This window comes from Micromonospora sp. CNZ285, assembly GCF_004637285.1.
On sequence record NZ_SPQD01000001.1, the window covers coordinates 785,001 to 900,343 of the forward strand.

The window sequence follows — 115,343 nt, forward strand, 5'->3', positions numbered from 1 at the left end:
GGGGAACGCGGGGAAGTGAAACATCTCAGTACCCGTAGGAAGAGAAAACAAATAGTGATTCCGTGAGTAGTGGCGAGCGAAAGCGGATTGAGGCTAAACCGGCGGCGTGTGATACCTGTCAGGGGTTGCGTCGTCGGGGTTGTGGGACCCTGCTGAACAAGCTGACACTTGTTCGAGGAGTTACAAAGCTAGTGGCTAGTCGAACAGTCTGGAATGGCTGACCGTAGACGGTGATAGTCCGGTAGGTGAAAGTTGCTGGTCTTCTGTGGGTGTTCCCGAGTAGCGGCGGACTCCTGAAATCTGCCGTGAATCTGCCAGGACCACCTGGTAAGCCTAAATACTTCCTGGTGACCGATAGCGGACGAGTACCGTGAGGGAATGGTGAAAAGTACCCCGGGAGGGGAGTGAAATAGTACCTGAAACCGTTCGCCTACAATCCGTCGGAGCCTTGCGGGGTGACGGCGTGCCTTTTGAAGAATGAGCCTGCGAGTTAGTGGCATGTGGCGAGGTTAACCCGTGTGGGGGAGCCGTAGCGAAAGCGAGTCTGAATAGGGCGTTTTCAGTCGCATGCTCTAGACCCGAAGCGGAGTGATCTAGCCATGGGCAGGCTGAAGCGCGGGTAAGACCGCGTGGAGGGCCGAACCCACCAACGTTGAAAAGTTGGGGGATGACCTGTGGTTAGGGGTGAAAGGCCAATCAAACTCCGTGATAGCTGGTTCTCCCCGAAATGCATTTAGGTGCAGCGTCGCGTGTTTCTTGCCGGAGGTAGAGCACTGGATGGTCTAGGGGGCCCACAAGCTTACCGAAATCAGCCAAACTCCGAATGCCGGTAAGTGAGAGCGCGGCAGTGAGACTGCGGGGGATAAGCTTCGTAGTCGAGAGGGAAACAGCCCAGATCACCAGCTAAGGCCCCTAAGCGTGTGCTAAGTGGAAAAGGATGTGGGGTCGCATAGACAACCAGGAGGTTGGCTTAGAAGCAGCCACCCTTTAAAGAGTGCGTAATAGCTCACTGGTCAAGTGGTTCCGCGCCGACAATGTAGCGGGGCTCAAGCACACCGCCGAAGCTGTGGCATTCACATTTTAACTTCGTGCCTCCTTGATGGGGTATGCAGGTGTGTGGATGGGTAGGGGAGCGTCGTGCCGGGGGTGAAGCAGCGGGGTGACCCAGTTGTGGACGCGGCACGAGTGAGAATGCAGGCATGAGTAGCGAAAGAAGGGTGAGAAACCCTTCCGCCGGATGACCAAGGGTTCCAGGGCCAGGCTAATCCGCCCTGGGTGAGTCGGGACCTAAGGCGAGGCCGAGAGGCGTAGTCGATGGACAACGGGTTGATATTCCCGTACCCGCGAAAGAGCGACCCTGACGAACCTCGTTGTGCTAACCACCCAAACCATCCAAGGTCTTCGGACTGCGGGTGGGGAGCGTGGGAACCTGGCGGGTAGTAGTCAAGCGATGGGGTGACGCAGGAAGGTAGCTGAGCCCGGCCGGTGGTTGTGCCGGGGTAAGCGTGTAGGCCGGCGTGTAGGCAAATCCGCACGCCATATGGGCTGAGACGTGATGCCGAGCCGATTCAGGTGAAGTCAGTGATCCTATGCTGCCGAGAAAAGCCTCTAGCGAGTTCTTAGCGGCCCGTACCCCAAACCGACACAGGTGGTCAGGTAGAGAATACCGAGGCGATCGGGCGAACTGTGGTTAAGGAACTCGGCAAATTGCCCCCGTAACTTAGGGAGAAGGGGGGCCGGAGACGTGAAGCCCCGCGCGGGTGGAGCGTTGTATGGCCGCAGAGAGCAGGGGGAAGCGACTGTTTACTAAAAACACAGGTCCATGCGAAGAAGTAATTCGATGTATATGGACTGACGCCTGCCCGGTGCTGGAACGTTAAGGGGACCTGTTAGCTCTCACGAGCGAAGCGGAGAACTTAAGCGCCAGTAAACGGCGGTGGTAACTATAACCATCCTAAGGTAGCGAAATTCCTTGTCGGGTAAGTTCCGACCTGCACGAATGGCGTAACGACTTCCCCACTGTCTCAACCACAGGCCCGGCGAAATTGCATTACGAGTAAAGATGCTCGTTACGCGCGGCAGGACGGAAAGACCCCGGGACCTTTACTATAGCTTGACATTGGTATCTGAATTAGCTTGTGTAGGATAGGTGGGAGCCGGTGAAGTCCATACGCCAGTATGGGTGGAGGCAATCTTGAAATACCACTCTGGTTGATTTGGGTATCTAACTTCGGACCGTTATCCGGTTCAGGGACAGTGTCTGGTGGGTAGTTTAACTGGGGCGGTTGCCTCCTAAAGGGTAACGGAGGCGCCCAAAGGTTCCCTCAGCCTGGTTGGCAATCAGGTGTTGAGTGCAAGTGCACAAGGGAGCTTGACTGTGAGACTGACAGGTCGAGCAGGGACGAAAGTCGGGACTAGTGATCCGGCACTGGCATGTGGAAGCGGTGTCGCTCAACGGATAAAAGGTACCCCGGGGATAACAGGCTGATCTTCCCCAAGAGTCCATATCGACGGGATGGTTTGGCACCTCGATGTCGGCTCGTCGCATCCTGGGGCTGTAGCAGGTCCCAAGGGTTGGGCTGTTCGCCCATTAAAGCGGTACGCGAGCTGGGTTTAGAACGTCGTGAGACAGTTCGGTCCCTATCCGCCGTGCGCGTAGGATACTTGAGAAGGGCTGTCCCTAGTACGAGAGGACCGGGACGGACGAACCTCTGGTGTGCCAGTTGTCCCGCCAGGGGCACGGCTGGTTAGCTACGTTCGGAAGGGATAACCGCTGAAAGCATCTAAGCGGGAAGCTCGCTTCAAGATGAGGTATCCCACCCACATTGTGGGGTAAGGCCCCCAGCTAGACGACTGGGTTGATAGGCCGGAAATGTAAGCCCGGTAACGGGTTCAGTTGACCGGTACTAATAGGCCGAGGACTTGACTACCAAGCTGCTACGCGTCCACTGTGCAACTCTGAACAAACCACCACCCATCAGGGTTGGTTGACATGTTCATAGAGTTACGGCGGTCATGGCGGAGGGGAAACGCCCGGTCACATTCCGAACCCGGAAGCTAAGCCCTCCAGCGCCGATGGTACTGCACTCGGGAGGGTGTGGGAGAGTAGGACACCGCCGGACAATCTTCCAGTCGAGGGCCGCCCCAGCAGGGGCGGCCCTCGACTGCGTTAGCGTTCTCGGCGGAAACGCCATCAGGAAGGATGTACCTGTGAGCTTAGGACCCCAGGGCGGGGACCGCCCCCGTCGTTACGAGGATCGCGCCGACCGCGGCCAGGGGCGTGGTGACGCCGGCCGCGACGGCCGTCGCGATGACCGTCCCTCGTACCGGGGCGGCCGCGACGACCGCCCGGGCGGCTTCCGTGGTGGCGACCGTGACAGTGGCACCCGTGGCGGTGACCGTCGTGAGGGCGGTTTCCGCGGTGGCGACCGCCGCGAGGGTGGCTTCCGCAGCGGCGACCGTGAGGGCGGTTTCCGCGGTGGTGAGCGTCGCGAGGGTGGCTTCCGTGGCGGCGACCGTCGTGAAGGCGGCTCCGGCGGCGGCGACCGTCGCGAGGGCGGTTTCCGTGGCGGCGACCGTGAGGGTGGCTTCCGGAGTGGAAGCCGTCCGGGCGGCGACCGTCGCGAAGGCGGCTTCCGGGGCGGCGACCGTGACGGCGGTTTCCGCGGCGGTGAGCGCCGCGAGGGTGGCTTCCGTGGCGGCGACCGTCGCGAAGGCGGCACCCGCGACGGCAACTCCCGCGGCGGTGACCGTCGTGAGGGCGGCTTCGGCGGTGGCGACCGGCGCGAGGGCGGCTTCCGTGGTGGGGATCGTCGTGAGGGCGGTGCCCGCGAGGGTGGCTTCCGTGGCGGTGACCGTCGTGAGGGTGGCTTCCGTGGTGGCGATCGCCGTGAGGGTGGTTTCCGTGGTGGGGATCGTCGTGAGGGCGGTGCCCGTGAGGGTGGCTTCCGTGGTGGGGACCGTCGTGAGGGCGGCTTCCGCGGTGGAGACCGCCGCGAGGGCGGCTTCGCCGGTGGTGACCGTCGTGAAAGCGGCACCCGTGAGGGCGGTTTCCGCGGTGGCGATCGCCGTGAGGGTGGTTTCCGCGGTGGGGATCGTCGTGAGGGCGGTGCCCGTGAGGGTGGCTTCCGTGGTGGGGACCGTCGCGAGGGCGGCTTCTCCGGTGGTGACCGTCGTGAGGGTGGTTTCCGTGGTGGCGATCGTCGTGAGGGTGGCTTCCGTGGTGGCGATCGTCGTGAGGGCGGTTTCCGTGGTGGCGACCGCGACGGTGGCTTCCGGGGCGGTGATCGTCGAGAGGGTGGTTTCCGTGGTGGCGACCGCGAGGGCGGCTTCCGCGGTGGTGACCGTCGTGAAGGCGGTGCCCGTGACGGTGGCTTCCGGGGCGGCGACCGTCGTGAGGGCGGTTTCCGCGGTGGCGACCGCGAAGGCGGTTTCCGCGGTGGGGATCGTCGCGAGGGCGGCTTCTCCGGTGGTGACCGTCGTGAGGGTGGCTTCCGCGGTGGGGATCGTCGCGAAGGCGGCACCGGCGAGGGCGGCTTCCGGGGCGGCGACCGTCGCGAGGGCGGCTACCAGGGCGGCGACCGCCGGGAGAGCTACGCCAGCGGCGAGCGCCGCGACGGCGGGTACCGCGGTGGCGACCGTGACCGTGGCTTCCGGCGCGACGACCGACGTGACGACCGGCGGCCGGGTGGCTTCCGGGGCGAGCGGGACGGTGAGCGCCGCGGCTACGGCGACCGGCCGGGCGGCGACGACCGCCGTGGCACCTACGGTCCGCAGCGGGAGCGCCAGGACGAGCGCGGCGAGGGTCGTACCGGTGAGGCGCCGGAGCTGCCCGACGACGTGGTCGCGAGCGACCTCGACTCGGCCGTCCGGGCGGAGCTGCTCTCCCTCGCCAAGCCGGTCGCGGAGACGGTCGCCCGGCACCTGGTCGCGACCGGTCTGCTGATCGACGAGGACCCGGCGCTGGCGCTGGCGCACGCCATGGCGGCCCGCCGGCTCGCGTCGCGGATCGCCGCCGTGCGGGAGGCCGTCGGGCTGGCCGCGTACCACGCGGGTGAGTGGCAGACCGCCATCGCCGAGCTGCGGACGTACCACCGGATGACCGGCCTGCAGAGCCACCTGGCCGTGCTGGCCGACTGCGAGCGGGCGCTGGGCCGGCCGGAGCGGGCCATCGACCTGTTCCGCGGCGCGGACCGGGACAAGCTCGACCAGGCCGTCGCGATCGAGCTGCTGATCGTGGCCGCCGGGGCGCGCGGTGACCTCGGGCAGAAGGACGCCGCGGTGGCGATGCTCCAGGTCCGCGAGCTGACCGGCGACTCGACCGAGCCGTGGGCGGCGCGGCTGCGCTACGCGTACGCGGACGCCCTGCTGGCGGTCGACCGGCGCGAGGAAGCGCGGGAGTGGTTCTCCCGGGCCGCCGACGTCGACTCCGAGGGGGAGACGGACGCCGCCGAGCGGCTGCTGGAGCTGGACGGCGTGGTCATCGAGGGCGACGACGAGCCGGAGGACGACGCGGACACGTCCGAGGCGTCGGCCGAGGGCGACGATGACGACGATGACGACGACGATGACGACGACGATGACGACGACGATGACGACGATGACGACGACGACGACGATGACGATGACGACGACCGGGATGACGACGAGCTGACCGACACCGAGGCCGGGTCGCTCGCCGCCGACACCCCGACCGCTGCCGACACGACCGAGGAGCCGGCCGCCGGCACCCCGGCCGACGAGGTCACGCAGGCGCGGAAGGCCGACGGCGACCGGCAGGCGCCGGGTGACGCCGCGGCCGGCGAGGGCGAGGCGGCGGACCGCCGATGACCGGGTACGCCGGTGACACCGCCTCCGGCGCGGATCGGGGAGAACCCGACCGCGCCGGGGCGGGGCGGCTCGTCGACGCGTACTCGCTCGTCGTCTTCGACCTGGACGGCGTCATCTACCTGATCGACAGGCCCATCCCCGGCGCGGTCGAGGCGGTCAGCCGGCTGCACGCCGAGGGGCGCGCGGTCGCGTACGCGACGAACAACGCCTCCCGCCGCTCCAGCGAGGTGGCCGACCTGCTCACCGGCATGGGCGTCGCGGCCCGGCCGGCGGAGGTGCTCACCTCCGCGGCGGCCACCGCCGAACTGCTCCGCGACCGGCTGCCCGAGGGCGCGCCGGTGCTCGTGGTCGGCGCGGACGCGCTGCGCGCCGAGCTGCGCGCGGTGGGCCTGCGGCCGGTCGCCACTGCCGACGAGGAGCCCGCCGCGGTGGCCCAGGGCTACGGCCCGCAGGTCGGCTGGTCCGACCTGGCCGAGGCGTCCCTGGCGGTACGGGCGGGCGCGCCCTGGTACGCCACCAACACCGACCGCACGCTGCCCAGCCCGCGCGGCCCGCTGCCGGGCAACGGCTCGCTCGTCGCGGTGCTGCGGACCGCGCTCGACCGCGACCCCGACGTGGTGGTGGGCAAGCCGGAGCCGGCGCTGTTCACCACCGCCGCGCGGCGGGCCGGGGCCGGACGCACGCTCGTCGTGGGTGACCGGCTGGACACCGACATCGAGGGCGCCCGCCGGGCCGGGCTGGACAGCCTGCTGGTGCTCACCGGCGTCAGCGACGCCGCCGAGCTGCTGGCCGCACCCGAGGAGCGCCGCCCCGCGTACGTCTCGTTCGACCTGGCGGGCCTGTTCGACCCGGCCGCCGTGGTGGCGGTGCCGGGCCGGGCCGCAGACGGCGGCTGGTCGGTGACGGAGGCCGGCGCGGACCTCGTGCTCGACGGCGCGGGACCGCCGCTGGCGGCCCTCGCGGCGCTCTGCGCGGTGGCCTGGTCGACCGGGTCCGGGCCGCGCGTGCGGGCGCAGTCCCCGGCGGCGCAGGAGGCCCTCGCCGCGTTCGGGCTCGAGGGCTGAGGCGCCGGGCCGCTCAGAGCAGCTTGCGGAGCTTCATCAGGTCGAACGGGTTCGCCTTGATCGACACCCGGCGGGAGGCCACCGCCGCCATGACGTCGAGCCGGCCGTGCACCAGCGCGACCAGGTCGTCGCTGCCGGTGCTCAGCGCGATCTTCGCCTTCGGGTCGTCGCCGTCGGCCAGGTCGACCAGCCGGCCGCCCTCCAGCCGCCCGTGGAACGCGGTGCCGAGGTCGGTGATCCGGCAGGCGAGGGTGCGGTCGAGGTCGATGCGTCCCTGCGCCTCGGCGTTGCGGTCCAGCCGCGCGGCCAGGTCGTGCAACGCCTGCCGGCACTCGTCCACGCTGGCCACATCGTCTCCTCACCACGAACCACGCCGTTTCCCGGCACCGTACCGCAATGGGGCGTCCGGGGTGCCCGGTAGCGTGGCACCTGCACACCTCGCCCCGCGGAAGGACTCAGGCATGCAGGACGCGTGGCGCGCCTACCTCGAGCTGGCCATGGGCCTGACGGAGGCGCCCCGGAAGAAGGCACAGGACGCGGTCATGCGCGTCGTCGGCCAGGGCGGCGCGACCGCCGCCCAGATCCAGACGCTCGCCGAGGAACTGGTCGCGACCGGCCTGGCGAACCGGGAGTCGCTGACCAAGCTGGTCCGTTTCGAGGTGGACCGGGCACTGGGCGCGGTCGGCCTGGCCACCGCCGACGAGGTCGCCGAGCTGACCCGCCGGGTGCACGACCTGGAGCGGCAGCTGCGCGAGGCGCGCGGCCACCTCGGCCCGGGCGACACCCCGCCCGCCGGCGCGTCCGAGCCCGCCGCCGCAGCACCGGCCGGGACAGCCGCCGCGCCCTCCGGCGCGACCGCACCGCAGACCGAGCCGCCCGAGACGGCGCCGTCCGGGGCCCGGCAGCCGAACACCGCGTCGCCCGCCGCCGAGACCCCGGCGACGACACCGGCCAAGGCCCCCGCGACGACGCCGACGAAGGCGGTGGCGAAGAAGGCGGTGGCCAAGAAGGCGATCGCGAAGAAGCCGCCCGCCACCGTGGCCCGCACCCCTGCCGACGACTCGCCCCCCGCGCCCGCCCGGCCGGCGAAGAAGGCCACCGGGCGCCGGGCGGCCGGCTCGTGACCGCGCCCCGGCCCGGTCCGCCGCCGGGTCCGCGGCCCGGACCGCCCCCGGGGGTACGCCCCGCGCCGGTCGAGGAGGTCGGCGAGGCACGACATCCGGCGGTGGACGCCGCAGTGCTCGGCATGGCCAACGCCGAGGCGCTCGCCCCGGCCGACCAGATCGCCCAGTACGAGGCGGCGTACGAGACGCTGCGCGAGACCCTCGCCACCATCGACCAGGCCTGAGCAGAGGCGGAGACACACCTGATGGCTCGTCGTACCCGGCTGGACGCCGAACTGGTCCGGCGCGGGCTGGCCCGCTCCCGGGAACAGGCCGCCGCGCTCGTGGAGGCCGGTCGCGTCCAGCTGCGCGGAGTGCGGGCGCGCAAGCCTGCGGCGATGGTCGACCCGGCCGATCCGCTGCTGGTCACCGGCGAGGATCCGGCCGACGAGTACGTCTCCCGGGGCGGCCACAAGCTGGCCGGCGCGCTCACCGCGTTCGCCCCCGGCGGGCTGACCGTCAACGGCCGGCGCTGCCTGGACGCGGGCGCGTCGACAGGCGGTTTCACCGACGTGCTGCTGCGCGCCGGTGCCGCCGAGGTGGTCGCCGTGGACGTCGGCTACGGGCAGCTCGCCTGGTCGCTGCGGACCGACGAGCGGGTGCGGGTGTTCGAGCGCACGAACGTGCGTACCCTCACGCCGGAGGCGATCGGCGGCCCGGTCGACCTGACGGTGGCCGACCTGTCGTTCATCTCGCTGCGGCTGGTGTTGCCGGCGCTGGCCGCGTGCACCGGGCCCGGCGGTGACCTGGCGCTGATGGTCAAGCCGCAGTTCGAGGTCGGCAAGGAGCGCGTCGGTGCCGGCGGTGTGGTCCGCGACCCGGCGCTGCGCGCCGAGGCGGTGCTGGACGTGGCCGCGGCCGCCGCCGGACTGGGCTTGGGCCTGGCCGACGTAGCGGCCAGCCCGCTGCCCGGGCCGAGCGGCAACGTCGAGTTCTTCGTATGGTTGCGCGGGGACGCGCCCGCCGCGGACCCGGAGCGGGTCCGCGCGGTGGTGGCCGCCGGCCCGCAGGGCGCCGCCGCGACGGCGGCCACGACCGAGGAGGTGTCCGGGTGAGCCGTACCGCGCTGCTGGTCACGCACACCGGCCGTCGACGTAGCACCGAGCACGCCCGGGCGGTGGCCGCCGACCTGATCGCCGCCGGGTTCGAGGTGCGGGTGGTGGCCGAGGAGGCCGACGACCTGGACCTGCCGGGCGTGGTGCCGGTGACCGGCCCGGAGGCCGCCGAGGGCGCCGAGATCGTGTTCGCACTCGGCGGGGACGGCACGTTCCTGCGCGCCGCCGAGCTGGCCCGCCCGGCCAAGGTGCCGCTGCTCGGCATCAACCTGGGCAAGGTCGGCTTCCTCGCCGAGGCGGAGATCGACGACCTGGACACCGCCGTGCGTGACGTGGTCGACCGCAACTACACGGTGGACGAACGGCTCACCCTCGACGTCACCGCCGAATGGGAGGGCGGCCCGACGATCGAGTCGTGGGCGCTCAACGAGATCAGCGTGGAGAAGGGCGAACGCGCCCAGATGCTGGAGCTGCTCGTCGACGTGGACGGCCGGCCGCTGTCCCGGTACGGCTGCGACGGCGTGATCTGCGCGACCCCGACCGGCTCGACGGCGTACGCGTTCTCCGGCGGCGGGCCGGTGGTCTGGCCCGAGGTGGAGGCGCTGCTGCTGGTGCCGATCAGCGCGCACGCGTTGTTCAGCCGCCCGCTGGTGACCGCGCCGACGTCGACGTTCGTCATCACCGTCGACCCGTTCACCACACTGGCCGTGCTGTGCTGCGACGGGCGGCGCGTCTACGACCTGCCGCCCGGCGCCCGGGTGACGGTGCGCCGGGGCACGCTGCCGGTGCGCATCGTGCGGCTGCGGGCCCGCCCGTTCACCGACCGGCTGGTGGCCAAGTTCGACCTTCCCGTCCAGGGCTGGCGGGGCAACCGTCGCTGACCAGCGGCTCAGCGGAAATCTCCGTTCGGCCCACCGGTCCCGGCCCTCGCGCGCGTTACGGTGGGCGTACGGGCCGCGAAGAGGTGAGTCCGGGCGCGGCGGTGAGGCCCGCCGCTTCCCGGATGCGGCCCGGCGTCGCGGGGCTCGGCCAGGGGGTGGTCGGGGCCGCGACGGTCGGGACGCCGGAGCGTCGTAGCCGGCCGCGGCGGGCGGACCGGCACGCCGTGTCCGGTCGGGTGTCGACCCCGGCCGGGCCGACAGGTCGCAGGGCCGCCGCCGGAGGAAGCGGCGGCACGCGAGCTGGGCGACGCGGTCTCCGGCGTCCCGGCCTCCACTCCGTCGTGCTCGTGTCCACCTGGCGACATGTCGCCGGTGCGGCGGCCCGTACCCGGTGACCCGGCGGCGGACGCCGTCGCAGACTCCGATCGCCGGGCCTCACGAGGCCGGCCTCGGAGTAGAGGAGCGTCACATGCACCGGTTCCCCCGCTGGCTCGCCGCCGGCGCGGCCGGGGCGTTGGTGGTCGGGCTCGCCGTACCGGCGTCCGCCGTACCGCCCGCCCGGCCCGCCGGCCCGCCCCCGGGCACATCCGCCCCGGGCGCGCCGCCCGCCCGCGTCACGCTGATCACCGGCGACCAGGTCGAGCTGGTCCAGGCCGCGCCGGGCCGGATCGCCGCCACCGTCCGCCCCGGGCCGGGCCGCGACCGGATCGTCTTCCAGACCACGCAGGCCGACGGCGGGCTGCGGGTGCTGCCCGCCGACGTCGTGCCGTACGTGTCGGCGGGCGTGCTCGACCCGGACCTGTTCGACGTGCAGGAACTGGCCGAGCAGGGCTACGGCGACGCGGGCCTCGCGGCGCTGCCGCTGATCGTGCGCTACCGGGAACCGGCCGCCGGGCGGGTGCGCCCGCTCGCCGTCGCCGCCGAGTCCCGTCCGCTGTCCAGCATCAACGGCGCCGCGCTGCGCGTCGACAAGGACGACCTGGGCGCGCTGTGGACGTCCCTGCGGGAGACGCCGCAGGCCCGCACCGCGGGCGCCGGACCGGTCCGGCTGGGCGCGGGCGTGGAGCGCGTGTGGCTCGACGGGCGGGCCCGGGTGGCGCTGGAGCACAGCGTCCCGCAGATCGGCGCGCCCGCCGCGTGGGCGGCCGGACGCGACGGCGCCGGGGTGCGGGTCGCGGTGCTCGACACCGGCGTGGACGCCGACCATCCCGACCTGGCCGGCCGGATCGCCGAGGCGCGTGACTTCACCGGCGGCGGCAGCGCCCGGGACGGCCACGGCCACGGCACCCACGTGGCGGCCACCGTCGCCGGCAGCGGCGCGGGCTCCGCGGGGCTGCGCAAGGGCGTCGCGCCCGGCGCGCGGCTGCTGGTCGGCAAGGTGCTCGACGACTCCGGTTCCGGCTACGACTCCGGCATCATCGCCGGCATGGAGTGGGCCGCGCGCTCCGGCGCGAAGGTGGTCAGCATGAGCCTCGGCGGCGCGCCCACCGACGGCACCGACCCGATGAGCCAGGCCGTGAACGACCTCACCGCCTCCACCGGCGCGCTGTTCGTGATCGCCGCCGGCAACGACGGTGAGCCGCGCAGCGTCGGCTCGCCCGGCGCGGCGACCGCCGCGCTGACCGTCGGCGCGGTCGACCGCGACGACGTGCTCGCCGACTTCTCCAGCCGCGGCCCGCGCCTGGGCGACAACGGCCTGAAGCCGGAGATCACCGCACCGGGCGTCGGCATCGTCGCCGCCCGCGCCGCCGGCACCACCATGGGTACGCCTGTGGACGACGCCTACACCCGCGCCTCGGGCACCTCGATGGCCACGCCGCACGTCGCGGGCGCGGCCGCCGTCCTGGCCCAGGAGCATCCCGGATGGACCGCCGCGCAGCTCAAGGACGCGCTGGTCAGCACGACCCGGCCGAGCGTCGGCGCGACGGTGTTCGAGCAGGGCGCCGGGCGGGTCGACGTGGCCCGCGCGCTGCGCCAGCGGGTGTACGGCAGCGCCACCGCCGACTTCGGCCGGCTGACCACCGGCGGGCCGGCCGCGACCCGGACGGTGCGCTACGTCAACGGCACCGCCGGGGCGCAGACGCTGCGGCTGGCGCTGGAGCTGCGCAATCTGGACAGCGGCGCGGCCGAGACCGACGGCCTGACGCTCGACACCGCCACCGTGACGGTGCCGGCCGGCGGCGGTGTGGACGTGCCGCTGCGCGCGGACCCGGCCCGGCTGGACCGGGGCCCGCACGGCGGGTGGCTGGTGGCCACCGGCGCGGACGGCGTGACGGTCCGTACCGCGGTCGGGCTCACGCTCAGCGGCCGGCAGCACACAGTGACGCTGCGCGCGCTCGACCCGGCCGGGCGGCCCGGATCGTCGCCGGTGGTGACGCTGTTCGGCGAGCACCCGGAGTCGGACGCGATGGGCTGGCTCGGCGTCGGCGACGAGTGGCGGATCCAGGTGGAGGAGGGGCCGTACCTGCTGCACGCGCTGATCGAGCACGGCGCGCCGCTGGACGAGCAGCTCACCCTGGTCACCGACCCGGAGCTGACCGTGGACCAGGACCTCACGGTGGTGCTCGACCCACGGCGCGGCACACCGGTACGGATCGAGACGCCGAAACCGTCCGAGCAGCGGGCCGTCCTCAGCTTCTACCAGCACCGGGTGTTCGGCAACGGCCGGCAGGTCGACCACGGGGTGATGACGTTCAGCGCCGTGCAGCAGCTCAACGTCACCCCGACCCGGCAGGTACGCCGCGGCGAGTTCGAGTTCTCCTCGCGCTGGCAGCTCGTCGCGCCGATGGTCGACATCGACGTCAGCGGCGTGTCCGGCGCGCTGGACGTCAACCTGATGGGCCAGTCGCCGGCCCCGGCCGGGCGGCAGCGGCTGCGCCTGGTCGCCGCCGGCACCGGCGCACCCGGTGAGCTGACCGGGGTGCGGGGCGCGGCGGCGCTGCTCACCGCGTCCGCCGACCGGTCCGAGGAGGAGCAGGTGGCCGCCGCGGCGGCGGCCGGTGCGAAGGCGGTGCTGATCGTCCGGCCGGCGGACCAGAGCGCGTGGACGGTGTGGCGGCCGACCGGGGAGCGGCTGCCGGCGCCGGCGCTCGCGGTGGCGTACGACGACGGGCAGCGGCTGCTCGCGGCGGCGCGTACCGGCCGGGCCCGCATCGACCTGACGTTCACCGTGGACAGCCCGTACCTCTACGACGTGTTCCAGGTGTCGAAGGGCCGGGTGCCGGAGCGGATCTCCCACCGGGTCACCGCCGCCAACACGGCCGAGGTGACCGCGCGCTACGGCGACACCGGCGGCCTGGACTGGGCCACCGAGCAGCGGTTCGGGTGGCGGCCCTGGCAGGAGTTCTCCTGGAACGACGACCAGCGGATGGTGCGTACCGGGACGACCCGGCGGGAGTACGTCAGCTCCGGTGACTCGTGGTGGCAGCACCGGGTGCTGCACCGGCTGATGTTCTCCAGCATGGGGACGCTGACCGGCGGCCTGTCCGACCGGCCCCGGCGCTACGCGGCCACCGACCGGACCACCGAGTCGTGGCACACGCCGCTGGTGCGTCCCGCCGTGCCGGCCGGTGCGGCCGCGCCGAGCCGGACCGCTGACACGCTCGACCTGCGGGTGGCCGAGTTCGTCGACGCCGACGGTCACGCCGGCGTGGACAACCGGTCGGAGGAGCAGGACACGGTGACCCGCCGGGTCAGCCGCGACGGCCGGCAGATCGCCGACCTGTCCGCCGGCTGGGCGCCGGTGCCCACCACCGCCGGTCCGGCCCGCTACCGCCTCGACGTGACCACGGCCCGGTCGTCGGCGGAATGGCGGTGGGCGACCCGTACCGAGACGGCGTGGGAGTTCACCTCGGCCCGCCCGTCCGGTGACGCGGCCCGGCCGCTGCCGCTGCTCCAGGTCGACTACCGGGTGCCGGCCGACCTGCGCGGCGAGGTGCCCGGCAGGCGGAAGCACACCGTCGGGCTGACGCTGCGCCACCCGGCCGGGCTGCCCGCGCCGGCCGGCACGACGGTACGCGCCGAGGTGTCGTTCGACGGCGGACGCACCTGGCGCACGGCGCCGGTACGCGGCTCCGGCACCCGGTTCACCGCCGAGGTGCCGGCCGGGCGCGGCACGGTGTCGCTGCGCGTCTCGGCGCGGGACCGGTCCGGCAGCACCGTGACGCAGACCGTGATCGACGCGTACGGGCTGCGGTGAGACGCCGGGGCGGGGCGGTCCTGGGGCCGTCCCGCCCCGGCCCCGGTCAGATCCAGCCGCGCCGGGCGGCCTGGAACGCCAGCCCGGGCCGGGTGTCCACACCGGCGGCGGCCATCAGGTCGGCCAGCCGCCGCTGCACGGTACGCCGGCTCACCCCGAGCTGTGACGCGATCGACTTGTCCGGCACCCCGGCGACGAACAGCGACAGCAGCCGCGCCTCGTCGCCGTCGGGCTGGTAGCCGGTGGCGGCCCGGTCGGCGGGCGTGCCGAGCGGCGTCGCCATCAGCCAGTGGCTCTCGAACAGCGCCAGCAACGCGTCCAGCAGTTGGCTGCGGCCGATCACCGCGGCCGTCGGCTCGCCGCCGTCGCGGTCGGGCACCAGCGGGCACACCGCGGTACGACCGTCCACCACGGCCAGTCGCACCGGCAGCCGGTCCAGCACCCGGGCCTGCTCCCCGGCGCGTACGCCCCGCTCCACGTCGGCGAGCGCGCCCGGCTCCAGCAGCATCGCCCGTTCGTAGATGGCCCGGTACCGCACGCCCCGGGCCAGCGCGTCGAACTCCTCGACGTTCTCCGGGCCGGGCATCGCCAGCGGATTCGCCCGGCAGAACCAGAGCACCTCCTCGCGCGCCCCGTTCTGCAGCTCGCGCAGCCGTTCCCGCAGCGCCCGCGCGCCGGTGACCACCTCGACCAGGTGCGCGGCGTCGTGGCGGCGCATCCCGGCCCGGTAGTCCTCGGCGAGCCGGCTGACAGCGGCGCGGGCCTCCTCCAGCGCCGACTGGCGGCGCAGCAGCGCCTCACCGAGCGGCACGTCCGGCGCGAGCGGCCGCAGCGGCGCGTCCGGCTCCGGGCCGGTCGGCAGCACGAGACCCTTGTCCCGCAAGGCGTCCAGCCGGGCGACGACCTCCGCGCGGGGCCGCCCCAGCCGCTGCGCGAGCTCACCGGCCCGGGCCGTGTTCGCCCGTACCAGGCTGCGGTAGAGCTCCTCCTCGTCCGAGGTCAGGCCGATCTCCTCCAGCACGGGGCTGAACTGTACGGGTGCCCGCGGCTCGCCCTGCCGGCTGGTCAACTGTCACACGGCGGGGCTACTGTCGGGTGCTGTGCTGGAAGAGCTGCGCATCACCGGACTGGGCGTCATCGAGGACACCACGCTGCCGCTGGCCGCGGGGATGAACGTCATCACCGGCGAGACCGGCGCCGGCAAGACCATGGTGGTGACCGGCCTCGGCCTGCTCTTCGGCGGCCGTGCCGACGCCGGCCGGGTGCGCGCCCAGCCGGGCCGCGCGGCGGTGGAGGGCCGGCTTCGCCTGAGCGGACGGGTGGCCGAGGCGGTGCACGCCCGCATCCTCGACGCCGGTGGCGAGCCCGACGAGGACGGCTCGCTGCTGCTCAGCCGCACCGTGACCATCGAGGGCCGTTCCCGGGCCCACCTGGGCGGGCGCGCCATGCCGGTGTCCACGCTCGGCGAGGTCGGCGAGCAGGTGCTGGCAGTGCACGGTCAGTCCGACCAGCTGCGGCTGCTGCGCCCGGCCGAGCAGCGCGCCTCGCTCGACCGGTTCGCCGGGCCCGAGCACGAGAAGCTGCTCGACGCGCTGCGCGAGACGTACGCCCGGTGGCGCACCGTCGTCGACGACCTGGCCGACCGGCGGCGCAACGCCCGCGAGCGCAACCAGGAGGCCGACCTGCTGCGCCTGGGCCTGGACGAGATCACCCGGGTCGACCCGCAGCCGGGGGAGGACGACGAGCTGAAGGCCGAGGCGCAGCGGCTGGAGCACGCCGAGGGGTTGCGTACCGCCGCGCAGGTGGCGCAGCAGTGCGTGGCCGGCGGCGTCGAGGCGACCGACGAGACGCCGGACGCGACGGTGTTGCTCGGCACCGCGCGGCGCACGCTGGAGGCGCAGGCCGGCACCGACCCGGCGCTGGGTGAGCTGGCGGCCCGGCTGGAGGAGGCGGCCACGCTCGTCACCGACGTGGCCGCGGAGCTGTCGGCCTACCTGGCCGCGCTGGACGCCGACCCGGCCCGCCTGCAGACCGTGTACGAGCGGCGGGCCGCGCTGCGCGCGCTCACCCGCAAGTACGCCGACGACGTCGACGGTGTGGTGGCGTGGGCCGAGCGGGCCCGCACGCGGCTGTCCGATCTGGACACCTCCGACGAGCTGCTGGACGAGCTGGACCGCGAGGCGACCCGGCTCGCCGGTGAGGTGGCCGACCTGGCCGGCCGGGTGTCGGCGTCCCGGCGGGAGGCGGCGGTCCGCTTCGCCGAGGAGGTGACAGTCGAGCTGGCCGGGCTGGCGATGCCGCACGCCCGGATCGAGGTGGCGGTGCTGCCGCGCCCGGCGGGCCGGTCCGAGCCGAGCCTGCCGGTCAACGGCGTCGAGACCGGCGTCGGCGCGGACGGCGCCGACGAGGTGGAGTTGCGGCTGCTGGCGCACCCGGGCGCGCCGGCGCTGCCGTTGCAGAAGGGCGCGTCCGGCGGTGAGCTGTCCCGGGTGATGCTCGCCATCGAGGTGGTCTTCGCCGGTTCCGGCGGCCCGCCCACGCTGGTGTTCGACGAGGTCGACGCCGGTGTCGGCGGTCAGGCCGCGGTGGAGATCGGCCGTCGGCTGGCCCGGCTGGCCCGTAGCCACCAGGTGCTCGTGGTCACGCACCTGCCGCAGGTCGCCGCGTTCGCCGACCGGCACCTGGTGGTGGCCAAGGACACCGGGGGCGCGGTCACCACGAGCGGGGTGCGCGTGGTGGAGGACACCGAGCGCGCCCGGGAACTGGCCCGGATGCTCGCCGGTTTGCCGGACTCGGATCTGGGTATCGCCCATGCCGAGGAGCTCCTGGCCGTGGCGGCCAAGGAAAGGCGTCCGTGATACCCCGATTGTGAGCGCAAGCACACCGGCGCGGGTTCCGGTGTGCTTCCCTGGGTAGGCGGCCCTGCTCAGGCATGTCGCGACAGCAAAACCTGCCTCACATGCCAGGATGGTCACGATGCGTCTACCCACACTGCGCCGGAGCCGGAACCCGGAGCCGGGCTCCATCGTCGGCACCGCGCGCCTCGACCGGCGGACGAAACGCCTGGTCGGGCGGCTGCGACCCGGTGACATCGCGGTCATCGACCACGTCGACCTGGACCGGGTGGCGGCCGACTCGCTCGTCGCGGTGGGTGTGGCGGCGGTGCTCAACGCCAAGCCGTCGGTCTCCGGCCGCTATCCCAACCTCGGCCCGGAGGTGCTGATCTCGGCCGGCATCCCGCTGCTGGACGACCTCGGCGAGAGCGTCTTCGAGCAGGTCCGCGAGGGCGACCGGGTCCGCATCGAGGGCAACACCGTCTTCGTCGGCGACGAGCCGGTCGCGCACGGCTCGCTGCAGGACGCCGAAACGGTGGCCAAGTCGATGGCCGACGCCCGGGAGGGCCTGTCGGTGCAGTTGGAGGCGTTCGCCGCCAACACGATGGACTACCTGCGCCAGGAACGCGACCTGCTGCTCGACGGCGTCGGCGTACCGGAGATCCAGACCCAGATCCAGGGCCGGCACTGCCTGATCGTGGTCCGCGGCTACGACTACAAGGCCGACCTGGACGTGCTGCGCCCGTACATCCGGGAGTTCAAGCCGGTGCTGATCGGCGTGGACGGCGGCGCCGACGCGCTGGTCGAGGCGGGCTACACCCCGGACATGATCATCGGGGACATGGACTCGGTCACCGACGACGTGCTGCGCTGCGGCGCCGAGGTGATCGTGCACGCCTACCCGGACGGGCGGGCGCCGGGTCTGGCCCGGGTCAACGGGCTCGGCGTACCGGCGATCACCTTCCCGGCGGCGGCCACCAGCGAGGACCTGGCCATGCTGCTGGCCGACGAGAAGGGCGCCTCGCTGCTGGTGGCGGTCGGCACGCACGCCACCCTGGTGGAATTCCTCGACAAGGGGCGCGGCGGCATGGCGTCGACGTTCCTGACCCGGCTGAAGGTCGGCGGCAAGCTGGTCGACGCCAAGGGCGTCAGCCGGCTCTACCGGCAGAGCATCTCCGGGTCGTCGCTGCTGCTGCTGGTCCTGTCGGCGGTGGCCGCGATGGCCTCCGCGGTGGCGGTCTCCACCGTCGGGAAGGCGTATCTGGGCGTGGTCTCCGAATGGTGGGACAATTTCGTGTTCCAGCTCGGCCAGCTCTTCTAGCTCCCCGACGATCAAGAGGCTGCAAGCGTGATCAACTTTCGCTACCACGTGGTGTCCCTGACCGCGGTGTTCCTGGCGCTGGCGATCGGCCTGGTGGTCGGCACGGCCGCCCTCAACGGCCCGGTCGCCGACTCGCTCCGGGAGAACGTCAACGGCCTGCGCAAGGACAACTCGCTGATGCGCCAGTCGGTCAACAGCATGCAGAAGCAGCTGGAGACCGAGGAGGACTTCGCCGCCGAGATGGCCCAGCTCGTCCTGCCCGGCAAGCTGACCGGCCGCCGCGTGCTGGTGCTCACCCTGCCCAGCGGCCGCGACCAGGCCGAGGGCGTGGTGAAGATGCTCCAGACCGCCGGCGCCGACGTCACCGGCCGCATCGACGTGCAGGACAAGTTCGTCAACCCGGACAGCAACAACAACCTGCTGGAACTGGCGGTCACCGCGGCCCGGCCGAACAGCGCGCCCACCGGCAACCTGCCCGGCAACGGGCACGGTGTGGAGACCTCCAGCGCGCTGCTCGCCAACGTGCTGGTGGACCGCCCGGCCGGGAGCCCGCCGGTCAGCGACGCCGACCGGCGCGCCGTGCTGGAGCAGTACGCCACCGCCGGCTACCTCACCCCGGCGGACCGGATCTCCACCGCCGCCGAGGCGGTGGTGATGGTCACCGGCCAGCCGTACGTGGACAAGGACTCGGCGAAGAAGGACGAGTCGGTGGTGAAGATCGCCGAGCAGTTCGACAGGGCCGGCGCGCTGGTGGTCGCCGGCATGGGCTCGACCGGCGGCAACCTCGTCTCCGTGGTCCGCGGCGACCCGGTGCTGTCGCAGACCATCTCCACCGTCGACAACGCCAACACCGTGCAGGGCCAGCTGGTCACCAGCCTCGCGCTGGCGCAGCAGCTGACCGAGAAGAAGACCGGCCAGTACGGCGTGGGCGACAACGCCGCCGCCCGGGTGCCTACACTGCCCCGGTGACCGCGCCGGGCCGCCCGGTCCGTGCCGCGTCGCGTTCGAAGTCCGGATCGAGGAGGTCCCGTGAGACTGGGTCGGCTGCTGGCCGTGGGCGCGGGCGCGCTGGCCGCCCGCTACGTGCTGCGTCAGACGCGCACGTCGCCCGGCGGCCCGGCGCTGGAGCGCACCAACTACCGGGGCCGCACCGTGACCCTGGCCGCCGGTCCGGCCCTGGCCGTCGGCGCGGCCACCGGGGCCGCGCTGGGCGCCGGTAGCGCCCCGGCCGCCGCCGCCGCTCTGGCCGCCGGACTCGGCGCGGGCGCGGTCGGCCTCTACGACGACGTGGTCGGCGCGCGCCCCGAACAGAAGGCCGCCAAGGGCTTCGCCGGGCATCTCGCCGCGCTGCGTGAGGGTCAGGTCACCGCCGGGATGGTCAAGGTCGCCGGGGTCGGCGTGGCCGGGCTGGGCGCCGCCGCGCTGCTCGCCGCCGACCGGCGGGTCGCCGCGCACCCGCGCCGCCAGCGGGCCGGGGCGTTCGGCCGGGGGCTCGACGTGCTGCTCGGCGCCGGCGTGGTGGCCGGCACCGCCAACCTGGTCAACCTGCTCGACCTGCGGCCCGGCCGGGCGCTGAAGTCCGGCATGCTGCTCGGCGCGCCGCTGACCACCGGCCCGTACGGCGGCGTGGCGGCGGGCGCGGTGGGAGCCTCGGCCGCGCTGGTCGGCGACGACCTCGGCGAGCGGGTGATGGTCGGCGACAGCGGCGCCAACGCGCTCGGCGCGCTGCTCGGGGTGAGCCTCGCCGCGCGTACCGGGCCGCTGGGCCGGGCCGGTGTGCTGGCCGTGCTCGCCGCGCTCACCGCGGCCAGCGAGAAGGTCAGCTTCACCCAGGTCATCGCGTCCACGCCAGGGCTGCGGCACCTCGACGAGCTGGGCCGGCTCCCGGACTGACGTGACGAAACCGGCTCCTCTCGCCGCCGCCGGCCGGGTCGCCGGGGCGGCTGCCCTCATCGCCGTCCTCACCGTCCTCAGCCGGCTCGCCGGCTTCGGCCGTACCGCCGTGTTCACCTGGATGCTGGGCCCCACCGACCTCGGCGGCGCCTACCTGGTGGCGAACTACGTCCCGAACTTCATCTTCGAGATCGTCGCCGGTGGGGCGCTAGCCAGTCTCGTCGTACCGCTGCTGGCCGGCGCCGTCGAGGCGGGTGACCGGCGCGCGGTGGCCGCCACCACGGGCGCGTTGCTGACCTGGACGCTGAGCCTGCTGGTCCCGCTGGCGGTGCTGCTGGCGGTGTTCGCCGACCCGCTGCCGGGGCTGATCGGGAACGGTCTCAGCGAGGCGCAGCAGGCCTCCGGCGCGCGGATGCTGCGGGTGTTCGCGCCGCAGTTGCCGCTGTACGGCGTGGGCATCGTGCTGACCGGCGTGCTCCAGGCGCACCGCCGCTTCGCCTGGCCGGTGATCGCGCCGCTGCTGTCCAGCGTCACTGTCATCGCCGTCTACCTCGGGTTCACCGCCGCCGAGGGGCGGCTGGCCACGATCGGGGAGACCGGACGCGGCGGCGAGCTGCTGCTGTCCGCCGGCACCACGCTCGGCGTGGTGATGCTCTCGCTGTCGCTGCTGATCCCGCTGCGCCGGCTGCGGCTGCGGATCCGGCCCGGCTACCGCTTCCCGGCCGACGCCCGCGCCCGGGTCGGCGGGCTGGCGCTCGCCGGGGTGGTCACCGTGACCGCGCAGCAGATCGCCCTGGTGGTCGCGCTCAACCAGGTCACCTACGGCCGGACCGCCGACGTCGGCGTCTACAACCTCGCGCAGACCGTCTACTTCCTGCCGTGGGCGGTGCTGGCCGTACCGCTGGCGGTGGCCGCGTACCCGACGCTCGTCGCGGCCCGGGCCACCGGCGACGAGCGCGCCTACCGGCAGACCCTGGCCCCGGCGGTACGCGGGGTCGTGCTGCTCAGCCTGCTCGGCGCCGCCGCACTCGTCGGCACCGCGATCCCGGTCGGGCACTTCTTCTTCTCCGATCCGCTGGACGCGCGCACCGCGGCGGCCGGGATCGCCGGGTTCGCGCCCGGCCTGGTCGGCTACGGCCTGTTCGCGGTCCTCACCCGCGCGCTGTACGCCCGGGGTGAGACCCGCGCGGCCACCGTCGCCACGGCGCTGGGCTGGCTCAGCGTGCCCGCGCTCGCCGTGGTGGCCGCCCAGGTGGCGCCGCTGGCCGACCGGGTGCTCGCGGTGACGCTGGCGACCTCGGCCGGCATGCTGCTGCTCGGCGCGCTGCTGATCGCCGCGGTCCGGCGGGCCGCCGGCGGCGAGGCGCTGGCCGGGGTCGGCCGGGCCGGCGCCGCCGGGCTGCTCGCCGCCGTCGTCGCCGGAGCCGGCGGCACGGCCGTCGCGGCGGGACTCGCCGGGCTCGGTGACGGCACCCCGACGACACCGTGGGCCCTCGCGCAGGGCATGCTGTCCGGGGTCGTGGTCGGTGTCCTGTTCCTCGCCGTCGCCTGGCTGACCGACGCCCGCGACCTGCGGCCGCTGCTCGCGACCGTGACCCGCCGGCTGCGCCGGCGACGCCCGGCCGGCGGGGACGACGGCCCGCCGGCGCAGCAGCACCCCGGCGAGCGGGGTGACGGAAGGGAGACCGTTTCCTCATGACGGACGCCTCGCCGGCACCGCGCTGGCCCGGGTCGGTGGCCCTGGTGCTCGCCTCCAGCACCGGCGGCGTCGGGCAGCACGTCCGCTCGATCACCCGAGGGCTCACCGAGGCCGGCGCGTCCGTGCTGGTCTGCGGCCCGGCCGCCACCGAGGAACAGTTCGACTTCACCGGCGCCGGAGCCCGGTTCACGCCGGTGGAGATCTCGGCCAGCCCCACGCCGGGCGACGCGCGCGCGGTCACCGCGCTGCGCCGGGCGCTCACTGATACACAGGTCGACGTGGTGCACGCGCACGGGCTGCGCGCCGGCCTGGTCGCCGCGCTCGCCCGTCCCGCTGCGCCGCTGGTCGTCACCTGGCACAACGCGGTCCTCGCCGGTGGCCTGCGCGGCGCGGTGTCCCGGCTGGTCGAGCGGGTCGTCGCCCGGTCCGTGCGGGTCGCGCTGGGCGCCTCCGCCGACCTGGTCGACCGCGCCGCCGCGCTCGGCGCCGCCGACGCCCGCCTCGCCCCGGTCGCCGCGCCGGCGCTGCCCGCGCCGCGCCGCCGCCGCACGGCGGTACGCGCCGAGTTCGGCGTCGCCGCCGACCGCCCGCTGATCCTGTCGGTGGGCCGGCTGCACCCGCAGAAGCGGTACGACGTGCTGATCGATGCCGCCGCCCGCTGGCGGACCCGTACCCCCGCCCCGCTCGTGGTGATCGCGGGCAGCGGTCCGGCGTACCTGCCGCTGGCCGCCCGGATCTCGGCCGCCCGCGCGCCGGTGACGCTGCTCGGGCACCGCACCGACGTGGCGGACCTGCTCGGCGCCGCCGACCTGGCGGTGGTGACGAGCGACTGGGAGGCCCGCCAGTTGTTCGCGCAGGAGGCGCTGCGGGCCGGCGTACCGCTCGTCGCGACCGCCGTCGGCGGTCTGCCGGATCTGGTGGGCGACGCGGCAGTGCTGGTGCCGCCGGGCGACGTGGACGCCGTCGACGCGGCGGTGCGCGACATGCTCGACGACCCCGCGCGCCGGGCCGACCTGGGCCGGCGCGGCCTGGCCCGGGCCGCGACCTGGCCCACCGAGGCGGACACCGTGGCCGCGCTCGCCGGCCTCTACGCCGAGCTGACCCCGCAGCTCTCCACCGGGAACCGCTGATGCTGCGCAGACTGACCCCGGTGCTGCTGACGCTCGTCGTGGTGGTGCTGGGCATCACCGCGCTGTCCGCCCGCCCGGACGACGGCGCGACCCGGCCGAACGCCGACTACGTGGTGCTCGTCGGCGCGGCGGGCCTGCGGTGGGACGACGTCGACCCGGAGAACACGCCGACGCTGTGGCGGATGGCCGAGCAGGGCGCGATCGGGTCGCTCTCGGTCCGCTCCGCGCATCGCCCCACCTGCCCGGTCGACGGCTGGCTCACGCTCGGCGCGGGGAACTTCGCCGCCTGGCCCGGCGCCCGCCCGAGCGGCGGCTGCCCGGCCACCGCCGTCACTGTCGAACGGCCCGACGGCATCGGCGCGAACCTGCCCGACCAGCCCAGTGCCGTCGTGCACAACCAGGAGCAGCTCTCCTGGGGCGCCACGCCAGGCGCGCTGGCCGAGTCGGTGCGTTGCTCGGTGGCGGTCGGGCCGGGCGCCGCGGTGGCCGCCGCCCGCCCGTTCGGCCGGGTCGACAGGTACGCGCCCACGCTCCCCGAGGATCCGGCGGAACTGCTCGGCTCCTGTGTGCTGAGCATCGTCGACGTCGGCACCGTCGACGACGACGACCCGGAGGTACGGGCCGCCCAGGCGCGGCAGGCCGACGCCCGGCTGGCCCGGGTGCTCGCCGCCCGGCCACCGCGTTCGCTGGTGCTGGTCGCCGGCGTGTCCGACACCGACTCCCCGGCGCGGCTGCACGTCGCTGTCGCCGACGGCCCCGGCTGGGAGGGCGGCTGGCTGACCTCGCCCAGCACCGCCCGGTCCGGCTACCTGCAACTGATCGACCTGGCCCCGACAGTGCTCGCCGTGCTCGACAAGCCGATGCCGGAACGGGCGTTCCTCGGCCGCCCCGCGGTGACAGTCGACGACCGGCCGGATGATCTGCGGGCCGCGATCGAGGCGCCGGCCGACGCGGACCGGGAGGCCGCCGCCCAGCGCCGAGTCGCCGGCTGGTTCTTCACGCTGCTGGCCGCCGCGCAGCTCGCCCTCGCCGTGGCGGTGCTGCCGCTGCTGCGCCGGGCCCGCCGGCTCGCCGGCCCGCACGGACCGGAACCGGTGTCCCCGCGGATCGTCGCCGTGGTGGAACTGATGCTGATCGCCGCCGCGCTCGCCGTGCCCGCGGCGCTGCTCGCCGACGCCGTGCCCTGGTGGCGCGGCGACCACGCCGGCGTCTGGTACGCCTCGGTGACCGCGCTACTCATCGTCGGCGGCACCGCGGCGGTCCGGTTCACTCCCGGACACGAGCGCACCCTCGGCCCGCTCGGGGCGGTGGCCGGGCTGGCCACGCTCGTCGTCGGCGTGGACGTGCTCACCGGCTCCCGGTTGCAGCTCAACGGCGTGGTCGGCTACTCGGCGCTGGAGGGCGGCCGGTACGCCGGGCTCGGCACCGTCGGGCTGGGCGTATTCATCGCCGGGGCGCTGTTGTGCGGCGGCTGGCTCGCCCAGCGTTTCCGCAAGGGCTGGCGCCCGATGGTGATGGTGACGGTCGGCGGGCTCGCAGTGGTGATAGTGGGCAGCCCCTACCTGGGCGCCGACTCGATCGGCGCGATCGCGCTCACCGCCGGCGTCAGCGTCGCGGCCGCGATCTGCAGCGGCGGCTGGCTGACCGTGAGCCGGCTGGCCTGGGCCACCATGGCCGCGCTGGCGGTCACCGTCGGCTTCGCCCTGGTCGACCTGGGCCGTCCGGCGGACGAGCGGGGCAGCCTGGGCCGGTTCCTGGCCGCTGTGGGCGACGGCACCGGCGGGCTCACCGTGCACCGGTCCAGCAGCTCCAACATCCAGACGCTGGTGAACAGCCCGCTCACCGTGCTGGCCCTGGCCGGGGCGGCGCTGGTCTGGCTCGCGCTGCTCCAGCCGTGGGGCGGGCTGATGCGGCTGTTCGGCATCTACCCGGCGATCCGGGCGGCGATGGCCGGCACCGCTGTGGCCGTCGGGCTGGGCGGCCTCCTCGGCGGGTCGGCGCTGGACGTGGCCGGCGCGGCGGCGGCCCTCGTGGTGCCCATGGCGGCCCTGGCGGCGCTGCGGGTGCTCGACCACTCCACCGATCGTACGGTGCCCGACAGCGGCCGTGGCGGGGGTGAGACGGGCGCGGTCCCACCGGGCGGCCCGGACGACTCCTCCAGGGGCGGCGCGGCCGGCGACGGCGCGGCCGGTGACGGTGCGGCCGGTGACGGTGCCGGCCACCCGGGGAAGGCCGGGGAGCCGGCCGGACCGGACGGGCAGGACCCCGCTGGCACGAAGGCGCCGGACGGGCCGCGCCCCGCTGGCACGGAGGCACCGGACGGGCTCCGCGCCGCTGGCACGACCCGCGGGGCGCAGGTGCCCGCACAGCCGACCCCGGCGTCCTCGGAGATCCCCGCCGGCTGACCCGGGCCGCCCGCGCGGCCCGTCAGGTCTGCCGCCCGCCGGTTCGGGGAGGTGGCGGGGTCGAGGCCCGGTGGAAGGCACCACATCGGCGAGCTGGTGTCGATCAAGGTCCCGGATCCGGGCCGAACCCGGGCCGGAGGAGCGCCACGGGAGCGCCGGGGGAGGGCCGGCACCGGCCTCACGTGCGCCGACAGCGGGTGCGACGCCGGCTCACGGTCCGGATGGTGTTACCGTGGAATCCCGTGGATCGCGTGATCACTCTGCTGATCGGCACGGCGGTTCGCACGACCGCTACGGACGACACGGGAGCAGGCCTTGGCCCCTACAGCACGGACGACCAGGCACATTTTCGTCACCGGGGGCGTCGCCTCCTCGCTGGGTAAGGGCCTCACCGCCTCCAGCCTCGGGAGTCTGCTGACCGCGCGCGGACTGCGCGTGGTGATGCAGAAGCTCGACCCGTACCTGAACGTCGACCCCGGGACGATGAACCCGTTCCAGCACGGCGAGGTCTTCGTCACCGAGGACGGCGCCGAGACGGACCTCGACGTCGGGCACTACGAGCGGTTCCTCGACCGGGACCTCTCCGGCAAGGCGAACGTCACCACCGGCCAGATCTACTCGGCGGTGATCGCCAAGGAGCGGCGCGGGGAGTACCTCGGCGACACGGTGCAGGTCATCCCGCACATCACCAACGAGATCAAGGCCCGCATCCGCGGCATGGCCGACCCGGACGCCGACGGCCAGGTGCCCGACGTGGTGATCACCGAGGTCGGCGGCACGGTCGGCGACATCGAGTCGCTGCCGTTCCTGGAGTCGATCCGGCAGATCCGCCACGACCTGGGCCGGGACAACTGCTTCTACCTGCACGTCTCGCTGGTGCCGTACCTGGCGCCGTCGGGCGAGCTGAAGACCAAGCCGACCCAGCACTCGGTGGCGCAGCTGCGCAGCATCGGCATCCAGCCCGACGCGCTGGTGCTGCGCTGCGACCGGGAGATCCCGGAGAAGGTCAAGGAGAAGCTGTCGCTGTACTGCGACGTCGACCGGGAGGCGGTCACCGCCGCGCCGGACGCGCCGAGCATCTACGACATCCCGAAGGTGCTGCACCGCGAGGGCCTCGACGCGTACGTGGTGCGCCGGCTCGGCCTGTCGTTCCGCGACGTGGACTGGACCCGCTGGGACGACCTGCTGGAGCGGGTGCACCAGCCCCGGCACACGATCACCGTCGCGCTGGTCGGCAAGTACGTCGACCTGCCCGACGCGTACCTGTCGGTCAGTGAGGCGATCCGGGCGGCCGGGTTCGGCCACCGCGCCCGGGTGCAGCTCAAGTGGGTGCCCAGCGACGACTGCGTGACCCCGGCGGGCGCCGCCGCCGCGCTGTCCGGCGTCGACGGCATCGTGATCCCCGGCGGCTTCGGCGTCCGCGGCATCGAGGGCAAGGTCGGCACCGCCCGGTACGCGCGGGAGAACGGCATCCCGCTGCTGGGCCTCTGCCTCGGCCTGCAGTGCATGACCATCGAGGTGGCCCGCCACCTGGCCAACCTCGACGGGGCGAACTCCCTCGAATTCGACGAGGAGGCCGTGCACCCGGTCATCGCCACCATGGCCGACCAGGAGGACATCGTCGCCGGGCGCGGCGACCTGGGCGGCACCATGCGGCTCGGGGCGTACCCGGCGAAGCTGGCCGAGGGCTCGATCGTCGCTGAGGCGTACGGCAGCACCGAGGTCAGTGAGCGGCACCGGCACCGGTACGAGGTGAACAACGCCTACCGCGACCAGCTCACCAAGGCCGGCTTGACCATCTCCGGCACGTCGCCGGACGGGCGGCTGGTCGAGTTCGTCGAGCTGGACCGCAACCTGCACCCCTTCTTCGTGGCCACCCAGGCGCACCCGGAGCTCAAGAGCCGCCCCACCCGGCCGCACCCGCTGTTCGCCGCGTTCGTCGGCGCCGCCGTGGCGTACTCGCAGGCCGACCAGCTGCCGGTGGACCTGGACGGCGCGTCGAAGAAGGCCGGCCGCGGCGGTGGCGCGAAGGCCTCGGCCAAGTGAGCGGCCGGTCCGCGCGGGCGTGCGGGGTGGCGGCGTGAGCGGCGTCGAGCACCGGTACGAGGTGACCGGCCGCCGCCAGATCTGGTCCGGCCGGATCTTCTCCGTGGTCAGTGACGACGTCACCATGCCCGGTGGCGGCAGCGCGACCCGTGACTACGTGCGGCACGTCGGCGCGGTAGCCGTGGTGGCGCTCGACGACGCCGGTCAGGTGGTGCTGATCCGCCAGTACCGGCACCCGGTCGGCCGGCACCTGTGGGAGCTGCCCGCCGGGCTGATGGACGTCGGCGGCGAGGACCTGGCCGCCGCCGCGCTGCGGGAACTGGCCGAGGAGGCGGACCTGACCGCCGGGCGCGTCGACGTGCTCGTCGACCTGCACAGCTCGCCCGGTTTCGCCGACGAGGTGGTGCGGGTGTTCCTGGCCCGCGACCTGGCCGACGTGCCGGCCGAGCAGCGGCACGACCGGCACGACGAGGAGGCCGACCTCCAGGTGGTCCGCGTGGACCTGGACGAGGCGGTGCGGATGGTGCTGGCCGGCGAGATCACCAACGCGTCCTGTGTGGCCGGTCTGCTCGCCGCCGCCCGCGCCCGCGACACCGGCTTCACCGAGCTGCGCCGCCCGGAGGCGCCGCTGCCGCGCTGATCCGGCACGGACGACGAAGGGGCCGCGCGGTGCGACGCACCGCGCGGCCCCTTCCGTGTGTGGGCGCTCAGTCGCGCAGCGGCCGGCCCTGCCCGTCGACGCCACCGTTGACCAGGATCAGGATGCCGTCGATGGTGCCCCAGAGCGCGCCGAAGCCACAGGTCACGACGCTCACCACGAGCTGGAGGACGCCGGTCTTGGTGTCGCCCATGTAGAACCGCCCGGCACCGAAGAAGCCGAGCACGATGCCGAGTACACCCGCGACGACCTTGCTCTTGTCCGAGACGCCCTGCGGGTACTGCTGATAAGGAGTGGTCATGAGCGGACACAATAGTGATCGGTTGACGTCTTGTCGGCCTCGCGGCTCAGCCGATGGGAAGATGTCATCGAACTTTGTCCTCTCGGCGGATGGCGTCTCCACCGGGCAGTCCGAGGCAATGCCTGACACACCGTCAGGACCAGCGGGCACCGGATGTCACAGTGTCGCCGTCCGTGGGCTTCCCACGGGCCTAGACTGCCGCCGGCGGGACAGGAGGACCGCGCCGGCAACGGAGCCGGCGCGGCCGCGCAGTCGGGGGTGAGCCGCCCCGGAGGAAGGTGTCTGCATCGTGAAGGTCGGAATCCCCCGCGAGGTCAAGAACCACGAGTACCGGGTGGCGATCACGCCCGCCGGCGTCAACGAGTTCACCCGCCACGGCCACGAGGTCTTCGTGGAGGCAGGCGCGGGAGTCGGTTCCAGCATCACCGACGACGAGTTCGCCGCCGCCGGCGCGAAGATCCTGGCCACCGCCGACGAGGTGTGGGACACCGCCGATCTGGTGCTGAAGGTCAAGGAGCCGATCGCCGAGGAGTACCACCGGATGCGCGAGGGGCAGGTGCTGTTCACCTACCTGCACCTGGCCGCGTCCCGCGAGTGCACCGACGCGCTCGTCGACCGGAAGGTCACCGGCATCGCGTACGAGACGGTCGAGCTGCCCGACCGCTCGCTGCCGCTGCTGGCCCCGATGTCCGAGGTGGCCGGCCGCCTCGCCCCGCAGGTGGGGGCCTTCTACATGATGCGTACCGGCGGCGGGCGGGGCGTGCTGCCCGGCGGCGTCTCCGGTGTGTACGCGGCCAAGACCGTGGTCATCGGCGCGGGCGTGTCCGGCCTCAACGCCGCCGCCATCGCGCTCGGCCTGCAGTCCGAGGTGCTGCTGCTGGACAAGAACGTGGCCCGGCTGCGCTCCGCCGACGCCATCTACCGGGGCCACCTGCAGACCGTCGCCTCCAACGCGTACGAGATCGAGCGGGCCGTGCTCGACGCGGACCTGGTCATCGGCGCGGTGCTGGTGCCCGGCGCGAAGGCCCCGAAGCTCATCTCCAACGAGCTGGTCTCCCGGATGAAGCCGGGCAGCGTGCTCGTCGACATCGCCATCGACCAGGGCGGCTGCTTCGAGGACTCGCGTCCGACCACGCACGCCGACCCGGTCTACAAGGTCCACGACTCGATCTTCTACTGCGTGGCGAACATGCCGGGCGCGGTGCCGAACACCAGCACCTACGCGCTGACGAACGTCACCCTGCCGTACGCGCTCGAACTGGCGAACCAGGGCTGGCAGCAGGCGCTGCGCAACGACCCGGCGCTGGCCCTTGGTCTGAACACCCACGCCGGCAAGGTCGTCTACGGCCCGGTCGCCGAGGCGCACGGCATGGATGTGCTGCCGCTGGACGAGGTGCTGAGCTGACCGACGCCGCCGTGCGCGCGGCCGGCGCGGAACCCGCGCCGGCCCTGCGCCGTGCGGTCCGGACCTATCTGGACCACCTCACCGTCGAACGCGGGCTGTCCGCGAACACGCTCGCCTCGTACCGCCGGGACCTGGACCGCTACCTCGCGACGCTGGCCGCCGCCGGGGTGGACGACCTGGCCGCCGCCGGGCCCGCGCAGGTCGAGGCCCACCTGGCCCGGCTGCGCGCCGGCGACGACGACCACCCGCCGCTCGCCGTCTCCTCCGCCGCCCGCGCGGCCAGCGCGGTCCGCGGCCTGCACCGCTTCGCGCTGCGCGAGGGACTCGCCGGCGCCGACCCCAGCCGCGACGTCCGCCCGCCCGCGCCGCCGCGCCGGCTGCCCCGCGCGCTGCCCGTCGACGCGGTCCTGCGGCTGCTGGAGGCCGCCGACATGCCCGGCGCCACCGGTGACGCCGCCGCCCGTGCGCTGCGCGACCGGGCGCTGCTGGAATTCCTGTACGGCACCGGCGCGCGCATCTCCGAGGCGGTCGGCGCCGCCGTCGACGACCTCGACCTGGACGCCGGCGCCGTGCTGCTGCGCGGCAAGGGCGGCCGGACCCGGCTGGTCCCGGTCGGCGGGTACGCGGCCGACGCGCTGCGCGCCTGGCTGGTCCGGGGCCGCCCGGCGCTGCTCGCCGCCGGGCGCGGCACCCACGCGGTGTTCGTCAACGCGCGCGGCGGCCCGCTCACCCGGCAGGGCGCCTGGGCGGTGCTGCGTACCGCCGCCGCACGCGCCGGCCTGCCGGTCGACGGACCCGACGCGGTCTCGCCGCACACGCTGCGCCACTCGTACGCCACCCACCTGCTCGACGGCGGCGCGGACGTGCGCGTGGTGCAGGAGCTACTCGGCCACGCCTCGGTGACCACCACCCAGGTCTACACGCTGGTGACGGTGGAGCGGCTGCGCGAGGTGTACGCGACAGCGCATCCGCGCGCCCGCTGAGCGCCGACGTGGCGAGCCCCGGCTGACGGGCGGCCGACACGCCGACCCGCTACCGAACGCGCTGCTGGCCGGTGGCGTACAGTCGGCATCGGCGCGGGCCTCCAGGTGCGACGGACCGGGGGTGCGCAGCGGCGCCGCGAGGGACGTCGGACGGCTCCGACGCCGGGTGGTCGTCGGGAGGGGGCAACGAGGACATGGCAGGAAACGGTGACCGTGCCGAGACCTGGACGTCGGAGCTCCGTGAGCAGCAGGCGACGCTCGGTGCCGATCTCGGCCCCGCCGACCCGGCCGCCTACACCATGCGCAAGCCGATCCCCGAACCCATGCCGACCGACCGGCACGGCCCGGCGCGGATCATCGCGATGGCCAACCAGAAGGGTGGCGTCGGCAAGACCACGACGACCATCAACCTGGGCGCGGCCCTGGCCGAGTACGGCCGCAAGGTGCTGCTCGTCGACTTCGACCCGCAGGGCGCCCTCTCCGTCGGGCTGGGCGTCAACCCGCACAACCTGGACCTGTCGGTCTACAACCTGCTGATGCAGGACGACGTCACCGCCGAGGACGTCCTCATCAAGACCGACGTGGCCGGCCTGCACCTGCTGCCCGCCAACATCGACCTCTCCGCCGCCGAGATCCAGCTGGTGAACGAGGTCGCCCGCGAGATGGCCCTGGCGCGGGTGCTGCGGACCATCCGCAAGGAGTACGACTTCATCCTGATCGACTGCCAGCCCTCGCTGGGCCTGCTGGCGATCAACGCGCTCACCGTCGCGCACGGCGTGCTCATCCCGCTGGAGTGCGAGTTCTTCAGCCTGCGCGGTGTCGCGCTGCTGCTGGACACCATCGACAAGGTGCGCGAGCGGCTCAACTTCGACCTGGAACTCGAAGGCATCCTCGCCACCATGTACGACAGCCGCACCACCCACTGCCGCCAGGTGCTCCAGCGGGTGGTCGAGGCGTTCGGCGACAAGGTCTACCAGACCGTCATCACCAAGACGGTGAAGTTCCCCGAGTCCACGGTGGCCGGTGCGCCGATCACCACCCTCGACCCGGCCTCCTCCGGCGCGCGCAACTACCGGCAGCTCGCCCGGGAGGTCATCGCCGCCCAGGCGGACCGGTAGGGCGCACGCCGGCCGCCCGCCGCGTCGTCTACGGTTTCCCGGTGACCGCACCGCCCCTCGACCCGCCGCACGGCCCCGGCGACCCCGCCGTCGCCGCGGAGCTGGCCGCCGAGGTCGCCGGTGTGGTGCCCGCCGACCCGGGCACCGGCGAACAGGCGAGTGGCTTCACGGTCCGGCTGGACAACTTCACCGGCCCGTTCGACCTGCTGCTCCAGCTGATCAGCAAGCACAAGCTGGACGTCACCGAGGTCGCGCTGCACAAGGTCACCGACGAGTTCATCGCGTACCTGCGCGCCATGGGCGACCAGTGGGACCTGGACGAGACGAGCGAGTTCCTGCTCGTCGCCGCCACGCTGCTCGACCTGAAGGCGGCCCGGCTGCTGCCCTCGGCCGAGGTCGAGGACGAGGAGGACCTGGCGCTGCTGGAGGCGCGGGACCTGCTGTTCGCCCGGCTGCTGCAGTACAAGGCGTACAAGGAGGCCGCCGCGCACATCGCCGAGCTGGAGGCGGTCGGCGGCCGGCGCTACCCGCGGGCGGTCACCCTCGAACCGCGGTACGCAGAGGCGCTGCCCGACCTGGTGCTCGGCATCGGCCCGGAGCGGCTGCGCACGCTCGCGGTCAGGGCGATGAGCCCGAAGCCGGTGCCCGAGGTGTCCATCGCGCACGTGCACATGGTCCGGGTCAGCGTCCGGGAACACGCCGGCATCATCGCCGACCGGCTGCGCCGCGCCGGGATCGCCACGTTCTCGCTGCTCTGCGCCGACTGCGAGATGACGCTCGAGGTGGTGGCCCGGTTCCTGGCGCTGCTGGAGCTGTACCGGCAGGGTCTCGTCGCGTTCGTGCAGGAGCAGGCGCTGGAGGAACTGACCGTCCGCTGGACCGGCCCGGCCGACGGCGACGCGGAGCTGACAGTCGACGAGTACGCCGGCAGCCCCGAGCCCACGACCACGTCCGTCCCCGCCGCGCCGGCCGACGATTCGGCTGCTCCGCCCGACGACGCCGACGCGGTGGCCGGCGATGCCGCCGAATCCGCTGCCGCCACCGTGCCGGGCGGCGTCGCCGCGGCTGCCGCATCCGACGCCGCCGTGCCCACCGAGGCGGCGGACGAACCCGCACCGACGCAGGAGTGAACGGATGAGCGACCAGGAACGCCGCGACTCCCTGGCCGACCAGGCCGCCGCCTGGGTGCCCCCGTGGGAGCGCCCCGTCCCGCCCAAGCCCGCTTCGGACGACTCCGACGCACCGGCCGAGCACCCGGACCCCGACATCCCGGACACCGCGTCGGAGTCCTCCGCAGATGTCCCGCCCAGCCCGGATCTTGGTACGGGGGCGCCCTCTGAGGGGCGGGACCGTACCAAGATCTCGGGGGAGGTCGGGGTCGGGGACGACGCGGGGCAGGGGGTGGGTGGGGGAGCGGGTGCTGAGGGCGTACCCCCGAAGCGGGGACGGCGGCGGGCCGCGCCGGAACCGGTGCCCGCGCCGGTCCTGGACGACGCGGAGCTGCGCGGCGCCCTGGAGGCGATCCTGCTCGTGGTGGACCAGCCGGTCAGCGAGCTGGTCCTGGCCGAGGTCCTCGAACAGGCCCCCGAGCGGGTCGGCGCGATGCTCGACGAGATCGCCGCCGGGTACACCGCCGCAGGGCACGGGTTCGACCTGCGCCGGGCGGCGGGTGGCTGGCGTCTCTACACCCGGCCGGAATACGCGACGTACGTGGAACGGTTCGTACTGGACGGGCAGTCCGTGCGGCTGACCCAGGCCGCGCTGGAGACCCTGGCCGTGGTCGCCTACCGGCAGCCGGTGACCCGTTCCCGCATCTCGGCCATCCGGGGTGTCAACTGCGACGGGGTGCTCCGTACCCTGGTGGGTCGCGGCCTGGTCGAGGAGTGCGGCACCGAAGCGGACAGCGGCGCCTACCTCTACCGGACCACCACCATGTTCCTGGAGAAGCTGGGGCTGAACTCGGTGGACGACCTGCCGCCGCTCGCCCCGTTCCTTCCCGACGACGTAGAAGAGCTTGCCGATGCGACGCGATGACCGTGCCCCGAAGCCCGACGCCCCCGTGTACGAGGGCGCCGAGCGCCTCCAGAAGGTGCTCGCCGCCGCGGGGGTGGGTTCCCGGCGCGCCTGCGAAGACCTGATCTTCCGGCGCCGGGTGACAGTGAACGGGCGGGTGGCGCAGCTCGGCGACAAGGCCGACCCGGCCCGCGACGTGATCGTCGTCGACGGGGAGCGGCTCCAGGCCGACGTCCGCCTGGTCTACGTGGCGATGAACAAGCCGCGCGGCGTCGTCACCACGATGGCTGACGAGAAGGGCCGCACCGAACTCGCCGACTTCATCGGCGCGCGGCTGGAGCAGCGGGTCTACCACGTCGGGCGACTGGACGCCGACAGCGAGGGCCTGCTCCTGCTCACCAACGACGGCACCCTCGCCCACAAGCTCATGCACCCGTCGTACGAGGTACTCAAGACCTACCTCGCCGAGGTGGCCGGGCCGATCCCGCGCAACCTGGGCAAGCGGCTGACCGCCGGCGTCGAGCTGGAGGACGGGCCGGTGAAGGTCGACGGGTTCAAGCTGGTCGACACGCTCGGTAAATCCGCCCAGGTGGAGCTGACCCTGCACGAGGGGCGCAAGCACATCGTCCGGCGCCTGATGGCCGAGGTGGGACACCCGGTGTCCCGTCTGATCCGTACCTCGATCGGTCCGATCAAGCTCGGCGACCTGCGCACCGGGCGGATGCGGCGGCTGACCAACGCGGAGGTTGCCGCCCTGTTCAAGGCGGTGGGTGACTGACCCCGACGATCGGGGTACGGCTCCCGGTAGGCTTCGACGCGGTCCGCGGGCCGGCACACGCCGGCCCGGCGGGACGCCCGCGCGGCGCGGGCAGAATTGACGACAGAACCATCCGCTCAACGGCGCCGGACACACCGCGCGACCTGCGAGGTACGGGCTGAGGAGGACAACGGTGGAGGAAAACGTACCGGCCGGGCGATGCGTGGTCGCTGTGGACGGGCCGTCCGGTTCGGGGAAGTCCACCGTGTCGCGACGACTGGCGACGGGCCTCGGCGCCCGCTACCTCGACACCGGCGCCATGTACCGGGCGCTGACCTGGGCGGTCCTGCGCTCCGGCGTGGAACTCACCGACGCCGAGTCGGTCGCGAAGGTCGCCGCCGAGGCCGACCTCCGCATCGGCACCGACCCCCAGGGGTACGCCGTGACAGTCGACGGCACCGACGTGTCCACCGCCATCCGCGGCGCCGAGGTGACCGGAGCCGTCTCCGCGGTGGCCGCCGTCGCCGCCGTACGCGAGCTGCTGGTGGACCGGCAGCGGCGGGTGATCGCCGACGCGGGCCGGATCGTGGTCGAAGGCCGGGACATCGGTACGGTGGTCGCGCCGGACGCGGACCTGAAGGTGTACCTGACCGCCTCCGAGGCGGCGCGCGCGAAGCGGCGCAGCGCCGAGGACGCCGCCGACGTCGCGGCGACCGCCGCCGACCTGGCCCGCCGGGACCGGCTCGACTCGACCCGCAAGGTCAACCCGCTCCAGCAGGCCCCCGACGCGGTGGTGCTGGACACCACCGAGCTGGGCATCGACGAGGTCGTGGCTCGCTTGCGCGAGATGCTCACGGAGCGGGGCGTGGCATGAGTGACAATGATTTCGGTGGCTGGGTGGAGCTGCGCGAGCCGGAGGCCGACTCCGGTGAGCCGACCGGCCCGCAGCCCGTGGTGGCAGTGGTCGGCCGTCCCAACGTCGGCAAGTCCACGCTGGTCAACCGCATCATCGGCCGCCGGCAGGCGGTCGTGGAGGACATCCCCGGCGTGACCCGGGACCGAGTGCCCTACGACGCGCAGTGGAACGGCCGGTCGTTCACCGTGGTGGACACCGGCGGCTGGGAGCCAGACGCCAAGGACCGGGCAGCGGCCATCGCCGCCCAGGCCGAGATCGCGGTGGGCACCGCCGACGTGGTGCTGTTCGTGGTGGACGCCATGGTCGGCGCCACCGACGTGGACGAGGCCGCGGTGAAGATGCTGCGCCGCAGCGCCAAGCCGGTCATCCTCATCGCGAACAAGGCCGACAACACCACCATCGAGATGGAAGCGACCGCGCTGTGGTCGCTCGGCCTCGGTGAGCCGTTCCCGGTCTCGGCGCTGCACGGCCGCGGCTCCGGCGACCTGCTCGACGCCATCCTGGACGCGCTACCAGAGGCGCCGAAGATCGTGGAGAACCGGCCGCGCGGCCCGCGCCGGGTCGCCCTGGTCGGCCGCCCCAACGTCGGCAAGTCCAGCCTGCTCAACCGCTTCTCCGGCGAGGAGCGGGCGGTCGTCGACTCGGTGGCCGGCACCACAGTCGACCCGGTCGACAGCCTGGTCGAGATCGGCGGCGAGACGTGGCAGCTGGTCGACACCGCCGGCCTGCGCAAGCGGGTCGGCAAGGCCAGCGGCACCGAGTACTACGCCAGCCTGCGCACCGCCTCGGCGATCGAGGCGGCCGAGGTCGCCGTGGTGCTGATCGACTCCAGCGAGGTGATCAGCGAGCAGGACCAGCGGATCCTCACCATGGTCGTCGAGTCCGGCCGGGCGCTGGTCATCGCGTTCAACAAGTGGGACCTGGTCGACGGCGACCGCCGCTACTACCTGGACAAGGAGATCGACCGGGAGCTGCGGCGCATCCCCTGGGCGATCCGGCTGAACCTGTCCGCGAAGACCGGCCGCGCCGTCGACAAGCTCGCGCCGGCGCTGCGCAAGGCGCTGGCGAGCTGGGAGACGCGCATTCCCACCGCGCAGCTCAACCAGTGGCTCACCGCGCTGGTCCAGGCCACCCCGCACCCGGTACGCGGCGGACGCGCGCCACGCATCCTGTTCGCCACCCAGGCCGGGGCGGCGCCGCCGCGGTTCGTGCTGTTCACCACCGGGCCGCTGGACGCCGGCTACCAGCGCTTCGTCGAGCGCAAGCTCCGCGAGGAGTTCGGCTACGAGGGCAGCCCGATCGAGATCTCGGTACGCCCGCGCAAGAAGCTCGGCCCCGGCGGCCGGGGCAAGGCCCACGGCTGACGGGCTCTTTGCTGCATGCCACCCTCCTAGGACGCTCTAGGGGGTGTGGCGCGCGGCGCGGGAGGGGCCTCTGCGCACGGTGCGAAGATCCTGCGCTAAGCTGTACCGGCTGCCGCGGGGGAGACCTGGCGGGGGCATCGGGACGTGGCGCAGCTTGGTAGCGCACTTGACTGGGGGTCAAGGGGTCGTCGGTTCGAATCCGGCCGTCCCGACAGCACGAAAAGAGGCCGTCGACCGGGATATTCTCCCTGGTCAACGGCCTCTAATTCGTACTGGAACAGTGGGGATTTGGCTGATCTAGACGGCGCGTAGCTGGGGACCACTTGGGGACCGGCGGGCCTTCAAGTGGGCGCTGAGCGCCGTTCCGGCGTCCGTGATCGACTGCCGGTCGGGGTGTAGGTAGCGCTGGGTCGTGGTCAGCGATCCGTGTCCGGCAATTTTCCGTAGGACGTGCACCGGTACGCCTGCGTCGGCCATCCAGGTAAGGCCGGTGTGCCGCAGGTCGTGTCGGCGTAGGTGTTCGTATCCGAGCTTGGTGACCACCTCATCCCAATGCGTCGCGTCACGGAGTACGGCGGTGCTGATCCGGCCACCGCGTGGCCCGGTGAACAGCCGGGAATCGGGCTTGCTCGCGGCCTCCAGGCGGTGAGCCACGATCGGCCGAACCTCTTCGATCAGCGGCACCGTGCGGGCGCGCTTTCCCTTGGTGCCCTTGTCGATGAGGCCACCGGGACCGGGCGTGGTTTGGCGGCGGACCGTCCACATCCACGTTTCCTGGTCGATGTCCTCGGCCCGCACGCCGGAAACCTCACCGATTCGCGCGGCCGTACACGCCGCGAATATCACCACCTCGGCCCACCCGGTGAAGTGATTCGCGGACCGGTTGACCAGCGCAGCGGCAAGAGCGGTCAGCGTTTCCCAATCGGGCAGTGCGAGCGAGCGAGGATCGTCCAACTCGTCTTCGGCCCGCTGATATTCGCGCTGCCACCCGGTGACCTGAGCGGGATTCCGTTGGATGATGCCGTCACGTACGGCCTGTTCCATCACCCGGACCAGCACGGCGAGGCTGTTCTTCACCGTGGATCGGCTGTACTCATCGGCGATCCAGGAGTGCACCGCACGATCCACCGCACCATTGGTAATCATCCGAACGGGAATGTGGCCGAGCGTCGGCACCACGCGCTTGCGCCACCCTGCCAGGTACGGATCAAGCGTCTTGCGTTCCAACCCGCGTAGGGCCAGCGTCATCACGCTCTCGCCGTACTCGGCGAGTCGCTTGGTAGCGGCGACCGGGTCGACGCCACCCTGTGCGGCGCTGGCCATGCCGTCGAGCCAGGCTTGCGCTTCTTCCGGCGTGGCGACCGTCATTGACTTGGATAGCCGGCGCTTGCTGGTCGGATCGGTCCACCGCACCCGCGCCCGGTACGGCCGGTCGCGGCCGGGCCGGTGTTCCACATCAGTGGCCAGGCGCCGGGTGAGTGGTGTAGAAGCTGGCCCTGTGCCTGCCGAGGTTTCCATCCAGGCAGGTCAAGCGGCATGTCCGTACTCATGGAGGATGCCACCGAGCCGGTTACGTCGGTGGATGTGCAAGGTGGGCGAGCGTCCGGGGCGATGATCGGTTCGGGCAGCGGAGCGAGTGGCCGGGCGTTGGCGCGGTCCGTCCCGGCGGCGACGGCAGAACTCGGCTCACCTATGCGGGATTACCCGCCGATATCAGCCATATCGTTCCGCACTGGAGCCGGCCCCGCAGGTTGATGACGTGCGGGTCGTTGCCCGGGTCAGCCAGGATGTGCTTGTGGACGACGAGCGGGCCCCGTCGTGGTCACACAGCGATGTGGGGCAGGGTCGCCCTGCCCGCCTTGAGCTCTAGGTGGGAGCCGGTGAAGGCAGCCCGCATGCGCCGGTCGTGGGTGACGATGACGAGCGAACCCTCGTAATCGGTCAGAGCATTCTGCAAGTCGTCCATCAGGTCTGGGGACAGGTGGTTGGTGGGTTCGTCCAGGAGCAGCAGATCGGCCGGTTCGCTGACCATGCGGGCGAGTTCGAGCCTGCGACGCAGTCCGGGAGAGAGAGCCTTGACCGGCGAGGCGAGATGGGTGGCGCGGAGCAGTCCCAGCGCGAGCAGCGCATCGGCGTGTTCGGCTGGATCTCCCGGTCGCCCTGCCGCGAACGCTTCCAGGACCGTGCCTGCGTTGTACACCATGCCGTTCTGCTGACGCAGGTGACCCACGCGGGGAGCCTGGCGGACTGTGCCGGTGCCGGGGGCGAGTTCGCCGGCCAAGACGCGCAGGAGCGTGGTCTTGCCCGCTCCGTTGGGTCCGGTCACCAGCAGGCGTGCTCCCGGTTGGATTCGCAGTGACTCGACGTACAGGCGCTCGCCGACACGCACGTCCGTCAGTTCCACGAGGGGGCCGGCGGTGCCGATGTCGGCAACGGTGACGTGGGCGGTGAACCGCAAAGGCGGCGGAGGCGGCGGAACTCGGTTCAGATGGAGCCGTTTCAGCCGTGCACGAGCGCCGCGGATCCTGCTCATCGCCCCGTGCGCCCGTGATCTGGCGCGAAACGCGCCCGCCCCGCTGAAGGCGGCCGGGGCCTTGCGCGGGATGGCGGCCAGCCGTTTCGCATGGGAATCAGCCAGCCCCTCCTGGCGGATCAACTCGGCGCGCCACTCCTGGTGCTCTCTCGCCCAGCGTGCCTTGGCCGCCGCCTTGGCCTCCAGGAATCCGGTGTAGCCGTTGCCGTAACGGTGAACAGTGGACAGATCGTGGTCTACCTCCACGATGGTGGAGGTGACCCGCTCCAGGAAAAGCCGGTCGTGAGTGACCGCGATCAAGGTACCCCGGTGATTTCGCAGGTGGCTCTCCAGCCAGGCGACGGCCTGGTCGTCAAGGTCATTGGTGGGTTCGTCGAGGAGCAGCACCTCGGGAGCCGCGGCCAGGGTCACGGCCAGCGCGAGCCGGGACCTCTGCCCGCCCGACAAGGTGCCCAGCAGGCGGTTGCGGTCCAGTCCGGGCAGGCCGAGTGCGTTCAGCATGATCTCGACCCGGGTGTCGGCCTGATATCCCTCGCGGGCTTCGAACCGGGCGACCAGTTCGCCGTAGAGGGCCAGCTCGGCGGGCGTGGCCTCACCCAGGCCGAACTCGGCCTGCCGTATCCGGCGCTCCAGGTCGCGCAGGTCCGCCAGCGCGAGATCGACGGCGTCGCCGACGAGGGCCGTTCCGGGCAGGTCCAGGGTCTGGGCCAGATAGCCGACGCCACCGGGCGCCGCGACGGTGACGGAGCCGTTGTCGGGTCGGCTTCGTCCGGCGAGCAGGCGCAGCAGAGTGGATTTTCCGGATCCGTTGTCGCCGATCACACCGACCTTTTCGCCGGGCTTGACCGTGAGCGAGACCTCGTTCAGCACGATCCTGTCGTCATACCGCTTGGTGACGCCGGACAGGGCGAGTTGAGTGTCGGATGAGGGATGACCGATGCGCATAAGCGTCCTCCTGATGTCGGCGCGGTCGAGTGGACTGTCGCTGCCGGAGCTGGCGGTGCGGCGGTTCTGGTGCCGGAAAGGCCGGTGTTGACGCCGGTCCGTCGGTCAACTAGCGATTTCGGGGGCGGGCACGGCGTGCTCGGCAGCGCGACTGACCTGCTCCCAGGCAGCCCAGGTCTCCATCCGCCGCTGGCAGATGTCGAAGGCCAGGTCGTAGACCATGCTGCCGAGCAGCAGCCGCAGCGGCGGGTCTTCACTGTCGACCAGCTTCAGCAGCGCGTCGGCGGCCAGACGCGGCTCACTGTCGATCGAGCCCTCGGCCCAGTGCTTTTCCAGCTCGGCGCGCAACGGGCCGTATTCCGCCAAGGCTGCTGTCGTCGTCATGCTGGTGTACAGGTTGGTCCAGTAGCCGCCGGGCTGGACGATGCTGAGCTTGATACCGAACGGCGCGGCCTCCGTCGCCAGTGCCTCGCTCATGCCCTCCAGCGCGAACTTGCTCGCGCTGTACATGCCGGTGCTCGGGAAACCGCCCAGGGCGGCGATGCTGGAGACCTGCACGATGTGACCGGATGACTGGGCCCGCAGGTGCGGCAGGACGGCCTGGCAGACCCACATCGCCCCGAAGAGATTGACCTCCAGTTGGGCGCGCGCCTCGGCCTCGGTGAACTCCTCGACCATGCCCGAGGACATGCTCCCAGCATTGTTCACCACGATGTCGAGCCGACCGAAGTGCTCGACGGCGGCGTTCACGGCGGCGAACACCGCGTCGCGGTCGGTCACGTCCAGGGGAAGGGCAAGTAGCCGATCTCCGTACCGGTCGTCGAAGTCCTGCCGGACGATGGTGCGGGCGGCGGCGGCCACTTGATCGCCGCGCTCCAGTGCGGCGAGAGCGAACGCACGGCCCAGGCCGCGGCTGGCTCCGGTGATGAACCAGGTGCGGGAGGAGGCGCTATCCGGGGTGTGCATATGCAGGACTCCGATCGGCTGCGTTGACTATACGAGACGGTCCGTCTCGTCATAATGGCGACGGTACCAACTCCCCTTGTGCTGGGTCAAGACGGACCGTCTCGTCTAGTTAGTTTGTTAGGGTTGCGGTATGACGACACACCGCACGTCCCCCTCCAACGCGACCCGCCGGAACGAAGCCTCTCGGCGGGCCATCCTCGCCGCAGCCTTCGAGCTGGTGCAGGAGGTGGGATACGCCAAGCTGAGCATCGAGGGCATCGCAGCCCGGGCTGGTGTTGGCAAGCAAACGATCTACCGCTGGTGGCCCTCCAAGGGGGCGGTCCTCTTCGATTCCTTCCTCATGCTCAGCGAGCAACCAGACGGCGGAGGGAGTGCCCTGCCCGACACTGGTGATCTGGAGGCAGACCTGAAGGGGGTACTTCGAGCCACGATCGAGGAACTCAACGATCCGCGCTACGACGAGCCGATGCGCGCCCTGAACACAGAGATCACCCATGATTCGACACTCGCCGCTCTCTACGCCGAACGGCTGGACAGCCCGATGAGAGAACTGAAGAAACAACGACTGCGCAGCGCCCAGCGGGCTGGGCAGCTGGCCGAGGACCTCGACCTCGACGTGGCCGTCGACATGCTTTGGGGGCCCCTGCTCAACCGATGGCTCCAGCGCAGCAGAGCGCTTACCCCCGACTATGCCGACAGCGTCGTCGAGACCGCTCTCAACGGGCTGCGCCCGCGTCGCTGAGGCTTGCGAAACATCCCTTGAGTTCCTCTGGACGCTAAGGTCAGGGGCCCCGCATCCGTGAGCGTGGGCGATCTGGTCGTCGTTTCAGGGTGTGCCGAACCAGCCGGAGAGCGCTTCGCGCAGCGCGGGCGCGGCGGTGTCGGCGGGTTCATCGAGGGTCGCGGCCCAGGCGATGTGGCCGTCCGGCCGGATCAGGAGCGCGTCGGCCGGTCGATCGTCGGTCTTGGCGGTGTGGAGGTCGACGCGATGCCGCCAGTCCCGGGCGGCCTCGCGCAGGTCCGGCCGGTCGGCGAGGTCGAGGAGGACGGGCCGCGCACCAAGCATGAGCTCCGCGACGCTGGTGACGCCCTGGTCGGTGTGCAGGGTGAGGTCGGGGGCGAAGGTGCCGGCCAGCGGGTGGTGGCCGGCACCGGGCATCGGGTAACGGATGTCGGTACCGGATACCAGCGCTCCCATGCGACGCAGCGGCTGCTCGTCGGTGAGCAGTTCGGAGAAGACCTCCCGCAGTGCTTCGGCGGCCGCGTCGTGCCCGCGCCGGAGTGCCACCTGGGCGCGGGTGTGCAGCATGGTTCGGGCGGCGGCCTGGCTGCGTTCGCCGTGGTAGGTGTCCAGCAGGCCGGGCGGCGCCCAGCCGTGCAGGTCGGCGGCCAGCTTCCAGGCCAGGTTGACCGCGTCCAGCATGCCGGCGTTGAGGGCTACCCCGGTGGCCGGGAACAGATGCGCCGCATCCCCGGCCAGCAGGGTCTGCCCGGCCCGGTAGCGCTCGGCTTGGCGGGCCTTGAAGGTGAAGCGCGACAGCCGAGGCGCCTCGGCGACCGGCAGGTGCGCGCCGAGCACGCGGCGGACGCTGTCCTGCAGTTCGGTGACGGTCATCGAGACGTCGTCGTCGTATTCGGTGTTCTCGTCTTCGATGGTGTAGACCGAGACGACCTTGGAGTCGGGCGATGAGCCGACGCCGAGCAGGCCGTGGTCCGTGCGGGTGAAACCGGCGCGGATGGTGCCGAAGCCGGGCACGTCGAGATCGCCGTTGCCGAGCACGGTCACCGTGTCGGGCAGGGTGACCTGGGCCAGCCGGTTGACCTCCGGATAGGTGGTGCCGGGGAAGCCAATGCCAGCCCAGTCGCGGATGCGGCTGCGCGCGCCGTCGCAGCCCACCAGGTAGCGGGCGTTGATCCGGTACGGCCCGTCCGGGCCCCGCACCTCCACGGTCACCGCGGCCTCGTCCTGGCTTACCCCGATCACCTCGTGCCCACGTTGGACGTCGACACCGAGTTCGCCGGTGCGTTCATCGAGCAGCCGCTCCAGCAGCGGTTGCGGCATCGGCAGGGCGTGCAGCGGGGGATCCGGCAGCTGGGTGAAGTCCAGGTGCACGCCGCCGAACGGGAACCGGGGGGCGAGGCCGGGGCCGGGGCAGGCGGCTTCGAAGCGTTCCAGTAAGCCCCGGTAGCGCAGCAGCTCCAGGATTTGCCCGCCGAGACCACCGGCCTTGGGGATGTCCCGGCGCTGCGGCTGCCGCTCCAGCAGCAGCGGTCGCACACCGGCCAGACGCAGCTCAGCGGCTAGCATCAGCCCGGTCGGACCGGCGCCCACAATGACCACGTCGGCGTTCATCACTGGCGACTCCGCTCGTACGCTTCCGTCGCATCCCCGCGTGACCCGCACGCGGTCAACAGCACACGCACTTCGCTACTCCCCATTTCCGTGGATTCTGGCCTCGGTTGACGATTCCTCACCCAGCGGCGCGTTGCCGGGTGAAATCATGATGATTTATCTCGATCGATCTTTGATCGTGTCACCCTGCCGTGGGCGCGATCTGCTCGGGATGATCGTGCCGTGCCCCGGCTTGACCGGCTCGTGGCTGCCCTCGATGACCAGCGTGGGCGCCTTCACCTGGTGCAGCACCCCTACCGGCTCGAAGTCGGGCTTGGCCGCTGCGGCCATCCGGTGGTCGGCCGTCGCCGACAGGTTGCGGGCCGTCGGCGCACGGCCTTCTTCAACTCCTGGGCGTGGTCCTTCATCGCGGCCCGCTCCTCGGCCGCGAATCCTTCGTGCTCACTGTTTTCGGTGCTGCTCATGGCAGATCACTCCTTGCGGATTTGATGAGGCGCAATCCTGGGCCCGCGGGTGGCGACGTGCCACCACACTCCTCCATCGGCACGCACCGTGCCGATCGGGGCCTAATGTTGCACGCAGCCCGCTGCATTGTCAACGGCACGCCGTGTGCCGATAGGATCGCGGCATGACCGACACGCCTGCCACGCCACGGCGCCGAGGCGCTGCGCGCACTGAAGAACTGCTGCGAGTGACCCTCGATCTGGCCGCGGAGGTCGGTTACGCGGGACTGAGCATCGAGGCGGTCGCCAGGCGGGCCGGGGTCGGAAAGCACACGATCTACCGGCGTTGGCCGTCCATCGCGGCGCTGCTGCTCGACGCGCTCAGCCTCGTGTGGACCAGCGATCTGGACTACCGCAACGCCGGGGACGTCCGTGCGGATTTGCGCGAACAGTTCCTACGCTCAAGCCTGGCCCTATCCAGCCCGCCGATCGGCCCCGTCTACCGCGGAGTCATCGCCGAGGCGCAGGCCGATTCCACGCTACGGGCGACCCTGCACGAACGGTTCCTGGCCACCGTCGAGCAGAGCACCCTCGACCGGATCACCCGCGCTCAGCGCACCGGTGAACTCGCCCCAGGAGCGGACCTGGAATTCGCCGCCGAGGTGCTATGCGGCACTCTCTACTACCGCTGGCTGCTGTCAACCCGCCCCATCGACGAGAACGCGGTCGACGGACTGCTGGACATGTTCATGGCCGCGTACGGCACATCAACTCGTTGCAGTGACCATGAGCGTTGTTGACGGCGTGGCGGCTTGATACGAGATGAGACCTCCGGCGAGGTGTAAATCGTGTCGGCGTCCAACGCCTTGACCAGGTTGTCCACCTTGCGAATGGACCCGCCGTGCAGGTAGGCCCCCATCACCATTGGGAACAACGCCTTATCCACCCGCCGCCGACGATCGAGGAGGCTGGGGAAGAGCGAACCGCTGCGCAGCTTCGGGATCCGCAGCTCCAGGTCCCCTGCCGTCCTGGTCAGAGTGGGGGCGGTACCACCGAGACCGCTCGCAGCGCAGTCGCCTTGCGATCGTCCGCCGCACCGTCGCCGGTGCTGGATTGGAGCGCTGTCACGGCCACACTCAGGCGTACCCAGCCCCCCAAGCATCGAATCCTAGTACGGCAGCCGCCGTTTGAGATGTCGCTGGTGGGGCCGGGTAGACGAGGTGCGGCCACCGCGTGATCGTCTGTCTGCTGTGGACATAACTTCAGATCTGGCGGTGGCCGCGTGCCACAGCGTAAACCCTGCCCGGTGGCGGCAGGTTCTGGCCGGGGTGTGCGAGGCGTTCGCGGGACGGTTCGGGCGGGTCGAGCCGCGGCGCACGGCGACGGCGTTCGTGGCCGGGCTGCTCTCGGATGTCGAGGTCAAGACGTGTTGGCAGTTGGCGGAGCAGGCCGGGCATGCCCGGCCGGACGCGATGCAGAGGCTGTTGTATCGGGCGGTGTGGGACGCCGACGCCGTCCGCGACGATCTGCGCGACGTGGTCGTGGCCCGGTTCGGCGACTCGGACGCGGTGTTGGTCGTCGACGAGACCGGGGACCTGAAGAAGGGCACGCATTCGGTCGGGGTGCAACGCCAGTACACCGGCACCGCCGGCAGGATCGAGAACGCGCAGGTAGGGGTGTTCTGCGGCTACGCCAGCCGGCACGGGCACACGCTGATCGACCGCCGGGTCTACCTGCCGGTGTCGTGGACCGATGACCGGGACAGATGCCAGGCCGCCGGGGTTCCCGATGAGGTCGTCTTCGCCACGAAGTCCGAGCTGGCCGCCGACATGATCACCGCTGCGGTCGACGCCGGCGTCCCCGCCGCGTGGGCGGCTGCGGACGAGGCCTACGGCAACAGCAGCGTCTTCCGCGCTCACCTGCGCGAACACCGCCTGGGCTATGTCCTGGGCGTCTCCCGCAGTCACCTGGTCCCTCTCGACGGCGGCAAGACTCGGGTGCGGGCTGACCGGGTCGCCGCCGACCTACCGGCCTCGGTGTGGCAGCGCCGCAGCGCAGGCGCCGGGTCGAAAGGGCCACGCTTCTACGACTGGGCCTGGCTCGACGACGTCTGCACCGATGCCGACCCCGACGACGGCGGCCACCACAGCCTCCTGATCCGCCGCAACACCACCACCGGCGAGCTGGCCTTCTACCGCTGCTGGACCCCGCAACAGGCCACTCTTGCCCAACTCGTGCGGGTCGCGGGCATCCGCTGGACAGTCGAGGAAAGCTTCCAAGCCGCCAAGGGCCAGGTCGGCCTCGACCAGCACCAGGTCCGCCGCTGGGACTCCTGGCACCGCTTCACCACCCTGGCCCTGGCCGCCCTCGCCGTTCTGGCGATCTGCGCCGCCGACGCCGACGACGACTCCACCGACACAGGACTGATCAAGCTGACCGTCAACGAGACCCGCCGGCTGATCAACACCCTCGTACTCCGCCCGATCCGCGACCTCACCCACCGTCTGCGCTGGTCAGACTGGCGCCGCCGCCATCAAGCCCGAGCCCGCCAAGCCCACTACGCCCGACGCCTCAACCTCGAACTCCAGCCATGATCCCGAACGGCGGCTGCCGTACTAGGACGCTTTTGCGGGCTGTGTTTCCTCAACAGTCCATTCTGGATGGGGCGGCAGGGCAGTTCCTTGACCGTTCGCCGTAACGGGTGCGGTAACGGCGATGCCCACCGCGGAGGAACGGCCGACATGGGATGGCACCGGAACGTGTTGCGGATCAGATGGATCACGCAGGTCTGCACCACTGTGCGGGGCCACACGTTCGTGACGACCTCGGGCAGGCCTTTCAGGCCGTCGCAGACGAGGAAGAACACGTCCTTCACGCCGCGGTTGCGCAGGTCGGTCAGCACGCTCATCCAGAACTTCGCGCCCTCACCACCGGCGCCGGCCCACAGGCCGAGGATGTCCTTGTCCCCGTCGAGGGTGACGCCGATCGCGGCGTAGAACGGCTGGTTCGCGACCTGCCCGTCACGGACCTTGACCACGATCGCGTCGATGAACACCGCGGCATAAATCTCGTCGAGGGGCCGGTGGGACCAGTCGGTCATCTCCTCGTTCAACACGGTCTCCAAGACCGTCTTGGTCAACTGCTTCAACAGCCCTTCCGGACCCGTCAACGAGCGTCTTCAACAGTCCAAGCGCGCGCGACTCGATCAGCCGGTAACCGGCTTCGTTCGCCATGCGCAGCGCGGCCTTGGCGTGCTCGCGAGCGACGTCGGGCTGCTCGGTGGCCAGGCACACCGCCGCCAGCCCCACCAGGGCACTCGCCTCGCACCACACGAACCGGGTCTGCCGGGCCAGGACGAGCGCCAGGCGGTGTTCCTCGGCTGCCTCTGCTGGCCGTTCAGCGGCCAGCAGCACGCGGCCGTAAGCCTCGCGTGCCCACGCCTCGGTGCCGGCGTCGCCGATCTCCTGCGTCAACGCCACTGCATGTCGCGCGTCGGCGCAGGCGCGTGGTGCGCGGTCGGTCATCGACCACAACAACGCACGTCCGCTGAGCGCCGTCGCCTCGCCGTACTGATAGCCCAGATCGCGGTTGGCGACCAGCGCACGGTCGTACAACTCCTCGGCGGCTTCCCGGTCTCCACGGTCGCGGCGGATGCCCGCGAGGTCAACCAGAAGTACCGCTTCGTTGTACCGTGAGCCGCTCCGTTCCGCGCAGGCTAGTGCGTCCCGGATGTGCTGGTCCGCCTGTGACAGCGCGCCGAGCTGCCAGTATGCGAAGCCGAGGTTGGCGAGGGACATGGCCTCGCCGCCGTCGTTGCGGTATTGCCGGTTGAGCTCCAGGGATTGTTGGGCGCAGTCGATTGCGGCTCGGGGGTTGCCGAGGCGCTGATGCACCGCGCTGAGATTGTTCAACAGGGCCGTGCGTCCCTCCGGCCACCGGTCATGGGCGTTGATGCGGAGGCCGTCGAGGAGGTGATGGCGGGCTTCCTCGTATCGGCCGGCGGTGACGTGGGCGAGGGCGATGCTCAGGTGCATGCTGGCCTGGGCTGTCAGGTCGTTCGCGGCCTCCGCGGCAGCCAACCCTGCGGTGGCTGCGGACAGCCACTCGGCGCGGCGTCCACGCTGGTGGAACCAGGCGCGTAGGGCGTCGGTGAGCTGCCAGACAAAGCGTGCATGCCCGTGTTCGGCGGCGTGATTGATCGCCGCGATGACATTAGCTGCCTCTGCGTCCAGCCACGCCGACGCCTCGTCGGCATCGGGAAACGATTGTTGCGGGACCGGCCCGGGGAGCCTGAGGAAGTGGGGGATGAGTTGACGTCCGGCGGCGTCGGCCCTGCTGCGATAGTGCTCAAGTAGACGCTGCCGGGCGTCGTGACGGGTGGTGTCGTCGTCCTCCGTGACGAGCCGGTCCACGGCGTACTGGCGGAGCAGGTCGTGAAACCGGTATCTGTCGCCTCCCTGATGCTCGATCAGGTGTGCGGACGCGAGGGCGCGGAGTGTTCTCGTCGCGATGGGGGGTGCGACCCCCTCGAGCGCGGCGGCGACGTGGGCGGTGAAGCTGCCACCGGGGACCAGCCCGATGTGACGGAACATTCGTTGCTGAGCGGTGGGCAGGGCCCGATACGACATCGCGAAGGCCTTCGTGACCGCGCCCTCGTCGGCACCGTCGACGGTTAGGCTGGTGAGAGGACCACCCTCGTCGAGTTCCTCGGCCAGTCCGGTGATGTGGGGATGGCCGCTCGTCTGTAGGTTCGCTGCCGCTATCCGCAGTGCCAGTGGCAGGTGCCCGCAGAGGCGGGCGAGGCGAGCCGCGGCGCCGGCCTCGACCCGAACGGCCTCGTCGCCGAGCATCGCCGCCAGCAGCCGCACGGAGTCCGTCGGGCTGAGGACGCCCAGCAGCAGAGATCGGGCGCCGGCCCGGACGACCAGCTCACCGAGCCGGCGACGGCTGGTGATCAGAACGGTGCCGCTGGGCGGGATCAGCGGTATCACCTGGTCAGCGTCACGCGCGTTGTCCAGCACCAGCAGAATCCTGCGGCCGGTCATCGTCGAGCGGAACAGCGAGACCCGGCCGTCCTGATCGTCCGGAACGACGCGGGGGTCGACACCAAGCCCACCGAGTAGCTGTCCGAGCGCGGCGGACGGTGTGACGGGTGGACGCTCGACGTCGAAGCCGCGCAGGTCGATGAACATCTGACCGTCGGGGAAGGCGTCACGTACCCGGTGCGCCCAGCGCACCACCAGCGCCGTCTTTCCGACTCCGGGGATTCCGCTGACAACCCAGACCGTCGTGGCGCTGGATCCGCCCGACAGCTGGTCGAGATGGGTCATCTCGTCAGTTCTACCGATGAAACCTGGTACGTCCTGTGGCAGCTCTTCCGGACGGTGCGGCACGCTCGACAGTGCGTCGTCGCGTTCCGCCGGCAGCACCGGATCGCCCCTGAGGATGAGCCGGTGCAGGCGGCTGAGCTCGCGTGACGGTTCCAGGCCGAGATCGTCGTGTAGCCGGGTGCGGAGATTGCGGTAGACCTCCGATGCTCGATCGGCCTGGCCCTCGAGATACAGGGCTGTCATGAGCTGACCGACGAGGCGATGCCGATAGGGCTGTCCGGCCACCTGGTCGGACACCTCGCGCACCACTCTCCTCGTGCGGCCCAGCCGCAGCAGCGCGTCCGCCCGGTCCTCCGCAGCCGTCCAACGGGCCTCGATGAGACCCGAACAGAGCAGTTGGCGTCCGGAATCGTCGACGACGTCGAGCAGTGGCTCACCTCGCCACAGGTCCAACGCCTGGTCCAGCAACTGCACGGTGGTGAGATCGTCGGAAGAGCCTGCGGCCTGCTGGACGAGGGCGGAGAAGCGGTGTGCGTCGATGGTCGCCGGATCGGTGTGCAGCCGGTAGGCGCCGCGCTCGCTCAGCAGCTGCGCGGATGCACCGATCTGCCGGAAGGTGGCTCGTAGGCGCGAGACCATGGCCTGCACCGTCGCTCGTGCGCTGGGTGGGGGCGCCTGCGCCCAGATCAGGTCGATGAGCCGGTCCGCAGGTACCGGTCGATTGGCCGCCAGGACGAGCGCTGCCAGGAGCAACCGGGGCTGTCGTCCTCCGATGGCGACGCGGACACCCTCGGACCAGATCTCCACCGGCCCGAGGACCCGAAACTCCATGTGCACTTCCCTGCCGTCGCTGCGTGTGCGGGCCGGCGCGACTCCTCTGCAAGCATTTTGCAAGATCGCTGCATGCGCCGGCCCTGATTATGGTCGAGCCCGCTGACAGTGAGCGGGCGGTACGAGCGTGCGCTTCGCGGCGCGGCCAGCACGGGGTGGCCGCGAGCGACGAAGGGTGCGCAGAGTCCGGTGCGCTTATCCGGGGGCGATGAGCGACGCAACGCCGGGGTGCGATGCCTGCTGGCCGAGCACAACGATCCACCGGCCGGACGCGCCGTCGACCGGCCGGCACCGGCACCGGCCGGTCATCCAACAGAGGGAGTGCGATGAGAGACCCCCTGGCCCTGCTCAGCGCGACAGTTGTGCTGGCAGCGGCCGTGTTGACCAGTGGCGCCGCGCAGGCGGCGCCCGATTCGGCCGCGGCGCCAGCCGCCGTGGGAGCCGTCGCGCCGCCGCAGACCGAGCCGCGAGTCGCCGCCCCGCCGGTTCCGCAACCGACGCCGTTCAAGGAGGCGCCGCTCAGCACCGCCACCGGCAGGACGGCCGCCCTGCCCGACTTCGGGCCCGGGGAACGCGTGCTCTCGGCGTACCACCGGGGGAAGCTCTCCCGCGACGACGCGGTGCGGTACGGCCTGGGCGCGGTGCGCTCGCCCCGGTCGGTGCCGGCGCACCTTCGACCGACCGGGGCCATCCACGACCCGCAGCGATATCTGACATACCTGTCGATGTTGGCGGCGAGTGCCGATCCGGAGGCGGCGCGGACGATCGCGCCAGATGTCGCGGTGCCTGCCGGTGCCGCCACGGCCGCCGGCTACGACGACTGCGCCGCCGAACCGTACGACTACCTCGGGGTCACCTATCGCTGCCGGGCGTCGGCCGGCGAATTCCTCGTCCTCTACAACATCGCCGGTGGAGGCAGGCCGGGCATCCCGGCGGACGCCAACCCGAACGGCCGGGCGAAGGCGGTGCAGCATCTGCTGAACGCGCTCTCGATCGCCGTCGACGAGTATCGCGAGATGGGCTACCCGCTGCCCGTGCGGGACGGCAAGCCCTGGGTGCTGGTCTACGGCGTCGATGAGATTCCGCTCGTCGGCGGGGCCGGCCTGCCGATCGACGCGCCGTTCGTCCTGCCGTTCGGCTTGAATCAGCAGGCGACCATGCTGGTGCCCAACGGGCAGGACGACTGGGACTACCTGCCGCGGCATGAGCTGTTCCACGTCATGCAGTACCAGTACTGGGATCGGTCCGACGTCGGCCTGGACTACCTGACCCTCTTCGTGGGCGGCAAGGAGTTCGGCTCGATGAACTGGTGGATGGAGGCCACCGCGGAGTGGGCGACCCACCAGACCTACGCCCGGGCGCCGTACGTGCCCATCCCCGGCGAGGAGAAGCTGTACGCCCGCAACGTCTACGACGTGCTCAGCAAGCCCGGGGCGGCACTCAACTCCTGGGGCGGGCTGGGCGGCGGTCCGCAGTATGGCGCGTTCCTGCTGCCGACCTACCTCACCGAGCAGGTCGACGCCTCCTTCGTGCGACGCACGTGGGAGAGCATCCGGGACCACGACCATCTGCCGATCGAGGCGATCCGGCACACCGCTGAGGGCTACGGCCTGAACTTCGCGGACATGCTCCTCAACTACCACATCGCCAACTATCGACTGGCCAAGGCGAACGCCGCGCCCGCCCCGACCGTGGACGCCTGGCGCATCTACGGCTACTCCGACTCCGACGCGAGCCTGTGGCGCAGCAACCTCACCGGCGCGAGCGGGACGAGCGGCGACGCCCTCGGGGGCGCCAGACCGGCCCGCAAGAGTCACTCGACGCCCGCCGGAGCCCAGGCGGAGTACCAGGACATCCTGCGTAAGGGCGGTGCTGTCTACCACGACTTCCGCGCGGTCAAGAACTCCGGCGACGCGAGCTGCGGATACTGCTCGACACTGATGGTGGACACCACCAGGGACGCCAACCGCAGATCTGCCGTCGTCGTCTGGTGGCCGACGGGAAGCACCGGCACGCTGGCGAAGTACCCGAGCATCCACACCGTGCGCCATCCCGACGCGGGTGGACTGATCACGGTGCCGGACTTCGCGTACCCCATGGTGGCCACTCTGGTGACCACCTGGACCGAACTGGACATCCACTCCGCCGACGCGGACAGCAGCCCGAAGACGTTCACCACGAATGTGGAGAGCGTGCTGCCACTCACGGCCCGCTCGTGTGCGCTGCGCCCGCTCTCGGTGCGCAGCGTCGAGACCACGGTCGAGCCGGAGGGCGCCTTCAACAGATACGCCGCCAGCACGCCGGACGGCTGGACCGGCGGCGACTCCACGTACTCGGTGAAGCTGCCCGACGGCCGGATCGTCTGGCTGTTCTCCGACACCTGGATGGGCCCGCTCAACAGCGACGGCACCCGCCCGGTGAGCGCCCCCCTGGTCAACAACACCTTCGTCGTGCAGAACGGCGCCAGCCTCACCACCTACCAGGGCGGCACCGCCGGGGCGCCTCGGGCGTTGATGCCGCCGTCCGGGCCCGGAAAGTGGTACTGGGTCGGTGACGGCCACCTCTCGGGCGGACAACTCCAGGTGGTGTACCAGGAGTACGAGCGTTTCGGCTCCGGCGCCTGGGACTGGCGGTTCAACCGCAACGTCGTCGCCAACTTCGCCCTGTCCAACCTGCGGACCCCGGTCAGCGTCCGGGAGTTGCCCTCGGCCAGCGGGGTCGCCTGGGGCTCGGGGCTGCTGCCGGCCAGCCGCAGCGGCGACGGCTACACCTACGTCTACGGCGTCGACGACTCCCCGATCAACAAGCAGATGCGCATCGCCCGGGTGTACGGCAGCGACCTCGCCAACGGCACCTGGCAGTACCACACGCCGTGGGGCTGGACGCTCCGCGAGCAGAACTCCCGAAACCTGCTGACCGGAATCGCGAACGAGTACAGCGTCACCCCGTGGGGCGGGCAGTTCCTGCTGCTCAGCCAGGACAGCACCGAGGCGTTCAGCGGGCAGATCAACGCCTGGACGTCCTGCTCACCGTACGGCCCCTTCACCCAGAAGACCCCGGTCTACCGCATGCCGGAACCCGGCCCCTACGGCAGCTACTGGAACCCCAACGTCATCTCCTACAACGCCCACGTGCACCCCGCACTCAGCTCCGGTGACACCTTCATCGCCTCCTACAACGTCAACAGCATGGACACCCGCGTCTCCCCGGACGCGGACCACTACCGCGATCCGGGCATCTACCGCCCCCGCTTCTTCCGATTCGTCCTCGGATAACTACCGCGGTTCCGCCGGGCGTAGGACACGCCCGGCGGAACCATCGGGCATCACCGGTACCGGTGTGTGCCTCCAAGAGCGCGATCGCGACGTGGGGTCAGCGACCTCGACGACATGCGGGACCGCCTCGTCGCGGCGTGCCTGGGGCCGCCGATGCCGGGCGTGCCGGACCCCGGCCACCCGTACCTGCTCACCGCCGGCGACCTGGCGCCCGCCGACACCGCCGGTCTCGAACCAGGCCTGGTCACGGCCGAGGGCGGGCCGACCAGCCACACCGCGATCCTGGCCCGGACCCTCGGCATCCCGGCCGTGGTCCGCTGTGCGGGCATCCTGGACGTGGCCGACGGCGCGTTGGCCAGTCTCGACGGCGCGAGCAGCGTCGTGGTGGCTGGCGTCTCCGCCGGGACGGTGCGCACCACCAACGCGGACCGGCTCGCGGAGGTCGAACGCCGCGCCTGCTCTCAAGGCCCAGGGCGGACCAGGGACGGCCATCCTGTCGCGCTACTGGCCAACATCGGTTCGGCCCGCGACCTCACCGGCGAGGTTGAAGGCGTCGGCCTGGTACTCCAACGTCACTTGCCTTCGGCGTTGGGCGTGGCGCGGGTACGAGGACGGCCACCGCGAGTTGCTCACCGTGGCCTGCCGCTGCCGGACCCGGCATTACCGTGAGTATTCGGCATGCAGTTCGGCGTACGGCCGGAGCCGGTCGGGATGGCGGCGAGTTCTGCCCATGCCGATCTCGGCGCAACAGTGCGTGCCTGGGATGCGGGCGCGATGGGCGGGGCACTCCTCGGCCAAGGCGCGGACCTGGTCGGCTTCCAGTTCGAACGCCTCGCGGCTGCCGGTGAGCACCAACGTGTCGGCGGCGATGTCCCACCGCAGATGATCGCGGAACTCTTGATGCCGGACTTGCCGGTGATCATCGATCGACCGCGCCGGGAACGGACCTGCTTCCACCGCGACGGCGGGAACGCGAGACGGTGATGCAGCAACACCAGGTCGAGCGGGCGCCCCCAACTGTGATGGTCGGGAAGTGTCGCGCGACGTAGGGGAAGATAGACGATCGTGTGCGGCGACCGGGCAGCCAGCCCCCACGCCAGAGCGAGCAGCATCGCTGTTTCCTTGTCGAGGCAGAACTGGGCTCCAAGACGGCCCTCGTACAGACCAGCGAACCCCGGCGGCCTTGCCGGCCGCATGACCCGGTACCGATAGCGTCCGAGGTGAACGGTGCTGACCATCACCGGCCATTCGTGTCCGCCCAACCGTCGACCCACTCCAGCAAGCCCTTTCGACCCTCGTTGTATCGCCGTCCGGTGAGCATTGTCGCCCGGCCCGGCACAGCGACAGAGTTACCTGACGGCGGGGCACCCGAGTCAAGACCGGGCGCGCTCTTATGCCGCTCCTGGCGTCCTGGTGTTCATCACCGCTGGTGACGCACGGTAGTGCCGGTGCCCGCCGCTGAAGATCACCGCCGACCGCACGTCCTGACATCGATGCTCCTTGACCCTCTCAACGCATGCGGTTCAGTACTCACGGTGTGCTGTACTTCCCAGAGAGTCGCGGGGCCTATGTGGTTGCCCTGGTCTCTTGCTGTCCTGTGTCGAAAGGGTGATGACGATGATTCAGACGCTGTTCGACAGCAGGGACTTCCCGGTCGACGAGCGATTCGACCGCTGGCACGAGATGACGATGCGATCGCTCGTGGCCTCGGACGTAGCCACCGAAATCCCGCACCAGGACTTTCGGGCAACGATGCAGCATCTCGACCTGGGCGCGGTTCAGATCGTCGCCATGACGTATCCCTCGTTGCGGTGTCGGCGTACGCCGAGAATGATCCGGCAGAGCGACCCGGGGTATCTCAGCCTCGGGATGATCCTGGGGGGCAAGCAAGGGATCGCCCAAGGCGGCCGGGAAAGCGTTGCGGGGCCGGACGACCTCGTGCTCTACGACACGTCACATCCATACGAGGCGCACGTGACCGCCGCGAATCCGGTGGTGGCTCGCACGGTGGTGGCACAGTTCCCCAGAGCGCTGCTGTCCACGCGCAACTTCGAGCCACTGCTCGGCGCACGCTTGTCCGGGAGAGTCGGAACCGGAGGTCTGGTCGCACAGTTCCTGTTCGGACTGGTCAGGGGCGCACGCGACTACGAGCCTGCGGACTCCCCTCGGCTGGCCGCGGTCTTCCTCGATCTGCTGTCCATCACACTCGCCCGGGAACTAGGCGCTGGATGCGAACCGCCGCCCGAGAGCCCTCAGAACGCTCTCATGCTGCGCATTCACGCCTTCATCCAACAGCACCTCGGTGATCCGGAGTTGTCCCCGGTCACCATCGCCGCCGCGCACCAGATCTCGGTCCGCCACCTCCACCAACTCTTCCGGCAGCAGGACCTGACCGTCTCAGCCTGGATCCGTCGTGAACGACTGGCCCGTTGCCGCCGCGATCTCGCCGATCCGCGGCTGCGAGATCGTCCGATTTACGCGATCGCGCTGCGCTGGGGCTTTCCGCGACCGGCCGATTTCACCCGGACATTTCGGCTCTCCTACGACATGACGCCCAGCGATTATCGGGAGATGGTTCCGCACAGCCTGGTCGGCGTCGAGAGCTAAGCGGCGTGCGCTCTGCGCTAACGCCATCCTGACTCGTGGCCTCCACAATGGCTTGCAGGTCGACTCGCGCACCCACGTAGGCGCGATACGGGGACTCAACCCCGTCTTTCCGCGATCGCTAGAGCATGGAGGTTTCACGCGCTCATGAGATTCATCAAGAGGACGGCCCTGATGGCTTGCGCGACGGCGACGGCAGTCATGGCATTCGCCACTCCGGCCAGCGCCGCCACCACGTTGAACTTCTATGCCAACGGACCAGCTGATTCGGGCCGCGGCTGTGATATGACGACCAAGGCGGGGGGCACCTACACCTACTACGCGAATGGCGGCGTCAAAGGTGGCTACCAGGCGTTCGCAGGTGGCTTCGACGCATGGGAGCGTGATCTCTGCCCGGATGGTTACGGTGCGGCGCTGCACCTGACCTACTACAAGTGGAACGGCAGCTCATGGGTTTACTCGACTGCCAACCCGATCAAGGTGACCACCGGGGCCTACGACACGGTGTATCACAGCTGGACCTTCAAGGACGTTCGCGACGTGCAGATCTACAGCTGCAGGATCAACGGTGCAGGTGCGGTCTCGTCGTGCGCCAAGGCAACCCTCTTCTAGGAGGCCGGAACGGGCTTCGGCCCGCTGGTCACCCACGACATCATGCCGCTGTGGATCGTCTCCGGCCTGCCCCCGCCGCCCCCTCGCCGAGCTTCCCGAGGGCTGCGTCATCCCGTCGGTGAAGTTCGCTGCGGCAGTCGCTTAGCACGACCATCCACCTGCCGGGCTCCGGGCCATGAGGTTCGGGGCCCGGCCGGGCGGGGGAGCGGTCGGTAGCCGTCGCGTTCGGGGGGCGGCGACGTGCCCTTCGTGGCATTTCGGCGTACACGGCGATCGATTATCCGGCCGGGAAGCGCAGACACCCGGGGCCGGCCCAGTGGCGCCCTCGGCATGAGCGCGCACCGCGTCGGGGCGCGGAGGCGCGTCCGGCTGAGAGGGCTCCTGCGTCCGTCGTGGGCTTCGAACGGTTTCCGCACAGTGGCTACATGCGGGGCGACGGTCGCCTAGCGCATGGTCGGCGGGCTCGGCATAGATCCCGCCCGGTGGTACTTTCTGCCGGTGCCCGTCACGACGGGCACCGGCGGCGTGTTGTTGGGCGCGGCTGATCGTGGAGTCGACGCTGACGGTCCAGTCGATGCGCCCGGCCGTATCGGCGGCGGCTTGCAGCCCAGCCGGGATCCGGGCCAGGTGCCGTCACGCTGCCAGCGGCGGAACCATCGATACAGCGTCGGCTACGGGGCGTAGTTGGCGGCGGGTGGTCGGCTGGGCGCGATAGCCGCTCACCTCGAGCTCTCGCCCGATATGCGACCGGGCGGTGGCGTGCCGCGCACAGGGACCTGAGCGAGAATGGGCCGGTTCGAACTCTGCGCAACCCTGGAAGGAACCCTCCCTTGGCCGGTGGACTCGTAGCCCTGCTGGATGACGTGGCGGTGCTGGCCCGAGCCGCTGCCGCGTCGATCGATGACATCGGGGCGGCCGCCGCGAAGGCCGGCGCCAAGGCTGCGGGCGTCGTCGTCGACGATGCTGCCGTCACGCCGCAGTACGTACGGAGCCTGGCGGCCGAGCGTGAGTTGCCGATTATCAAGCGCATTGCCCTGGGGTCGCTGCGCAACAAGTTCTTCATCATCCTGCCGGCGGTGCTGCTGCTCAGTCAGTTCGTGCCCTGGCTGCTCACTCCGATCCTCATGCTCGGCGGCGCCTACCTCTGTTACGAGGGTGCGGAGAAGGTGTGGGCCAAGATCGCCCATCACGATGCCTACGGCGCGGGCGAGGAAAAGGTGCAGGACGAGACGACACTGGTGTCCGGGGCGGTACGAACCGACCTGATCCTCTCGGCGGAGATCATGGTCATCACCCTTAACGAGGTGATCGATGAGGCGTTCTGGTCCCGCCTGGCGATCCTGGCTGTCGTCGCCGTCGTCATGACCGTCCTGGTGTACGGCGTGGTGGCCCTGATCGTAAAGATGGACGACGCCGGGCTGCGCCTGTCGCAACGTTCCGGCGCCGTCGTCACGTTCGGCCGCGCTCTGGTGAGGGCGATGCCGGTCGTCCTCACCGTGCTGACGGTAGTCGGCACCGCGGCGATGCTGTGGGTGGGCGGGCACATCCTGCTGCTAGGCACGAACGAGCTGAACCTGCACTTCCTGTACGAGGCCGTGCACCACGTGGAGGTCGCCGCCCACGACGCCACGGGTGTTCTCGGCGGGCTCGTCGGCTGGCTCGTCAACACGGTGGCCAGCGCGATCCTCGGGCTGATCGTCGGAGCGTTGGTCGTGCTGGTCATGACTCTCACGCTCCACCGCCGCAAGTCCAAGCCTGCGGCTGCGACTGCGGCGGCCACGACTCGTACTGACGGCATCATCCCCGCTCCGCCGAGCCGTGCAGCTCAGCGTCGCGACGCTCCTGCGGACCGAGCGCCGCGCGGTTGACCGCACAATCATCGCAACTCGACCACGGAGTCAGGCGTTCTGGTGCTGAACCGCTAGTACTCCAGCCGCACCTGGTGGAGTCAGAGTCTTCGCGCGTCCCCGCAGCCACCAAGACCAACGACTAAAGATCACCCAAACCACCGTGGTCCAGTTTCAGCCGGACCACGGTGGTCCCGTTTGAGGCGGCGTTGACACGGTGGACGGACTGACCATCCCGGGCCGCCCGCGGGCCAGTGGCCGCACCGCTCGATGCCAGACCGCCTGTCGGCTCCGGCTAAAGGCTGGGGTCGGGGCGGCGTTGACAGGAGCCCACCGGCTGTGCCGTCCGTCGCTGGAACTGACCGTGGCCGGGTGCGCCGTTGATGGGGGACCGGGGCGCCGTGGACCTGGTGATGCCCTGCCGTCGCCCCTCGTCTACCCCCCGAAAACCCCCACTCATGCGCGGTCGTTGAGCGTGTCAGCGCCCAAGCCTCTGATGGGCTACGTCGCGTCAGCCCCGGAAGCGGTGGAACCTGTCGGTGCGTCAGACGACCGACGGAGCGTTGTGTCGCCCGGCCGTTGCCGAGTGAGCCGGCTGCGCCGTGCGGCGATGTAGCGCCGCATCTTCTCGGCGGTTCCGCAGTCCTGCATGCTGCACCAGCGGCGGCTTCGGTTCTTGCTCTCGTCGTAGAAGACGAAACTGCACGCCTCACAACGCTTGATGCGTTCAGTCGTGGCCGTGGTCAGCAGCCCGACCGCCGCATGCACCACCGGCCGTAGCGGCCGGGCGAGCGAACGGTCGTCCCGCCAGGTCCAGGCGAATCCGTTGTCCTGGTCGAGCCGGGCGTGGGCGAGCGCGTCCGCTTCATCGTCCCGCAAGCGGGCCAGGGCGGTCGATTCCGGGCTTCGCTGGGCGGCCAACGCCTGGAAGATCTCGTCCAGGTAGTCGCGGGTGTGCAGCGCGCGCACGAAGGCGGCGTCCGCGCCGGCTCCATCGTCGCGGGCGCGTCGGCGTAGGGCTGTCGCCTCGGCGTCGGTGAGATCGGCTGCGTACACGCTCCAAGCGACCAGCTCGGGATAACCCGTGAGCACGTCGTCGTCCGGAGCGGCGCCGGGCGGACCGACCCGCGTGTTGACGAAGTCGAGGGCGACGTTGCCGCCGACCAGGCGCATCCGAGTCACTGTTTCCATCAAAACCGACTTTACCAGTTGCACGATCGCGGTCGCCTTGTTTCCATGAAAGCTCGTTTAGATGGAAACGGGGTTGGCGCATGAAACGTGCGATCGGTGCTCTCGTCGGCCTGGCTGGTGGAACGTTCCTCTACAGCACCGCTGAGGGCCTGCCAGTCGGCCTGTTGCTCCCGATGGCCGCCGACCTGAACGTCTCGCCGTCCCAGGTCGGAATGCTGGTCACCGCCTACAGCGCGGTGGTGATGATCGCCTCGGTCCCGTTGACCGTGCTGGCCCGCCGCATCCCGCGCCGGATGTTGCTGTCCGGGTTGCTGGCGGGCTTCGTCGTCAGCAATGCGGCCACGGTGCTCGCCACCACGTTCGCGCAGGCGGTGGCGGCCCGGGTGGCCACCGGGCTGACCCACGCCCTGTTCTGGGCGGTAGTGGTGCCGGCCGCGGCCGGGCTGTTTCGGCCCGGCCTGCGCGGGCGGGTGGTCGCGGTGGTGTTCGCCGGCGGCAACGTCGCGCTGCTCGTCGGCGTGCCCACCGGCGCCTGGCTGGGCGAGAAGGCCGGCTGGCGGGCGTCGTTCTTGATGGTGGCCGGACTGGGCGCGGTGGTCTTGGCCGTGGTGGCCGTCCTGCTGCCGTCGACGCGACCCGGCGAGGGGCACGCCACCTACGGCGCGACGCCCGACGCTCGACGGTTCTGGCTGCTCGTGGTGATCGCCGTCCTCACGACGGCCGGCGCCATCGCCGCCTACACCTATGTCGCACTGTTCGTCACCGAGGTCACCGGCTTCGCCACCGCGTCCGTCGGCGCCATCCTGTTTGCGCGCGGTATGGCGAGCGTCCTCGCCATACTCGCGATGGCAGCGTTCGTCGACCGCAACCCGTGGCTTGCCCTCATCGTGACCGTGGCACTGCAGACCGCGGCACTACTCGTCCTGTACGTCTTCGGCCGGCAGCCGATGGCGGCCGTCGGCATGATCGCTGTATCCGGCATGGCATTCGCCGCGTTCACAGCGGCGCTGGGCGGTCTGGTGCTCCAGGTGGCGCCGGGCCGCTCCGACGTGGCGGCCGCGACCCTCTCGGCCGCGGTCAACGTCGGCATCACGGTAGGGGCGTTCGCCGGTGGTCTGGTGGTGACCGGGTTCGGCGTGGCGACCACGGTGTTGGTGGGGGCGATACTCGGCGGGATCGCCTTGGTGCTGACCTGCGGCCAACGGGTCAGCCCGCAGCGGGAGCAGAGGGCTGGTCCAACCGGTGAGTGCCCCGTCGATGATTCCGGCCCTCTCGCCCTGAGAACTCGCCAGCCACTACCCGGTCGAGGCGGTTCCCGTTCGTGATCGTGCCTGTGGAGTGGGCCGCGAGCATCGGGTGGGACCACGCTGCCACGTCGATACCAGGGGCCCGAGCGATCTCCGTCGAGCTCTTTCGGCAAATTCCTGCACCCGCGCGCAGGGTTTCCGTCCTACTGGTGGCAGCGGGAAAGCCAATGCGGACAGGGAAGGGCTCGATCATGAAGATCGTCGTCATCGGTGGCAGCGGCCTCATCGGCTCCAAGCTCGTGGAGAGGCTCGGTGCCCAGGGTCATGAGGCGGTGCCGGCGTCGCCGAAGACCGGCGTGAACACCCTGACCGGCGAAGGAGTGGCGGACGTGCTCTCCGGCACCGATGCCGTCGTCGACGTGTCGAACTCGCCGTCACTCGAAGGCGGCGCCGCACTGGAGTTCTTCGAGACGTCCACGCGGAACCTCCTTGCCGCCGCCGCGAACGCCGGTGTCGGTCACTACGTGGCGCTCTCCGTCGTGGGCTCCGAACGGCTTCCGGACAGCGGCTACCTGCGGGCGAAGGTCGCCCAGGAGAAGCTCATCACCGCGTCCGGGCTCCCGTACTCGCTTGTGCACGCCACACAGTTCTTCGAGTTCCTTCAGGGCATCGTGGACGCCGCCACCGACGGCGACACCGTGCACCTCGCGCCGGTGCTGATCCAGCCGATGGCGGCGGACGACGTCGCCGCCGCGGTGGCCGAGGTCGTGGCCGGCGCGCCGACCAACGGTGTGGTCGAGGTCGGTGGCCCGGAACAGTTCCGCCTCGACGAACTGGGACGATCCACCCTCGCGGCCCGGCAGGATCCTCGTTCGGTGGTGAGTGACTCCGGCGCCCGGTATTTCGGTGCCGCGCTGTCTGAGCGCTCGCTCGTCCCCGCCGACGGCGCCCGCATCGCCGGCACCCGCCTCGACGACTGGCGAACGCGGGCGACCCACGGCCGGTAGACCGGCGTGCTGCATGCGGCTTCCCGGAGCAGCCCCGTCCTGGCGGCTTGACCGGAGACCTCGGACGAGGCAGTCGCCCATGTCCTCCGCGCAGAGTAACGCTCCTCGCTCCGAAACTTTCGGCGCTGTGTCGATCAAAACGCCAGCCTGCCGTCCGGCGCTCTCCCTGCCAGCGAGGCTGTTGACGGATGACGGGGCACTTAGTAGCCTCAGCGCACAAAATCATGGCATGTAAATATCTCGATAAGTTTCGGAGGCGGCGAGCGCACCGACGACGGGACAACGACTGACCCGTCGATGAGGCCACTCGTCGGCTTCTGCCTGCGCGCCCGCGCCGGCGAGAACCCCCCACCCCACCACCGCCGCTCACGATCACACCGATGGAGGGCCGTTGAAACGCGTCCGGACCACCACCACAGCCGTCATGGCCGCCGTCGCGCTCCTCCTCGCCGGCTGTGGCGGATCAGACGGCAAGTCCGACTCGAAGACCTTCGAGTTCTGGTCGTTCGCCAACATCAACCAGAAGGCCGACGTCGACGTCTACACCAAGGCGCACCCCGATGTGCGCGTCAAGCTCACCGAGGTGGGCAGCACGACCGAGACCGCGCAGGCGCTCACCGCCGCGCTGGCCGGTGGCAAGGTGCCCGACCTGGTGCTGATCCAGGCCGACGACCTGCCGAAGTTCATGCAGTCCCCGGACAACTTCGTCGACCTCACCACGCTGGGCGCGAACGACATCAAGGGCGACTACCTCGACTGGGTGATGGCGCAGTCGACGACGAAGGACGGCAAGATCATCGGCGTGCCGACCGACGTGGGCGGCTTGGCGGTGGCCTACCGTACCGATCTGTTCAAGGCGGCCGGCCTGCCCACCGATCGGGAATCGGTCTCCAAGCTCTGGCCGACGTGGGACGAGTTCATCAACGTCGGTAAGCAGTACGTCCAGAAGACCGGGAAGCCGTTCGTGGACAACACGCCGACCAGCGTCTTCTTCCAGGCGGTCAACCAGGGCAGCCAGCGCTATTACAGCGCCGACCGCAAGCTGGACTACGACAACGAGCAGGTCAAGGCGGCGTTCGACGTGACGCTGAAGGCGTTCTCCGCGGGCATCTCCGCCAAGCAGGGGTCGTTCTCGTCCGGCTGGACCGCGGCGATGAAGAAGGGCGACTACGCGGTGGTGTGCTCGCCGTCCTGGATGCTCAGCCAGATGAAGACGAACGCCCCCGAGACGAACGGGAAGTGGGACATCGCCACCATCCCCGGTGGTTCGGGGAACTGGGGCGGCAGCTTCCTCGCCATCCCCAAGCGCGCCAAGAACGCGAAGGCGGCGTGGAACTACATCTCCGAGATGCAGTCGCCGAAGGGGCAGCTGGACCACTTCCTGATGCAGGGGTCGCTGCCCACCACCCCGTCGGTCTACACGGACCCGCAGCTGGTCGGGAAGACCGACCCGTTCTTCAGCAACGCACCGATCGGCAAGATCTACACCCAGTCGGTGGTGGGGATCAAGCCCTTCTACTTCGGTCCGCAGGACGGCCCCATCGGCACCGAGTTCCTCAACACGCTCACCAGCGTCGAGCAGGGCAAGGTGGACCCGGCGAAGGCCTGGGACACCGCGCTGACGAACGTCAAGAACGCCGTACGCGAATGACCGAGGGCTGATGCGCGGCGGCCGGGTCGTGCCCGGCCGCCGCCCATCGGGAGGGTGACGCTTTGACCACCATGCTCGGCCCGGCCCCGGTCCCACCGGACGTCCGGAGGCCCGCTCGCAACCGGCGGATCCAGCAGGGCGTACGGGAGTTCCTGGCGCCGTACGCGTACATCTCGCCGTTCTTCGTGCTCTTCTTGATCTTCGGCCTCTTCCCGTTGCTGTTCACCTTCTACATCTCGCTGTTCGACTGGGATCCGATCGGTGAGCACCGCTTCGTGGGGCTGGACAACTTCTCCGAGCTCCTGCACGACCCGCGCTTCTGGGGTGCGCTGCGGAACACGTTCAGCATCTGGGTGCTGTCGACGGTGCCGCAGTTGCTCCTGGCGCTCGGCCTGGCGCACCTGCTCAACCACGCGCGGCTGCGGCTGGCCGCCCTGTTCCGGATGTCGGTGCTCGTCCCGTACGTCACCTCGGTGGCGGCCACGACGATCGTCTTCGCCCAGATGTTCGACAGGGACTACGGCATGATCAACTGGTTCCTGGGGCTGCTGGGCTTCGACCACATCGACTTCACGGCGTCGCTGTGGGGCAGCCACATCATGATCGCCACGATGATCGCCTGGCGCTGGACCGGATACAACACACTGCTGTACCTGGCCGCGCTGCAGGCGGTTCCCCGGGAACTGTATGAGGCCGCCGCCGCCGACGGCGCGAACGGCTGGAAGCAGTTCCTGCACATCAGCATCCCCTCGTTACGGCCGATCATCGCGTTCACCGTCGTGACGTCGACCATCGGCGGGCTGCAGGTCTTCACCGAACCGCTGCTGGCCAACCCGGTGGGCGGGCTCACGTGCGGGGCTGCTCGGCAGTGCCAGACCGTCACCCTCTACCTCTACGAGCAGTCCTTCGGGCAGTTCCACTTCGGCTACGGCGCGGCGGTCGGCGTCGCCCTCTTCGTCATCGTGGTGGTGTTCTCCGGACTCAACTATCTGCTGGCCACCCGCATCCGTTCGGAGCGCCCATGAAGCCCGCACCCACGACCGCCGCGCCCGCGCGGACCAGGCGGCGCCAGGCCAATCGCGTCCCGCTCCCGGTGTACGCGCTGCTCACCCTCATGGCGCTCGCCAGCGTCTTCCCGCTCTACTGGATGTTCGTGGTGGCGACGACGGACTCCGCCACCGCGACGACGCTCCCCCCGACGCTCACACCCGGTGGCAACTTCCTGCACCTGGCGGAACTGGTCTTCACCATCGTGCCGTTCGTGCAGTCCCTGCTGAACAGCCTCATCGTCGCCACCACGATCGCCGTGGGTCAGGCGGTGCTCTGCGCGCTTGCCGGGTTCGCCTTCGCCAAGCTGTCCTTCCCGGGCCGCAACACGCTGTTCCTCATCGTCGTGCTGACCATGACGGTGCCGGCGCAGCTGGCAGTGGTGCCGCAGTACCTGATCATCTCCCAGTTGAACTGGGTGGACAGCCTTCAGGCGGTGATCGTTCCCGGGCTGGTGAGCGCGTTCGGCATCTTCTGGATGCGCCAGCACATCGGCAGCACCATCGACGACGAGCTGATGCAGGCGGCGCGGGTGGACGGCGCGACCACCTGGCAGATCTTCTGGCGGATCGCCTTCCCGCTGGTCCGCCCGGCGGCGTACGTGCTGGGGCTGTTCACGTTCGTCTACGCCTGGAACGATTTCCTGTGGCCGTTCATCGTGTTGAAGTCGCCGGAGAACTACACCGTCCAGATCGCCATCAAGGCACTGCAGCAGAACCGGGACATCGATCTGGGCCTGGCCATGTCCGGCTCCTTCCTGGCCACCATTCCGCTGCTGGTGCTGTTCGTCTTCGTCGGGCGCCGTCTGGTGCAGGGGATCATGGAAGGCGCGTTCAAGGGGTGAGGCCGGGTGCCGGTCCGTCATCCGGCCGGCTGGTAGTCGAACCAGTCGAACCCGGCGGTTCCCTCGGTGACGTACATGCCGATGACCCGGCCGGTGAACCCGGACGCGACCTCGGTGGACAGATAGCGCCCGTCGAGTTCCGCCAGGGACGACCAGCCGTCCCCGGTCTCGACCTCGAAGCCGATCGTGTCGCGGCCGGCGGCGGTGACGCCCACGAGGCCCGCCTGCGCCAGCGCGTCGGACGAGGTGACTGTCGGGGTACGCGGGTCGATCCGGTACGACTCGACCCCGGACACCGTCATCCAGCAGGTGCCGTCGTCGTCCCACGCCAGCGACGGGTCCACGTGGGGCAGGTCCAGGTAGACCGGATCCGCCCACGGGCCGGCGGGATCGGCCGCCGTGACGATCAGGTGCCGGTCGAGCGTGACGTTCGTCGTGACGACCCAGAACCGGCCGTCGTGGTGGCGGATCGTCGGCGCGTAGATGCCCCGCGAGGCGAGTGTGTCGGCGGGCAGCCGGAGTTGATCGGCGCGGTCGAGCACGTTGCCGATCTGGTGCCGGCTGAACAGGTCACGGCTGTGGAAGATCGGCACACCAGGCGTGTACTCGACGCTCGAGCAGACGAGGTAGTAGTCGTCACCGGCCCGGCAGGTGCTCGGGTCGGGCCAGAAGCCCGGGAGGATCGGGTTGCGGTAGCCACCGTCCGCGGGCTCCGGTTCCATGTCCGCTCCTTCTCGTACGGGTACGGCATGAGTGTCGATGTCGCGAACCGCCCCGGGCAAGCCGCGAGCGCCCGGCGCTGCGACCCCGGCACCAGAGCCGAGGATCAGGAATGACGAGCCTGCGCTGCCGGCTGCCCGGCCGGCTCCGGCGCGCCCGTCGCCGCCCGTACACCTTCACGGTCCGGCGCGGGCTGCGCGTGCCGATGGACGACGGCGTCGAGCTGGTCGCCGACCTCTACCTGCCGGCCGGCCCGGTGGAACCGCCGCTGCCCACGATCGTCGTCCGCTCGCCGTACGGCCGGCACGGCTCGCTCACGGACGCGCCGGCGCTGGCCGGCGAGGGGTTCACGGTGCTGGTGCAGAGCTGCCGCGGTACGGGCGGCTCGGGTGGCAGCTTCCGACCACAGCTCGACGAGCAGCGCGACGGCATGGCCACCCACCTGTGGGTACGCCGCCAGCAATGGTTCACCGGCACCGTCGCGACGTACGGGGAGAGCTACCTCGGCTACACCCAATGGGCGGTGGCGGGACGGATGTGCCGGGACGACCCCGGGAACGCCCCCGATGCCCTGTGCCTGAACGTCACGATGGCCGACTTCGGCGCGGTCACCTGGACCAACGGCGTCTTCTCGCTGGGCGGCTCGCTCGGCTGGTCGCGCCTGATGGCCCTGCGGGGCATGCGCGGCGCCCTGGTCCGGGCGCGGCTCGCGCGGCGGCCGGACCGGAGGCTGGCCGAAGCCCTCGACGTTCTGCCCCTGTCCCACGGCGACACGGCGGTGGCGGGCCACCCGATCGGCTGGTACCAGGACTGGCTGGCCCACGAGCAGCTCACCGACGAATACTGGACCCGGCAGTCGCACACCGCGTCGGTGCCCGACGTGACATCGCCCGTCTACATGGCCACCGGCTGGTACGACATGTTCCTTCCCTGGCAGCTGCGCACCTACGCCCAACTGGTCGCGGCCGGTCGCCCGCCCCGGCTGACCATCGGCCCGTGGGGCCACCGCAGCGACCAGAGCCCGTTCCTCGCCGAGTCGATCGCTTTCCTCAAGGAGCACTTCGCCGGCGTGCCGGCGGCCCGGCCCGCGCCCGTGCGCGCCTTCCTCACCGGCGCGCGGCAGTGGCACGACCTGCCCGCGTGGCCACCGCCGGGCACCTCCGTGCGGCGGTGGTACCTGCACCGGTCCGGGCTGCTCGACCCGGCCGTCCCCGACGGGGGCGGCACCCGCTACACCTACGATCCCGACCGGCCCACACCCGCACTCGGCGGCCCCGGCCTGGGCCCGTCCTGCGAGCCGGTCGACAACAGCGCCCACGAACGCCGTACCGACGTGGTCGTCTTCCGCAGTCCACCGCTGGATCACGCCGTCGTCCTCGCCGGGGAGCCGATCGCCCGCGTCCGGTTCCGCTCGACGGCGGCCAGCGCGGACGTGTTCGTCCGGATCTGCGACGTGCAGCCCGACGGCCGCTCGATGAGCGTGTGCGACGGCATCCGCCGCGTCGGCGGCGCCGGTACCGCGGCCACCGATCCGCGGCCCGGCGAGGGCGGCTTCGTCGAGCTGGACGTGCCGCTGTGGCCGGCGTTCCACCGCTTCGCCGCCGGCCACCGCATCGCCGTGCAGGTCAGCTCCGGCGCGCATCCGCGCTACGCCCGCAATCCCGGGAGCGGCGAGCCTGCCGCCACCGCGACCACCACCGTACGGGCGCAGCAGGAGATCTCCCACGGCGGCGCCCACCCGTCCGCGATCGACCTGCCGGTGTGGACGTGAACGGGCGCGCACGCGCCGGCCGCTGCGCCGACGGCATCTGCATCAATCGACGAGGAGGGCTCCCCGGATGACATCCGTGTTCCATGTGACGACAGGCGGTTCGGACCGTGCCGACGGCTGCGCCGAGCGGCCCTTCCGGACGATCAACCGGGCGGCGGGCGTCGCGCAGCCCGGTGACACCGTGGTGGTGCACGCGGGGGAGTACCGCGAGTGGGTGACGCCACGCCACGGCGGTCTCAGCGACGCCCGCCGCATCACCTACGAGGCGGCGCCAGGCGAGCACGTGGTGATCAAGGGATCGGAACGCGTCACCGGCTGGGAGCCGCTCGGCGGGACGGTGTGGCGGGCGGTCGTCGACAACGCGCTGTTCGGCTCGTTCAACCCGTTCGCCGAGGAGGTGACCGGGGACTGGATCGTGTACCGCACGGGCGCGCCACGCCGGCACCTCGGCGACGTCTACCTGAACGGCCTGAGCTTCTTCGAGGCGGGGAGCCGGGCGGAGGTCGACGATCCGCCCCGGCGCACCGAGGTCGTCGACGACTGGACCAGGCTGCCCCGTCCGGTCGGCGATCCCGGCCGGACCCGGCTCGTCTGGTACGCCGAGGTCGATGAGCGGACGACGATCTGGGCCAACTTCCAGGGCGCCGACCCGAACACCGAGCTGGTCGAGATCAACGTACGCCGCAGCGTCTTCTACCCGGACCAGCCGCACCTGGACTACATCACCGTCCGTGGCTTCGAGCTGGCGCACGCGGCCAGCCCGTGGGCGCCGCCGACCGCCGACCAGCCGGGCCTGATCGGGCCCGGCTGGGCGAAGGGGTGGGTCATCGAGGACAACGTGATCCACGACGCCAAGTGCGCGGCGATCTCGATCGGGAAGGAGGGGTCGACCGGGCGGAACTTCTCCGCTCTGCGCGGTGACAAGCCGGGCTACCAGTACCAGGTGGAGTCGGTCTTCGCGGCCCGCCGGATCGGGTGGGACCGGGAGCACATCGGCTCGCACGTGATCCGCCGCAACACGATCTACGACTGCGGTCAGAACGCGATAGTGGGTCACCTCGGATGCGCGTTCTCCACCATCGAGGACAACCACATCCACCGCATCGGCGTGAAGCGCGAGTTCTACGGGTACGAGATCGCCGGCATCAAACTGCACGCCGCCATCGACGTGGTGATCCGGCACAACCGGATCCACGACTGCTCGCTCGGCACCTGGCTGGACTGGCAGGCGCAGGGCACCCGGCTCTCCCGCAACGTCTACCACGACAACTCCCGGGACCTCTTCGTCGAGGTCAGCCACGGCCCCTACCTGGTCGAGCACAACATCTTCGGCTCGCCCGCCTCGCTGGAGCTGTTCAGCCAGGGCGGCGCCTTCGTCTGCAACCTGATCTGCGGCACCGTGCGGCTGGAGCCGGTGCTGGACCGCGCCACGCCGTACCACCTGCCGCACAGCACCCAGGTCGCCGGCTACGCGGTGATCTACGGCGGCGACGACAGGTACGTGGGGAACCTCTTCCTGGGCGGCGACCCGGGCGCGGCCTACGGCGCGGGCGCGGAGGGCGAGGGGCCGCCGCTGGCCGGCACCGCCGGATACGACGGGCATCCGGCGTCGTTCGCGGAGTACCTGGCCCGCCTCGCCAACCAGCCGCCGAGCGACCAGCAGAAGTACGTCGAGGTGAGACAACCGGTGTACGCCCGCGCGAACGCCTACGCCGCCGGCGCCCGGCCGTTCGAGGGTGAGCACGAGCCACTGGTGCTGGGCGCCGCGTCGGCGGTAGTCGTCGACGACGGTGACACGATCTGGCTCGTCACCGACCTCCCGGAGGCGTTCGACGAGGCCCGCATCGGTGTGGTCACCGGCCGGGACCTGGAGCGGGTCCGGTGCGCCGACGCGGAGTTCGAGGAGGCGGACGGTAGCCCCGCCGTCATGGACGTCGACCTCACGGGCGAGCCCCGGCAACACGGGCGGGACGGCGCCGTCGGCCCGATCGCGGGCCTCGCGTCCGGTCCACGCCGTACGCGCGTCCTCTGACGGCGGACCCGCGCGTACGCGGACGGTGGCGCCGGCCGGCGCCACCGTCCGCGTCGGACTCAGCCGCGTGCGGCCCAGTCGCCCAGGGCCCAGTCGCGGACCTCGGGCATGTCCTCCAGGTGCTCCACCACGTACGCCTCGTGGCGGTCGAGCTGACTGCGGCACCACGCCTTGAGGTCCGCCGCACCGCGCGGCAGACGCTTGGCGTTGTTGATGGCGTCCATCACGAGGTGGTACCGCGACGCCTTGTTGCGCACCGTCATGTCGAACGGGGTGGTGGTCGTGCCCTGCTCGATGAAGCCGCGCACGCGGAACCGGTCCGCGTCCGGGCGGCCGTGGACGAGCTGGTGGATCGCGCCGGGGTAGCCGTGGAAGGAGAAGACCACGTCGACGTCGTCGGTGAACAGCTCGGTGAACAGGGTCTCGCTCATGCCGTGCGGGTGGTCCTTGGGCCGGACCAGCGTCATCAGGTTGACCACGTTGACGACGCGCACCTTCAGACCGGGCAGCCGGTCGCGCAGGATCTGCGCCGCCGCGACCGTTTCCATGGTGACGACGTCGCCGGCGCAGGCGAGGACGATGTCGGGGTCGCTGGTGCCGTCGTCGGTGCCGGCCCACTCCCAGATCCCCGCGCCGCGGGCGCAGTGTTCGATCGCCTCGTCCATGGAGAGGTACTGCAACTGCGGCTGCTTGTCGATGACGATCAGGTTGATGTACGACCGCGACCGGAAGCAGTGGTCGGCCACCGACAGCAGGGTGTTGGCGTCCGGCGGCAGGTAGACCCGGGCGACGTCGCCGCGCTGGGTGAGCACCACCTGGATCAGGCCCGGGCCCTGGTGGGAGAAGCCGTTGTGGTCGTTGCGCCACGCCGTCGAGGTCAGCAGCACGTTGAGGCTCGGCACCTTCGCGCGCCACGGCAGGTGCTTGGCCTCCTGCAGCCACTTGCCGTGCTGCACCGTCTGCGAGGCGCTGACCATGGCGAACGCCTCGTAGGTGGCGAACATGCCGTGCCGGCCGGTCAGGTTGTAGCCCTCCAGCCAACCGTGGCAGTTGTGCTCGCTGAGCACCTCCATGACCCGGCCGTCGCGGCTGATCGCCACGTCGTCCGGCGTCACCCGCTCCATGAAGGCGCGGTCGGAGACGTCGAAGACGCCGCCGAGGCGGTTGCTGTTCGTCTCGTCCGGGCAGAACAACCGGAACCGGTCGGCGTTGCGGGCGTAGATGTCGCGCATCATCTCGCCCAGCTTGCGCGTCGACTCGGCCCGCTGCTGCGCCGGCTGGGGCACCTCGATCGCGTAGGAACGGAAGTCCGGCAGGTCCAGGTCCCGGGTGAGCAGCCCGCCGTTCGCGTGCGGGCTGGCGCTCATCCGCAGGTCGCCGTCGGGGGCCTGGTCCCGGACCAGCGCCACGGGCGCGCCGGTGGAGTCGAACAGCTCCTCCGGACGGTACGACCTGAGCCAGCGCTCCAGGAGCGCGAGGTGCTCCGGATTGTCCTTGACGCCGGACAGCGGCACCTGGTGGGAGCGCCACGTCCCGGTGACGGTGACCCCGTCGACGGTGTCCGGCCCGGTCCAGCCCTTCGGCGACCGCAGGATGATCAGCGGCCAGGTCGGACGCGTACCGTCCCAGGAGCCGTCACGGGCGGCGGTCTGGATGTCGCGGATCCTCGTCCAGGCGGTGGCCAGGGCGGCGGCGAAGCGGTGGTGCATGCCGGGCAGGTCGGAGCCCTCGACCTCGATGACGTCGTAACCGTGGCCCCGCAGCAGGTGGCGTACCTCCTCGGGGTCCTTGCGGCCGAGCACGGTGGGACCGGAGATCTTGGCGTCGTTGAGGTGCAGGATCGGCAGGACCGCGCCGTCGCGCTCCGGGTTGAGGAAGGACACGCCCTTCCAGGAGCCCTCCAGAGGCCCGGTCTCGGCCTCGCCGTCGCCCACCACCGCGATGGCCAGCAGGTCCGGGTTGTCCATGACCGCGCCGAACGCGTGGACCAGGACGTAGCCCAGCTCACCGCCCTCGTGAATGGAACCCGGGGTGGTCACCGACACGTGCGACGGGATACCGCCGGGGCTGGAGAACTGCCGGAACAGGCGCAGCATCCCCGCCTCGTCCTGGCTGACGTCCGGGTAGATCTCGCTGTAGGTGCCCTCCAGGTAGCCGGCGGCCACCAGTGCCGGCCCGCCGTGACCCGGACCGGCCAGGTAGATCGCCTGCTGGCCAGTGTGCCGGATCAGCCGGGAGACGTGCGCGTAGATCAGCGACAGGCCGGGGCTGGTTCCCCAGTGGCCGAGCAGGCGCGGCTTGATGTGTTCAGCCGACAGGGGCTCGCGCAGCAGTGGGTTGCCCTGCAGGTAGATCTGACCGATGGTCAGGTAGTTGTTCGCCCGCCACCACGCGTCCAGACGGGCGAGTTCGGTGTCGTCGAGTTCGGCGAGCGTACGGAGTTCGGATTCGACCGCGGTCACCGTGCTTCCCTTCCACTGATCTCGTCTTGTCCGGACCCAGCCTAGGCCCGGCGGTGCCCGGCCGCGGGGGGCCGCAGGCCGGAAGCCGCGGGACCTTCGGCCCTCGCCGGCAACCGCCGCGACCGCCGGGCACATGACGTTCGTTCCGCGCGCTGCTTGATACCCAGCAGCATCCGACGCTCCATGACCAGACTGCCCGGTTCCATCACCATCCGGTACGCGGCCCGGCCCGGCCCCGGACGCCCGGCCAGGGAGATCCGGTTGCGGCTGATCAGCCGGGTGCCCGCGCCGTACCGTCGCAGGTGGAAGCCCCACACCCAGGCGCCGTCGGCGGACCGGAACACCAGCGTCCGGCGGGGGTCGAGGATCTCGGTCACCGCCGGGTCAGCCGGTGGTCGCCGGTCCGTAGTACGCGGCACGCATCAGCTCCTGCATGTCGCCGAGCATCGGCATCCGGGGGTTGGCCGGGGCGCACTGGTCCTCGTACGCGTTCAGCGCCTGTTGCGGCAGCGCCGCGAGGAAGGCCCGCTCGTCCACGCCGACCGCCGCGAACGACGGCTCGATGCCGACCTCGTCGCGCAGGCGCTCGATCGCCGTCGCCAGGGCTTCCACCGCTTCGGCGTCGGTCGCGGCGGGGAGCCCGAGGGTACGGGCGATGTCGGCGAAGCGTTGCGGCGCCCGGTACGTCTCGTACCTGGGCCAGCCGGTGAGCTTGCTCGGCACGGTGCCGTTGTACCTGATGACGTGCGGGAGCAGGATCGCGTTGGTGCGCCCGTGTGCGACGTGGAAGGTGGCACCCAGGGTGTGCGACATGGCGTGCACGATGCCGAGGAAGGCGCTGCCGAACGCCATGCCGGCGATCGTCCCGGCGTTGTGCATCTTCTCGCGGGCCACCGGGTCCGCGGCGCCCTGGTGGACGGCCCGGGCGAGGTTGCCGAAGATGAGCCGGACGGCGTGCAGGGCCAGCCCGTCGGTGAAGTCGTTGGCGTAGACGGACACGTACGACTCGATCGCGTGGGTGAGCGCGTCGAAGCCGCTGTCCGCGGTGACCACCGCCGGCAGGTCGGCGGCCAGGACCGGGTCGACGATCGCCACGCTCGGCGTGAGGGCGTAGTCGGCGAGCGGGTACTTCTTGCCGGACGCGGTGTCGGTGATGACCGCGAACGGGGTCACCTCGGCTCCGGTGCCGGAGGTGGTCGGGATGCAGACGAGCTGGGCCAGCGCGCCGAGGGTGGGGAACTTGAAGGCGCGTTTGCGAATGTCGAAGAACTTCTCCCGCAGATCGGCGAAGACCACCTCGGGGTGCTCGTAGCGCAGCCACATCACCTTGGCGGCGTCCATCGCCGAACCCCCGCCGAGCGCGATGATGGTGTCCGGGCGGAACGAGCGCATCGACTCGGCGCCCCGGTCGACGGTGCGCACGCTGGGCTCCGGCTCGACGTCGTCGATGATCTGCAGGGCCACCTGCTCGCGGCGGCGGTGCAGCACGGACAGCACGCGGTCCACGTACCCCAGTCTGGTCATGGTGTGGTCGGTCACCACGGTGACCCGGTGCACGTCTGGCATGTCGGCGAGGTAGCGGATCGCGTTCGGCTCGAAGTAGATCTTCGGCGGAACCTTGAACCACTGCAGGTTGTTCGTCCGCCGGGCCACCCGCTTGATGTTGATGAGGTCGACCGCCGTGACGTTGTGCGACACCGAGTTGTGGCCGTAGCTCCCGCAGCCCAGCGTCAGCGACGGCAGGAAGGCGTTGTACATGTCGCCGATGCCGCCCTGGGAGGCCGGTGCGTTCCAGATGATCCGGACGGCCTTGACCCGGCGGCCGTACGCCTCGGCCAGGTCGGCGTCCCGCGTGTGGATGACGGCGCTGTGACCCAGACCGTCGAACTCGACCATCTGCTCGGCGTACCCGAAGGCCTGGTCGTGACCGGTGGCGGGCAGCAGGGCGAGCACCGGGCAGAGCTTCTCCCGGGTCAGCGGCTCGGCCGGGCCGACCCGGTCGACCGGGACCAGGATGATCGAGGTGTCCGGGGCGACCGGGAAGCCGGCGTGTCCGGCGATCCAGGTCACCGGCTGCCCGACCACGTCCGGGTTGAGCTTCCCGGAGCCGAAGAGCAGCTTCTCCAGCAGCGACTTCTCCTCCGGTGTCGCGAGGTGGGCGTGCAGTCGCCGGAACTCGGCGAGGGCCGCCGGCCGGATCGCGTCGTCGATGATGACGGCCTGCTCGGAGGCGCAGATCATGCCGTTGTCGAACGCCTTGGACAGCACCACGTCGTTTACGGCGCGGGCCACGTCGGCCGACGCCTCGATGTACGCGGGGACGTTGCCGGCGCCGACGCCGAGCGCCGGTTTGCCGGTGGAGTAGGCGGCCCGGACCATGGCGTTGCCACCTGTCGCCAGGACCACCGAGACGGCGGGATGCCGCATCAGCTCGTTCGTCGCGTCCACCGAGGGCTCGTCGATCCACTGGATGCAGTGCTCCGGGGCGCCGGCGGCGACGGCGGCGTCGCGGACCGTGCGGGCCGCCTCCGCGCTGCAGCGCTGCGCCGCCGGGTGGAAGGCGAAGATCACCGGGTTGCGGGTCTTGAGGGCCAGCAGGGCCTTGAAGACGGTGGTCGAGGTCGGGTTCGTCACGGGCGTCACCGCGGCGACCACGCCCACCGGCTCGGCGATCTGGGTGATGCCTGTGATGTCGTCCCGGGCGATCACCCCGACGGTACGGATGTCGGCCATGTGGTTGGTGACGTGTTCGCAGGCGAAGATGTTCTTCACCGCCTTGTCCTCGAACACGCCGCGGCCGGTCTCCTCGACCGCCAGCATCGCGAGTTCGGCGTGCCGGCCGAGCGCGGCCACCGACGCCTTCTTCACGATCTCGTCGATCTGTTCCTGGCCGTAGGAGTCGTAGCGGGCCAACGCCGTGAGGCCGTTCTCCACCAGGGTGCCGATCATGCTTCCGCCCTCCATCGGTCCGTCACCTCGACCGTAGATCCGCGATGATCGATGCGGGCACGGCCGGTGGACCCATGCGGGCGGGACCACCGGCCCGCGCCCGGACGCCGGGCCGAGGGACCGGCGGGGCACCGTCAGGACGTCGGCTGGGGCGCCGCGTTCGGCCCGCGCTTGGCCCGCTGGATCTGCTCGTAGACGTGGGTCCGCAGTTCGGTGAACCGGGGCAGGGCCCGGGTGGTGAGCTGGTCGCGTTCCCGCGGGAGGTCGATCGCGAGGTCCTCCTGCACCCGGGTCGGCGAGTTCGACAGGACGAGCACGCGCTGGCCCAGGTACACCGACTCGTCGATGTCGTGCGTCACGAACACGGTGGAGATCCCCCGGGTCAGGTGCAGTTCGCGGACGAGGTCCTCCAGGTCCGCGCGGGTCTGCGCGTCCACGGCGGCGAACGGCTCGTCCATGATCAGCACGTCCGGCTGGTACGCGATGGCGCGCGCGATCGCCACCCGCTGCTGCATCCCGCCGGAGAGCTGCCACGGATGGCTGCGCGCCGACTGCGGCAGCCCGACCGCCTCGAGGGCGTCGGCGACCGTCCGGGCGCGTTCGGCGCGGGAGAGCCTCTTGTGGCGAAGCGGAAGCTCCACGTTGCCGCGTACCGTCAGCCACGGGTAGAGGCTGCGGCCGTACTCCTGGAAGACCACCGCCATCGCCGGGCTGGGGCCGGTCACCGGCGACCCCTCCATCTCGACGAGGCCGCTGGTGGGGCGGAGCAGCCCGGCCAGGCATTTCAGGAGCGTGGTCTTCCCGCAGCCCGAGGGACCGACGACGCACAGCAGCTCGCCGGGATCCATGGTGAAGCTGATGTCCCCGATCGCCTCGACCTCGCCCCGGCCGGAGGCGTAGACCTTCCGCAGGTGCTCGACCCTCAGCAGGGCACGCCCGTCAGCCACGGGTGACCTCCTTCATTCCGTGGTACCAGCGCAGGACGCGGCGTTCGACGACACCGAAGACCACGGCGAGGACGACGCCGATGAGGCCGAGCAGCAGGATGCCGCTCCACATCTCGGCGATGAGGTAGTTCCGCTGGAAGTAGGCGATCCGGTAGCCGAGGCCTGCCGACGACGCGAACATCTCCGAGATCACCATGAGGATCAGGGCCACCGAGAGCGCCTGCCGTACGCCGGTCATGATGCGCGGGCTCGCCGCCGGGAGGATCAGCCGCCACAGCCGGTCCCACCGGGAGATCCGGAACGAGTACGCGGTCTCCATCATCACGCTGTCGGTCGCCCGGACGCCTTCGATCGTGTTCAGCAGGATCGGCCAGATCGCGCCGGACACGATGACGACGACCTTCATGGTGTCGGTGATGCCGAGCAGCAGCATCGCGACCGGGATCAGCACGGGTGGCGGAATCGCGCGGAAGAACTCCAGCAGCGGTTCGAGGATCTCGCGTAGCGGGCGGAACCGGCCGATCACGACGCCGGCGGCGACGCCGAGCAGGATCGACGCGCACAGTCCGATCAGGAGCCGGTACAGGCTCGGCAGGACGTCGTCGACGAACGCCGGGCCGATCCAGGTCTGCCGGAACGCGTCGAGGAGTGTGCGGGGGCCGACGAGGAACCGGTTTGTCGACCGGGTGGACCAGACGGCCCAGAGCGCCACGGTCAGGACGGGCAGCCCGACCGCGAACAGGACGTTCTCGGCGACCCGGACGCCCAGGTCACGAGGGCGGGCCCGGCCCGCGCCGAGGGCGGTCATCGGGTCGCCTCGTCCGCGAGCACCGACTGGTGCCAGGCCAGCGAGCGCCGTTCGACGAAGCGGAACACGACGTTCACCAGCAGCCCGAGCAGCCCGGTGACCACGACGAGGCCGTACAGGCCGACCGCGTCCCCGGCGGAGCGGGACAGTTCGATCATGCGTCCGAGGCCGGGGTTGCCGATCACCATCTCCGCGGTGACGGCCAGGATGAGCGCGACCGCCGCGCCGAGACGCAGGCCGGTCATCAGGTACGGCAGCGCGGTCGGCAGGACGAGGTACCGCAGACGTTCGGCGCGGGTGAGGCCGAAACTCCGCGCGGTGTCCCGGGCGACGGTGTCGACGTCGGCGACGCCGTAGATCACCTGCACGAACACCTGCCAGAACGCCGCGTAGACGATGATGACGAGCGCGGCGCGCATCTGCAGGCCGAACATCAGCACGGCGAGGGGGATCAGCGCGACCGACGGCACCGGTCGCAGGAACTCGACTGTCGTGTGCGTCGCGCGGCGCAGGAACGGCACCGTCCCGACCACTGTCCCCAGCGCGACCGCGGCGAGCGTCGCCACCGTCAGGCCGATCGCCCACGACGTCATGGTGAGCCGGACCCGCCGCCAGAACGCCAGGTCGCGGACCTCCTGGGCCAACCGCCCGAACACGTCGGTGGCGTACGGCAGGTAGTGCGGGTCGACAAGTCCCAGGGCCGGGATCAGTTGCCAGACGACGAGGAACCCCAGCAGGCCCGCGGCGCCCAGCAGGATCTTGCGCATCGGCCGGCTACTGCTGCTGGATGAGGCGGTCGAAGTCGGGTCGCCGGTCGAGGACGCGGTACTTCTGGGCGAGCGTCGCCAGTTGTTCCAGGCCGGCCCGGTCGAGCTCCCATCCGAACGCGGGGAGTCGTACGGAGTCCGCCACCGGCTCCGGCAGTTCGAGATTGTCCTTGATGGCCTGACGCAGGTCTTTCTCGTTCGCCGGGTCCTTGGCCCAGGTGAGCGTCTTCTTCATCGCCGAGGAGAAGTCCGCGACCAGGGCGGCGTCGGAGTCCTTCAGCTTGCTCGACGTGATCGTCGTCAGGGTGGCGAGCCCGGGGACGGTGGCCTGGTACGGGGCGACCACGAGCACGTCACCGCGTTTGCGCATCTGGGTGATGAACGGCTCGGTCACCCAGGCGGCGTCGATGTTGCCGGCCGCGAGCTGGGCCGGCGCGTCCGGGAAGGCCACCTCGACGAACTTGATTTTGGTGGGATCGCCGCCGTCCTTCTCGACCGCCGCCATGATCGTGACGTCGCCGGCCGCGCCCAGACTGTTCACCGACACCTTGCGCCCCGCGAGCTGGGCCGGCCGGGTGATGCCGGACTTCGCCGACGCCACCACGGCGTTGATGTCGTCACCGTCGGCGTAGGACGACGCGTAGTTCCCGATGATCACCACACCGAGGTTCTGCAGATCGGCACGGAACGGGCCGAACGGCTGACCGATGGCGAAGTCGATGTCGCCGTTGATCAGCGCCGGGATGGCCTGGGCGCCGCCCTGTGCGGGCACCACCTCCACGTCGAGCCCCTGCTCCCGGAAGATGCCCGCCTTGATGCCGCCCCACAGCGCTGCGGTCTCGCTGATGGGCAGCGCCGCCACGCGGACCTTGCGCAGGTCGCCGCTCGCCCCGGGGGACGGATCGGTGGCGTCGGAGTCCGTACAGCCGGTCAGGGCGATCGCGAGGCCGGCGAGAACAGCGAGGGCGGTGACCTTCTTCATGGACGAGCCCTTCCGTGCGAAGCGCTGGTGCATCCGGAGGAGTGAGGGCCGGCGAGGAGAGGTGAACCATCCGACCGCGTCGATCAGCGTCATGCAGAGGTGATTGATTGTCAAGAATTCCGATAAGGCGAATCGCATTGCGAGACGAGTGGTCGGAACTCGATGGGAATACGTCTTGACGCGTGACGATTTTGTGACCAAACTGTGCGATCGGTGGTCGGGTGGCGGAGGGAGCGACGACTTGGCGATCGTGATCGTGGGCGCGGGGATCGGTGGCCTCACCACCGCTCTCAGCCTGCACCGGGCCGGCTTCCGTGAGATCACCGTCTACGAGCGCGCCGACGTGCTGCGCCCACTCGGCGTCGGGATCAATCTGCTCCCGCACGCCGTCCGGGAGTTGACCGAATTGGGGCTCGGTGAACGCGTGGAAAGGCTGGGCGCCGCCCCCGGCACGCTTGCCTACTACAACCGGCACGGTCAGGAGATCTGGAGCGAACCGCGCGGACTGGACGCCGGATATCGCTGGCCGCAGCTTTCTGTCCACCGCGGCCGGTTTCAGATGGAACTGCTCACCGTGGTGCGGGAACGGCTGGGACCTGACGCGGTACGCACCGGGCACCGGCTCGTCGGCGTCCGCGACGGCGTCGCGCACTTCGAGACGGCGGCGGGGCAGGTGAGCGTCGCGGGCGACCTGATCGTCGGAGCGGACGGCATCCACTCCGCGCTGCGCGGGCAACACCATCCCGGCGAGGGACCGCCGCTCTGGAACGGGCTGACGCTGTGGCGGGGCACGGCACGGGCGCCCGGCTTCCTGGACGGGCGAACCATGATCATGGCGGGGGACGCGGAACAGAAGTTCGTCGCGTACCCGATCGGGGCCGGCCTGATCAACGTCGTCGCCGAGCGGCGCGGGCCCGGTTTCGCCGGGCCGAACGCGGACTGGAACCGGGCGGTCGACCCCGCGCCGGTCGTCTCCCTCTTCGCGGGCTGGCGTTTCCCGTGGCTCGACGTGCCGGAACTGCTCGCCGCCGCCGACGAGATCCTCGAATACCCCATGGTGGACCGCGACCCGATCGACACCTGGACCCACGGGAACGCGACGCTGCTCGGCGACGCGGCGCACCCGATGTATCCGAACGGTTCCAACGGAGCGTCGCAGGCGATCCTCGACGCGCGTACCCTCGCCTTCCACCTCGCCACCGCGCCGACGGTCCGGGCGGCGCTCGACGCCTACGAGGCGGACCGGCGGCCGGCGACCACCGCGCTCGTGCTGAGCAACAGGCGGCAGGGTCCGGAACAGGTGATGGTGCTCGCCCACGAACGCGCGCCCGGCGGCTTCGACCACGTCCACGACGTCATCCCGCCGGAGGAACTAACCGAGATCGCCACCGGCTACAAGAAGGCGGCCGGCTTCCTGCCCGCCGACCTCAACGAACGGGCCTCCCTCACGCCGACTGTCTTCTCCGGTGTCCTGCCGTGACCGGCCCGGAGCCGGCCGGGCTGGACGCGGCGCGACTGGCGTCGGTGATCTCGCCGCTGCGCCGCACGCTGCTCGCCGCCGCCCGCGCCGCCGAGCACCTGCCGGAGATCCCGGACGCGCAGATCGAGATCGTGCGGGCCCTGCCCCGGGGCACCGTGTCCGGTCCCGGCGAGCTGGCCGAACGACTCCGCCTGAGCCGCTCGACGGTCAGCAACCTGCTGACCACGATGGAGGGCAACGGCCTCGTCGAGCGCCGCCCCCGTCCCGGCAACCACCGCCACGTCGACGTCCTCGCCACCCCGAAGGCCCTCGACCTGTTCGACCGCTTCGACCTCGCGAGCGGAGACCTGGTCGCCCGCGCCGCGGCCACGCTGCCGGCGGAGGACCGCGCGGCCCTCGCCGCCGCGGTGCCCGCGCTGGAACGCCTTCGCGACGCCCTCGCGCAGACCAAGGACACCCCATGAGTACGCGCCGACGCGCCGTCCGCCGCGCCGAGCAGCCGGGCGGGGCCCGGTGAGCGCCCCGCCGGTTCCCGGTCTGGAGGCCGCGTTCGAGGTGGAGGTCCGGCTCGGTGCGCTGGAGGACCACGGGGTGACACGCGCGGGCCACCGCCGCGTGGTGCCCGTCGTCGGCGGCCGGGTCACCGGCCTCGTCGAGGCCGACATCCTTCCCGGCGGCGCCGACTGGCAGCTGGTCCGCCCCGACGGCGCGATCGAGATCGACACCCGCTATTCGGCGCGCACCGCCGGCGGCGGTCACGTCTACCTCCGCACGTTCGGCGTCCGCAGCGGTCGCCCGGAGGTCCTCGAGGCGTTGTTGCGCGGCGACGCCGTCGACCCCTCCGAGTACTACTTCCGCCTGGGCGTACGACTGGAGACGTCGGTGCCCGCGCTGGCCGTGCTGGAGCAGTGCGTCTTCGTCGCGTCGGCGATCCGTGAGGCCGACCGGGTGCGCTACACCGCCTACCGCGTCACGTAGTCGTTCCCGGGCGGCGCGTTTTGCGCGTTCGCCCTCCCCGTGCCCGGCCGCCGTGATATCCCATCTACTATGCGCCTGTAGTAGAAGCTGGTGCCGGGGTGGACGCCACGCGCCGGGCCGGACGTGCGGAGGGGATGGGATGGGACGCGCTCACCCGCTGCTGCGGCTGGCGCTGTTCGTCGCCGTGACGTTCGGGGTGTTCGGCATGCACACCTTCGGCCACCCGGCCGGACCCGACGCCGCCCACGCGAGCGCCGTGCACGGGAGCACCGGCCACGCCGCCGACGCCGCCCGCGAGATCGCCGCCGCGCCCGACGCCGCCCACGGTGACGACGGCCCGCCCGGGCACCGCGACGGGACGCACGTGTTCACCGTGTGCCTGGCGGTGCTGGGCGGCGCGCTCGTCCTCGGCGCCCTGTCCCTGCTGTGGCGGCCCCGCCGCGGCACCGGCACGCCGGCCGGCCCTCGGTCACGCGGGCCCGGCCCGGACCGGGGTCCACCCCGCCGGCCCATCGGGCTGCTCCTGCGAGCCGTCACGGTCCTGCGCACGTGAGGAGAGCACGGTCCGGCGTCTCGCCCGGACCCGACGACTCCGTTCCGGCACACCTCACGACAAGGACCACGTACTGATGAAACCGACCATCCTGCGCCGCGCCGCCCTCGCGGGCGTCGCCCTGTCCGCCCTGCTCGCCACCGCCGCCTGCGGCGGCGCGGACGACACCGGCGGCATGACGCACGGCACCGGCAGCAGCTCCGCGGCGGGCGCCTCGGCCTCTGCGGACGCCACGGTAAACGACGCGGACGTGATGTTCGCCCAGATGATGATCCCGCACCACCAGCAGGCGGTGACGATGGCCGACCTGGCCCCGACGCGCGCGAGCGACCCCGAACTGAAGGACCTGGCCGCGAAGATCAAGGCGGCGCAGGATCCGGAGATCGCCACCATGAAGGGGTGGCTCACGGCCTGGGGCAAGCCCACGGACCTGCCCAGCGACCACAGCATGCCCGGCATGAGCGCCACGCCCGGGCACGGCATGCCGGGGATGGACGCGGGGATGCCCGGCATGATGTCCGAGCAGCAGATGAAGGACCTCGCCGCGGCGACGGGCCCCGCGTTCGACAAGATGTTCGCCGAGATGATGATCGCCCACCACAAGGGCGCCATCGACATGGCCCGGACCGAGCAGGCCGACGGGAGCAACCCCGAGGCCAAGGCGCTGGCCGCCAAGATCGCCTCGGATCAGGCCGCCGAGGTGCAGACCCTGCAGAAGATCCTCGACCGCCTGTAGACGGCCGGGTGCGGCCGGTCCCGGCCCCGGCGTCGGGACCGGCCGCACCGCCACGACACCTGACGTACCCTGACCGGCACGAAGGGAGAGCACGTGGCGGAACTCGGCAGACTCGAATCGTCGGTGATGGACGTCCTGTGGCGTGCCCCGGAGCCCGTGCTCGTGCGTGACGTCCTCGACGCGGTGACCACCGACCGGGTCCTGGCGTACACGACGGTGCTCACCGTGCTGGACAACCTGCACCGCAAGGGCTGGGCCGTACGCGAGAAGGACGGCAAGGCCTACCGCTACCGGGCCGCCGGCACCCGCGAGGAGATCATCGCGCGGACACTGCGCCGGGTCGTCGAGACGAGCACCCACCCCGACCTGGTGCTCCTGCACTTCGCCCGGTCCGCCTCCGACCGCGAGCTGCACATCCTGCGGCAGGTCCTCGACGAGCGGGAGTCCGAGGCGTGAGCCTCGCGCTCGCCCTCGTCACCGGCGCGGCGCTGGTCGCCTGGTGTGGCCCCGCCGCGTTGCGGCTGTGCTTCCGGCACGTCGCCGACCCCGTCGCGATGCTGCTCGGCTGGCTCGGCCTGATCGTCGCGGTGATCGGCACCTTCGTCCTCGCCACCGTGATGCTCCTCGCCCCCGGCAGCACCCGGCAGTGGGCGCTGCACGACCTCGCCCGCATCTGCTGGCACTGGGCGCAACCCAGCCGGCCGCCCGCCGCCGACGAGATCGTCGGGGCGACCGGAGCGCTGCTCCTGCTGGCCGTGCTCGCCCGGTTCACGGTGACGTGCACGCGCCGGGCGATGCGCGCCCACCGTGCTCGCCGCGCCCACGCCGACCTGCTCACGCTCGCCGGCGGCCCCTCGGAGCGCGGCGAGGCGCCGGTGCTGTGGATCCCGCACCCGACCCCGATGGCCTACAGCCTCGGCGGGTCCGGCGGGCTGACGGTCCTGGCCAGCGCCGCCGGTGACCTGCCGGCGGACCAGCTCGCCGCGGTGCTCAGCCACGAGCGGGCACACCTGCGGGAGCGTCACCATCTCCTGGTGGCCGCCGTGGAAGGGCTCGCCGCCGCCGTACCGTGGCTGCCCCTGACCCGCCAGGCGCCCGCGGCCGTGCGCCTGCTCGTCGAACTGCGCGCCGACGCCGCCGCCGTCCGCGAGTGTGGCCCGACCGCCGTACGCGACGCGCTGCTGACCTTCGCCGGCGCGCCGCGCCCGCCGTCGGCGCTGTCGATGGCCGGCGCCGACGTGGCCATCCGGCTGCAGCGCCTCCAGGGACGCCGCCCGCACCGCCGCAACCTGCTCGCCCGTGCCCTGCTCGCCTCGACCGCCCTGGCCGCCCCGCTGGGCGCCGGCGTGGTGACCGGCATCCTGTTCTGCCTGTAGACCGTGCGGCGCGGGCCCGACCTACATACCGGCGTTGACCAGGATCGCGGTGGCCAGCAGGACGGCGACCATCAGCACCGCCTCCGCCAGCACCGTGCGGCGCAGGCGACGCATGCCCTCCGGGGTGGGGTCGTCCAGCCGGGGCACCACCCGCCTGCTGTTGTAGAGCCCGACGACGGCGACGATCGCCACCAGCGCGACCTTGACCAGGAGTACCCGTCCCCATCCGGTGCTCACCAGGTGGCCGGGCCGGTCCAGGATCGCCAGCGTCAACACGGCACCGGCGACGCCGGTGAGCGTCACCGCCGCGGTGGCCGGAACGGAGAACCGCACCGCCATCTCGGCGGCGCCCGTTGGCACACCGAGGCGCGCACGCCCCAGCAGCAGCGCCGCCAGGAGCAGAACGCCGCCGACCCACACCGCCGCGGCGACGGTGTGCGCGACGTCCGCCGCCACGACGATCGCCCGTGGTCCGGCGGTGACGGTGTGCCCGTCGAACAGGAACGAACCGAGCAGCAGCGCCACCGTGACGCCGAGGAGCACCGGCCGGACCGCTCGCGCGCGTACCCGCTGGACCTCGTCGCCGCTCACGTCGCCGGTGGGCGGCACGACCAGGGGGCGAGGGGCGGTCGGGATCGCGGCGACCGTCGCCACGGCGTGCCGCCCGACTGCGTGCCGGCCCCGGATCAGCGCCGCCTCCAGGGAACCGGCCACGAGAAGCCCGGCCGCGCCGGCGAACCGCAGACCCAGTCCGGCGGCCACCGGCGTACGGCCGAGCGCGGTGAGCGCCTGCACGCTGACCGCCGAGGCGAGACCGCCCCCGCCGAACACGGCCGCCAGCGCCGCCAGTTCGAGCAGCACGCCGGCCACCACGGTCAGCCCGGCGATGCGTACCCAGACCTGGACCAGCCGGATGTCGCTGCGCGTACCCACCAGTGTGGTCAGCGCGAAGACGAGACCACCCACACCGAGCAGGATCGCCCCGTAGGACAGCCAGCGCCCCGCCGTGCCGACGAACCGCACCGGACCCTGGCCGGCGTCGGCGGTGTGACCCACCGCGTGCCCGCCGGAGCGGGCCGGTGGGGAAGCCGACGGAACGGCCGGTCCGCCGTGACCGGTGTGCCCGTGCGAACCGGCCGTGGGCCGCGGGGTGGCGGTCGCGCCCGGTGGCGCGCCGGCCGGGACCACTGTGAACGTGACGTCGCCGGTCAGCGGATGGGCGTCCGGAGCGGCCACGCTCCAGCGCAGCGTGAACCTCCCGTCGGTCAACGCCGCGGAGGGGTTGACCAGCCACGTACGGCCCCCGTCGGGGGTGTGAGTGGTCACCGGAACGGCAGCACCCTCGCGGGAGAGCGTGAAGCCGGCCGCGGTGGGCGTGCCGGGGGCGCTGAACGTCAGCCGGATCTCCGCGACCGGGCCGTCCACGCGTGCGCCGTCGGCCGGTACGACCTTGAGCAGCTTGAAGTGCGCGGCGGCGGGCGAGGCGAAGCCGAGCACCACGAACACGGCGGGACAGCACGCCAGCCAGACGAGCAGCAGCCACCGTGCCGCGCCGCGCGCCGGCGACCGATGACGCCGCGGGAGAGGCACCACTGATCCCCTTCGTCAGGGAGACATGGACCCGGCGCCCATCGCTCCGACCTGATGCGGTCGCCATCCTAGGGGAACTACTAAGAGTTGGTAGTAGAGCACCGGGCCGCACGATCAGCTGACGGTCATGTGTGCCAGGGCGCGCTTGTCCGGCTTGCCGCTTGGTGCCACCGGAACCCGGTCGATCCACTGGATCGTCCGCGGGACCGACGGTTCCCCCAGCGCCTCCGCCACCACTGCCCGCAGCCGCCCGGCATCAGGTACGCAACCGGCGGCGGGCACCACGTACGCGTGCACCGCCTCCCCGGTCACGTCGTCGGGACGGCCGACGACGTACGCCTCGGCGACTGTGGGATCGGCGGCGAGGACCCGCTCGATCGGGCCGGCGTACACCAGGTTGGCCTGCACGATGACGACGTCCCGGATCCGGCCGAGCAGGTGCAGGTAGCCGTCTCCGTCGAGCCGGGCCAGGTCGCGGGTGCGGACCCAGCCGTCCACGAACACCTCGGCGCTCTCGGCCGGGTCGTTCCAGTACGCGGCGGCCTGCGCCGGTGTGCGGACGAACAGTTCCCCCTCGGTGGCGGGACGGCCCTCGGCGTCCCGGATGGACAGCGCCGTCACCGGGGGAGGCCGGCCGACGGAGGCGAGCGCGGCCGGGTACGCCACCATCTCGGCGGGCGTCACCATCGTGATCATGCCGGTCTCGGTCTGGCCGTAGCCGTGGAAGACGACGGGCCCGAGCACGTCGAGCGCCTCGGCGAGCCGGCCCGGTGCGAGCGGAGAGCCGGAGGCCAGCAGGGCCCGCAGGCTGCTCAGGTCGGCCGGGTCGGCGCGCTGGTCCCGCACGAGCTGGTACAGCTTGCCCACGGTGATCACGCTCGCGGTAGCCCGGTGGCGGGCGATCATGCCGGGGAAGCCGGGCGGCCGGGCCGCGACAAGGGTGCCGCCCGCGGCCAGGGTGAGGATGCCGTACTCCAGCATCACCTGGCTGCTCAGCGAACCGAAGACGAGATACCGCTGGAGCCGGGTGGCGAGGTCCGCGATCGCCGGCGGCCAGCGATCGGGGTACGGCGTCCAGGCCGCGCTCATCGCCGCGTACGTCTGGGCGCAGCCCTTCGGGCTGCCGGTGCTGCCGCTGGTCCAGATGATCCGGGCGACGTCGCCCGGGCGCCCGGCGGCGATCAGCTGTCGTCCGTCGTCGGGGGTGCGCGCCAGTTCGGTCACCCGGGCGTCGTCGACCAGCAGCGTGGTGCCGCCGAGTTGCCAGGCGCGGTGTGCCGGGCTCAGGTCGGGGCGGATCCCGGAGACCCGGGCGCCCACGGCGAACGCCGCGATGATCGCCGCGAACGCCTCCGCGGTGACACCGAGCCGCAGGGCCACCCCGACACCGGGGCCGGCTCCGGCGGCGCGGAGCCCGGCGGCGATGCGACGGACCAGCCGGTACATCTCGGCGGTGGTGACGGTCCGGTCGCCCTCCTCGAAGACCGGCCGGTCGTCGCCGGCGGCGAGCAGGTCCAGCACGGGCTGGGGCCAGACCTCAGCCGGCATCGGAGAGGACGCCCTTGACGAAGAGCACGAGCGGCTGGTGGTGCACGTCCGGCAGGTTCCAGTGGTTCTCCAGGTTCTCCGCGAGGTGGTGCGATGCGACGACGGTCCCACCACGGTGGACCCGGACGACCGGGTGCAGGTAGCTCGCGTCGTGGGCGTGCGCGGCGTCGTTCTCGGCGATCCTCGGCACCGTGATGTCGAACGGGTCGACCTGGTCGTGGTCCGGCCCGTACTCGAGGGTGACCACGAACGCGAACGGCTCCGGGCCCAGCCCGCCGTCGTGCACGTACGCGACGGGCACCTCCTCGTGGTAGCGCGCGGTGTCGCCGGAGATGACGACGACGTCACCGAGGACGGCGAACTGCTGCCACAGCGCCGAGGTGCGGTTGATCCGCGCGATGATCGCGTCCGCGATCGCCTCCGGGGTGACCTCCAGCGGCGTGGCCGGCCACGGCGTGTCGTGGTGGCGGGCGCCGAGGATCCGGTGCAGGGCGCGCACGCCGTACCGGAAGCCGTGGATGAACCCGTTCGTCGAGCGCTTGAAGTCGCGCTGCTGGGTGAGCGTGCCGGCGAAGTAGAGGCCTGGTACGTTCACCGACTCGTACGCGGAGGTCTGCTCGGGGAAGCGGTCGTCGATGACGAGCCGGGGACGGGCGGACGGGTCGAAGATGCCCGCGTCGAACCGGAACCCGGTGCAGAGGATGACCCGGTCGTAGTCGATCCGCCGGATCGCCTCGACGGTGCGGGCGTACCGGAAGTCGATCCGGTAGCCGCCGTCGTCACGCCGGGCGATCCGCTCCACGGTGCCGTCGAGGACCGCGTTCTGCGACTTGAGCTGGTACGTGTCGAGGAAGTTGTTGTTCACCGCGCGCAGGTGACCGACGTAGTGCGTCTGCCACGCCAGCTTGATCGAGTGCGGACCGGCGACGTGGATGACAGCCGCCGTCTCGACGAGCGCGTCGGCGGTCTCGAAGGCCGAGTTGCCCTTGCCGATGACGAGGACGCGCTGGTCGGTGAAGTCGTCCGGGTCGACGCTTACCGTGTCGTACCGTTCGGCGAGCTCGGCGCCCTCGATCGGCGGTACGTAGAGCTGGGACACGCCGGTGGCGACGACCACCCGGCGGGCGGTGACCGTGTCGTCGCCGGTGTGGACGGTGAACAGGTCGCCGTCGCGCGCGACCCGGGACACCCGGGTGCCGTACCTGATCCGCAGGCCGCGGGCGACGTCGGCGAGGTAGCGCACCATGTCCGCGGCGTCCGGGAAGTAGCGCCGGCTGTAGTTCCTGAACAGCAGCGCCGGATCGTCGGTGAGCAGTGAGTTCCAGTCCGCGCGCAGGTTGAACTCCGGGTCGTCGGAGCCGGTCCACACCTTGTTGATCGAGATGAGTTGCCGGTGCCGGGGGTAGGTGGCGAAGAACGTGCCCGGCGCCGGGCCGGCCTCCAGGACCAGGTAGTCGCGGCCGTCGCGCTCGAGCAGGTGAGCGAGCTGCAACCCGGCCGGTCCGGCTCCGATGATCAGATAGTCGAGCGTCATGCGCCGCAACGTAGCGACTCGATCTCAGAGCGTTCTGAGAATTCGTCTCTAGGGTGCGATCGCATGACGACAGAGGTGGACCTCGATGTCCCACTGCGGATCGCCGACCTCCGCGCCGCCCGCGACCCGATCAAGGTCGTGGTCGGACCGCAGGTCCGGGGCCGGGTCACCGCCGCCCGCACGTTCCTGTCCGCGGTGCTCGGCGACGACCGCGCGGTGTACGGCGCCACCACCGGCTTCGGTGCCCTGGTCGGGTACGCGGGCCGCGCCGACCTGCGCGACCAGGCCGACAACACGCTCGCCCACCTCGGCGCCGGTCAGGGCCCGGACCTCGATCCGCAGGTGGTCCGCGCGACGGTGCTGCTGCGGGCCGCGTCGCTGGCCCGGGGCGCGTCGGGGGTCTCCCCGCACGTGATCGACGCCCTCGCGGCGATGCTCGCGACCACGTTCGTCCCCGCGATGCCCCGGCTGGGTTCGGTCGGCGCCAGCGGTGACCTGATCCCGCTGGGGGCGGCCGCGCAGGCGTTGCGGGGCCGGGGGCACGCCTACCTGGACGGGGTACGGATGCCGGCGGGCGAGGCGCTGACGCTGGCCGGCCTGGAACCGCTGCCGCTGGACGGCCGCGACGCCCTCGCCCTGGTCAACGGCACGTCGCTGACCACCGCGGCGACGGCGCTGGCGCTGGACGCGGTCCGCGCCGCACACCGGGCGGTCCAGGTGCTCACCTGCCTGCTCGCCGACCTGCTCGGCAGCGATACCCAGTTCCTCGACGCCCGGCTGCTGGCCGCGTACGGCCATCCGGGCGCGATCGACGTGGGCGCGCGGATGCGGCGGGTCAGCGCCGGCCTCGTCGCGTCCGGCGCGCGTCCGTTGCAGGAGCCGTACAGCATCCGGTGCACGCCGCAACTGCTCGGCGCGGCCGAGGACGCCCTGCGCCACGTCGACGGCGTCGTCGCGGCCGACCTGGCGAGCGTCACCGACAATCCGCTGTTCTTCCCCGACGACGACCTGGTGGTGCACGGCGGCAACTTCTTCGGCCAGCCGGCCGCGTTCGCCGCCGACGTGCTGTCGATGGTCGTCGCGCAGGTCGGCAACCTCGCCGAACGGCAGCTCGACCTGCTCGTCGACCCGAACCGCAACGGCGGCCTGCCACCGATGCTGGCCGCCGGCCCGGGACAGCAGCACGGGCTTCAGGGGGTGCAGCTGGCGGCCACCGCGCTGATCACCGAGATCCGCCGGGACACCATGCCCGCGAGCATGCAGAGCGTGCCGACCAACCTGCACAACCAGGACGTCGTCCCGCTCGGCACCCAGGCCGCGCTGCGGGCGCTGGACCAGGCCCGGCTGCTGCATCTCGTCGTCGGGTCGCTCGCGCTGGGGCTGCGCCAGGCCGCGTACGTGGGCGCGCGTACGCCGACCGCGTCCGGCTGCGTCGAGGCGCTCGCGGCGCTGGCCGCTGTCGTACCGCCGGTCGACCCGGACCGGCCGCTGGACGGTGACGTGCGGCGCGCGGCCGACGTGATCGCGGATCTCTCCGTTTCTCTTTCCTGAGGGTGGGCGCACATGACGCTTGACTATCTGATCGTCGGGGCCGGGCCGGCGGGCCTGCAACTCGCGGCTCTGCTGGAGGCCGACGGCAAGCGCGACTATCTGGTCCTGGAACAGGCGGACGTCCCGGGGGCGTTCTTCGCCACCTATCCCCGCCACCGGCAACTGATCTCCATCAACAAGCCGCACACCGGCTCGGACGACCCGGAGCTGAACCTGCGGCTGGACTGGAACTCGCTGCTCAGCGACGACCCGGCGCTGCGGTTCACCGGCTACACCGAGCGGTACTTCCCCGACGCCGACGTGATGGTCCGCTACCTGGCGGATTTCGCCGCGAAGACGGGCGTACGGGTCCGGTACGGCACCCGGGTGACGTCGATCGGCAAGGTCGACGGGGTGTTCGAGGTCCGGGCGGGGGAGGAGGTCTTCCGGGCCCGGCGGCTGATCGTCGCCACCGGCGTCTCCCGGCCGTACCTGCCGCAGATCCCCGGGCTCGAACTCGCCGAGCAGTACGCGGACATGTCCGTCGACCCGCGCGACTACCTCGACCAGAAGGTGCTGATCATCGGCAAGGGGAACTCCGCGTTCGAGACCGCCGACAACCTGATGGAGACCACCACGCTGATCCACGTCGCCGGGCCGAGTTCGGTGCGGATGGCCTGGCGCACGCACTACGTGGGGCACCTGCGCGCGGTGAACAACAACTTCCTGGACACGTACCAGCTCAAGTCGGCGAACGCGATCCTGGACGGCGAGGTCAGACGCATCGAGCGCGACGACGCCGGTTACACGGTGACGTTCTCGTTCTCCCGGGCGAACGAGGTGGTCAAGGAACTGCGGTACGACCGGGTGCTCGTCTGCACCGGGTTCGCCTTCGACGCGTCCGTCTTCGACGACACCTGCCGGCCGGCGCTCGCGATCAGGGACCGCTTCCCGGCGCAGACCCCGGCATGGGAGTCGGTGAACGTGCCGGGCCTCTACTTCGCCGGCACGATCAGCCAGGAACGGGACTTCAAACGCTCCACGAGCGGCTTCATCCACGGTTTCCGGTACGCCGTCCGGGCGCTGCACCGGATCCTGGAGCGACGGTACGGGGACACGCCGTGGCCGGCGGAGAAGCTGGACGCCAACCCGGAGGCGATCGCCGACGCCGTCGTCGCGCGGGTCAACCGCACCTCCGCCCTGTGGCAGCAGTTCGGCTTCCTCGGCGACGTGGTCACAGTCGCCGGGTCCGACGCGCGCTACCACGACGAGGTGCCGGTCGAGTACTTCACCGGCACCGGCCTGCGCACCGCCGACCACGACTACACGCACGCCTTCGTCGTCACCCTCGAGTACGGCCCCGACCACGACCGGGTGGACCCGTTCGACGTCACCGTCAGCCGGATCGCCCAGGACGTCCCCGGTCAGGCCCACGACGCCGCCTACCTGCATCCGGTCGTCCGCCACCACCGGGCGGGCCGGGTCGTCGCCACCCACCACCTCGCGGAGAACCTGGAGAACCGGTGGGACCGGCCGGAGACGCACGTCGCGCCGCTCGTCGCGTTCGTCGACAGCTGCCTGAGCCGTGCCGAGGGTTGAGATGCGCCCGCTGGAGGGCACGGCGCTGGACGGCCCGGCGCTGAACCTGGCCGAGCTGGCCGCCGACGCGCGCGGCCGCCTGGACCCGGTCTACTGGGACTTCTTCTCCGGCGGAGCGGGCGAGGAGCGCACGGTCCGCGCCAACGAGGCGGCCTTCACCAGGCGGTACGTGGTGCCCCGCGTCCTGCGCGGCGCGGGCCGGCGCGACCTGCGGACGTCGCTGCTCGGCAGCCGGATCTCGATGCCGGTGCTGATCGCGCCGACCGCGTTCCACCGGCTGGCCCACCCCGAGGGCGAGGTGGCCACCGCACGCGCCGCCGCCGAGGCGGGCACGATCATGGTGGTCAGCATGGCGGCCACCCGGCCGGTCGAGCAGATCGCCGCCGCCGGCGGGCCGCTGTGGTTCCAGCTCTACCCGCAGGCGGACCTCGACTTCACCGCAGCAGTGGTACGGCGGGCCGAGGCGGCCGGCTGCTCGGCCCTCGTCGTCACCGTCGACTCGGCGGTGTTCGGCCGGCGGGAACGCGACCTGCGGCACGGCTTCGCCGACCTGCCGCCGGGGATGGTCTGCGAGAACATGCGCGACGCGAGCGGCCGGGTGCGCGACATCGGGATGGACGCCGGGCTGGACTGGACCCGGATCGCCTGGCTGCGCGAGGTCACCACGCTGCCGATCCTGCTGAAGGGGGTGCTGCATCCGGCTGACGCGGCGCTTGCCGTCTCGTACGGTCTCGACGGTCTGCTGGTCTCCAACCACGGCGGCCGGCAGCTCGACGGCGCGCTCGCCACCCTGGACGCGTTGCCCGCCGTGGTCGAGGCCGTCGGCGGGCGGCTGCCGGTGCTGCTCGACGGCGGTGTCCGCCGGGGAACCGACGTCCTGGTGGCGCTGGCGCTCGGCGCGAGCGCGGTGCTGGTCGGCCGCCCGGTGCTGTGGGGGCTCGCGGTGGGCGGCGCCGCCGGGGTACGCCACGTGCTCGACCTTCTGCGCGCCGACCTCGACCGGGCGTTGGCGCTGGCCGGCGCCACCGGTCCGGCCGACCTGAGCGCCGACCTGGTCGCCACGGTGGCGTGCGGATGAGCGCCCTGATCGTCCTGGCGGGGATCGGCGTGGCGTGGACCCTGCCGTACTGGCTGCCCCGGACGGTGGTCCGGCTGCGGGAGTGGGTGTTCGTCACCGTCAACGGCGTCGAGGGCGTACCGGTGCCGGGCCCCACAGTCGGCATGGAGCACTTCGAGCGGGTGTATTCCGATCCGGCGGCGGACGGCCGCAGCCGCGGGGCCGGGCTGTCGGACCTGTTCTGGTACTGGCTGGCGCCCGGACCGCACATGCACCAGGAGCATCTGGAGCCGGGGGAGCGGTACCGGACCGTGGCCGCGACGACCCGGCGGGTGCTCGCGGTACGCCGTGGGCGCTGCGACGACCTCGCGACCGCCGCCACCCGGCGCGCGCTCGACCGGCTGCCCGCCGACCGGACCAGCCACGTCCGGCTGCGCGACCTGATGATGCCGGTCTGGGCCGAGGTCTACTACGAACTCGTCTTCGGCGAGGCGTGCCCGGCGGACGCGCGGGCGCTGATCGTCGCCAACGCCGAGGACGTGGTGAACGGGCTGAAGTGCACCGGCCTGCGGCACATGCGGCGGCGCGACCGGCTGACCGGGTATCTGCACGACCGGATCGAGGCGGGGACCTGCCCGGTGACGCTGCCGCCGCCGTTCACCACCCGGGAGACGGCCTGGTATCTCCAGGGCGCCTTCTTCAACACCGCCGTCGTGCAGATGTCCGAGGCGATGGCGCACGTGCTGCTCGCCCTCGCCACCCATCCCGCGCTCCAGCGGGGACTCGACGACGACGAGGCGCTGGACCGGGTGATCGACGAGACGCTGCGGGTGCATCCGCTCTTCGGCGTGGCGCACCGGATCACGTCCGCGCCGATCACGCTGCCCACCGGCGTGTCCCTGCCCGCCGGAACCGTACTGCTCTTCAACTACCTGGCGTTCCACCGCGGCGGAGCCGCCGGCGACGACCGGTTCGACCCGGACCGGTGGCTGACGCTCAAGCGCGGCGACGCGCACTTCATCCCGTACGGGGTCACCGCGAACCGGGCCTGCCCGGCCCGCGGGGTCGCGCCGGTGATGATGCGCGCCGCGACCCGTGAGGTGCTGCGCCGGTACGTCCTGACCTCCTCCGCGTCACACACCCGCTCGCTGCCCAGCCGGGGCCCGGCGTACCTGACACCGGCCGGGTCCACCGTTCCGGGACGGCTGCGGCTGGCCGCGATGCGGTCGCGGGACCGGTGGGCCGACGTGGGCCGCAGTGTCCGGCAGTTGGTGTTCGGCACCTGGATGGTCGTCGACGCCCGCCGGCAGCGGTTGTGCACCGACTACTTCGAGAGGGCTGTCCGATGACACCAACGGAGCTGGCGCCACGGTTCTTCATCGCGGTCACGGTGATCCTGATCTTCTGCAAAGGGGTCGCGTGGCTGCTCGGCAAGGCGGGTCAGCCCGCCGTGGTCAGCGAGATGCTCGCCGGCGTCCTGCTCGGCCCGTCTCTGCTCGGACTCCTCCTGCCGGACGTGCAGGACGCCCTGTTCCCGGCGCCCCTGCTCCCGGTCCTCTACGTCGTGGGTCAGGTCGGCCTGGTGCTGTTCATGTTCCAGGCCGGGTACGCGTTCAGCGCCCACCGGGTCACCGGGCTCGCCGGCACCGCCGGCGTGATCTCCCTGGCCGGGGTCACCGCGCCGCTCCTGCTGGGCGTGCTGCTGGTCCTGGTGACGGCGGGTGCCATGCCGATCCAGGCCGACGGGACGTCACTCGGGGTCTCGGCCGCGTTCGTCGGCGTCGCCCTGGCCATCACCGCGTTCCCGATGCTGGCCCGGATCATCACCGAGCACGGGCACGCCGGCACCCGGCACGGCACCCTCTCCCTGGCCAGCGGCGCGATCGACGACGTGGTGGCCTGGATCATGCTGGCCGCGGTCCTGGCCTTCGCGTCCGGCCGGGCCGGTCCCGCGCTCGTCACCGCGGGCGGGGCGGTCCTGTTCGGACTGGTGCTCTGGTTCGGCGGTCGTGCGGTCACCTCCACGCTGATGACCCACCGGGCCCTCAGCGACCGCGCCCGGCTGCTCGGGACCGTCGCCCTGCTCTTCCTGGTCGCCTGGTACACCGACGAGATCGGCCTGTACGCGGTCTTCGGCGCGTTCGCGGTCGGCGTGGTGATGCCCCGCACCGAGAACACCGACCGGGTGGTGGACACGCTCACTCCGGTTGCCGCGACGCTCTTCCTGCCGCTGTTCTTCACCTACTCGGGGCTGCGTACCGAGTTCGGTCTGCTCGGCTCCCTGCCGGTGCTGTTGTTCGCGCTCGCCTGCGTGACGGCGGCGATCGCCGGCAAGTTCGGCGCCTGCTGGGCCGCGGCCCGGCTCCGTGGCGAGCCGTCGGGTGTCGCGCTGCGGGTCGGCGCGCTGATGAACGCCCGGGGCCTGATGCAGCTCATCGCGCTGAACGTCGGGCTGGAGGCGGGCATCGTGAACCCGGCCCTGTTCACCGTGCTGGTACTGGTCGCGCTGGTCACCACGCTGATGACGACGCCGGTGCTGAGCTGGATCGAGCGCCGCGAGGCGCGGCAGCCCGAAACCGTCCGCGCGCCGGCGCTCGCGGTTTCAGATAGTTGAAGAGGCAAATACCGATGGCTTCATCGGCCTTTATCTATGAGATCGTTAACATATGCGGGGCGGAAGATCGAACCGGCTGCTGCTGGTCGAGGACGACGCGGACCTGACCGAGATGCTCACCGAGGCGCTGGGTCAGGAAGGCTACCTGGTCGACAGGGCCTTCGACGGCCAGCGCGGCCTGCATCTCGGGCTGACCCGGTCGTACGACGTGATGGTCATCGACCGGATGCTGCCGGCGCTCGACGGCCTCGACCTGGTCACCCGGCTGCGTGCCCGGGCGGTCCCGTCCCGGACCCTGATGCTCACCGCGCTCGGCGCGGTGGACGACCGCATCGCCGGGCTGGACGCGGGCGCCGACGACTATCTGGTCAAGCCCTTCGACCTCGACGAGCTGAGCGCCCGGGTCCGGGCGCTGTGCCGGCGTACGCCCGAGCCGACCGACGTGCTGCGCATCGGCGCCGGGCTGCTCGACCTGGCGCCACGCGAGGCGGTGCTGGCCGACGGCACCCGGGTGGCGCTGTCCACCCGCGAGTTCGAGCTGCTGCGGGTGCTGGCGGCCCGGCCGAACGCCGTCCATCCCCGCGCCGTGCTGCGCCGCAAGGTCTTCGAGGAGGCCGCAGCGGCGTCGATAGTGGACACCTACGTCTACTACCTCCGGCGCAAGCTCGGCCGTGCCGTGGTCCGCACCGTGCACGGGCTCGGCTACCGCCTCGGGACGCTCTGATGGAGGCGTCCGAGCGGGCGATCGTCCGGCGGACCCGGCTGCGGATCGGCCTGTTCGTCGGGCTGACCATCGGCGCCCTGCTGCTGCTGGCCGGCGGCATCTCCTACGCGGTCCTGGTCCGCGGCCAGGAGGCGCAGATCCAGCGCGAGCTGACGTGGGGCACCGAACACGGCACGATCGCCGGGCCGCCCGCCTGCAGCTGGATCTTCCAGTACGACGGCGCCACAGTGCGCACCGGCGCGAACCCGCCACCACCCGGCTTCCCGTTGCGCGGCGCGTTGGACACCGTGGCGGCCACCCGGGCCACCGAGATCGCCACCGTCGCGCGTAACGGCACGACCTACCACGTGCGCACCGAGGCCCGCGGCGACACCGTCGTCCAGGCGGTGTTCGACGCCCGGTTCCAGATGTCCGACCGCCGGCACCTCCTGCTCGCGTTCAGCCTCGCGGCGGCGGCCGGGCTGCTCGCCGCCATGCTGACCGGTGTGCTCGTCGGCCGCCGGGCCGTCGCGCCCCTCGCGGAGGCGCTGACCCGGCAGCGGCGCTTCGTCGCGGACGCCAGCCACGAACTGCGAACCCCGATCGCCCAGGTGCACACCCGCGCCCAGCTGCTCGCGCGGCGGGCGCGTCACGACGGCACCGCCAGGAACCTGGACGACCTGGAACGTCTCGTCGGCACCACCCGCCGGCTCGGCGAGATCGTCGACGACCTGCTGCTCTCGGCCCGGCTCGCCGCCGCTCCCGCCGACCGGGAACCGGATCCGCCGGTCGACCTCACCTCGCTGGTCGGGACGACAGTCGCCGCCGAGAGCGACCGCGCCGCCGAGCGCCGGGTCACCCTCACCCTGGACACCCCCGGCGACCCGCTGCCGGTGCCGGGTGTCGAGTCGGCCCTGCGCCGGGTCGTCGGCGAACTGCTCGCGAACGCGCTGGCCCACACGCCGGCGGGAGGCCGGATCGACGTGACGCTGCGGGCCGCCGGCGACACCGCCGAGTTCGTCATCGCCGACACCGGGAAGGGCTTCGACCAGGCCGACGCCCGGCGGATCTTCGACCGGTTCCACAGGGGCGCGGGCGCCGGGGACCGCCGGTTCGGCCTGGGTCTGGCGCTGCTCCAGGAGGTCGTCACGAGCCACCACGGCACGATCGAGGCCGAGGGCCGTCCAGGGCGGGGAGCCCGCTTCACCGTACGTCTTCCGATGAACCGCTCGCCGAGCGCCACGGGCAGGGCCTCGCGGATCAGGAACCTCCGGGTGTGGCAGCTCGGTGCCGGTACGTGAGCGCCGGATCGTGGAGCGCGTTCTCCGGCCCGCCGGGAGGCCCGAGGTGCAGGATCGCGGTCGGCGCGCCGGCCAGGTTCCCGCCGGCCGGCAGCCGGGTCACCGGGGGAGTCGCCGCCTCAGCCACCGCGCCCGGTGCGCTCCTGCGCCGCACCAGCACCAGTGCGAGCGCGCCCAGGCCCGCGGCGACCAGCAGGCCGCCCAGGAGGAACATCGACGTACTGCCGCTCTCCTCGCCGGTGGCCTTGAGCGTGGGCGGCGCGGCCGCGGGAAGGTCGTCGCCGGCCGCCGCGGCGGGAGGGCTCGCCTCCTCGGCGGGCGACGGCGACGCAGTGGCCGGCGTCGCCACCGCGGCAAGGGTCAGCCGTACGGTGGCGACGTCACCGGCCCTGCCCCGCACGGTCGCGCGGGCGGTGCGGTAGCCGTCCACGGATGCGCGGACCGTGATGGATCCCTCCGCGATCGTCCGGCCGGCCTTTGACGTGATCGAGAACTGGCCGCTGCGGTCGCTGGTCGTCCGGTACTCGTGACCGGCACTGTCCCGGATGGTCAGGTCCGCGCCGCCGAGCGCCTTTCCGCCGGCGTCGCGGACCCGGCCGGAGACCCCGCTCACCCCGGCCGCCGGTGCGCCCCCGCCGGTGGGCGAGGCACCCGCCCCGTGGACGTAGACCATCTTGTAGGCGTAGCTGTTCTGCCCGGCGAGCCGCACGCCGATCGAGATGTTGAGGCCGGTGGTCTCGCCCGGGCGGGCATCCGGGGCGACGAGTGTCGCGTCGAAGGTCCGGCTCTGGCCGGGACCGAGATTCGGCTCCGCCCGGCAGCCGGTGGCGCACCGCAGGCCGCCTCCCACCACCACGATGGCCGTCTCGGCCCGGCGTCCGCTGTTGGTGACGCGGAACTGCACGCGTACCGTCTCGCGGGGTTTCACGTTCTCCGCCGAAACGCTCAGGATGCTCACCGTCTCCGGTGCGGCCGTCGCCGGTGCCGCCGCCACCGCGAGCGTCCCTCCGGCCAGCATGGCCAGTACGGCCGCCCGGGCCCGTCGGACACGTGAGCGCGTCGTCACTTCCCACCACCTTCGCCGAGCGGGCAACATCGGTCGATGGAGCCGCGGGCCACTATGCCCTGTGCGGGACGGATCGCGCGACCCGCCCCCGAGAGCAGCGACGGCCGTCCACCGTGGAGTCCCCGTCCACGCCCGCGCCCGCCGGGGGGCCGCTAATCGGTTGCCCGCCGGGTGGGGACTGCCTAGATTGCCGACCATGCACGACATCGACGGGTGTGCCGGATGAGCGGCCGTCTCCGCGAGATCGCCCGGCAGACGGTCGCGATCGCCGAAGCGGGGCGCTACCGCAACGATGCCGGCGAGGACGTCGCGATCGACGCGGCGGTACGCGCCGCGGTCGACGGCACCCGTGAGCACCTGCCGGATGAGGTCCTCCACCTCGACGGCGCGACGCCCGGCGCCGGCGACGTGGAGGTGACGCACGAGTCGACGTTGCAGGCGGCCCGTCGGCTCGGGCCCGGCGCGGCGTGTCTGGTGTTCGCGTCGGCGAAGAACCCGGGTGGCGGGTTCCTGGGCGGGGCGAAGGCGCAGGAGGAGAGCATCGCCCGCTCGTCCGCGCTGTACCCGTGTCTGCTCGCAGCGCCCGACTTCTATGCCTTCCACAGGGGGCAGCGGGATCTGCGGTACAGCGACCGGGTCGTCTACTCCCCGGGCGTGCCGGTGTTCCGCGACGACAAGGGCGACCTGCTCGACCGGCCGTACACCACGTCCTTCCTGACCGCGGCGGCGCCGAACCTGGGCGCGATCGTGCGCAACCAGCCGGAGCGCGCCGCGGACGTGCCGGCGGTGCTGGCGCGGCGGGCCCGCCGCGTGCTGGAGGTCGCTGCCGCGCACGGGCATCGCACGGTGGTGCTGGGCGCGTGGGGCTGCGGGGTGTTCCGGAACGACCCGGCGACGGTGGCCGCCGCGTTCGCCGACGCGCTCCGGGCGGTAGACCGGTTCGACCTCGTGGTGTTCGCCGTGCGTGACGGGTTGCCGGGCACACCGGTGTACCGCACGTTCGCGGAACGCTTTTCGGTAGGTTCGTCGTATGAGTGACGACACCTTCCGGTCGGTGGAGATCGAGCGCACCAGCGTGGGCAGATACGTGGCGCGCAACGCCCGTGGCGGCGAGCTGTCGATGGGTACGGGGGAGGACGCGACCTTCACGCCGGTGGAGCTGCTGCTCGCGGCCCTCGGCGGCTGCACCGCTGTGGACGTCGACCACGTGACCAGCCGTCGCGCCGAACCGACCCGGTTCGCCGTCACGGTGAGCGGCGACAAGATCCGCGACCCGGAAACCGGGAACCGGATGGAGAACCTCACCGTCACGTTCGCGGTGACGTTCCCGGACGGCGCGGACGGTGACCGGGCCCGCGAGGTGCTGCCTCGCTCGCTGCGGCAGTCGCACGACCGGCTCTGCACCGTGTCCCGCACCGTGGAACTGGGCACTCCGGTCTCCATCGTGGACGCGCCGGTCGCCCCGGAATGATTACCTTGACACCTGTCTATGTTAACGAGAACATTGCCGTAACTTGAAGGTAACGCCGTTGCCATGAGCGTCACGGGCGAGGCGAGCTGCCGCGGCCGGCCGGTGACGACCAGGCGCAGGAGGTTCTCGGTGACAGGGACCGCTCGGACGACGCGTACGGCCGCGGTCGTGGTCTCGGCGGCGGCCGTCCTCGCCGCGGGGGTGGCGGCCGGGATGCCCCCGGCGTCGGCGGCGACAGTCGACACGTCCGCCTCGTACGTGCTCGTGAACCGGCACAGCGGCAAGGCGATGGACCTGTACGACTGGTCGACGGCCGAGAGCGCGCCGGTGAACCAGTGGACGCGCAACGACCTCGCCGTGCAGCAGTGGCAGTTCGTGGACGCCGGCGGCGGGTTCTACAAGGTGCGGTCCCGGCACAGCGGGAAGGTGCTGGAGTTGCCGGCCGGCGGCGACGGCACCCAGCTCGTGCAGAGCACCGACCGGTCGTCGGCCACCCAGCAGTTCCGGTTGCAGGACTCCGCGGGCGGGTTCGTGCGGTTCGTGAACAGGCAGTGGGGCAAGGTCGTCGACGTGTGGCAGTGGTCCACCGCCGACGGTGGGCGGCTGGCCGGCTACACCGATCTCGACGGCGCCAACCAGCAGTGGCAGCTGATCCGGCTGGGCGGCGGCACACCCACCACCCCGGCGCCCGCCTACCCGCAGCCCGGCCGGGTGACCGGGGACATCGGCGTCCACGACCCGACGGCGGTCAAGCGACCCGACGGCACCTACCTCGTCGCGCACACCGGTGACGGCATCGCGCTGAAGACCTCCGCCGACCGGATCGCCTTCCGCAACGCGGGCGCCGTCTTCCCCGGTGGCGCGCCGTGGACCACCACGTACACCGGGGGATCGCGCAACCTGTGGGCGCCGGACCTGTCGTACCGCAACGGGCGCTACTACCTGTACTACTCGGCGTCGACGTTCGGTTCCAACCGCTCGGCGATCTTCCTGGCGACCAGCACCACCGGCAACGCCGGGAGCTGGACGCACGAAGGGCTGGTCGTCGAGTCGCGGACCACCGACGAGTTCAACGCCATCGACCCGAACCTCATCGTCGACGACCAGGGCCGCTGGTGGCTCAGCTTCGGCTCGTTCTGGTCCGGCATCAAGATGATCCCGATCGACCCGGCCACCGGGCGCCGGCTCGGCAGCACCATGCACAGCGTGGCCGCCTACGGCCCCGGCATCGAGGCGCCGGTCCTGGTCAAGCGTGGCTCCTGGTACTACCTGTACGTCTCGTTCGACAGATGCTGCCAGGGCGCCGCCAGCACGTACCGGATCATGGTCGGTCGTTCGGCGAGCCCCACCGGGCCGTTCGTGGACCGCGCGGGCCGGGACATGCTCGCCGGGGGCGGTACGCAGATCCTGGCCTCGCACGGCAGCGTGCACGGCCCTGGCCACCAGGCGGTCCTCGCCGACACCGACGGCGACGTCCTCTTCTACCACTACTACGCCGACGACGGCGCGTCGCTGCTCGGCGTCAACCGCATCGGCTACGACGCCGCTGCCTGGCCCTACGTGTACTGAACCGGCCACCTGGGAGGGCCCGTATGTCGCCTCGGCACCTTCTCCGCCCGATCCTGGCCGCGGCGCTCGCGCTGCTCACCACCTCGGCCGGCCTCGCCGTGCCCGGCCCCGCGCAGGCCGCGCCCGCGGTGAGCTACACCAACCCGCTTGTCAACCAGCGCGCCGACCCGCACATCATCAGGCATACCGACGGCTACTACTACATGACCGCGACGGTGCCGCAGTACGACCGGATCGTGCTCCGGCGGGCCACCACGCTGCAGGGGCTCGCCACCGCCACCGAGACGACGATCTGGCGCCGGCACACCAGCGGCGAGATGGGCGCCCACATCTGGGCTCCGGAGATCCACTTCATGAACGGCAGATGGTACGTCTACTTCGCCGCCGGACGGACCGACGACGTGTGGCGCATCCGGATGTACGTGCTGGAGAACGCGAGCGCCAACCCGCTGACCGGCTCGTGGACCGAACGCGGCCGGATCACCACGCCGTGGGACACGTTCAGCCTGGACGCCTCGACGTTCGTGGTGAACGGGGTGCGGTACCTGACCTGGGCCCAGCAGGAACCGGGCATCGTCACCAACTCCAACGTCTACCTCGCCCGGATGGGCGCCGAACCGTGGCAGATCACCGGCCCGGTGGCCCGGCTGGTCGTGCCGGCGTACGACTGGGAGACCCGCGGTTACCGCGTCGCCGAAGGGCCGACGGTGATCCAGCGCAACGGCCGGGTCTTCCTCACGTACTCGGCCAGCGCCACCGACGCGAACTACTGCCTCGGCATGCTCACCGCGTCGGCCGGCGCGAACCTGCTCGACCCCGCCTCCTGGAGCAAGAGCCCGACCCCGGTGTTCGCGAGCAACGCCGCCACCGGCCAGTACGGCCCCGGCCACAACTCGTTCACCGTCTCCGAGGACGGGCAGAGCGACATCCTGGTCTACCACGACCGCAACTACCGGGACATCAGCGGTGATCCGCTCAACGACCCGAACCGGCGGACCCGGATCCAGAAGCTGTACTGGAACGCCGACGGCACCCCGAACCTCGGTATCCCCGTCCCCGACGGGATCACCCCGGTCCGGTTGCGCTCGCACGACCTCCCGGCCGCCTACGTCCGGCACTACGACTACCGGGCCCGGGTCGAGCCGAACGTCACGAACCTCGCCGACTCGCAGTTCCGTATCGTCCCCGGCCTCGCCGGCGCCGGATCGGTGTCGCTGGAGTCGACGAACTTCCCCGGCTACTACCTGCGGCACCGGGCCTTCGCGCTCTACGTCGAACGCGACGACGGCTCGGCCCTGTTCGACAACGACGCGAGCTTCCAGCGCCGCGCCGGCCTGGCCGCGGCCGACGGGCTCTCCCTCGAATCGCAGAACTACCCCGGCCGGTACGTCCGCCACCGGGACGGCCTGCTCCAGCTCGAAACGGTGGCCGCCGACGCGGACCGGGCCGCGGCCACCTTCCACCTGGAATAGGCGCCCGACAACCGCTGCGCCGCACCCGGCGTACCCCCTTCTCGGAGGTCGAACGATGCTCAACCCCGCAGTGGCGTCGCCGCCCGGCACCCGCCGGGTCCGGCGGGCCGGCATGGCATCGGCCCTGGTGGCGGCGCTGGCCGCCGCGGCCGGCATGGCAGTCGTGGCCGCGCCGTCGGCGCGGGCGGCCACCATCGACACGAGCGCCTGGTACGTGCTCGTCAACCGCAACAGCGGCAAGGTCCTCGACGTCCGGGACACCTCGACCGGCGACGGCGCGGCGATCCAGCAGTGGTCCCGCAACGACGGCGAATGGCAGCAGTTCCAGTTCGTCTCCTCCGGCAGCGGCTACTACCGCCTCCGGGCCCGCCACAGCGGCAAGGTGGTGGACCTGTGGGAGTGGAACGTCGCCGACGGCGCGGAGTACCGGCAGTGGCCCGACCTCGACGCCGCCAACCAGCAGTTCCAGGTGCGCGACTCGGACAGCGGCTACATCCGGCTGATCAACAGGCACTCCGGGAAGGCCCTGGAGGTCTGGGAGAGGTCGACCGCCGACGGCGCCCGGGTCAGTCAGTACGCCGATCTCAACGGCACCAACCAGCAGTGGCAGATGGTCCGGGTGGGCACCGGCGGCACACCGACGACCGCGCCGCCGCCCACCGGGTGCGGCAGCGGCTCCTACCAGGCCGAGGCGGTGCTCAACGGCGGCACCTGGACGGCCCGCAACGGGTCGTCGACGGTGTACTCGGGCGGGGACATGCTCGCCGCGATGCAGGCCGCGGTGAACTCGCTCTCGGCCGGCCGGACCGCCAAGCAGCGGGTGGTGATGCGTGGCTCCGGGTCGATGAGCGCGGGGTCGCGGTTGTCGCTGCCGTCGTACACGACGCTTGCGGTCTGCGGCACGATGAACGTGACCGGCTCGGGATCGGGCGACTACGCGCCCGTCTACTCGCGCGGGACCACCGACGTCGAGGTGCAGAACCTGACCCTCACCGGGGCGCCGCTGTACGGGATCTTCATGCGCAACGTGAACAATCTGACGCTCGGGCAGATCGACATGCGGCTGTCCGGCGGCCTGGGGGTGCGGATCGACAACCACGGGGGTGACCGGGCGGTCAAGGTGCGCAACGTGCGCATCGACACCGTGTACGTGTCGGGCACGGGCGCGCACGGCGTGGAGACGTACGGCGTGGACGGCCTGACCATCGGCACCGTCACCGCGCGCAACACCGGCTACTCCGGCCTGCTGCTCAACGACACGATCAACGCCACGGTGGGCACTGTCGACGCGCAGGGCGCCGGCACCGGGACCGGGTACGCGGCGTTCCGGATGGCCAACCGCAACGGCCGGATCGGCAGCTCGTACCCGACGAACATCCGGGTCGGCACGGTGATCGCGTCCGGCGGCGGCCGGGGGATCTTCTGCGTCTCGGAGTCCGGCGGCGCGGTCATCGACCGGGTGACCATCTCGAACACCGGCAACAACTCGATCCTGGTGGAGAACTGCTACAACGTCACCATCGCCGGGGTGTCCGGCACGGTGACCGGCGGTGGCGAGGTGCGGATCGCCTCGCGGACCGAGTTCCCGATCTCCTCCGGCATCCGCTTCCAGAACCTGACGGTCACCAACACCAACATCACCCAGAACCCGTGCGGCGGGGCGAACAACACGATCAGCAACGTCACGCGCGTCAACTCGACGCTGACCTGGTGCTGACGATCCGGCCGGCCCCGCGGGCGTGCGGTCCGCGGGGCAGCCGGTCAGTCGCGGGGCAGCACGCCGAGGAGGACCACCCGCAACGACTTCGAGCTCCAGTTCGGCACCCGCCACCGCATCCGCGCCGCGATCCACTTCGACGACCTGCACTTCGAGGCCCGTACGGCCGAGTACTACGGTCCCGGAGGACGCCACGAGGTCAAGGGCCACCCCCGGCTCGTCACCTCCAGCCCGCAGTCGTACGAGGCGGCCGTCCAGCAGCGGCTCTGGGCCGTGTCCGAGGACCTCACCGGCGTGCGGTTCCCCGTCCGGCCCGGGCAGAGCCAGGGATCTGATGCGACGAACGGATGACCTCGTGGCTGCGCCTGATCCACGTCGGTCTCGTTCGCCACCGGCCGACCCGTTCCGGGGCGACAATCAGCGGGTGGTGGACAAGGTGGTGGAGGCGCTCGCCGCGCTGCCGCCGGTCCTCGTCCTGACGCTGGTGTTCGTCCTGCCGGCGCTGGAGTCCTCGACGCTGCTCGGGCTCGTCGTACCGGGTGAGACAGCGATCCTGATCGGCGGGCTGGTGGCCCACGGTGGCGCGCTGCCGCTGTGGGCGGTGGTGGCCGCCGGGGCGGCCGGGGCCTGCCTCGGTGACCAGGCCGGGTACGCCCTCGGCCGCCGGTACGGCCCGGGTGTGCTCGCCCGCGCTCCACGGGTGCTGCGCCGGCGCCTCGACATCGCGCGGGCCCGCCGCCTGGTCGCCCGGCGCGGGGCGTGGGCGGTGCTCATCGGACGTTGGGTGGCGGTGCTGCGCGCCGTGGTCCCCCTGATCGCCGGCACCGGTGGGATGCGGTGGCCGGTGTTCCTCCGGGCGAACCTGGCCGGCGGGCTGGTGTGGGCGACGGCCGTGGCGCTGCTGGGCTACCTGGGCGCCGCCTCATACCGCTATCTGGAACGGGAACTGGGCATCGGGGAGTGGGCCCTGCTGGCCCTGATCGGCGTCGTCGTGGCGCTGCGGGTCTGGCGGATCCGGCGCCGGACGGCCCGCCGCTGAACGGTGGCGTCAGCCGTGACCGCGTACCAGGGGCAGGAACACCTCGTCCACGATCTCGACCAGCACCTCGTCGGGGGCGGACGGGACGCCGCGCATCGCGTACTCGGCGCGCAGCAGCATCATCGGTACCGTCGCCACCCGGTGACGGACGGCCGCCGCCGGCGCCTCGCCCCGGGCGGCGGCCCGTTCCAGCATCCCGATCCACGCGCGGTCCATGGTGTCCGCGCCGGATCGTTCGCGCATGAGCGTGAGCAGCTCCGGATCGTCGGCCGCGGCGGCGAGCAGGCCGCGCAGGACGGCCCCGTGCGGCGACGACCACGTCTCGTTTGCGAGCCGGAGCATCTCCAGCGCGTCACCTCGCAGCGTGCCCGTGTCCGGGTTCGGCATGGCGTCGTCGGACAGGTGGCGGTACGCCGCGATGCCCAGCGCCGCCCGGTGCGGCCATCGGCGGTAGATGGCGTTCTTGTTGGTTCCGGCACGCGCGGCGACCCGGTCCATCGTCATCCCCGCGTAGCCGGACTCGCGCAGTTCCTCCGCCGCGGCTCGCAGGATCGCCTGTTCCAGTTCCTCGCCCCGTCGCCTCCTGCTCATGCTTGCAGGGTACGCGTCGTACCTTATAGGGTACGACGCGTACCCTACTGAAGCGGGGAGTGAGCGATGCGCGTCTTTGGCATGAACTACGACACCGGCTTCGTGAGCGCCGGATCCACCACCCACGAGCCGTTCGACCCCGGCGTCGTGCGCAGCGACCTGCGTGTCATCCGCGACGAGCTGCGGTGCGACGCGGTCCGCGTCACCGGCGGCGTACCGGACCGGCTGGAGCTGACCGCGCGGCTGGCGGCCGAGGCGGGGTTGGAGGTGTGGTACTGCCCGTTCACCAACGGCCTGGACCGCGACGGCCTCATGGCGTTCCTGCTCGACGGCGCCGAGCGGGCCGAGCGGCTGCGGCGTGACGGCGCACCGGTCGTCTATCTCACCGGTTCCGAGATCTCCCTGTTCACCGACGGTTTCCTGCCCGGCCGTGACCTGACCGAGCGCATGGCGCTGTTCACCGACCCGATGCGGATGCGGGAGGCGGTCCCGGCCGCGCGGGCCGCGGTGCGCGACTTCCTCGCCGAAGCGGTACCCGCGGTGCGGGAGCGCTTCGGCGGTCCCGTCGGATACGCCTCGATCCCGCTGGAGGACGTCGACTGGGCGGCCTTCGACATCATCGCCAGCGACGCCGGCTACCGCGACGCGACCAACTCCGCGGCGTTCCCGCAGTCCCTGGCGGCTGCCGTGGGGCAGGGCAAGCCGTACGCGGCGACCGAGTTCGGCTGCTGCACGTTCCGCGGCGCGGCCGACGTCGCGGGCGCGACCGAGCCGGTGGTCTACGACGAGCACGGCCGTGCGGCGAAGCTCACCGCGGAGCTGGAGCGCGACGAGGAGGGCCAGGCACGCTACCTCGTCGACCTGCTGCGCGACTACGAGGCCGGCGGGGTGGAGGCGGCGTTCGCGTACACGTTCGCGAACCGGCACCTGCCGACCACCGGCGACCCCGAGCACGACTACGACCTGGCGTCACGGGGGATCGTGCGCGTGCTGCCGGACGGCTCGTGGACGCCCAAGGCCGCCTTCCACGCCCTGGCCGAGTACGGCCGCGTCCGTGCGCTGAGCCGGACCGAATTCGGTGGTGACGATCGCGACGGACGGGCAAGGTAGGACTGCACACCGGCGGCGAGCGCCGCCACCACGACTGTCACCAGGAGAGACAATGCGAGCAGCTTCCACGCTTCGGACCCTTGCCCGTCCTACCGTGGAGCTCCGCCTTGGCCCTGTTGAACCTCGGAATCGTCGCGCATGTTGACGCCGGAAAGACCAGCCTGACCGAACGCCTGCTCTACGAGGCGGGCGCCGTGGCCGAGCCGGGCAGCGTCGACGCCGGCACGACCCGGACCGACTCGACGGAGCTGGAACGCCGCCGCGGCATCACCATCCGGGCGGCCGTCACGTCGATCACCATCGGCGACCTCGGCATCAACCTGCTGGACACCCCCGGCCACCCCGACTTCATCGCGGAGGTCGAACGCTCCCTGGCCGTCCTCGACGCGGCCGTGCTCGTGGTGTCGAGCGTGGAGGGCGTCCAGCCGCAGACAGTCGCCATCTGGCGGGCGCTGCGCCGCATCGGCGTACCGACTGTGTTCTTCTTCAACAAGGTCGACCGCGGCGGCGCCGACGTGGACCGGGTGACGGCCCAGGTACGGCAGCGGCTCGGCGCGCGTCCGGTCCTGCTCGGCACTGTCACCGGCCAGGGCACACGCGAGGCCCGGGTGCACGCCGTGGACCTCGACGCCGAGCCGGTGGTGGCCGAGGTGGCGGAGGTCGACGACGCGGTGGCGGCGCGCTGGCTGACCGACCGGCCGGTCCGCGTACGCGACGTCCGCCGGGCGCTGCGACGCGCGGTACGCCGCGCCGACCTGGTCCCGGCGGTGTGCGGCTCGGCCATCACCGGCGCCGGGGTACGCCGGCTGTGCGACGTCCTGGCCGACCTGCTGCCGTACGGCGAGGCGCGGGACGGACCGCCGGCGGGCACGGTCTTCGCCGTCGACCGGGACGGGCACGGCCGGCGCGTCTGGCTGCGGCTGTGGTCCGGGCGCCTGCGGGTGCGGGACCGGGTGCGGCTCGGCGACGGCCGGCCGGAGCCGGTGACCGAGATCGCCGTCATCGAGCCTGCCGGCGTGCTGGTGCGCCGGTCGGTCTCCGCCGGGCAGATCGCGGCGGTACGCGGCGTGTCCGCCCGGATCGGCCAGCACATCGGCGACCCGCCACGGCGGCACGCCTACCGGTTCCCGCCACCGACCCGGCAGGCGGTCGTCGAGCCGGTCGACCCGGCGCAGCGCCTGGCGATGTTCGCTGGCCTGGCCGAACTGGCCGACGAGGACCCGCTGGTGGACCTGCGCCTCGACGAGCAGCAGGCGGAGGCGGTGATCCGCCTGCACGGCGAGGTCCAGAAGGAGGTCCTCGCCGCCCTGATGGAGGACCGGTACGGCATCCGGGTGCGGTTCTCCGGCACGCTCACCGCCTGCATCGAACGGGTCGCCGGCACGGGTACCGCCGAGGAGCGGGTACGGGAACGCGGCAACCCGTACCTGGCCGGGCTGGGGTTGCGCATCGAGGCCGCACCGGCCGGGCACGGCATCGGGTTCCGGCCCGGGATCGAGCCGGGCCGGCTGCCCCCGGCGTTCGTCGCGGCCACCGAGGAGGGCGTACGGGCCGCGCTGCGGCAGGGCCGGCACGGCTGGCCGGTCACCGACTGCACGGTCACCATGACGGCGTCCCGGTACTGGCCCCGGCAGAGCAGGCCGCACCAGAAGTTCGACAAGTCGATCTCGACGGTGGCGGCGGACTTCCGCAGCCTCGCCCCGGTCGTGGTCGCCGCCGCGCTGCGGCAGGCCGGTACGCGGGTGTGCCAGCCGATCGAACGGTTCGACGTCAACCTTCCCCGGCACGCGGTGGAGACGGTGCTGGCGCTGCTCGGCCGGCTCGGCGCGGTAGTCCACGACACCGCCGTCGCGGGCGGCTACCTGGAGGTGAGCGGCACCCTGCCGTCCGCCCGGGTGCCGCGGGTCGTCGCCGCCCTGCCCGACCTCACCGGTGGCGAGGCGGTCCTGACCACCACCTTCGACCACTACGCGCCGGTCACCGGCGAGGAGCCGCCGGCACTGCCCCGGCGCGGGCCCGACCCGGACGACCGGGAGGCGTGGTTCCGGGCCGTACCGAGGTAGGCCGCGCCGGGCGGCGACGGCGGCGCTCCGGGGATAGGATCACCCGCGCCCGCCGCCGCCCGTACCCGTTGGAGCCCCGCTGTCCCCGCAGCCGGCCACCCACCTCACCCGGCGTGCCCGCCGGGTGCTGGCAGTGGTGTGCCTGCTCGTCGTGGCCGGGCTGCCCGCTGGATCCTCGACCGGCGGCGCCACCGGCTCGGGAACGCTGCGGGTGCTCCAGATGAACCTGTGCAACAGTGGCCGGGCCGGCTGCTACACCGGCCGGGCCGTCCCGCGGGCCGCCGACGTGATCGCCGCCGAGGCGCCCGACGTGGTCACGCTCAACGAGATCTGCCGCGACGACGTGGTGACGCTGGAGCGCACGCTGCGGGCCGCCCGCGCCGGCGGCACCGTGGTGTCCGCGTTCCAGGCCGCCGGTGACCGCCCCTCCGGCGGTCCCACCCGGTGCAACAACGGCGAGCCGTACGGGATCGGGCTGCTGACCCGCCTCGACGGCCGGGACGCGCGGTCGTCTGTGCACCGGGGCACCTACCCGGCGCAGGACCTCGCGGACCCGGAGGAGCGGGTCTGGCTCTGCGTCCGGGGCGACGGGCTGCACGCCTGCACCACTCACCTGGCGAACACCAGCGGCCAGGTGGCGCTGGCCCAGTGCGGGCAGTTGCTCGGCGCGGTGGTGCCGGGGACCCGGGGCGACGCCGGGAGCGGGCCGACAGTCCTCGGCGGTGACCTCAACCTGCGGGCCGGTGGCACCCCGGACGTCCGCTCGTGCGTGCCGGTGGGCTACCGGCGGATCGACGACGGCGCCCGGCAGCAGATCATGGCGTCCGGCGGCGTGACGGTCTGCTGCCGCCGCGCGGTGGACATGCGCGGGACGACTGACCATCCGGCGCTGGTGGCGACCATGATCCGCGCCCGCCGTCACGGGTGATCAGAGGAACCGCCAGCGCTGGTGCGCGGCCCCGGTGTCGTCGGCGAGGACCGCCTGCGCGCCCTGGGCGCCGGAACCGCCGCTGAGCCCGAGCACCCGCCCCCCGTTCGCGCACTGGATCCGGAACCAGCCACCTCCGCCGTGCCGCAGCCGCCACCTGTGGTCGGCGGTGCCGTTGTCGGCCCACTGGACGATCCGGGCGCCCGCCGCTGTCGAACCACCCTCGACGCCGAGTACCTTGCCGCTGTTGCCGTTGCGCAGCCGCAGGTAGCCGCCGGTGTCCACGAGCGCGGTCCAGAGGTGGTCGGCGGTGCCGGTGTCGCCCCACTGGATGACCGGCCCGCCGTCGGCGGTGGACATGTCCTGCACGCCGAGCACCAGCCCGCTGCCGAGGTTCTGGATCCGCCGCGCGCCGTTGGGCAGGAACCGCCACTGGTTGTCCGGGCTGCCGTTGTCCGGGTCCTGCACGGCGAACGCGCCCTGCGCGGCCGAGCCGCCGGAGATGCCGAGCAGCTTGCCGGTGTGCACGTTGCGCAGCTTGTGGCTGCCGTCGCCGACGTCGACCACGGTCCACAGGTGGTCGGCGGTGCCGTTGTCCGCCCACTGAAGGATCCGGGCGCCGTCGGCGGTGGACATGTTCTCCACCCCCAGCACCTTGCCGCTGTTGACGTTGCGCAGCCGCAGCGCCGACCCGTCGACCACAAGCTGCCAGTCGTGGTCGGCGGTGCCGGTGTCGCCCCACTGCAGCGCGAGCCCGCCGTCGGCGGTGGACATGTTCTGGATGCCGAGCACCAGCCCGCTCGCCGCGTTGACGAGCCGGAAACTCGCCTCACCGCCGCCACCGCCCGCGCCGACCCGCCAGTAGACCGTGTAGTTGTGCCCGTGGGCGTCGTAGAACGGGCCGAGGTTGACAGTGGAGCCGTCGGCCCGGGCGGTGAACGCGAGACTGCCCGTGCCGGTACGGGTGACCGAGGCGGGATCCAGCGTCGGCAGGCCGCTCAACGTGGTGTTGCCGTAGTTGCCGGAGAGCACCACCGGCCCGTACGTGACGGCCTGCACCGCGGCGTCGTCGTTGGCGGCCACCGTGGCGACCCGCATCGGCAGCCGGACCGTGACCGTGTCGCCGGACGTCCAGGCCCGGGTCAGGACGGCGTAGCTGCCCGGCGTGGCGGCGATGCCCGCCGCGACGCCGTTGACGCTGACGCTCGCCCCGCTGGTCCACGCCGGGATCCGGATCCGCATCGTCCACGACCCGGCCGCCGAGCCGGTGACGGTGAGCGTCGTGGTGTCGCCGACCGGGTACGACGTGGCCTGCGTGACGGTGATGCCGCGCTGGCTCCAGGTGAGCACCGACGGGACGAACAGGTTGACGGTCAGCGTGGTGCCGTTGTGGAAGTAGATCGCGTCCGCAAGCGTCGTGTTGGTCTCCAGCCCGGTGCCCTGGCAGCACCAGAACGAGTTGTAGTCGGTGCTCCACGTGCCGCCGCCCCACGCCGGGCCGACACCGCGCCGCCCGCCCGGGTTGAGCGGGGTGAAGTACGTGACGTGGCCGTGCGCGTCGGCCGGGTTCTGCTGGCCGATCATGTGGTTGAGCAGCGCGCGCTCGTAGAAGTCGGCGTACGCGACCCGGTCCGGGTCGAGCTGCCACAGCTCCCGGGTCAGCTTGAGCATGTTGTACGTGTTGCACGCCTCGCACGTGTCGGTGCGCAGGTACCCGGCGATCGCGTTCGGCGCGCGGAAGTGCTCGGCCTGGCTGTTGCCGCCGATGGCGTACGTGTGCGCGCCGACCGTGATGGCCCACGCGTTCGCGGCGATGTCCCGGTAGCGGGTGACGCCGGTGGCCTTGTACTCCCGGGCCGCGCCGATCCACTTGGGCACCTGCGTGTTGGCGTGCAGCCCGTTGAGCTGGTCGGAGTTGGCGGCGAGCGGGTTGAACACGGCGGCGTGGTCGAACCGCTGCGCGACGGTCAGCCACCGCCCGTCGCCGGTCTGCTGGTAGAGGTCGGTCAGCACCGCGTTCATGCCGCCGAACTCGGTGCCGAGCATCGCCTGCATCTGGGCCGAGGTGAGCCGGCCGGTGCGCTGGTCGACCCAGCCGGCCAGTGCCAGCAGCACGTCCCGGGCCTGGGTGCTGCCGATCAGCCGCCACACGTCCAGCAGCCCGGCGAGTGTCTTGTGGATGCAGTAGTAGGGGACGTTGCCGTTGCTGAGCGTCCGGGCCTCCAGCGCGGTGAAGTCGGACTCCGGGAAGCCGGACAGGTAGCCGGTGCTGAACCCGGCCGCGCCGTTGTTGGCCTGGCAGCGGGCCAGTTCGACGACCATGGTGAGCGCCTTGTCCCGGCAGGTGGTGTCGCCGAGCACCGCCCACGCCTGCGCCCAGGCGGTCAGGAAGTGGCCCTGCATGTGGGTGCGGAACGGGAAGTTCGGCGCGTCCCAGCCGCCGTTGGCGGCGGCTCCGCCGGTGGACAGGCGGTGGTTGGCCCGGAAGTTGTAGAGCAGCCGGTTCACGTCGACGAAGCGCAGGTAGGCGACCGTACGGTTCTGGTTGTCCTGCCAGCGGCCGGCGGTCAGCCGTACCTGGCCGCTGTCGAACGCGTACGCGGACACGCCGATGTCGGGGCGGGCCGGTGGCAGCGCGGCGTGTGCCGTACCGCCTGCGGAGACGGACCCGGCGGCGGCGCCGGCGGTGGCCGCGACGGCTGTCGCGGCGGTCGTGCGCAGGAGGAATCGGCGGTTCACCAGGGGAGCGGGCATGACGGCCTCCGTGGCGGGGGACGGTGGTGGTGGGGGGACGGTGGTGGTGGGACGGTTACGCGGTGACCCGGAAGGTGGCGTCCTGCCTGTCGATCGCGGGTGAGCCGGCGCCGAGCGGGTCGATGCGCAGCCGGTAGTCGTAGTGCCGCAGGTAGCGGGTGGGGAAGTTGTGCGAGCGGAACGACGACCAGGTGCTGTCCGCCAGGCCGGCGGTGCGGTGGAAGGTGGCGTCGGCGCGGAACGTGGCGGTGCCGTCGTTCGGGTCCAGCCGCACCGCGTAGTCGTAGTGCCGCAGGTAGTTGCCGGGGTAGTTGACCGACTCGAACGAGACGCCGGCGTAGTCGGCCAGGCCGGGGACCATGCGCCACATCTGGTCCTGGTAGGGGTCGAACGGGTACGCGTCGACGCGGGCGATCCGGTCGGCGTGCCGGACGTAGCGGTCGGGCAGGTTCGACGACTTGAGCCGCACCCAGTTCGGCGTGCCCCAGCGGTTGACCATCCCGGCGTACTCGGCGTCGCTGATGCCGATCATCGAGCCGTGCTTGGAGTTCAGCGGCGGGGTGTAGTCGCGCTGGTTCAGCGGCGTCCACGAGTTGCCCGAGATGGTCGTGGTGGACCAGGCGTAGTAGTCGTTGTTGACCGGGCTGAACGAGTCACCCCACAGCCGCCAGCCGCCCTCGTTCGTGCGCAGCAGCAGCGGCGCCTCGATCGCGTTGCCCTGCCGCAACCCGCTGGTGTACGTGGTGAAGCTGTTCGGCGCGCCGGTGGCGGACCGGGCGCCGTACAGGTAGCCGTCGTCGAGGTTCTTGTAGTAGAGGTACGTGGTGCCGCCGTCGACCACCACGTCGCCATCGAGCACGCCGAAGCCCGGGCTGAAGTAGACCTGCGGCGCGCTGACGGTGCGGAAGTCGCTCGTGTGGTTGACCAGGAACACGTCCCGGCCGTTGTTGGCGGAGTAGACGATGGCGTACTGCCCGCGGGCGGCGTCCCAGAACGCTGTGGGCGCCCACGTGTGGGTGTCGAGCGTGTGCATCCGGATGCGCCGGTAGCCGGTGAACGCGGTCAGGTCGGTGGAGTCCCACACGTGCAGGTACTGGCTGGTCAGCCCCCAGTTGGTGCCCTTGAGGTCGGTGGCCAGCACCACGAAGGTGCCGTCGGTCCTGCGCAGCACGAACGGGTCGCGCAGGCCGAGCTGCCCGGCGGTCGGGGTGACCACCGGGTTGTTCTGGTTCAGCGGGGTCCAGTTCAGGGCGTCCCGGCTGACGGCCAGGTGCAGGCCGTAGTCGGCGCCGAGGCCGTTCGGCGTCTCGGTGAAGTAGGCCATGGCGTAGGCGGTGTTCGGCGCGGCGAGCGCGCCGCGGGGCAGGCTGAGCGTGCCGGAGGCGGCGGCAGCGGCGGACAGGGCGCCGAGGGTGAACGCGCGTCGGGTGAGGGGCACGAGAGGGCCTTTCTCTGCGGGGAGATGACGGCCGAGTTAACGCTAACAATCTCCCCTAGCCTGGCGTTCACATAGTCGTCTGTCAATCGGATGGTGGCGTTAACGCGCTCAGCCGCGAACCGCCCGCGGTACGGCTGCGGTCTCCGCGTACACGATCAGGATCAGCAGTACGGCCAGCAACGCGGAGCCCGCCAGCAGCGGCAGCCCGCGTGTCAGGAGGCCCAGCGCCACGATCACCACCAGCCCCGCCGGCCGGTGCCAGGTCACCCGGCGGTGCACCGCCGCCGCGAGCCCGATCCAGCCGATCAGGAACAGCGCCGGACCGCTGA

General features: G+C 71.7%; 89 protein-coding genes, 1 tRNA gene, 2 rRNA genes and 4 pseudogenes (2 of these 96 cut by a window edge). 66 read left to right on the plus strand and 30 right to left on the minus strand.

What is annotated here, in order from left to right; genetic code table 11:
• A 23S ribosomal RNA gene (locus tag CLT75_RS03650) occupies nt 1-2,930 on the plus strand (it extends 179 nt beyond the left edge of the window).
• Between the two features lie 75 nt (nt 2,931-3,005).
• Nucleotides 3,006-3,122, plus strand: a 5S ribosomal RNA gene (gene rrf, locus CLT75_RS03655).
• Nucleotides 3,123-3,216: 94 nt separating this feature from the next.
• On the opposite strand, the gene CLT75_RS03660 is transcribed toward rrf, so the two are convergent.
• On the minus strand, nt 3,217-4,923 hold the full coding sequence (locus CLT75_RS03660) for a hypothetical protein (protein ID WP_135239473.1): 1,707 nt from the start codon (nt 4,921-4,923) through the stop codon (nt 3,217-3,219).
• On the opposite strand from CLT75_RS03660, the gene CLT75_RS03665 reads away from it, so the two are divergent.
• Nucleotides 4,840-5,829 (plus strand): Replicase polyprotein 1ab, encoded by a 990-nt coding sequence (locus tag CLT75_RS03665; RefSeq protein ID WP_135239474.1) that lies wholly within the window; start codon nt 4,840-4,842, stop codon nt 5,827-5,829. The two genes, CLT75_RS03660 and CLT75_RS03665, sit on opposite strands and share 84 nt — an antisense overlap.
• Nucleotides 5,826-6,893, plus strand: a complete 1,068-nt coding sequence (locus CLT75_RS03670; protein WP_135239475.1) for an HAD-IIA family hydrolase — start codon at nt 5,826-5,828, stop codon at nt 6,891-6,893. Before CLT75_RS03665 ends, CLT75_RS03670 begins: the two co-directional genes overlap by 4 nt.
• Nucleotides 6,894-6,906: 13 nt before the next feature.
• Here the strand turns inward: CLT75_RS03670 and CLT75_RS03675 are convergent, their stop codons facing one another.
• A complete protein-coding gene (locus CLT75_RS03675) occupies nt 6,907-7,242 on the minus strand; it encodes an SCP2 sterol-binding domain-containing protein (protein WP_135239476.1) in 336 nt (111 codons plus the stop codon).
• Between the two features lie 112 nt (nt 7,243-7,354).
• Between CLT75_RS03675 and CLT75_RS03680 the strand changes: the two genes are divergently transcribed.
• The 5 genes from CLT75_RS03680 (at nt 7,355) to CLT75_RS03700 (ending at nt 14,190) form a co-directional block, all read left to right on the plus strand.
• On the plus strand, nt 7,355-8,017 hold the full coding sequence (locus CLT75_RS03680) for a hypothetical protein (protein WP_135239477.1): 663 nt from the start codon (nt 7,355-7,357) through the stop codon (nt 8,015-8,017).
• Nucleotides 8,014-8,241, plus strand: coding sequence for a hypothetical protein (locus CLT75_RS03685; protein WP_073831637.1), 228 nt, complete (start codon nt 8,014-8,016; stop codon nt 8,239-8,241). Before CLT75_RS03680 ends, CLT75_RS03685 begins: the two co-directional genes overlap by 4 nt.
• A 21-nt stretch (nt 8,242-8,262) precedes the next feature.
• Nucleotides 8,263-9,111 (plus strand): TlyA family RNA methyltransferase, encoded by an 849-nt coding sequence (locus CLT75_RS03690; RefSeq protein ID WP_135239478.1) that lies wholly within the window; start codon nt 8,263-8,265, stop codon nt 9,109-9,111.
• Nucleotides 9,108-9,992: an NAD kinase gene (locus CLT75_RS03695; protein WP_135239479.1), complete on the plus strand. Its 885-nt coding sequence runs from the start codon at nt 9,108-9,110 to the stop codon at nt 9,990-9,992. Before CLT75_RS03690 ends, CLT75_RS03695 begins: the two co-directional genes overlap by 4 nt.
• 469 nt (nt 9,993-10,461) lie before the next feature.
• On the plus strand, nt 10,462-14,190 hold the full coding sequence (locus CLT75_RS03700) for a S8 family serine peptidase (protein ID WP_135239480.1): 3,729 nt from the start codon (nt 10,462-10,464) through the stop codon (nt 14,188-14,190).
• A 46-nt stretch (nt 14,191-14,236) separates the two neighbouring features.
• Here the strand turns inward: CLT75_RS03700 and CLT75_RS03705 are convergent, their stop codons facing one another.
• Nucleotides 14,237-15,211, minus strand: coding sequence for a helix-turn-helix domain-containing protein (locus CLT75_RS03705; RefSeq protein ID WP_135239481.1), 975 nt, complete (start codon nt 15,209-15,211; stop codon nt 14,237-14,239).
• Between the two features lie 79 nt (nt 15,212-15,290).
• On the opposite strand from CLT75_RS03705, the gene recN reads away from it, so the two are divergent.
• The 9 genes from recN to CLT75_RS03750 all read left to right on the plus strand — a co-directional run bounded on the left by recN (nt 15,291) and on the right by CLT75_RS03750 (nt 28,158).
• A complete protein-coding gene (gene recN / locus CLT75_RS03710) occupies nt 15,291-17,048 on the plus strand; it encodes a DNA repair protein RecN (RefSeq protein ID WP_013285583.1) in 1,758 nt (585 codons plus the stop codon).
• Between the two features lie 118 nt (nt 17,049-17,166).
• Nucleotides 17,167-18,345, plus strand: a complete 1,179-nt coding sequence (steA, locus tag CLT75_RS03715; RefSeq protein WP_135239482.1) for a putative cytokinetic ring protein SteA — start codon at nt 17,167-17,169, stop codon at nt 18,343-18,345.
• Nucleotides 18,346-18,372: 27 nt separating this feature from the next.
• Entirely contained in the window at nt 18,373-19,314 is a 942-nt protein-coding gene (locus CLT75_RS03720; RefSeq protein ID WP_013285585.1) for a copper transporter, read from the plus strand.
• Between the two features lie 60 nt (nt 19,315-19,374).
• Nucleotides 19,375-20,238 carry a hypothetical protein gene (locus CLT75_RS03725; RefSeq protein WP_135239483.1) on the plus strand — a complete coding sequence of 288 codons (864 nt, stop codon included), beginning with the start codon at nt 19,375-19,377 and terminating at the stop codon, nt 20,236-20,238.
• A 1-nt stretch (nt 20,239) separates the two neighbouring features.
• A complete protein-coding gene (murJ, locus tag CLT75_RS03730) occupies nt 20,240-21,937 on the plus strand; it encodes a lipid II flippase MurJ (protein WP_135239484.1) in 1,698 nt (565 codons plus the stop codon).
• The gene (locus CLT75_RS03735; protein ID WP_135239485.1) at nt 21,934-23,067 is read left to right on the plus strand and encodes a glycosyltransferase family 4 protein; all 1,134 of its coding nucleotides are present in this window, start codon (nt 21,934-21,936) and stop codon (nt 23,065-23,067) included. Before murJ ends, CLT75_RS03735 begins: the two co-directional genes overlap by 4 nt.
• Complete coding sequence (locus tag CLT75_RS03740) at nt 23,067-25,472, plus strand: hypothetical protein (protein ID WP_135239486.1); 2,406 nt, start codon at nt 23,067-23,069, stop codon at nt 25,470-25,472. The genes CLT75_RS03735 and CLT75_RS03740 overlap by 1 nt, the downstream gene beginning before the upstream one ends.
• 315 nt (nt 25,473-25,787) lie before the next feature.
• Nucleotides 25,788-27,518: a CTP synthase gene (gene pyrG / locus CLT75_RS03745; protein ID WP_013285590.1), complete on the plus strand. Its 1,731-nt coding sequence runs from the start codon at nt 25,788-25,790 to the stop codon at nt 27,516-27,518.
• Nucleotides 27,519-27,552: 34 nt separating this feature from the next.
• Nucleotides 27,553-28,158: an NUDIX domain-containing protein gene (locus CLT75_RS03750; RefSeq protein ID WP_135239487.1), complete on the plus strand. Its 606-nt coding sequence runs from the start codon at nt 27,553-27,555 to the stop codon at nt 28,156-28,158.
• 67 nt (nt 28,159-28,225) lie between these two features.
• Here the strand turns inward: CLT75_RS03750 and CLT75_RS03755 are convergent, their stop codons facing one another.
• On the minus strand, nt 28,226-28,477 hold the full coding sequence (locus tag CLT75_RS03755) for a TM2 domain-containing protein (RefSeq protein ID WP_018788825.1): 252 nt from the start codon (nt 28,475-28,477) through the stop codon (nt 28,226-28,228).
• 289 nt (nt 28,478-28,766) lie between these two features.
• On the opposite strand from CLT75_RS03755, the gene ald reads away from it, so the two are divergent.
• The 9 genes from ald to CLT75_RS03800 all read left to right on the plus strand — a co-directional run bounded on the left by ald (nt 28,767) and on the right by CLT75_RS03800 (nt 37,245).
• The gene (ald, locus tag CLT75_RS03760) at nt 28,767-29,882 is read left to right on the plus strand and encodes an alanine dehydrogenase (protein WP_030274367.1); all 1,116 of its coding nucleotides are present in this window, start codon (nt 28,767-28,769) and stop codon (nt 29,880-29,882) included.
• A gap of 11 nt (nt 29,883-29,893) precedes the next feature.
• Nucleotides 29,894-30,865 carry a site-specific tyrosine recombinase XerD gene (locus CLT75_RS03765; RefSeq protein ID WP_135239489.1) on the plus strand — a complete coding sequence of 324 codons (972 nt, stop codon included), beginning with the start codon at nt 29,894-29,896 and terminating at the stop codon, nt 30,863-30,865.
• Nucleotides 30,866-31,059: 194 nt separating this feature from the next.
• Complete coding sequence (locus tag CLT75_RS03770) at nt 31,060-31,983, plus strand: ParA family protein (RefSeq protein ID WP_013285595.1); 924 nt, start codon at nt 31,060-31,062, stop codon at nt 31,981-31,983.
• Nucleotides 31,984-32,024: 41 nt separating this feature from the next.
• Entirely contained in the window at nt 32,025-33,113 is a 1,089-nt protein-coding gene (locus tag CLT75_RS03775) for a segregation and condensation protein A (RefSeq protein WP_135239490.1), read from the plus strand.
• Nucleotides 33,114-33,117: 4 nt separating this feature from the next.
• On the plus strand, nt 33,118-34,017 hold the full coding sequence (scpB, locus tag CLT75_RS03780; RefSeq protein ID WP_135239491.1) for an SMC-Scp complex subunit ScpB: 900 nt from the start codon (nt 33,118-33,120) through the stop codon (nt 34,015-34,017).
• Nucleotides 34,004-34,774 (plus strand): pseudouridine synthase, encoded by a 771-nt coding sequence (locus tag CLT75_RS03785; protein ID WP_135239492.1) that lies wholly within the window; start codon nt 34,004-34,006, stop codon nt 34,772-34,774. Before scpB ends, CLT75_RS03785 begins: the two co-directional genes overlap by 14 nt.
• Before the next feature lie 172 nt (nt 34,775-34,946).
• Complete coding sequence (gene cmk / locus CLT75_RS03790; RefSeq protein WP_135239493.1) at nt 34,947-35,627, plus strand: (d)CMP kinase; 681 nt, start codon at nt 34,947-34,949, stop codon at nt 35,625-35,627.
• Nucleotides 35,624-37,033 (plus strand): ribosome biogenesis GTPase Der, encoded by a 1,410-nt coding sequence (gene der / locus CLT75_RS03795; protein WP_135239494.1) that lies wholly within the window; start codon nt 35,624-35,626, stop codon nt 37,031-37,033. Before cmk ends, der begins: the two co-directional genes overlap by 4 nt.
• A 138-nt stretch (nt 37,034-37,171) precedes the next feature.
• Nucleotides 37,172-37,245: transfer RNA gene (locus CLT75_RS03800), tRNA-Pro, on the plus strand.
• A gap of 85 nt (nt 37,246-37,330) precedes the next feature.
• Here CLT75_RS03800 and CLT75_RS03805 read toward each other — a convergent pair.
• From CLT75_RS03805 to CLT75_RS03820, 3 genes are all read right to left on the minus strand, one after another.
• Nucleotides 37,331-38,551 carry a site-specific integrase gene (locus CLT75_RS03805; RefSeq protein WP_135239495.1) on the minus strand — a complete coding sequence of 407 codons (1,221 nt, stop codon included), beginning with the start codon at nt 38,549-38,551 and terminating at the stop codon, nt 37,331-37,333.
• A gap of 304 nt (nt 38,552-38,855) precedes the next feature.
• Nucleotides 38,856-40,511, minus strand: a complete 1,656-nt coding sequence (gene abc-f, locus CLT75_RS03815; RefSeq protein WP_135239496.1) for a ribosomal protection-like ABC-F family protein — start codon at nt 40,509-40,511, stop codon at nt 38,856-38,858.
• A gap of 105 nt (nt 40,512-40,616) precedes the next feature.
• The gene (locus CLT75_RS03820; protein WP_135239497.1) at nt 40,617-41,477 is read right to left on the minus strand and encodes an SDR family oxidoreductase; all 861 of its coding nucleotides are present in this window, start codon (nt 41,475-41,477) and stop codon (nt 40,617-40,619) included.
• 130 nt (nt 41,478-41,607) lie between these two features.
• Between CLT75_RS03820 and CLT75_RS03825 the strand changes: the two genes are divergently transcribed.
• Complete coding sequence (locus CLT75_RS03825) at nt 41,608-42,219, plus strand: TetR/AcrR family transcriptional regulator (RefSeq protein ID WP_135239498.1); 612 nt, start codon at nt 41,608-41,610, stop codon at nt 42,217-42,219.
• Nucleotides 42,220-42,303: 84 nt separating this feature from the next.
• On the opposite strand, the gene CLT75_RS03830 is transcribed toward CLT75_RS03825, so the two are convergent.
• Nucleotides 42,304-43,830 carry an FAD-dependent monooxygenase gene (locus CLT75_RS03830; protein WP_135239499.1) on the minus strand — a complete coding sequence of 509 codons (1,527 nt, stop codon included), beginning with the start codon at nt 43,828-43,830 and terminating at the stop codon, nt 42,304-42,306.
• A gap of 156 nt (nt 43,831-43,986) precedes the next feature.
• Nucleotides 43,987-44,160: a hypothetical protein gene (locus CLT75_RS03835; RefSeq protein ID WP_209310261.1), complete on the minus strand. Its 174-nt coding sequence runs from the start codon at nt 44,158-44,160 to the stop codon at nt 43,987-43,989.
• A gap of 298 nt (nt 44,161-44,458) precedes the next feature.
• Here CLT75_RS03835 and CLT75_RS03840 point away from each other — a divergent pair, with 298 nt between their 5' ends.
• Nucleotides 44,459-45,073 carry a TetR/AcrR family transcriptional regulator gene (locus tag CLT75_RS03840; RefSeq protein ID WP_030274343.1) on the plus strand — a complete coding sequence of 205 codons (615 nt, stop codon included), beginning with the start codon at nt 44,459-44,461 and terminating at the stop codon, nt 45,071-45,073.
• Here the strand turns inward: CLT75_RS03840 and CLT75_RS33015 are convergent.
• A pseudogene (locus CLT75_RS33015) lies at nt 44,956-45,327 on the minus strand (transposase); the annotation flags it as partial. The gene CLT75_RS03840 and the pseudogene CLT75_RS33015 sit on opposite strands and share 118 nt — an antisense overlap.
• A gap of 220 nt (nt 45,328-45,547) precedes the next feature.
• Between CLT75_RS33015 and CLT75_RS03850 the strand changes: the two are divergent.
• Nucleotides 45,548-46,867, plus strand: a complete 1,320-nt coding sequence (locus CLT75_RS03850; RefSeq protein WP_420891099.1) for an IS701 family transposase — start codon at nt 45,548-45,550, stop codon at nt 46,865-46,867.
• 158 nt (nt 46,868-47,025) lie between these two features.
• Here the strand turns inward: CLT75_RS03850 and CLT75_RS03855 are convergent.
• Nucleotides 47,026-47,379, minus strand: a pseudogene (locus tag CLT75_RS03855) (IS256 family transposase); the annotation flags it as partial.
• Complete coding sequence (locus CLT75_RS03860; protein ID WP_486485051.1) at nt 47,294-50,434, minus strand: AfsR/SARP family transcriptional regulator; 3,141 nt, start codon at nt 50,432-50,434, stop codon at nt 47,294-47,296. The pseudogene CLT75_RS03855 and the gene CLT75_RS03860, both read right to left, overlap by 86 nt.
• 326 nt (nt 50,435-50,760) lie before the next feature.
• On the opposite strand from CLT75_RS03860, the gene CLT75_RS03865 reads away from it, so the two are divergent.
• The 5 genes and pseudogenes from CLT75_RS03865 (at nt 50,761) to CLT75_RS03885 (ending at nt 56,925) form a co-directional block, all read left to right on the plus strand.
• Nucleotides 50,761-53,709 (plus strand): glycoside hydrolase family 183 protein, encoded by a 2,949-nt coding sequence (locus CLT75_RS03865; RefSeq protein ID WP_135239500.1) that lies wholly within the window; start codon nt 50,761-50,763, stop codon nt 53,707-53,709.
• A 96-nt stretch (nt 53,710-53,805) separates the two neighbouring features.
• Nucleotides 53,806-54,270, plus strand: a pseudogene (locus CLT75_RS03870) (PEP-utilizing enzyme); the annotation flags it as partial.
• 117 nt (nt 54,271-54,387) lie between these two features.
• On the plus strand, nt 54,388-54,693 hold the full coding sequence (locus CLT75_RS03875; protein WP_135239502.1) for a hypothetical protein: 306 nt from the start codon (nt 54,388-54,390) through the stop codon (nt 54,691-54,693).
• Between the two features lie 633 nt (nt 54,694-55,326).
• Nucleotides 55,327-56,316 (plus strand): AraC-like ligand-binding domain-containing protein, encoded by a 990-nt coding sequence (locus CLT75_RS03880; RefSeq protein WP_167796864.1) that lies wholly within the window; start codon nt 55,327-55,329, stop codon nt 56,314-56,316.
• Nucleotides 56,317-56,460: 144 nt separating this feature from the next.
• A complete protein-coding gene (locus CLT75_RS03885; protein ID WP_135239504.1) occupies nt 56,461-56,925 on the plus strand; it encodes a hypothetical protein in 465 nt (154 codons plus the stop codon).
• Nucleotides 56,926-57,426: 501 nt separating this feature from the next.
• On the opposite strand, the pseudogene CLT75_RS33020 reads toward CLT75_RS03885, so the two are convergent.
• Nucleotides 57,427-57,593 (minus strand): annotated as a pseudogene (locus CLT75_RS33020) (IS5 family transposase); the annotation flags it as partial.
• A 162-nt stretch (nt 57,594-57,755) separates the two neighbouring features.
• On the opposite strand from CLT75_RS33020, the gene CLT75_RS03895 reads away from it, so the two are divergent.
• A complete protein-coding gene (locus CLT75_RS03895) occupies nt 57,756-58,793 on the plus strand; it encodes a DUF808 domain-containing protein (protein WP_135239505.1) in 1,038 nt (345 codons plus the stop codon).
• 480 nt (nt 58,794-59,273) lie between these two features.
• On the opposite strand, the gene CLT75_RS03900 is transcribed toward CLT75_RS03895, so the two are convergent.
• Complete coding sequence (locus tag CLT75_RS03900; protein ID WP_167796865.1) at nt 59,274-59,945, minus strand: CGNR zinc finger domain-containing protein; 672 nt, start codon at nt 59,943-59,945, stop codon at nt 59,274-59,276.
• Between the two features lie 98 nt (nt 59,946-60,043).
• Here CLT75_RS03900 and CLT75_RS03905 point away from each other — a divergent pair, with 98 nt between their 5' ends.
• The 5 genes from CLT75_RS03905 to CLT75_RS03925 all read left to right on the plus strand — a co-directional run bounded on the left by CLT75_RS03905 (nt 60,044) and on the right by CLT75_RS03925 (nt 65,759).
• On the plus strand, nt 60,044-61,288 hold the full coding sequence (locus CLT75_RS03905) for an MFS transporter (protein ID WP_135239507.1): 1,245 nt from the start codon (nt 60,044-60,046) through the stop codon (nt 61,286-61,288).
• Complete coding sequence (locus tag CLT75_RS03910; protein WP_486485052.1) at nt 61,285-62,217, plus strand: SDR family oxidoreductase; 933 nt, start codon at nt 61,285-61,287, stop codon at nt 62,215-62,217. The genes CLT75_RS03905 and CLT75_RS03910 overlap by 4 nt, the downstream gene beginning before the upstream one ends.
• A gap of 391 nt (nt 62,218-62,608) precedes the next feature.
• Entirely contained in the window at nt 62,609-63,868 is a 1,260-nt protein-coding gene (locus CLT75_RS03915; RefSeq protein WP_209310262.1) for an ABC transporter substrate-binding protein, read from the plus strand.
• Nucleotides 63,869-63,939: 71 nt separating this feature from the next.
• Nucleotides 63,940-64,893: a carbohydrate ABC transporter permease gene (locus CLT75_RS03920; RefSeq protein WP_135243896.1), complete on the plus strand. Its 954-nt coding sequence runs from the start codon at nt 63,940-63,942 to the stop codon at nt 64,891-64,893.
• The gene (locus CLT75_RS03925; protein WP_135239508.1) at nt 64,890-65,759 is read left to right on the plus strand and encodes a carbohydrate ABC transporter permease; all 870 of its coding nucleotides are present in this window, start codon (nt 64,890-64,892) and stop codon (nt 65,757-65,759) included. Before CLT75_RS03920 ends, CLT75_RS03925 begins: the two co-directional genes overlap by 4 nt.
• Nucleotides 65,760-65,776: 17 nt before the next feature.
• Here CLT75_RS03925 and CLT75_RS03930 read toward each other — a convergent pair whose 3' ends face one another.
• Complete coding sequence (locus CLT75_RS03930; protein ID WP_135239509.1) at nt 65,777-66,481, minus strand: family 43 glycosylhydrolase; 705 nt, start codon at nt 66,479-66,481, stop codon at nt 65,777-65,779.
• Nucleotides 66,482-66,591: 110 nt separating this feature from the next.
• On the opposite strand from CLT75_RS03930, the gene CLT75_RS03935 reads away from it, so the two are divergent.
• Together CLT75_RS03935 and CLT75_RS03940 are read left to right on the plus strand one after the other, a co-directional pair.
• On the plus strand, nt 66,592-68,250 hold the full coding sequence (locus CLT75_RS03935) for a CocE/NonD family hydrolase (RefSeq protein ID WP_135239510.1): 1,659 nt from the start codon (nt 66,592-66,594) through the stop codon (nt 68,248-68,250).
• Nucleotides 68,251-68,317: 67 nt separating this feature from the next.
• Entirely contained in the window at nt 68,318-70,282 is a 1,965-nt protein-coding gene (locus CLT75_RS03940) for a right-handed parallel beta-helix repeat-containing protein (protein WP_135239511.1), read from the plus strand.
• Nucleotides 70,283-70,341: 59 nt separating this feature from the next.
• On the opposite strand, the gene CLT75_RS03945 is transcribed toward CLT75_RS03940, so the two are convergent.
• From CLT75_RS03945 to CLT75_RS03970, 7 genes are all read right to left on the minus strand, one after another.
• Nucleotides 70,342-72,744, minus strand: a complete 2,403-nt coding sequence (locus tag CLT75_RS03945; RefSeq protein ID WP_486485053.1) for a phosphoketolase family protein — start codon at nt 72,742-72,744, stop codon at nt 70,342-70,344.
• Between the two features lie 41 nt (nt 72,745-72,785).
• Nucleotides 72,786-73,163 carry a hypothetical protein gene (locus CLT75_RS32520; protein ID WP_167796866.1) on the minus strand — a complete coding sequence of 126 codons (378 nt, stop codon included), beginning with the start codon at nt 73,161-73,163 and terminating at the stop codon, nt 72,786-72,788.
• Nucleotides 73,129-75,693 carry a bifunctional acetaldehyde-CoA/alcohol dehydrogenase gene (gene adhE / locus CLT75_RS03950; protein WP_486485054.1) on the minus strand — a complete coding sequence of 855 codons (2,565 nt, stop codon included), beginning with the start codon at nt 75,691-75,693 and terminating at the stop codon, nt 73,129-73,131. The genes CLT75_RS32520 and adhE overlap by 35 nt, the downstream gene beginning before the upstream one ends.
• A gap of 134 nt (nt 75,694-75,827) precedes the next feature.
• Nucleotides 75,828-76,640 carry an ABC transporter ATP-binding protein gene (locus tag CLT75_RS03955; protein ID WP_135239514.1) on the minus strand — a complete coding sequence of 271 codons (813 nt, stop codon included), beginning with the start codon at nt 76,638-76,640 and terminating at the stop codon, nt 75,828-75,830.
• Nucleotides 76,633-77,448 carry an ABC transporter permease gene (locus tag CLT75_RS03960; protein WP_135239515.1) on the minus strand — a complete coding sequence of 272 codons (816 nt, stop codon included), beginning with the start codon at nt 77,446-77,448 and terminating at the stop codon, nt 76,633-76,635. Before CLT75_RS03960 ends, CLT75_RS03955 begins: the two co-directional genes overlap by 8 nt.
• Nucleotides 77,445-78,215, minus strand: a complete 771-nt coding sequence (locus CLT75_RS03965; protein ID WP_135239516.1) for an ABC transporter permease — start codon at nt 78,213-78,215, stop codon at nt 77,445-77,447. Before CLT75_RS03965 ends, CLT75_RS03960 begins: the two co-directional genes overlap by 4 nt.
• A 7-nt stretch (nt 78,216-78,222) precedes the next feature.
• Nucleotides 78,223-79,290, minus strand: a complete 1,068-nt coding sequence (locus tag CLT75_RS03970; protein ID WP_486485055.1) for an ABC transporter substrate-binding protein — start codon at nt 79,288-79,290, stop codon at nt 78,223-78,225.
• Between the two features lie 157 nt (nt 79,291-79,447).
• Here CLT75_RS03970 and CLT75_RS03975 point away from each other — a divergent pair, with 157 nt between their 5' ends.
• The 7 genes from CLT75_RS03975 to CLT75_RS04005 all read left to right on the plus strand — a co-directional run bounded on the left by CLT75_RS03975 (nt 79,448) and on the right by CLT75_RS04005 (nt 84,320).
• Nucleotides 79,448-80,677 carry a flavin-dependent oxidoreductase gene (locus tag CLT75_RS03975; RefSeq protein ID WP_486485329.1) on the plus strand — a complete coding sequence of 410 codons (1,230 nt, stop codon included), beginning with the start codon at nt 79,448-79,450 and terminating at the stop codon, nt 80,675-80,677.
• Nucleotides 80,674-81,141 (plus strand): MarR family transcriptional regulator, encoded by a 468-nt coding sequence (locus CLT75_RS03980; protein ID WP_135239518.1) that lies wholly within the window; start codon nt 80,674-80,676, stop codon nt 81,139-81,141. The genes CLT75_RS03975 and CLT75_RS03980 overlap by 4 nt, the downstream gene beginning before the upstream one ends.
• 49 nt (nt 81,142-81,190) lie before the next feature.
• The gene (locus CLT75_RS03985; RefSeq protein WP_135239519.1) at nt 81,191-81,655 is read left to right on the plus strand and encodes a DUF3237 family protein; all 465 of its coding nucleotides are present in this window, start codon (nt 81,191-81,193) and stop codon (nt 81,653-81,655) included.
• A 139-nt stretch (nt 81,656-81,794) separates the two neighbouring features.
• Nucleotides 81,795-82,208 (plus strand): DUF6153 family protein, encoded by a 414-nt coding sequence (locus tag CLT75_RS03990; RefSeq protein WP_135239520.1) that lies wholly within the window; start codon nt 81,795-81,797, stop codon nt 82,206-82,208.
• Between the two features lie 76 nt (nt 82,209-82,284).
• Nucleotides 82,285-82,944 carry a DUF305 domain-containing protein gene (locus tag CLT75_RS03995; protein ID WP_135239521.1) on the plus strand — a complete coding sequence of 220 codons (660 nt, stop codon included), beginning with the start codon at nt 82,285-82,287 and terminating at the stop codon, nt 82,942-82,944.
• Nucleotides 82,945-83,037: 93 nt separating this feature from the next.
• Nucleotides 83,038-83,400, plus strand: coding sequence for a BlaI/MecI/CopY family transcriptional regulator (locus tag CLT75_RS04000; RefSeq protein WP_135239522.1), 363 nt, complete (start codon nt 83,038-83,040; stop codon nt 83,398-83,400).
• Nucleotides 83,397-84,320 (plus strand): M56 family metallopeptidase, encoded by a 924-nt coding sequence (locus CLT75_RS04005; RefSeq protein ID WP_135239523.1) that lies wholly within the window; start codon nt 83,397-83,399, stop codon nt 84,318-84,320. The genes CLT75_RS04000 and CLT75_RS04005 overlap by 4 nt, the downstream gene beginning before the upstream one ends.
• Nucleotides 84,321-84,341: 21 nt before the next feature.
• Here CLT75_RS04005 and CLT75_RS04010 read toward each other — a convergent pair whose 3' ends face one another.
• The 3 genes from CLT75_RS04010 to CLT75_RS04020 all read right to left on the minus strand — a co-directional run bounded on the left by CLT75_RS04010 (nt 84,342) and on the right by CLT75_RS04020 (nt 88,992).
• On the minus strand, nt 84,342-85,859 hold the full coding sequence (locus CLT75_RS04010) for a copper resistance CopC/CopD family protein (RefSeq protein ID WP_486485330.1): 1,518 nt from the start codon (nt 85,857-85,859) through the stop codon (nt 84,342-84,344).
• 165 nt (nt 85,860-86,024) lie between these two features.
• A complete protein-coding gene (locus tag CLT75_RS04015) occupies nt 86,025-87,458 on the minus strand; it encodes an ANL family adenylate-forming protein (RefSeq protein WP_135239525.1) in 1,434 nt (477 codons plus the stop codon).
• Nucleotides 87,448-88,992 (minus strand): NAD(P)-binding domain-containing protein, encoded by a 1,545-nt coding sequence (locus tag CLT75_RS04020; protein WP_135239526.1) that lies wholly within the window; start codon nt 88,990-88,992, stop codon nt 87,448-87,450. Before CLT75_RS04020 ends, CLT75_RS04015 begins: the two co-directional genes overlap by 11 nt.
• Before the next feature lie 63 nt (nt 88,993-89,055).
• Between CLT75_RS04020 and CLT75_RS04025 the strand changes: the two genes are divergently transcribed.
• From CLT75_RS04025 to CLT75_RS04055, 7 genes are read left to right on the plus strand one after another with little or no spacing between them, the layout of a single operon-like run.
• Nucleotides 89,056-90,543 carry an aromatic amino acid ammonia-lyase gene (locus CLT75_RS04025; protein WP_135239527.1) on the plus strand — a complete coding sequence of 496 codons (1,488 nt, stop codon included), beginning with the start codon at nt 89,056-89,058 and terminating at the stop codon, nt 90,541-90,543.
• 12 nt (nt 90,544-90,555) lie between these two features.
• A complete protein-coding gene (locus CLT75_RS04030) occupies nt 90,556-92,121 on the plus strand; it encodes an FAD-dependent oxidoreductase (protein ID WP_135239528.1) in 1,566 nt (521 codons plus the stop codon).
• A 1-nt stretch (nt 92,122) separates the two neighbouring features.
• Nucleotides 92,123-93,199 (plus strand): alpha-hydroxy acid oxidase, encoded by a 1,077-nt coding sequence (locus CLT75_RS04035; protein WP_135239529.1) that lies wholly within the window; start codon nt 92,123-92,125, stop codon nt 93,197-93,199.
• Nucleotides 93,196-94,527, plus strand: a complete 1,332-nt coding sequence (locus CLT75_RS04040; RefSeq protein ID WP_135239530.1) for a cytochrome P450 — start codon at nt 93,196-93,198, stop codon at nt 94,525-94,527. Before CLT75_RS04035 ends, CLT75_RS04040 begins: the two co-directional genes overlap by 4 nt.
• The gene (locus tag CLT75_RS04045) at nt 94,524-95,792 is read left to right on the plus strand and encodes a cation:proton antiporter (RefSeq protein WP_135239531.1); all 1,269 of its coding nucleotides are present in this window, start codon (nt 94,524-94,526) and stop codon (nt 95,790-95,792) included. The genes CLT75_RS04040 and CLT75_RS04045 overlap by 4 nt, the downstream gene beginning before the upstream one ends.
• A 52-nt stretch (nt 95,793-95,844) precedes the next feature.
• A complete protein-coding gene (locus CLT75_RS04050; RefSeq protein WP_135239532.1) occupies nt 95,845-96,516 on the plus strand; it encodes a response regulator transcription factor in 672 nt (223 codons plus the stop codon).
• Complete coding sequence (locus CLT75_RS04055) at nt 96,516-97,796, plus strand: sensor histidine kinase (RefSeq protein ID WP_135239533.1); 1,281 nt, start codon at nt 96,516-96,518, stop codon at nt 97,794-97,796. The genes CLT75_RS04050 and CLT75_RS04055 overlap by 1 nt, the downstream gene beginning before the upstream one ends.
• Here the strand turns inward: CLT75_RS04055 and CLT75_RS04060 are convergent.
• Nucleotides 97,756-98,862, minus strand: a complete 1,107-nt coding sequence (locus tag CLT75_RS04060) for a carboxypeptidase-like regulatory domain-containing protein (RefSeq protein WP_135239534.1) — start codon at nt 98,860-98,862, stop codon at nt 97,756-97,758. The two genes, CLT75_RS04055 and CLT75_RS04060, sit on opposite strands and share 41 nt — an antisense overlap.
• 222 nt (nt 98,863-99,084) lie before the next feature.
• Between CLT75_RS04060 and CLT75_RS04065 the strand changes: the two genes are divergently transcribed.
• The 6 genes from CLT75_RS04065 (at nt 99,085) to CLT75_RS04095 (ending at nt 106,130) form a co-directional block, all read left to right on the plus strand.
• Nucleotides 99,085-99,900, plus strand: coding sequence for a TIGR02452 family protein (locus tag CLT75_RS04065; protein WP_135239535.1), 816 nt, complete (start codon nt 99,085-99,087; stop codon nt 99,898-99,900).
• Nucleotides 99,893-100,333, plus strand: coding sequence for an OsmC family protein (locus CLT75_RS04070; protein WP_135239536.1), 441 nt, complete (start codon nt 99,893-99,895; stop codon nt 100,331-100,333). The genes CLT75_RS04065 and CLT75_RS04070 overlap by 8 nt, the downstream gene beginning before the upstream one ends.
• A gap of 129 nt (nt 100,334-100,462) precedes the next feature.
• Nucleotides 100,463-101,902: a family 43 glycosylhydrolase gene (locus CLT75_RS04075; protein WP_135239537.1), complete on the plus strand. Its 1,440-nt coding sequence runs from the start codon at nt 100,463-100,465 to the stop codon at nt 101,900-101,902.
• A 23-nt stretch (nt 101,903-101,925) separates the two neighbouring features.
• A complete protein-coding gene (locus tag CLT75_RS04080) occupies nt 101,926-103,374 on the plus strand; it encodes a family 43 glycosylhydrolase (protein WP_135239538.1) in 1,449 nt (482 codons plus the stop codon).
• A gap of 55 nt (nt 103,375-103,429) precedes the next feature.
• Nucleotides 103,430-105,091 carry an RICIN domain-containing protein gene (locus tag CLT75_RS04085; protein WP_135239539.1) on the plus strand — a complete coding sequence of 554 codons (1,662 nt, stop codon included), beginning with the start codon at nt 103,430-103,432 and terminating at the stop codon, nt 105,089-105,091.
• A gap of 424 nt (nt 105,092-105,515) precedes the next feature.
• Nucleotides 105,516-106,130, plus strand: coding sequence for a DedA family protein (locus CLT75_RS04095; RefSeq protein ID WP_167796867.1), 615 nt, complete (start codon nt 105,516-105,518; stop codon nt 106,128-106,130).
• 9 nt (nt 106,131-106,139) lie between these two features.
• Here CLT75_RS04095 and CLT75_RS04100 read toward each other — a convergent pair whose 3' ends face one another.
• On the minus strand, nt 106,140-106,721 hold the full coding sequence (locus CLT75_RS04100) for a TetR/AcrR family transcriptional regulator (RefSeq protein ID WP_135239541.1): 582 nt from the start codon (nt 106,719-106,721) through the stop codon (nt 106,140-106,142).
• Nucleotides 106,722-106,787: 66 nt separating this feature from the next.
• Here CLT75_RS04100 and CLT75_RS04105 point away from each other — a divergent pair, with 66 nt between their 5' ends.
• The 3 genes from CLT75_RS04105 to CLT75_RS04115 all read left to right on the plus strand — a co-directional run bounded on the left by CLT75_RS04105 (nt 106,788) and on the right by CLT75_RS04115 (nt 110,822).
• The gene (locus CLT75_RS04105) at nt 106,788-107,831 is read left to right on the plus strand and encodes a glycoside hydrolase family 113 protein (protein WP_135239542.1); all 1,044 of its coding nucleotides are present in this window, start codon (nt 106,788-106,790) and stop codon (nt 107,829-107,831) included.
• 107 nt (nt 107,832-107,938) lie between these two features.
• On the plus strand, nt 107,939-109,894 hold the full coding sequence (locus CLT75_RS04110; RefSeq protein WP_135239543.1) for an elongation factor G: 1,956 nt from the start codon (nt 107,939-107,941) through the stop codon (nt 109,892-109,894).
• A 124-nt stretch (nt 109,895-110,018) separates the two neighbouring features.
• On the plus strand, nt 110,019-110,822 hold the full coding sequence (locus CLT75_RS04115) for an endonuclease/exonuclease/phosphatase family protein (protein ID WP_135239544.1): 804 nt from the start codon (nt 110,019-110,021) through the stop codon (nt 110,820-110,822).
• Here CLT75_RS04115 and CLT75_RS04120 read toward each other — a convergent pair whose 3' ends face one another.
• From CLT75_RS04120 to CLT75_RS04130, 3 genes are all read right to left on the minus strand, one after another.
• On the minus strand, nt 110,823-113,576 hold the full coding sequence (locus CLT75_RS04120; protein WP_135239545.1) for a beta-L-arabinofuranosidase domain-containing protein: 2,754 nt from the start codon (nt 113,574-113,576) through the stop codon (nt 110,823-110,825).
• Nucleotides 113,577-113,631: 55 nt separating this feature from the next.
• Nucleotides 113,632-115,014 (minus strand): glycoside hydrolase family 43 protein, encoded by a 1,383-nt coding sequence (locus tag CLT75_RS04125; protein WP_135239546.1) that lies wholly within the window; start codon nt 115,012-115,014, stop codon nt 113,632-113,634.
• Between the two features lie 108 nt (nt 115,015-115,122).
• A protein-coding gene (locus tag CLT75_RS04130; RefSeq protein ID WP_135239547.1) for a low temperature requirement protein A crosses the window boundary here: on the minus strand, nt 115,123-115,343 show its 3' end. 940 nt of this gene lie beyond the right edge of the window; only the last 221 of its 1,161 coding nucleotides appear in the window; its start codon lies off the right edge, out of view; its stop codon occupies nt 115,123-115,125.

Bases quoted from the DNA above. Each gene is read 5' to 3' on its own strand.
- CLT75_RS03670 (WP_135239475.1), top strand. From the start codon at position 5,826: ATGACCGGGTACGCCGGTGACACCGCCTCCGGCGCGGATCGGGGAGAA.
- CLT75_RS03680 (WP_135239477.1), top strand. From the start codon at position 7,355: ATGCAGGACGCGTGGCGCGCCTACCTCGAGCTGGCCATGGGCCTGACG.
- CLT75_RS03690 (WP_135239478.1), top strand. From the start codon at position 8,263: ATGGCTCGTCGTACCCGGCTGGACGCCGAACTGGTCCGGCGCGGGCTG.
- CLT75_RS03700 (WP_135239480.1), top strand. From the start codon at position 10,462: ATGCACCGGTTCCCCCGCTGGCTCGCCGCCGGCGCGGCCGGGGCGTTG.
- steA (WP_135239482.1), top strand. From the start codon at position 17,167: ATGCGTCTACCCACACTGCGCCGGAGCCGGAACCCGGAGCCGGGCTCC.
- CLT75_RS03735 (WP_135239485.1), top strand. From the start codon at position 21,934: ATGACGGACGCCTCGCCGGCACCGCGCTGGCCCGGGTCGGTGGCCCTG.
- CLT75_RS03740 (WP_135239486.1), top strand. From the start codon at position 23,067: ATGCTGCGCAGACTGACCCCGGTGCTGCTGACGCTCGTCGTGGTGGTG.
- CLT75_RS03755 (WP_018788825.1), bottom strand. From the start codon at position 28,477: ATGACCACTCCTTATCAGCAGTACCCGCAGGGCGTCTCGGACAAGAGC.
- CLT75_RS03770 (WP_013285595.1), top strand. From the start codon at position 31,060: ATGGCAGGAAACGGTGACCGTGCCGAGACCTGGACGTCGGAGCTCCGT.
- scpB (WP_135239491.1), top strand. From the start codon at position 33,118: ATGAGCGACCAGGAACGCCGCGACTCCCTGGCCGACCAGGCCGCCGCC.
- CLT75_RS03785 (WP_135239492.1), top strand. From the start codon at position 34,004: ATGCGACGCGATGACCGTGCCCCGAAGCCCGACGCCCCCGTGTACGAG.
- der (WP_135239494.1), top strand. From the start codon at position 35,624: ATGAGTGACAATGATTTCGGTGGCTGGGTGGAGCTGCGCGAGCCGGAG.
- CLT75_RS03805 (WP_135239495.1), bottom strand. From the start codon at position 38,551: ATGGAAACCTCGGCAGGCACAGGGCCAGCTTCTACACCACTCACCCGG.
- abc-f (WP_135239496.1), bottom strand. From the start codon at position 40,511: ATGCGCATCGGTCATCCCTCATCCGACACTCAACTCGCCCTGTCCGGC.
- CLT75_RS03820 (WP_135239497.1), bottom strand. From the start codon at position 41,477: ATGCACACCCCGGATAGCGCCTCCTCCCGCACCTGGTTCATCACCGGA.
- CLT75_RS03825 (WP_135239498.1), top strand. From the start codon at position 41,608: ATGACGACACACCGCACGTCCCCCTCCAACGCGACCCGCCGGAACGAA.
- CLT75_RS03830 (WP_135239499.1), bottom strand. From the start codon at position 43,830: ATGAACGCCGACGTGGTCATTGTGGGCGCCGGTCCGACCGGGCTGATG.
- CLT75_RS03835 (WP_209310261.1), bottom strand. From the start codon at position 44,160: ATGGCCGCAGCGGCCAAGCCCGACTTCGAGCCGGTAGGGGTGCTGCAC.
- CLT75_RS03840 (WP_030274343.1), top strand. From the start codon at position 44,459: ATGACCGACACGCCTGCCACGCCACGGCGCCGAGGCGCTGCGCGCACT.
- CLT75_RS03860 (WP_486485051.1), bottom strand. From the start codon at position 50,434: ATGGAGTTTCGGGTCCTCGGGCCGGTGGAGATCTGGTCCGAGGGTGTC.
- CLT75_RS03865 (WP_135239500.1), top strand. From the start codon at position 50,761: ATGAGAGACCCCCTGGCCCTGCTCAGCGCGACAGTTGTGCTGGCAGCG.
- CLT75_RS03875 (WP_135239502.1), top strand. From the start codon at position 54,388: ATGCAGTTCGGCGTACGGCCGGAGCCGGTCGGGATGGCGGCGAGTTCT.
- CLT75_RS03880 (WP_167796864.1), top strand. From the start codon at position 55,327: ATGATTCAGACGCTGTTCGACAGCAGGGACTTCCCGGTCGACGAGCGA.
- CLT75_RS03885 (WP_135239504.1), top strand. From the start codon at position 56,461: ATGAGATTCATCAAGAGGACGGCCCTGATGGCTTGCGCGACGGCGACG.
- CLT75_RS03900 (WP_167796865.1), bottom strand. From the start codon at position 59,945: ATGCGCCTGGTCGGCGGCAACGTCGCCCTCGACTTCGTCAACACGCGG.
- CLT75_RS03905 (WP_135239507.1), top strand. From the start codon at position 60,044: ATGAAACGTGCGATCGGTGCTCTCGTCGGCCTGGCTGGTGGAACGTTC.
- CLT75_RS03920 (WP_135243896.1), top strand. From the start codon at position 63,940: ATGCTCGGCCCGGCCCCGGTCCCACCGGACGTCCGGAGGCCCGCTCGC.
- CLT75_RS03925 (WP_135239508.1), top strand. From the start codon at position 64,890: ATGAAGCCCGCACCCACGACCGCCGCGCCCGCGCGGACCAGGCGGCGC.
- CLT75_RS03930 (WP_135239509.1), bottom strand. From the start codon at position 66,481: ATGGAACCGGAGCCCGCGGACGGTGGCTACCGCAACCCGATCCTCCCG.
- CLT75_RS03935 (WP_135239510.1), top strand. From the start codon at position 66,592: ATGACGAGCCTGCGCTGCCGGCTGCCCGGCCGGCTCCGGCGCGCCCGT.
- CLT75_RS03940 (WP_135239511.1), top strand. From the start codon at position 68,318: ATGACATCCGTGTTCCATGTGACGACAGGCGGTTCGGACCGTGCCGAC.
- adhE (WP_486485054.1), bottom strand. From the start codon at position 75,693: ATGATCGGCACCCTGGTGGAGAACGGCCTCACGGCGTTGGCCCGCTAC.
- CLT75_RS03960 (WP_135239515.1), bottom strand. From the start codon at position 77,448: ATGACCGCCCTCGGCGCGGGCCGGGCCCGCCCTCGTGACCTGGGCGTC.
- CLT75_RS03965 (WP_135239516.1), bottom strand. From the start codon at position 78,215: ATGCGCAAGATCCTGCTGGGCGCCGCGGGCCTGCTGGGGTTCCTCGTC.
- CLT75_RS03970 (WP_486485055.1), bottom strand. From the start codon at position 79,290: ATGACGCTGATCGACGCGGTCGGATGGTTCACCTCTCCTCGCCGGCCC.
- CLT75_RS03990 (WP_135239520.1), top strand. From the start codon at position 81,795: ATGGGACGCGCTCACCCGCTGCTGCGGCTGGCGCTGTTCGTCGCCGTG.
- CLT75_RS03995 (WP_135239521.1), top strand. From the start codon at position 82,285: ATGAAACCGACCATCCTGCGCCGCGCCGCCCTCGCGGGCGTCGCCCTG.
- CLT75_RS04015 (WP_135239525.1), bottom strand. From the start codon at position 87,458: ATGCCGGCTGAGGTCTGGCCCCAGCCCGTGCTGGACCTGCTCGCCGCC.
- CLT75_RS04020 (WP_135239526.1), bottom strand. From the start codon at position 88,992: ATGACGCTCGACTATCTGATCATCGGAGCCGGACCGGCCGGGTTGCAG.
- CLT75_RS04025 (WP_135239527.1), top strand. From the start codon at position 89,056: ATGACGACAGAGGTGGACCTCGATGTCCCACTGCGGATCGCCGACCTC.
- CLT75_RS04030 (WP_135239528.1), top strand. From the start codon at position 90,556: ATGACGCTTGACTATCTGATCGTCGGGGCCGGGCCGGCGGGCCTGCAA.
- CLT75_RS04035 (WP_135239529.1), top strand. From the start codon at position 92,123: ATGCGCCCGCTGGAGGGCACGGCGCTGGACGGCCCGGCGCTGAACCTG.
- CLT75_RS04040 (WP_135239530.1), top strand. From the start codon at position 93,196: ATGAGCGCCCTGATCGTCCTGGCGGGGATCGGCGTGGCGTGGACCCTG.
- CLT75_RS04045 (WP_135239531.1), top strand. From the start codon at position 94,524: ATGACACCAACGGAGCTGGCGCCACGGTTCTTCATCGCGGTCACGGTG.
- CLT75_RS04050 (WP_135239532.1), top strand. From the start codon at position 95,845: ATGCGGGGCGGAAGATCGAACCGGCTGCTGCTGGTCGAGGACGACGCG.
- CLT75_RS04055 (WP_135239533.1), top strand. From the start codon at position 96,516: ATGGAGGCGTCCGAGCGGGCGATCGTCCGGCGGACCCGGCTGCGGATC.
- CLT75_RS04065 (WP_135239535.1), top strand. From the start codon at position 99,085: ATGAGCGGCCGTCTCCGCGAGATCGCCCGGCAGACGGTCGCGATCGCC.
- CLT75_RS04070 (WP_135239536.1), top strand. From the start codon at position 99,893: ATGAGTGACGACACCTTCCGGTCGGTGGAGATCGAGCGCACCAGCGTG.
- CLT75_RS04080 (WP_135239538.1), top strand. From the start codon at position 101,926: ATGTCGCCTCGGCACCTTCTCCGCCCGATCCTGGCCGCGGCGCTCGCG.
- CLT75_RS04085 (WP_135239539.1), top strand. From the start codon at position 103,430: ATGCTCAACCCCGCAGTGGCGTCGCCGCCCGGCACCCGCCGGGTCCGG.
- CLT75_RS04100 (WP_135239541.1), bottom strand. From the start codon at position 106,721: ATGAGCAGGAGGCGACGGGGCGAGGAACTGGAACAGGCGATCCTGCGA.
- CLT75_RS04105 (WP_135239542.1), top strand. From the start codon at position 106,788: ATGCGCGTCTTTGGCATGAACTACGACACCGGCTTCGTGAGCGCCGGA.
- CLT75_RS04120 (WP_135239545.1), bottom strand. From the start codon at position 113,576: ATGCCCGCTCCCCTGGTGAACCGCCGATTCCTCCTGCGCACGACCGCC.